This window comes from Paenibacillus silvae, from assembly GCF_014639235.1.
Classification (GTDB): Bacteria; Bacillota; Bacilli; order Paenibacillales; family Paenibacillaceae; genus Paenibacillus; species Paenibacillus silvae.
Genome location: NZ_BMFU01000004.1, coordinates 232,564 through 347,906 on the forward strand (window position 1 = coordinate 232,564; position 115,343 = coordinate 347,906).

Annotated in this window: 96 protein-coding genes, 1 tRNA gene and 1 riboswitch (2 of these 98 only partly in view); of the genes, 75 read left to right on the forward strand and 22 right to left on the reverse strand. The window is 47.6% G+C overall.

Annotated features, from left to right (window positions below):
- A protein-coding gene (locus IEW26_RS15410) for a rhomboid family intramembrane serine protease (protein ID WP_145403769.1) crosses the window boundary here: on the forward strand, positions 1-435 show its 3' portion. The gene continues 192 nt to the left of window position 1, outside the view; only the last 435 of its 627 coding nucleotides appear in the window; its start codon lies off the left edge, out of view; the stop codon is at positions 433-435.
- A 70-nt stretch (positions 436-505) separates the two neighbouring features.
- A complete protein-coding gene (gltC, locus tag IEW26_RS15415) occupies positions 506-1,417 on the forward strand; it encodes a glutamate biosynthesis transcriptional regulator GltC (protein WP_111273101.1) in 912 nt (303 codons plus the stop codon).
- A 47-nt stretch (positions 1,418-1,464) separates the two neighbouring features.
- On the opposite strand, the gene IEW26_RS15420 is transcribed toward gltC, so the two are convergent.
- Both IEW26_RS15420 and IEW26_RS15425 read right to left on the reverse strand, forming a co-directional pair.
- Entirely contained in the window at positions 1,465-2,145 is a 681-nt protein-coding gene (locus IEW26_RS15420) for a zinc metallopeptidase (RefSeq protein WP_110893446.1), read from the reverse strand.
- A gap of 26 nt (positions 2,146-2,171) precedes the next feature.
- Positions 2,172-2,600 (reverse strand): MerR family transcriptional regulator, encoded by a 429-nt coding sequence (locus IEW26_RS15425; protein WP_111273109.1) that lies wholly within the window; start codon positions 2,598-2,600, stop codon positions 2,172-2,174.
- A 350-nt stretch (positions 2,601-2,950) separates the two neighbouring features.
- Here IEW26_RS15425 and IEW26_RS15430 point away from each other — a divergent pair, with 350 nt between their 5' ends.
- The 3 genes from IEW26_RS15430 to IEW26_RS15440 are packed head-to-tail and all read left to right on the forward strand — an operon-like array spanning position 2,951 to position 6,209.
- Positions 2,951-4,348: an ammonium transporter gene (locus IEW26_RS15430; protein ID WP_111273100.1), complete on the forward strand. Its 1,398-nt coding sequence runs from the start codon at positions 2,951-2,953 to the stop codon at positions 4,346-4,348.
- A 41-nt stretch (positions 4,349-4,389) separates the two neighbouring features.
- The gene (locus tag IEW26_RS15435) at positions 4,390-5,475 is read left to right on the forward strand and encodes a DUF294 nucleotidyltransferase-like domain-containing protein (RefSeq protein WP_373288497.1); all 1,086 of its coding nucleotides are present in this window, start codon (positions 4,390-4,392) and stop codon (positions 5,473-5,475) included.
- The gene (locus IEW26_RS15440; protein WP_188593033.1) at positions 5,472-6,209 is read left to right on the forward strand and encodes an exonuclease domain-containing protein; all 738 of its coding nucleotides are present in this window, start codon (positions 5,472-5,474) and stop codon (positions 6,207-6,209) included. Before IEW26_RS15435 ends, IEW26_RS15440 begins: the two co-directional genes overlap by 4 nt.
- Here the strand turns inward: IEW26_RS15440 and IEW26_RS15445 are convergent.
- Positions 6,195-6,761 (reverse strand): M67 family metallopeptidase, encoded by a 567-nt coding sequence (locus IEW26_RS15445; protein ID WP_188593034.1) that lies wholly within the window; start codon positions 6,759-6,761, stop codon positions 6,195-6,197. The genes IEW26_RS15440 and IEW26_RS15445 overlap by 15 nt on opposite strands.
- A gap of 175 nt (positions 6,762-6,936) precedes the next feature.
- Here IEW26_RS15445 and IEW26_RS15450 point away from each other — a divergent pair, with 175 nt between their 5' ends.
- Positions 6,937-7,488 carry a TlpA disulfide reductase family protein gene (locus IEW26_RS15450; RefSeq protein ID WP_188593035.1) on the forward strand — a complete coding sequence of 184 codons (552 nt, stop codon included), beginning with the start codon at positions 6,937-6,939 and terminating at the stop codon, positions 7,486-7,488.
- Positions 7,489-7,620: 132 nt separating this feature from the next.
- Here the strand turns inward: IEW26_RS15450 and cimA are convergent, their stop codons facing one another.
- A complete protein-coding gene (gene cimA, locus IEW26_RS15455) occupies positions 7,621-9,240 on the reverse strand; it encodes a citramalate synthase (protein ID WP_145402886.1) in 1,620 nt (539 codons plus the stop codon).
- A 344-nt stretch (positions 9,241-9,584) separates the two neighbouring features.
- Here cimA and IEW26_RS15460 point away from each other — a divergent pair, with 344 nt between their 5' ends.
- From IEW26_RS15460 to IEW26_RS15470, 3 genes are all read left to right on the forward strand, one after another.
- Positions 9,585-10,889, forward strand: coding sequence for a DNA polymerase IV (locus IEW26_RS15460; RefSeq protein WP_188593036.1), 1,305 nt, complete (start codon positions 9,585-9,587; stop codon positions 10,887-10,889).
- A 118-nt stretch (positions 10,890-11,007) separates the two neighbouring features.
- Positions 11,008-11,250 carry a ferredoxin gene (locus tag IEW26_RS15465; RefSeq protein ID WP_111273095.1) on the forward strand — a complete coding sequence of 81 codons (243 nt, stop codon included), beginning with the start codon at positions 11,008-11,010 and terminating at the stop codon, positions 11,248-11,250.
- Positions 11,251-11,473: 223 nt separating this feature from the next.
- Positions 11,474-12,922 (forward strand): L,D-transpeptidase family protein, encoded by a 1,449-nt coding sequence (locus tag IEW26_RS15470; RefSeq protein ID WP_188593037.1) that lies wholly within the window; start codon positions 11,474-11,476, stop codon positions 12,920-12,922.
- Positions 12,923-12,985: 63 nt separating this feature from the next.
- On the opposite strand, the gene IEW26_RS15475 is transcribed toward IEW26_RS15470, so the two are convergent.
- Positions 12,986-13,123, reverse strand: coding sequence for a hypothetical protein (locus IEW26_RS15475; RefSeq protein WP_167434145.1), 138 nt, complete (start codon positions 13,121-13,123; stop codon positions 12,986-12,988).
- Positions 13,124-13,357: 234 nt separating this feature from the next.
- Here IEW26_RS15475 and IEW26_RS15480 point away from each other — a divergent pair, with 234 nt between their 5' ends.
- The 3 genes from IEW26_RS15480 (at position 13,358) to IEW26_RS15490 (ending at position 15,951) form a co-directional block, all read left to right on the forward strand.
- On the forward strand, positions 13,358-14,482 hold the full coding sequence (locus tag IEW26_RS15480) for a quinone-dependent dihydroorotate dehydrogenase (RefSeq protein ID WP_373288482.1): 1,125 nt from the start codon (positions 13,358-13,360) through the stop codon (positions 14,480-14,482).
- A gap of 136 nt (positions 14,483-14,618) precedes the next feature.
- Positions 14,619-15,434, forward strand: coding sequence for a GTP diphosphokinase (yjbM, locus tag IEW26_RS15485; RefSeq protein ID WP_111273092.1), 816 nt, complete (start codon positions 14,619-14,621; stop codon positions 15,432-15,434).
- The gene (locus IEW26_RS15490) at positions 15,421-15,951 is read left to right on the forward strand and encodes a DUF309 domain-containing protein (protein WP_188593038.1); all 531 of its coding nucleotides are present in this window, start codon (positions 15,421-15,423) and stop codon (positions 15,949-15,951) included. Before yjbM ends, IEW26_RS15490 begins: the two co-directional genes overlap by 14 nt.
- An 85-nt stretch (positions 15,952-16,036) precedes the next feature.
- Here IEW26_RS15490 and IEW26_RS15495 read toward each other — a convergent pair whose 3' ends face one another.
- Entirely contained in the window at positions 16,037-16,585 is a 549-nt protein-coding gene (locus tag IEW26_RS15495; RefSeq protein ID WP_111273090.1) for a thioredoxin family protein, read from the reverse strand.
- Positions 16,586-16,805: 220 nt separating this feature from the next.
- Here IEW26_RS15495 and IEW26_RS15500 point away from each other — a divergent pair, with 220 nt between their 5' ends.
- The 6 genes from IEW26_RS15500 (at position 16,806) to IEW26_RS15525 (ending at position 23,352) form a co-directional block, all read left to right on the forward strand.
- On the forward strand, positions 16,806-18,482 hold the full coding sequence (locus IEW26_RS15500) for an RsmB/NOP family class I SAM-dependent RNA methyltransferase (RefSeq protein WP_188593039.1): 1,677 nt from the start codon (positions 16,806-16,808) through the stop codon (positions 18,480-18,482).
- Positions 18,479-19,240, forward strand: a complete 762-nt coding sequence (locus IEW26_RS15505; RefSeq protein ID WP_145402881.1) for a pseudouridine synthase — start codon at positions 18,479-18,481, stop codon at positions 19,238-19,240. Before IEW26_RS15500 ends, IEW26_RS15505 begins: the two co-directional genes overlap by 4 nt.
- A gap of 25 nt (positions 19,241-19,265) precedes the next feature.
- Positions 19,266-20,069: a Cof-type HAD-IIB family hydrolase gene (locus IEW26_RS15510; RefSeq protein WP_188593040.1), complete on the forward strand. Its 804-nt coding sequence runs from the start codon at positions 19,266-19,268 to the stop codon at positions 20,067-20,069.
- 72 nt (positions 20,070-20,141) lie between these two features.
- Positions 20,142-21,266: a hypothetical protein gene (locus IEW26_RS15515; RefSeq protein ID WP_188593041.1), complete on the forward strand. Its 1,125-nt coding sequence runs from the start codon at positions 20,142-20,144 to the stop codon at positions 21,264-21,266.
- 110 nt (positions 21,267-21,376) lie between these two features.
- Positions 21,377-21,925 carry a GNAT family N-acetyltransferase gene (locus tag IEW26_RS15520; RefSeq protein ID WP_229729879.1) on the forward strand — a complete coding sequence of 183 codons (549 nt, stop codon included), beginning with the start codon at positions 21,377-21,379 and terminating at the stop codon, positions 21,923-21,925.
- 296 nt (positions 21,926-22,221) lie between these two features.
- Positions 22,222-23,352: a glycosyltransferase family 4 protein gene (locus IEW26_RS15525; protein ID WP_111269874.1), complete on the forward strand. Its 1,131-nt coding sequence runs from the start codon at positions 22,222-22,224 to the stop codon at positions 23,350-23,352.
- A gap of 77 nt (positions 23,353-23,429) precedes the next feature.
- Here the strand turns inward: IEW26_RS15525 and catA are convergent, their stop codons facing one another.
- Both catA and IEW26_RS15535 read right to left on the reverse strand, forming a co-directional pair.
- Positions 23,430-24,080, reverse strand: coding sequence for a type A chloramphenicol O-acetyltransferase (gene catA, locus IEW26_RS15530; protein ID WP_188593043.1), 651 nt, complete (start codon positions 24,078-24,080; stop codon positions 23,430-23,432).
- Positions 24,081-24,235: 155 nt separating this feature from the next.
- On the reverse strand, positions 24,236-25,291 hold the full coding sequence (locus IEW26_RS15535; RefSeq protein ID WP_188593044.1) for a YkvI family membrane protein: 1,056 nt from the start codon (positions 25,289-25,291) through the stop codon (positions 24,236-24,238).
- Between the two features lie 205 nt (positions 25,292-25,496).
- Here IEW26_RS15535 and IEW26_RS15540 point away from each other — a divergent pair, with 205 nt between their 5' ends.
- The 4 genes from IEW26_RS15540 (at position 25,497) to IEW26_RS15555 (ending at position 27,302) form a co-directional block, all read left to right on the forward strand.
- Positions 25,497-26,078: a xanthine phosphoribosyltransferase gene (locus tag IEW26_RS15540; protein ID WP_110893403.1), complete on the forward strand. Its 582-nt coding sequence runs from the start codon at positions 25,497-25,499 to the stop codon at positions 26,076-26,078.
- A 98-nt stretch (positions 26,079-26,176) separates the two neighbouring features.
- Positions 26,177-26,506, forward strand: a complete 330-nt coding sequence (locus tag IEW26_RS15545) for a hypothetical protein (RefSeq protein WP_110893402.1) — start codon at positions 26,177-26,179, stop codon at positions 26,504-26,506.
- A 119-nt stretch (positions 26,507-26,625) separates the two neighbouring features.
- On the forward strand, positions 26,626-26,844 hold the full coding sequence (locus tag IEW26_RS15550; protein ID WP_111269877.1) for a hypothetical protein: 219 nt from the start codon (positions 26,626-26,628) through the stop codon (positions 26,842-26,844).
- A 128-nt stretch (positions 26,845-26,972) separates the two neighbouring features.
- On the forward strand, positions 26,973-27,302 hold the full coding sequence (locus tag IEW26_RS15555) for a carboxymuconolactone decarboxylase family protein (protein ID WP_111269878.1): 330 nt from the start codon (positions 26,973-26,975) through the stop codon (positions 27,300-27,302).
- Positions 27,303-27,381: 79 nt separating this feature from the next.
- Here IEW26_RS15555 and IEW26_RS15560 read toward each other — a convergent pair whose 3' ends face one another.
- Positions 27,382-27,846 (reverse strand): C40 family peptidase, encoded by a 465-nt coding sequence (locus IEW26_RS15560; protein WP_111269880.1) that lies wholly within the window; start codon positions 27,844-27,846, stop codon positions 27,382-27,384.
- A gap of 5 nt (positions 27,847-27,851) precedes the next feature.
- Positions 27,852-27,983: riboswitch (cyclic di-AMP (ydaO/yuaA leader) on the reverse strand.
- 432 nt (positions 27,984-28,415) lie between these two features.
- On the opposite strand from IEW26_RS15560, the gene pelA reads away from it, so the two are divergent.
- Positions 28,416-29,369 carry a pectate lyase gene (gene pelA / locus IEW26_RS15565; RefSeq protein WP_229729880.1) on the forward strand — a complete coding sequence of 318 codons (954 nt, stop codon included), beginning with the start codon at positions 28,416-28,418 and terminating at the stop codon, positions 29,367-29,369.
- Between the two features lie 173 nt (positions 29,370-29,542).
- Positions 29,543-29,627 (forward strand) — tRNA-Leu (locus IEW26_RS15570).
- Between the two features lie 137 nt (positions 29,628-29,764).
- Here the strand turns inward: IEW26_RS15570 and IEW26_RS15575 are convergent.
- Positions 29,765-31,711 (reverse strand): carbohydrate-binding protein, encoded by a 1,947-nt coding sequence (locus IEW26_RS15575; protein ID WP_188593045.1) that lies wholly within the window; start codon positions 31,709-31,711, stop codon positions 29,765-29,767.
- A gap of 186 nt (positions 31,712-31,897) precedes the next feature.
- Positions 31,898-33,589, reverse strand: a complete 1,692-nt coding sequence (gene xynC, locus IEW26_RS15580) for a glucuronoarabinoxylan endo-1,4-beta-xylanase XynC (RefSeq protein ID WP_308423483.1) — start codon at positions 33,587-33,589, stop codon at positions 31,898-31,900.
- A gap of 361 nt (positions 33,590-33,950) precedes the next feature.
- Between xynC and IEW26_RS15585 the strand changes: the two genes are divergently transcribed.
- From IEW26_RS15585 to IEW26_RS15655, 15 genes are all read left to right on the forward strand, one after another.
- Positions 33,951-35,297, forward strand: coding sequence for an ABC transporter substrate-binding protein (locus IEW26_RS15585; RefSeq protein ID WP_188593046.1), 1,347 nt, complete (start codon positions 33,951-33,953; stop codon positions 35,295-35,297).
- A gap of 94 nt (positions 35,298-35,391) precedes the next feature.
- Entirely contained in the window at positions 35,392-36,273 is an 882-nt protein-coding gene (locus IEW26_RS15590; RefSeq protein WP_145402874.1) for a carbohydrate ABC transporter permease, read from the forward strand.
- On the forward strand, positions 36,273-37,097 hold the full coding sequence (locus tag IEW26_RS15595) for a carbohydrate ABC transporter permease (RefSeq protein WP_111269884.1): 825 nt from the start codon (positions 36,273-36,275) through the stop codon (positions 37,095-37,097). The genes IEW26_RS15590 and IEW26_RS15595 overlap by 1 nt, the downstream gene beginning before the upstream one ends.
- 76 nt (positions 37,098-37,173) lie before the next feature.
- Positions 37,174-38,163: a LacI family DNA-binding transcriptional regulator gene (locus IEW26_RS15600; RefSeq protein WP_188593047.1), complete on the forward strand. Its 990-nt coding sequence runs from the start codon at positions 37,174-37,176 to the stop codon at positions 38,161-38,163.
- 86 nt (positions 38,164-38,249) lie between these two features.
- Complete coding sequence (locus IEW26_RS15605) at positions 38,250-39,218, forward strand: alpha/beta hydrolase (protein WP_188593048.1); 969 nt, start codon at positions 38,250-38,252, stop codon at positions 39,216-39,218.
- Between the two features lie 122 nt (positions 39,219-39,340).
- Positions 39,341-40,318, forward strand: coding sequence for a carbohydrate kinase family protein (locus IEW26_RS15610; protein ID WP_188593049.1), 978 nt, complete (start codon positions 39,341-39,343; stop codon positions 40,316-40,318).
- Positions 40,311-41,777 (forward strand): sucrose phosphorylase, encoded by a 1,467-nt coding sequence (gene gtfA / locus IEW26_RS15615; RefSeq protein WP_188593050.1) that lies wholly within the window; start codon positions 40,311-40,313, stop codon positions 41,775-41,777. The genes IEW26_RS15610 and gtfA overlap by 8 nt, the downstream gene beginning before the upstream one ends.
- Before the next feature lie 93 nt (positions 41,778-41,870).
- Positions 41,871-42,686 carry an alpha/beta hydrolase gene (locus IEW26_RS15620; protein WP_188593051.1) on the forward strand — a complete coding sequence of 272 codons (816 nt, stop codon included), beginning with the start codon at positions 41,871-41,873 and terminating at the stop codon, positions 42,684-42,686.
- A gap of 160 nt (positions 42,687-42,846) precedes the next feature.
- On the forward strand, positions 42,847-44,613 hold the full coding sequence (locus tag IEW26_RS15625) for a sensor histidine kinase (RefSeq protein WP_229729881.1): 1,767 nt from the start codon (positions 42,847-42,849) through the stop codon (positions 44,611-44,613).
- On the forward strand, positions 44,614-46,227 hold the full coding sequence (locus IEW26_RS15630; protein ID WP_145402869.1) for a helix-turn-helix domain-containing protein: 1,614 nt from the start codon (positions 44,614-44,616) through the stop codon (positions 46,225-46,227). It begins immediately after the preceding gene.
- A 201-nt stretch (positions 46,228-46,428) separates the two neighbouring features.
- Entirely contained in the window at positions 46,429-47,964 is a 1,536-nt protein-coding gene (locus IEW26_RS15635) for an ABC transporter substrate-binding protein (RefSeq protein ID WP_188593052.1), read from the forward strand.
- Between the two features lie 83 nt (positions 47,965-48,047).
- Entirely contained in the window at positions 48,048-48,971 is a 924-nt protein-coding gene (locus IEW26_RS15640) for an ABC transporter permease (RefSeq protein WP_145402867.1), read from the forward strand.
- An 11-nt stretch (positions 48,972-48,982) separates the two neighbouring features.
- Complete coding sequence (locus tag IEW26_RS15645) at positions 48,983-49,876, forward strand: carbohydrate ABC transporter permease (protein ID WP_188593053.1); 894 nt, start codon at positions 48,983-48,985, stop codon at positions 49,874-49,876.
- Positions 49,877-49,914: 38 nt separating this feature from the next.
- On the forward strand, positions 49,915-50,721 hold the full coding sequence (locus IEW26_RS15650; RefSeq protein WP_145402865.1) for a Nif3-like dinuclear metal center hexameric protein: 807 nt from the start codon (positions 49,915-49,917) through the stop codon (positions 50,719-50,721).
- 171 nt (positions 50,722-50,892) lie between these two features.
- Entirely contained in the window at positions 50,893-51,765 is an 873-nt protein-coding gene (locus IEW26_RS15655; protein WP_188593054.1) for a divergent polysaccharide deacetylase family protein, read from the forward strand.
- On the opposite strand, the gene IEW26_RS15660 is transcribed toward IEW26_RS15655, so the two are convergent.
- Complete coding sequence (locus tag IEW26_RS15660) at positions 51,740-52,495, reverse strand: N-acetylmuramoyl-L-alanine amidase family protein (protein ID WP_111269895.1); 756 nt, start codon at positions 52,493-52,495, stop codon at positions 51,740-51,742. The two genes, IEW26_RS15655 and IEW26_RS15660, sit on opposite strands and share 26 nt — an antisense overlap.
- 172 nt (positions 52,496-52,667) lie before the next feature.
- On the opposite strand from IEW26_RS15660, the gene IEW26_RS15665 reads away from it, so the two are divergent.
- Positions 52,668-52,904: a YqzE family protein gene (locus tag IEW26_RS15665; RefSeq protein WP_111269896.1), complete on the forward strand. Its 237-nt coding sequence runs from the start codon at positions 52,668-52,670 to the stop codon at positions 52,902-52,904.
- An 86-nt stretch (positions 52,905-52,990) separates the two neighbouring features.
- On the opposite strand, the gene IEW26_RS15670 is transcribed toward IEW26_RS15665, so the two are convergent.
- The 3 genes from IEW26_RS15670 to IEW26_RS15680 all read right to left on the reverse strand — a co-directional run bounded on the left by IEW26_RS15670 (position 52,991) and on the right by IEW26_RS15680 (position 57,046).
- Entirely contained in the window at positions 52,991-53,941 is a 951-nt protein-coding gene (locus IEW26_RS15670) for a hypothetical protein (protein ID WP_188593055.1), read from the reverse strand.
- Positions 53,942-54,068: 127 nt separating this feature from the next.
- Positions 54,069-55,280: a YqhG family protein gene (locus IEW26_RS15675; protein ID WP_229729882.1), complete on the reverse strand. Its 1,212-nt coding sequence runs from the start codon at positions 55,278-55,280 to the stop codon at positions 54,069-54,071.
- A 5-nt stretch (positions 55,281-55,285) separates the two neighbouring features.
- Positions 55,286-57,046 carry a DEAD/DEAH box helicase gene (locus tag IEW26_RS15680; RefSeq protein WP_188593056.1) on the reverse strand — a complete coding sequence of 587 codons (1,761 nt, stop codon included), beginning with the start codon at positions 57,044-57,046 and terminating at the stop codon, positions 55,286-55,288.
- Between the two features lie 345 nt (positions 57,047-57,391).
- Here IEW26_RS15680 and IEW26_RS15685 point away from each other — a divergent pair, with 345 nt between their 5' ends.
- Complete coding sequence (locus tag IEW26_RS15685) at positions 57,392-60,064, forward strand: adenosylcobalamin-dependent ribonucleoside-diphosphate reductase (RefSeq protein ID WP_188593057.1); 2,673 nt, start codon at positions 57,392-57,394, stop codon at positions 60,062-60,064.
- A 95-nt stretch (positions 60,065-60,159) separates the two neighbouring features.
- Here IEW26_RS15685 and IEW26_RS15690 read toward each other — a convergent pair whose 3' ends face one another.
- Complete coding sequence (locus tag IEW26_RS15690; protein ID WP_188593058.1) at positions 60,160-60,516, reverse strand: DUF3221 domain-containing protein; 357 nt, start codon at positions 60,514-60,516, stop codon at positions 60,160-60,162.
- Positions 60,517-60,647: 131 nt separating this feature from the next.
- On the opposite strand from IEW26_RS15690, the gene IEW26_RS15695 reads away from it, so the two are divergent.
- The 8 genes from IEW26_RS15695 to IEW26_RS15730 all read left to right on the forward strand — a co-directional run bounded on the left by IEW26_RS15695 (position 60,648) and on the right by IEW26_RS15730 (position 71,764).
- Entirely contained in the window at positions 60,648-61,505 is an 858-nt protein-coding gene (locus tag IEW26_RS15695; protein WP_188593059.1) for an ATP-binding cassette domain-containing protein, read from the forward strand.
- Positions 61,502-62,218, forward strand: a complete 717-nt coding sequence (locus IEW26_RS15700) for a hypothetical protein (protein WP_188593060.1) — start codon at positions 61,502-61,504, stop codon at positions 62,216-62,218. Before IEW26_RS15695 ends, IEW26_RS15700 begins: the two co-directional genes overlap by 4 nt.
- Before the next feature lie 505 nt (positions 62,219-62,723).
- The gene (locus IEW26_RS15705) at positions 62,724-64,823 is read left to right on the forward strand and encodes an acyltransferase family protein (protein WP_188593061.1); all 2,100 of its coding nucleotides are present in this window, start codon (positions 62,724-62,726) and stop codon (positions 64,821-64,823) included.
- Positions 64,824-65,106: 283 nt separating this feature from the next.
- A complete protein-coding gene (locus IEW26_RS15710) occupies positions 65,107-66,420 on the forward strand; it encodes an extracellular solute-binding protein (protein ID WP_188593062.1) in 1,314 nt (437 codons plus the stop codon).
- Positions 66,421-66,546: 126 nt separating this feature from the next.
- Positions 66,547-67,428 carry a carbohydrate ABC transporter permease gene (locus IEW26_RS15715; RefSeq protein ID WP_188593063.1) on the forward strand — a complete coding sequence of 294 codons (882 nt, stop codon included), beginning with the start codon at positions 66,547-66,549 and terminating at the stop codon, positions 67,426-67,428.
- A gap of 78 nt (positions 67,429-67,506) precedes the next feature.
- The gene (locus IEW26_RS15720; RefSeq protein WP_229729910.1) at positions 67,507-68,319 is read left to right on the forward strand and encodes a carbohydrate ABC transporter permease; all 813 of its coding nucleotides are present in this window, start codon (positions 67,507-67,509) and stop codon (positions 68,317-68,319) included.
- 29 nt (positions 68,320-68,348) lie between these two features.
- Positions 68,349-70,169 (forward strand): cache domain-containing sensor histidine kinase, encoded by a 1,821-nt coding sequence (locus tag IEW26_RS15725; RefSeq protein WP_188593065.1) that lies wholly within the window; start codon positions 68,349-68,351, stop codon positions 70,167-70,169.
- Positions 70,166-71,764 carry a helix-turn-helix domain-containing protein gene (locus IEW26_RS15730; RefSeq protein ID WP_145402855.1) on the forward strand — a complete coding sequence of 533 codons (1,599 nt, stop codon included), beginning with the start codon at positions 70,166-70,168 and terminating at the stop codon, positions 71,762-71,764. Before IEW26_RS15725 ends, IEW26_RS15730 begins: the two co-directional genes overlap by 4 nt.
- A 279-nt stretch (positions 71,765-72,043) precedes the next feature.
- Here the strand turns inward: IEW26_RS15730 and IEW26_RS15735 are convergent, their stop codons facing one another.
- On the reverse strand, positions 72,044-73,177 hold the full coding sequence (locus IEW26_RS15735) for an FAD-dependent monooxygenase (RefSeq protein WP_229729883.1): 1,134 nt from the start codon (positions 73,175-73,177) through the stop codon (positions 72,044-72,046).
- 269 nt (positions 73,178-73,446) lie between these two features.
- Between IEW26_RS15735 and IEW26_RS15740 the strand changes: the two genes are divergently transcribed.
- Positions 73,447-73,929: a MarR family winged helix-turn-helix transcriptional regulator gene (locus IEW26_RS15740; protein WP_111269910.1), complete on the forward strand. Its 483-nt coding sequence runs from the start codon at positions 73,447-73,449 to the stop codon at positions 73,927-73,929.
- 132 nt (positions 73,930-74,061) lie between these two features.
- Here the strand turns inward: IEW26_RS15740 and IEW26_RS15745 are convergent, their stop codons facing one another.
- A complete protein-coding gene (locus tag IEW26_RS15745; RefSeq protein ID WP_188593066.1) occupies positions 74,062-74,361 on the reverse strand; it encodes a hypothetical protein in 300 nt (99 codons plus the stop codon).
- A gap of 208 nt (positions 74,362-74,569) precedes the next feature.
- On the opposite strand from IEW26_RS15745, the gene IEW26_RS15750 reads away from it, so the two are divergent.
- The 3 genes from IEW26_RS15750 to IEW26_RS15760 all read left to right on the forward strand — a co-directional run bounded on the left by IEW26_RS15750 (position 74,570) and on the right by IEW26_RS15760 (position 77,920).
- Complete coding sequence (locus tag IEW26_RS15750; RefSeq protein WP_188593067.1) at positions 74,570-76,603, forward strand: Na+/H+ antiporter; 2,034 nt, start codon at positions 74,570-74,572, stop codon at positions 76,601-76,603.
- Between the two features lie 127 nt (positions 76,604-76,730).
- Positions 76,731-77,513, forward strand: a complete 783-nt coding sequence (locus IEW26_RS15755; RefSeq protein WP_145402853.1) for a polysaccharide deacetylase family protein — start codon at positions 76,731-76,733, stop codon at positions 77,511-77,513.
- A 194-nt stretch (positions 77,514-77,707) separates the two neighbouring features.
- On the forward strand, positions 77,708-77,920 hold the full coding sequence (locus IEW26_RS15760) for a YwbE family protein (protein WP_145402852.1): 213 nt from the start codon (positions 77,708-77,710) through the stop codon (positions 77,918-77,920).
- Positions 77,921-77,976: 56 nt separating this feature from the next.
- Here IEW26_RS15760 and IEW26_RS15765 read toward each other — a convergent pair whose 3' ends face one another.
- Positions 77,977-79,395, reverse strand: coding sequence for a hypothetical protein (locus IEW26_RS15765; RefSeq protein WP_188593307.1), 1,419 nt, complete (start codon positions 79,393-79,395; stop codon positions 77,977-77,979).
- 321 nt (positions 79,396-79,716) lie between these two features.
- Here IEW26_RS15765 and IEW26_RS15770 point away from each other — a divergent pair, with 321 nt between their 5' ends.
- The 20 genes from IEW26_RS15770 (at position 79,717) to IEW26_RS15865 (ending at position 108,895) form a co-directional block, all read left to right on the forward strand.
- Positions 79,717-81,510 (forward strand): sensor histidine kinase, encoded by a 1,794-nt coding sequence (locus tag IEW26_RS15770; RefSeq protein WP_188593068.1) that lies wholly within the window; start codon positions 79,717-79,719, stop codon positions 81,508-81,510.
- Entirely contained in the window at positions 81,485-83,098 is a 1,614-nt protein-coding gene (locus tag IEW26_RS15775) for a response regulator transcription factor (protein WP_188593069.1), read from the forward strand. Before IEW26_RS15770 ends, IEW26_RS15775 begins: the two co-directional genes overlap by 26 nt.
- 180 nt (positions 83,099-83,278) lie before the next feature.
- Positions 83,279-84,265 carry an ABC transporter permease gene (locus tag IEW26_RS15780; RefSeq protein ID WP_174812286.1) on the forward strand — a complete coding sequence of 329 codons (987 nt, stop codon included), beginning with the start codon at positions 83,279-83,281 and terminating at the stop codon, positions 84,263-84,265.
- A 17-nt stretch (positions 84,266-84,282) separates the two neighbouring features.
- The gene (locus tag IEW26_RS15785) at positions 84,283-85,191 is read left to right on the forward strand and encodes a carbohydrate ABC transporter permease (RefSeq protein ID WP_145402849.1); all 909 of its coding nucleotides are present in this window, start codon (positions 84,283-84,285) and stop codon (positions 85,189-85,191) included.
- 154 nt (positions 85,192-85,345) lie between these two features.
- On the forward strand, positions 85,346-86,878 hold the full coding sequence (locus tag IEW26_RS15790) for an ABC transporter substrate-binding protein (protein WP_145402848.1): 1,533 nt from the start codon (positions 85,346-85,348) through the stop codon (positions 86,876-86,878).
- A gap of 117 nt (positions 86,879-86,995) precedes the next feature.
- Positions 86,996-87,694 carry a hypothetical protein gene (locus IEW26_RS15795; protein WP_111269919.1) on the forward strand — a complete coding sequence of 233 codons (699 nt, stop codon included), beginning with the start codon at positions 86,996-86,998 and terminating at the stop codon, positions 87,692-87,694.
- 356 nt (positions 87,695-88,050) lie between these two features.
- Positions 88,051-89,808: a sensor histidine kinase gene (locus IEW26_RS15800; RefSeq protein ID WP_188593070.1), complete on the forward strand. Its 1,758-nt coding sequence runs from the start codon at positions 88,051-88,053 to the stop codon at positions 89,806-89,808.
- 28 nt (positions 89,809-89,836) lie between these two features.
- On the forward strand, positions 89,837-91,465 hold the full coding sequence (locus IEW26_RS15805) for a response regulator (protein ID WP_188593071.1): 1,629 nt from the start codon (positions 89,837-89,839) through the stop codon (positions 91,463-91,465).
- Between the two features lie 123 nt (positions 91,466-91,588).
- On the forward strand, positions 91,589-93,274 hold the full coding sequence (locus IEW26_RS15810; protein WP_111269922.1) for a type 2 periplasmic-binding domain-containing protein: 1,686 nt from the start codon (positions 91,589-91,591) through the stop codon (positions 93,272-93,274).
- Between the two features lie 283 nt (positions 93,275-93,557).
- Positions 93,558-94,448 (forward strand): ABC transporter permease, encoded by an 891-nt coding sequence (locus tag IEW26_RS15815; protein ID WP_111269923.1) that lies wholly within the window; start codon positions 93,558-93,560, stop codon positions 94,446-94,448.
- Between the two features lie 29 nt (positions 94,449-94,477).
- Positions 94,478-95,356, forward strand: a complete 879-nt coding sequence (locus tag IEW26_RS15820; RefSeq protein WP_111269924.1) for a carbohydrate ABC transporter permease — start codon at positions 94,478-94,480, stop codon at positions 95,354-95,356.
- Positions 95,357-95,388: 32 nt separating this feature from the next.
- Entirely contained in the window at positions 95,389-96,474 is a 1,086-nt protein-coding gene (locus IEW26_RS15825; protein ID WP_229729884.1) for a glycoside hydrolase family 53 protein, read from the forward strand.
- Positions 96,475-96,528: 54 nt separating this feature from the next.
- Positions 96,529-98,601, forward strand: coding sequence for a beta-galactosidase (locus tag IEW26_RS15830; RefSeq protein WP_145402843.1), 2,073 nt, complete (start codon positions 96,529-96,531; stop codon positions 98,599-98,601).
- A 226-nt stretch (positions 98,602-98,827) separates the two neighbouring features.
- Positions 98,828-100,267, forward strand: a complete 1,440-nt coding sequence (locus IEW26_RS15835; RefSeq protein WP_111269927.1) for an NAD-dependent malic enzyme — start codon at positions 98,828-98,830, stop codon at positions 100,265-100,267.
- Positions 100,267-100,956, forward strand: a complete 690-nt coding sequence (locus IEW26_RS15840) for an HD domain-containing protein (RefSeq protein ID WP_145403759.1) — start codon at positions 100,267-100,269, stop codon at positions 100,954-100,956. Before IEW26_RS15835 ends, IEW26_RS15840 begins: the two co-directional genes overlap by 1 nt.
- Positions 100,957-101,197: 241 nt before the next feature.
- Entirely contained in the window at positions 101,198-102,265 is a 1,068-nt protein-coding gene (locus IEW26_RS15845; protein WP_111269931.1) for an FUSC family protein, read from the forward strand.
- 95 nt (positions 102,266-102,360) lie between these two features.
- Positions 102,361-102,822 (forward strand): pyridoxamine 5'-phosphate oxidase family protein, encoded by a 462-nt coding sequence (locus IEW26_RS15850; protein WP_188593073.1) that lies wholly within the window; start codon positions 102,361-102,363, stop codon positions 102,820-102,822.
- A 132-nt stretch (positions 102,823-102,954) separates the two neighbouring features.
- Positions 102,955-105,330 carry an RNA polymerase recycling motor HelD gene (gene helD / locus IEW26_RS15855; protein ID WP_145402841.1) on the forward strand — a complete coding sequence of 792 codons (2,376 nt, stop codon included), beginning with the start codon at positions 102,955-102,957 and terminating at the stop codon, positions 105,328-105,330.
- Between the two features lie 367 nt (positions 105,331-105,697).
- Positions 105,698-107,551 (forward strand): adenine deaminase, encoded by a 1,854-nt coding sequence (locus tag IEW26_RS15860; protein WP_188593074.1) that lies wholly within the window; start codon positions 105,698-105,700, stop codon positions 107,549-107,551.
- Positions 107,552-107,965: 414 nt separating this feature from the next.
- A complete protein-coding gene (locus IEW26_RS15865) occupies positions 107,966-108,895 on the forward strand; it encodes a hypothetical protein (RefSeq protein ID WP_188593075.1) in 930 nt (309 codons plus the stop codon).
- Positions 108,896-109,032: 137 nt separating this feature from the next.
- Here the strand turns inward: IEW26_RS15865 and IEW26_RS15870 are convergent, their stop codons facing one another.
- Positions 109,033-109,959 carry an AraC family transcriptional regulator gene (locus IEW26_RS15870; RefSeq protein WP_188593076.1) on the reverse strand — a complete coding sequence of 309 codons (927 nt, stop codon included), beginning with the start codon at positions 109,957-109,959 and terminating at the stop codon, positions 109,033-109,035.
- Positions 109,960-110,128: 169 nt separating this feature from the next.
- Here IEW26_RS15870 and yicI point away from each other — a divergent pair, with 169 nt between their 5' ends.
- Both yicI and bcbE read left to right on the forward strand, forming a co-directional pair.
- The gene (gene yicI / locus IEW26_RS15875; RefSeq protein WP_188593077.1) at positions 110,129-112,447 is read left to right on the forward strand and encodes an alpha-xylosidase; all 2,319 of its coding nucleotides are present in this window, start codon (positions 110,129-110,131) and stop codon (positions 112,445-112,447) included.
- A 136-nt stretch (positions 112,448-112,583) separates the two neighbouring features.
- Positions 112,584-113,888 (forward strand): bacillibactin exporter BcbE, encoded by a 1,305-nt coding sequence (gene bcbE / locus IEW26_RS15880; protein ID WP_188593078.1) that lies wholly within the window; start codon positions 112,584-112,586, stop codon positions 113,886-113,888.
- 119 nt (positions 113,889-114,007) lie between these two features.
- On the opposite strand, the gene IEW26_RS15885 is transcribed toward bcbE, so the two are convergent.
- Positions 114,008-115,312: an MFS transporter gene (locus IEW26_RS15885; RefSeq protein ID WP_188593079.1), complete on the reverse strand. Its 1,305-nt coding sequence runs from the start codon at positions 115,310-115,312 to the stop codon at positions 114,008-114,010.
- A 30-nt stretch (positions 115,313-115,342) separates the two neighbouring features.
- Position 115,343: a 1-nt sliver of a MarR family winged helix-turn-helix transcriptional regulator gene (locus tag IEW26_RS15890; protein WP_111269940.1), read on the reverse strand. 422 nt of this gene lie beyond the right edge of the window; just 1 of its 423 coding nucleotides falls inside the window; its start codon lies off the right edge, out of view — the gene reads right to left on this strand; the stop codon is cut by the window's right edge — 1 of its three bases falls inside, at position 115,343.

Sequence of the window (115,343 nt, forward strand, 5' to 3'; positions counted from 1 at the left end):
GTGACGTCCATCTTTTTGCACGCGGGATTCAGTCATCTTCTGTTTAACAGTTTTGCTTTGATTGTGTTTGCTCCGCCGATGGAGAGGCTGCTTGGCTCGTTAAGATACGGAGTGTTGTATCTGGGCGGAGGCGTGGTCGGCAATATTCTTGCGATTGCGTATTACAATTCAATTGACAAGATTACCATTTCGGTTGGAGCATCCGGGGCGATCTATGCCGTATATGGGGCGTTTCTCTATGTGGCATTGTTCCAGCGCGGCCTGATGGATGAGACATCACGCAAGACGTTGTATACGCTGCTGTTGTTCGGGATCATTTTCTCCTTTGCGATGTCAGGCATCAACTGGATGGCTCATTTAGGCGGTTTGCTGGGTGGTTTCTTTATTTACGGTTTAATCATTCGTTTGTGGAAGCCGCGTATGTTCAGGAAATAGTCGGGACGTTCTCAAGATGGAATGCGTTTGAGGATAGAGAAGGGTATAACAGATTGGAGCGATCAGGCAAGTGGAATTAAGACAGTTGCATTATTTTTTAAAGGTGGCGCAGAAGGAACACGTTACACAAGCGGCTGAAGAGCTTCATGTGGCGCAGTCTGCGGTCAGCAGGCAGATTCATCAGCTTGAAGAAGAGCTGGGTGTGGATCTATTTATGCAAAAAGGAAGAAATCTGCAGTTAACTGCGGTCGGTCAGCTTTTTTGCAAACGGGTTGAAGGCATACTGAAAGACCTCGACAAAGCTGTTGGAGAGGTGCATGAGTTTCTTGACCCGGAACACGGGGAAATTCGTATCGGTTTTCCCCACAGTCTGGGAATTCATCTGATTCCTTCGGTGGTGGCTGCTTTTCGTCAGCGTTATCCGAATGTGAAATTCAGGTTCAAGCAGGGGATGTATCCTACATTGATCCGCGATGTGTTATCTGCTGAAGTGGATCTGGCGTTTATCTCACCGTTTCCCGAAAAGCATGATCAGGTAGCGGGAGACATCGTTCTGACCGAGGAGCTGCATGCCATTTTGCCGCCCAATCATCCGCTCGCTGGTGAAGAAAAGATTGCGCTGGAGCAATTGAAGGATGACAAGTTTGTGCTCTTTAGCAAAGGGTACTCACTTCGTCCAATTGTATGGCATGCCTGTCTGGAGGCGGGATTTACACCTAAGATTGCATTTGAGGGCGAAGAGACAGATACGATCCGGGGTCTGGTGGCCGCGGGTATGGGTGTCAGTCTACTGCCGGAAATGGCGTTATTTCAGACCAATCCATTACAGCCAGCACATGTGGAGATTTCTCATCCGAAAGTAACCAGGACGATTGGATTGATTCATCGTGCAGATGATAAGCTTCCGCTGGTTGCCCAGTCCTTCCGCTCGTTTTTGCTTCATTACTTTGGTTTACAGCAAAACAATACCCCATCCGAATAAACGGTGGGGTATTGTTTTTTTATTATAATACTGTGCAGGTGGATGAATTAATCACGACTGTTGAAGATACCGATATAACGAATCAACTCAAGCAGCGAGATCAATGCAGCGGCAACATAAGTTAATGCTGCAGCATTCAACACTTTAGCTACGCCTTTTTCCTCTTCGTTGCGGATATAACCTTCGGATACCATAATCTCACGAGCGCGATTGCTGGCATTGAACTCAACCGGCAAGGTGATCAATTGAAAGGCAACCGTCACTGAGAAGAAAATAATGCCAACGCCCACCAGGTTCATCGCGTTAAAAATAAAACCTGCAATCAACAAGAGCGGGGCAATTCCGGATGCAAAGTTTACAATCGGGAAAATCCGGTGACGCAGTGCCAGCATCGGGTAACTTTCTTTATGTTGGATCGCATGGCCAACCTCGTGACATGCAACGGACAAGGCCGAGATGGATCTTTCGTAGTATACAGGCTCAGACAAGCGAACAACGCGATTAATGGGATCGTAGTGGTCAGAGAGTGAACCGCGAACCGGTTCAATCGGTACATCATGCAAGCCGTTCGCGTCCAGCATGTGGCGAGCTGCATCATAACCGGTCATTCCGCTCAGGTTAGGAACTTCCGACCAGCGTCTAAAGGTGCCTTTGACTCGAAATTGCGCCCATAAAGAGAGCAAAAAGGCGATAATGATCAGTACGAACATACCATTATTAAAACTCATATTCATTCCTCCGCTTTCATAATAAGCTACATCATGGTGTTTTCAAGCAGGATTTTTAATGCCTCCATCGTGCCTGCACTTTTGGTGAGTAGTCCTGCCATCATCTTGCGAGCTTGTACAGGTTTCATCTCTCCAAGAAGTGGTTTGAGTTCATTCACCTCTCGTTCAAGCTGCTGTACATGTAGTTCAAGTGTTGTCAGTTTGCTTGCTACCTGTTCCTCTGTGCTGACCAGACGCCATTTCTCAAGAGATTGTTTGATCTCTTCGAGACTATACTTCTCCTGTTTCATCTGTACAATACGTTCAAGTCTGGTTAAGGTTTCATGACTATAGAGACGATAATTCTTTTGAGTTCTTTCTTCAGGAGCAATGAGCCCAAGTTTTGTGTAATAGTCAATTGTCCGTTCGCTTACACCAGCGTTCTTGGCAAGTTCACCAATCCGAAAAAGTTTCATATCCCCAATGATATTCACCTCGCTTGCAAGTTCAAATGTAGGGAAATGTAGTTTCCACAAGCGCTTCATTAAATGCGCCCAGTTATTATTACTAATAAGTATGATACATGATCATGAACCGTACAGTCAAACGTTATGCTTTGGCATAGCTTGCCTTCATTTCTATATCTATGTGCTCACACGATAAGAATATGTACTTAAGTGCAAGAAAAAGACGTAAGACTTTATTCCCATAAATTATTTTGAAAAATGATGAAAATACTCTTGTCAACTTTCCTGTCTTCTGCTTATAATGACATTAAGAGTTTCACGATATGTGAAGAAATATAACATAAGAGGGAGTGGGGTATATGAGAAAGAAATGGTTGGTTTCAATGTTAGCAATGCTTACTTTACTAGCTTTTCCGATGAGTGCATTCGCTGCTGCTGAGGGTCCAAGTACGGTTGAGCTTCAAAGCGGTCTGAATTCAGCTTTTACGTTCCTGGCCGTAGTACTGGTGTTCTTTATGCAAGGGGGATTTGCGCTTCTGGAGGCAGGTTCTACGCGAATGAAAAATGCTGGACATATTGCGGGTAAAACAGTCCTGACCTTGGGCATTTCAGTTATCGCATTCTGGGCACTTGGATTTGGCCTAGGGTTTGGTAATGGTAACGGATTCTTTGGAACAACAGGTTTCTTCATGAGTGGAGATAACATGGCAGCTTCCTTCGAATCATTGGCTTTCTCCGATGTTCCACTGACCATTAAATTTGTATTCCATCTTGCATTTGCTGCTGTGTCTCTGGCGATTGCCTGCGGCGGTATGGCAGAACGTGCAAAAATGAGCGTATATATCGTATTCGGTACTTTGTACACCATTATTATGTATCCGGTTGTTGCGCACTGGGTATGGGGCGGCGGCTGGCTCGCTGAGCTGGGCATGCAAGACTTTGCAGGTTCAACAGTTGTTCACTTGACTGGTGCGACTGCAGCGCTCGTAGCTACCATTTTGCTTAAACCTCGTATCGGTAAATACAACAAGGACGGCAAACCTAACATCATTCCGGGTCATAACCAAGTGTATTCTGTACTCGGTGTAATCATCCTCTGGATCGGCTGGTTCGGTTTCAACCCAGGTAGTACGTTGTCTGCAATGGGTGAGGGCTTCTTCGGATATGTGGCATTAACTACAAACGTAGCTGCTGCTGCAGGTGGTGTTGCTGCGCTGTTGATCTCCTGGGCAGTTCTTGGAAAATCGGATATTCCTAGTATGCTGAACGGTGTGCTTGCAGCACTCGTGGCGATTACTGGTGCATGTGCTTTCGTAGAACCTTGGGCCGCTCTGGTGATCGGTGCACTGGCAGGTATCATTACATTCTTCACCGCACAATATTTTGATCGCAAAGGCATTGATGATCCGATCTATGCATTCTCCGTACACGGTATTGCTGGTATGTGGGGCGCAATCTCCACTGGTTTGTTCGCTACACCTGAACTGGCTGAAAAAGTAGGCGTAGGTCAAGCGGGTCTGTTCTATGGTGGTGGATTCCACCAACTGGGTGTACAACTGTTAGGTCTTGTAGGCGCATTTGCCTTCGTACTCGTCATGTCCTTCATTATTCTGGGCGGTATGAAAGCAATCATGGGTATCCGCGTTACTGAAGAAGAAGAAACCATGGGTCTGGATCTCAGTGAACATGGTACGTATGGTTATCCTGAGCAAATGAAGCATGCAGAATCCAAATCGGGCGGTACGTTCAGCTCCTGAGGTGAATCATGATTGAAATTGCTTCAAGGAGGCTGGATATGATGGAACCTATCTCAACAACAAATCCTTTCTGGTCTTATCATGGCATCGATGGCGCGGCCTCTGTGTATGAGCTGCGCCAGGTACGAGTCGCTTTACAGAGAGAGCTCCAGCAATCGATGTTTGCTTCCTTGTCGCCAATGGAATGGTACGAAACGGTAAATGAACTGCATGACCGCATTGCTCGAAAAGCAGTAGAGTTATGCATTGAGGGGATGGTAGAGGATGGCTTCGGTCAGCCTCCCGTCCCCTATGCCTTTATCGTATTCGGAAGCTCTGGCAGGGAAGAGGCAACATTATGGAGTGATCAGGATAATGGCATGATCATCAGCGATGCTGCGCATGAGGGGAAAGAAGCCTACTTTGACGAGTTTGGCGGACGGATGGCAGATTTGTTAGAGCAGCTTGGTTATGCGAAATGTGAAGGAAAGGTGATGTGTTCAGAGCCGTTGTGGTGCAAAACGCTCACAGCCTGGAAGGAGCAGCTCCTGGAGTGGAGTTCAGACCTGAGCTGGGAGCCGATCCGTAATCTGATCATTGCGTCGGATATGCGCTTTATTGCAGGCGAGAGAAGTCTTGCCGATGAGTGGCTAGCAAGCTTTTATGAGCAATTCCGCCGAGTGCCTGAGCTTTCAGATGCAGTGTTACGTAATACGGTGAAGCATAAGGCTACGTTGAACATACTCGGCCGTGTCGTTACGGAACGATTTGGTGAGCACGCGGGCGGTTTTGATGTCAAATACGGGGTCTACATCCCGCTTGTAAACAGTGCCAGATTTCTGGCCTTGCATCATGGAATTCAGGAATCGTCAACGGTAAAACGGATGGAAAGACTCACTTCGCTTGAGGCGGTACCTTTTCCGTTAATGGATGCATGTCAGCGCGCATTTACAGCTGCTTTGAAGCTGCGCCGTAGTACACCGATCGTAATGCAGCAGGAGCTGCAGCAGAGTAGTGGTTTCCTGGATGAGAAACAGATGAAGCAAAAGCAGATTCATTATGATCTGAGGGAGACATTAGGCTTGGTCAAGCGGGTTCATCGCGCTTTGCAAAGACAGTTGCGTTTCGCAGAAAGGAGACGTCCATGAGAGAGCCGGCAAGGGGCAATACAGGATTTTGGAATTCGCTGCGTCAGGGAGGGGTTCCTTCCGCCATCGCTTCCATTATGGGAGCCCCTACGGCGCAACATATGGCGTTTATCCGTTCGATGATGAGGGAGCAGCGCAGACCTGAAGTGCTGCATACCCCTTTGAATGAGCTCAATGCAGTTGTGTTTGATCTGGAAACGACGGGGTTTTCACCCCAGTATGGGGATGAGATTTTGTCCTTTGGTGCGGTGCGCATTCGAGGGGGCGTCGTGCTGGAAGAGGAGCAGTTCTACACGGTAGTGCAGTCCAAAACGGCAGTACCCAAGCATATTACAGAGCTTACCGGAATTACACAGCAGATGACGGAGGAGGCTCCGACGCTGCTTGAGGGACTGCATGATTTCATGTCTTTTGTCGGCGGCAATGTACTGGTTGCACATGCGAGTGCGCATGATCGTGCGTTCCTTAATGCGGCCTTGTGGCGAACCTCCAAGGTCAGGCTGACGCATCGGTTGATTGATACGATGATGCTTGCGCGTTGGCTTGAGCCAACCAGACCCGGATATGGTCTGGATGAATTGCTTGAATCAAGGGGCATTCCGATCTATGGCCGGCATCATGCGCTCGAAGATGCCAAGATGACAGCACAATTATGGTCCTGTTATCTGGAAGATATGAAATATAAAAATATTGAAACGTTGGGCGACCTGTATACACGGCTAAGTCACGCGTAGCTGCATAGGTATCAGATAATATGAAGGGTGTTCGAGCGATGCGCTGTGTGGCTGCTGCTCATCGGTCTTTGCAATCTGATAGGCATTCAGAAGCATACGGGATATCGAGTTGTTTGTGTCCGAAGAATTCATACCAAGCGTAAAATCCGAAGATTCCGCATTAATCCTTGAGTCTACAGAGCTGATCTCCAGATTCGGTGATCCGATGAGATACACCTGGACCATTCCGGCAAAATCAGGCAGGGCTTGCAGGTCCTCGTATGAAGGAATGGGTAGGGTATGTGGATGTGTGTGAAAGATACCAACAATGATGGAGCCGGAAAAAATACATCGAATCCATTCTCTTTGATCCAGTGCGAAATGATGCAGCGGGTCAGGCGCTACGTTACGAATGGGCTGAAACCGACTGATTCGTATGCCGCCCGCTGCGGATTCACCCAGCACAACCCCGCAGGCTTCCTGCGGCAGCGAAAGATGCATGTGCCTCGACATTTCCTGTTCCACCGAGCGGGGGATGGTTAAGGGTTTTTGCTGCCCGTGAAGTGCTGCCATTTGTATTCACCCCTCTCTCTTTTGGCTCCTGTTCAGGCAGGAGTCCTTTTTCATTTTATTTTGCTTTAGGCAGATTGTAAAATTTTTAAGGAAAAGGGTACAATATGATGGAGGCATGTTTGCAGCTTAATTCGGAGACATTTTGAATGTTCAATTCAAAAGAGGGTGGCGAGTGATGAAACGTAACAAATACATAATGCTTGGGGTTGTCCTGCTTGTTACATTGACTATGGCCCGAAATACAGAGGGAGGCATTACTGCTGTTTTCAAGCAGGAGGAGCCGATGCCAACAGAGACTGGTGCAAAGGCTGGTCTACTGGCCCCTCCGTTCAGTCTGACAGGGCTTGATGGTAAAACGTACAGCGTGGGTGGTACAAAAGAGAAGGCGACATTTGTCAGCTTCTGGGCCTCGTGGTGTGATCCTTGCAAGCAGGAAGCACCCGAGCTGAACAAGTTAGCGGAGAAATATAAAGATAAGATGGATCTCTATGGTGTGAACGTGACTTCATACGATAAATTGAAGGATGCCAAAGCTTTTGTTGACGAGTACAAGCTGACCTTCCCGATTCCGCTCGATGAAAAGGGGACTGTGTATGCGCTGTATAATGGCATGGCATTTCCAACAAATGTGTTGATCGATTCCAGAGGAGTCATTCAAGAGATCGTTTTGGGCATCATGCCGGAAAAAGAGCTTGAGAAAAAGATTAAAAAGTTAATTGCAAATTAAAATATCGGCTGTACTGTTGAAAACAAGATTGCTTGCATTCGCTGAACATTCACAAAAAAAGCTTCTGCACCATGAGAAATGGCTGCAGAAGCTTTTTTTATTTTCCGGGAAATAAGGAAAAGAGTTGAGCTATTAATGGTTAACTAAACCGTGAGTGGGGAGCGAACGTGCATCTGGCTCGTCCAGAATACGCTCCTGAAGCAGGGCGTATCGGAAACTGTGAACAAGTGCTTCCCAGCTGGCTTCAATGACGTTCTCGGATACACCAACTGTGTTCCAGGTGTTTTCTGTATTTTTGGACTCAATCAATACACGAACCTTGGCTGCGGTAGCATCCTTCTCATCGAGTACACGTACCTTATAGTCAGACAAATGCATGTGAGCGAGTGAAGGGAAGTACTGGACCAATGCTTTACGAAGTGCATTATCCAGCGCGTTAACCGGACCATTGCCCTCAGCTGCGGTGTATACACTAGTTCCGGCCACATTCAGCTTCACAAAAGCCTCGGAAACAACCGATTTGCCTGCTGTTTTCTCTACAAGCATTTTGAAGGATTCGAACGTAAACAGTTCCTTCATGTCTCCATTTGCTTCGCGGATCAACAATTCAAGTGAAGCATCTGCGCCTTCGAACTGATAACCTTGATGCTCCAGATCCTTGATTTTCTCGATAATCTGGCGTGAGTTGGCACTGTTCGGGTCGAATTCCAGTCCCATCTCCTGAGCTTTGGAGACAATATTGCTCTGTCCTGCCAGCTCGGAGACCAGTACCCGCTGCTTGTTGCCGACAAGCTCAGGCACAATGTGCTCATAGGTGCGTGAATCCCGCAAAATGGCAGATACGTGGATACCGCCTTTGTGGGCAAAGGCTGCATTCCCGACATACGGTTGATTGATTGGCATATTAACATTGGCGATCTCGCTGATATAGCGAGCAACATTGGTAAGCTGCTTCATGGAATCCTCAGCTACACACTCGTATCCCAGCTTCAGCTGCAGGTTCGGAATAATGGAAGCAAGATTGGCATTACCGCAGCGCTCGCCATAACCGTTCATAGTGCCCTGCACCTGTCGTGCCCCGGCTTGTACAGCGCTGAGGGTGTTGGCAACAGCAAGTTCGCAGTCATTGTGCGTATGAATGCCGAGGTGTGCCTGCGGCAGCAGGAGATGCAGACTGGATACGATCTCGTGCACTTCATGAGGCATTGTCCCGCCGTTGGTGTCACACATCACAAGCCAGTCAGCCCCGGCTTCGTGGGCTTTGCTCATGACAGCCTGCGCATACTCGGGATTATGCTTGAAGCCGTCGAAGAAATGCTCTGCATCAAAGATGACCTCCATGCCGCTTTGTTTCAGATAGGCGATGGAATCATAGATCATCGACAGATTTTCCTCAAGCGTTGTCTGTAGGGCAGTGTGCACATGGAAGTCCCATGACTTTCCGACGAGTGTGGCTGCCTGTGCCCCGGATTCAAGAATACGCTTGAGATTGGCATCCTCGCTGGCAATGCTGCCTTTGCGGCGAGTGCTTCCGAATGCAACAACCTTGGCGTTGAGCTTCAGTTCCTTGACTCTTTTAAAAAACTCAATGTCCTTGGTGTTGCTGCCGGGAATTCCGCCTTCAATATAATGAGCACCCAGGTCATCCAGCTTTTTGGCAATTTTGAGTTTGTCGTCTGCGGACAAGCTGACGCCCTCTCCTTGCGTGCCGTCACGTAAAGTCGTATCGAAGATGGAAATGGCCTTTGACATGAAGATCCTCCTTTAAGGTAAAGCGCTTTTTTATAAGTTTGATGGAAGGGTTAAAAAGCAGGTGAAGAAGTTAATGGATAAATCCTTCGATTCAGCAACGCTACACTGTGTTAAATTCGTTGAATGGATTTGTCCCAAACTCGTGAATTTGTATAATTAATTATTATAGCATCATTATAGCCAAATGCTACATAGAATTCACAGGTTGGCGGAACAATTGCAGATTGCAGGTTGAAAATAAATATACTCAGCGACGAAGCCTGAATTTATATTCTACTTTTGATATACTATATAAACAGGTTGACCCAGATCAATGAATCGTGAGGATAGAAAGGGTGGGGGGCGTGAAGTCTTCAGACAGCAATCCTCCAGTGGATGTAAGCGAGTATTATCCGGCAGCGGGCAGAGTTATTTTGCATGTGGACATGAATGCCTTTTATTGTTCTGTACATGAGGCCGAGGAGCCCGAGTTATATAAAGGAAGAGCAACGGCTGTTGCAGGCAGCAGCGAGCTTCGCAAAGGAGTAATTGTAACCTGTTCGTATACAGCGCGAAGCAGGGGCATATCAACAGGAATGGTCGTGCATCAGGCCATGAAGAAATGCCCGGATCTGATTGTTATACGTCCGGATTTTCACTTATATCGCCAATACTCCAGAGCTTTTATGCAGATTGCATACAGCTACACCCCTCAACTCGAGGCGACTTCGATTGATGAGTGTTATCTGGATATCACAGGATCGAAGCAATTCGGTACACCAGTGGAGATCGCTGAAGAGATTCAGCGGAGAATCAGGGACGAACTCGGCCTGCCTTGTTCTATTGGGATCGCACCAAATAAACTGCTGGCCAAAATGGCATCGGACCTCAAAAAGCCAAACGGCATATCGATCCTGCGGATGAGGGACGTTCCCCGCATCTTATGGGATAGACCTTGTAATGAGATGTTTGGAATTGGAAGGAAAACGGCCGAGAAGCTAAAAAAAATCGGTATTGATACGATTGGTCAGCTGGCTAAATCGGATGAAAAAATGCTGACAGATCTGTTCGGTATTAACGGAACGTGGCTTAAAAACTCGGCAAATGGCATTCATCACTCCCCTGTCGTTGCTGAACGGGAAGCGAATAAATCCATTGGTCATACGACCACATTGCCTGCCGATGTTTCGGAAATACATGATATTCACCGAGTGTTTCTGAACATTAGCGATCAGGTGGCCCGAAGATTACGCAAGCACGAAATGTTAAGTCAAGGCATTCAGATTACGATTCGTACACCTGATATGAAAACAATCACCAGATCACGCATGATGGGCATACCAACCGAGGATGCCGCAGTCATCTACCGGGAGGCCTGCCAGCTCTTTGCGAAACACTGGGGGAACGGCAAGCCGGTACGCATGCTTGGCATCACGCTGCAGAGTCTGATTCCGCGGGAGGAATCAGCTGTGCAGATGGACTTGTTTGAATACGAGCAAAAGCCGAAAAAGGAAAGTCTGATTCGGATCATGGATGAACTGCGTGATAAGTTTGGTGAGAATGCAGTTGTGACCGCAGGCATGCTTGGCGATGATCCTTCCACATTACTCCGCAACCATAAGGTGCGAGGAACTTCACTGCAAAAAGATAACTTGCAAAGTCTGGACTGAATAGGGGATAATAAAGACTTGCGGGTGCAATTTTATTTGTAATTATTCTTGCTTTGTATTAATATGTTTCTAGATAAAAACACTGTACGTGGTGAATCCTAGGAGGAGAGATTGTAAAATGAGCAAATATACTTGGGTAGAAAAAGATACATGTATTGCATGCGGCGCATGCGGAGCAACAGCGCCAGACATCTATGATTATGACGATGAGGGCTTGGCAGAAGTAATCTTTGACGGCGACGCTAACCAAGGCATCAAAGCTATTCCTGAAGATCTGTTTGACGATATGCAGGATGCATGCGATGGCTGCCCGACCGACTCCATTAAAGTAGCGGACGAGCCTTTCAATAAAGAGGGTTAATCTTTTTTCATACATGAAATCGAAGCGCACGTTTTGTCTTAACGACAAGAGGTGTGCTTTTTTGTGTCAGCAACGCGAGAATTTATTGATGACTTTGTTGAGTGAGAGCTTCTTTTTTTACAGAGGATTGATTAGTACCAGGTGCTGTAGTCCTATGCAATTTTAACTGTTGCCTGCCGATATAATAATCTATAAAGCTCAAGGCGGAATAGTGGAGGATCAGATGCAGAACACCGATCTAAGATCATATGTGAAGAAACATCCAGATAATAAAATGGCCTGGTATCTGCTTGGCAAAGAATATCTGGCGGAGGGACAGGAAGCGAAGGCCAATTATTGTTTTCAACAAGCGGGCGAAATATATGAGGCGTTTGAACGCAGTAAAGCTCCTGCCGACATATGGATGGATTATCAGGATAAGCTGGTAGAGATGTCTGCGTATAAGGAGAAAAAGAAGCGCAGACGTAAAATGTGGCTGACGCTGCTTATGTTACTGGTGTTGGCAGGACTTCCACCCGCTGATGCGCCTGGTGCCAATCAGGGGGTAAACGATGCCCTGGCTTCAGCTCTGGATTCCGTGGATGATCTGCAGGAGGTAAAGCCGGAAGCAAATGAGAAGAAAGGGGCAGATGCATCGTCAGTGAAGCAGGGCAATGTGTTCACAGCAGCGGCATTCGGTGGTGAAAATGATGGGGGAGGAGCACTTGCAGCAGCTTGGGCAGGTGCTGGTAATGGTGTTCAAACGACGGCTGTGCTGGGAATGCAGACTTCCGAGGCCTGGGCCATCTGGCAACGGGATATGCCGGTTAAATACATAATGCAGACGAATTCAAAAGGAAAACTCACCGCCCAGAGTTACGACGCCAAGCAGTGTAACTGTGAACCTCCTGAAGTGTCCGCCAAAATTAAGCGCATGGCGCTTGCCTGGACGGCCAGGCAGGAGACGGCAGCGGCATTGTCCAGTGCCATTGTCTCGTATCATAAACAACATAAAACTTGGCCGAAAAGTGTTACAGCACTCGCTCAGCCGTTCCCTGACAATATTCTGGGAGAAACTTCGGCTGAAATGAGCGAGATGTTTCCACAGCTGCTGGCAATGCATCAGAGCAAGGCACAAGCTATAACTACGGGAGATATCGGAAAGGGAGAGTCGCAGGCTTCAAAGACACCTGACACCAAAAAGGCATCGTTTGCCGATACCGTGGGTGGACAGCCCTTCTTTTCGAAGCCGCTTGAGATTGTCATAGACAAGAATAACCACAGGCTGGCGCTCATTAGCGGCAGTACAATCCTTCGTATGTATGAGGTAGGTCTTGGCGGTGAGCGCACGCCTGAGGGTTCATATGTCATTACCGACAAGGTGGTGAATCCGAATGGTCGCTCCAATGGAGAGTTTGGAAGCAGGGGAATGCAGCTTTCGGACACCAATTATGCCATCCACGGGACCAATGAGCCGAGTAGCATCGGACAGGATGAGTCCCTTGGATGTGTGAGAATGCGTAAAGATGATGTGGAGGAGCTGTTCGCTCTTGCTCCGCAAGGCACACCAGTGCGAATCGGGAAAAATCTTCTGCCTGCGTTAATGTCTGTACCAGAAGGAAAGGAGCGGTATACACACAAGCTTGTCCCGAAGCAGAGCAATCCAGGCAAAACATATCACTGGTTGAATTAATCCGATCTTCATTGGAAGTCTGATTAATATTCGGTCAGTGGAGGCTGGCCGGAATCCTCACCTCTACATGTTGGCAATAATAATTAAAGCGCCAATAATAATAATCAGGCCGCCTACGCTGGCTGCTGTCCATGCGATGGCTTTGCGGTTAACCTCTTCCTTTTTTTGCTGCAATGCGGGTGGTTTACGTTTCTGGGCCATAATTACTTCCTCCTTATCAGGTATATGACTGGTCAAGAACTGGTTTATGTAACCATGCTTTCATTGTAAAGAATTCAACTCGTCTTTTCCAGTAGGCGGGTTGATTTCTTGTGCATATTCAGCTTGATTTGAAATTTACTTGTCTATGCGCAAATGACTTTCTTTTTGCAGGAGAAACCGCTAGACTTGTGTGTAGAGTTTTTTACATATTGAGACGGAGAGCGGCCATATCGCATGCCGGACCAGAACGGAGTGAGTGATTTGTTATACAAAAGTCTTGCTAAACCTTTATTGTTCAAAATGGACCCAGAGCAGGCCCATCATCTGATTATTGGCGGCCTTAGCGGCGTGGGCAAGGTGCGACCGGTTCCATCCGGGCTGCGTGTCATGTATGGAGTGCGTGAAACCCCTGACCTGGCGGTGGACATGTTTGGTTGCCATTTTCCTACCCCTGTTGGTCTTGCGGCAGGCCTGGACAAAAATGGTCAGGCTGTAACCGGCTTTTCCTCCATCGGATTTGGATTTATGGAAGTGGGCACGGTGACTCCGCTGGCACAGTCGGGCAACGAGCAGCCGCGTCTGTTCCGCTTGCCGCCAGATGAAGCGCTGGTGAACCGGATGGGCTTTAACAATCTGGGTGCAGAAGCGATGGCAGGCGAGCTTGCCCGTCTTCAGGAGCGGCGTATCCCCGTGGCCTTGAATATCGGTAAAAATAAAACAACACCCAATGAGGAAGCTCATCTGGATTATGAGAAATGCATTCAGGCGTTGTATAATTATGCTGACCTGTTTGTCGTGAATATCAGTTCACCAAATACACCGGATTTGCGTAATCTGCAGCATGGGAATGAATTGAAGGAATTGCTGGCAGCGGTTATGAGTGAGATGAATCGTCAGCAGACTCAGCATGGAGGGGCGTCCAAGTCCGTGCTTGTCAAAATTGCGCCTGATGTGAATGATCAGGAGCTTGAATATATGGTCAGTACGATTGCGGCGAGCGGGGTGTCGGGCATCATTGCGACTAATACAACGATCAGCCGTGAAGGTCTCTCCCATCAGCATGCGAAGGAAACGGGAGGACTAAGCGGGAAGCCGCTGCGCGAACGTTCAACCGAGATCATTCGTCAGGTCTATAGACAGACCGAGGGTAAACTTCCTATTATCGGATCGGGCGGTATTTTTACAAGTGAGGATGCTTATGAGAAAATTAAAGCCGGGGCAAGTCTGGTGGAAATCTATACGGCCCTGATCTATGAAGGACCAGAGGTTAACCGGCGTATTCATGCAGGACTGCGTGAACTTCTGCGCAAGGACGGTTATCATCATATTTCAGAGGCGGTTGGTGCAGAGCACCGCTAAAGAAGCAGGATGATTCCCCAGAGTGCTAATATAGAAGCATGGAAGAGTGTATAATGGAACGGGACTCTTCCCCCCGGCAAACATCATGTATAATGGATAAGAACAGGGGATGCTATAGAGACAGGAGGCTTTAACCATGGACGGTAGAGACTGGGGTACATTTTTACTTCCTTATGAACAAGCGGTAGAGGAATTGAAGGTCAAGTTCAAAACGATGAGGGCCGAATTGAAAAAACGGGAAGAATATGCCCCGATTGAATTCGTTACTGGCCGTGTCAAAAAAATCTCCAGCATTCTGGAAAAATCAAGACGTTTGAACGTGGCACTCGATGATGTGGAGACAGGTATAGAAGATATTGCCGGTATCCGTATCATGTGCCAGTTCGTGGATGATATTCGCCGTGTGGCAGAGTACATCAGAGCACGTAAGGATCTGACGGTGCTGATTGAGAAGGATTATATTACCAACTTCAAGGAAAGCGGTTATCGCAGCTTCCATATGATTATTGAATATCCGGTTCAAACGGCGCTGGGACAGAAAAAGGTGCTTGCCGAGATTCAGATTCGAACGCTGGCGATGAATTTCTGGGCAACGATTGAGCATTCCTTGAGTTATAAATATCGGGAAAGCCTGCCGGATGACATGCGGGCAAGGTTGAAGAAAACAGCAGAGGCCGCTTTCGTGCTGGATAACGAGATGTCAGCGATTCGTCTGCAGATTCTCGAAGCACAGAAGGCGTTTGAGGACGATTCCAATATTGTGTCAAGGACACTTAGCATCATTCATCAGCTATATTTCTATCATCTGGTCCATGAGGCGATTGAAGCACAGAAACGATTTAACGATTGCTGGGAACGTCATGATATGGAAGGACTCAAAGTGCTGCTGGATGATGTGAAGCAGCTTTTGGGCAACGCCAGAAAGGGCGAGAATCCGGATGAACAGCTATGAGCCGCTCTACATTGACTATCTGATCTATTTCAATCGGGATCAGGACTATTTCGAGTGCCATGAGGTGCTTGAAGAGCTGTGGCTGGAACGGGAGCGTGATCCGCTCTATAAGGGGCTGCTGCAGGTAGCGGTTGGATTGTACCATTACAGGAATGGCAATCTTCGCGGAGGGTTTAAGATGCTGCAAAGCTCACTTGAATTAATGGAGCCTTATCAAGACGTGATGCTTGGCATCAGGCTTGGCGAGTTGAAGGAGCAGGTACGTGGACTTGTGAAGCAATTACAGGAAAGTGAACCAGAAGCGTCGTCATATCGAGATTTGTCTATCCAGATTGAGGATGAATCACTGATACAGCAAATAGAAATCCGGTCAGCCGAGCTGAAACCAAACGTTCCACAGCGGCGAAGTCCAACCCGGGGACGAATCTATGAAGAGAAAATGAGAGAGCAACAGCGACAAGCTCAAGCGATAGAGCAACGTAACAATGTTAAGCTTAACAATCATGCAAATAACTAGGATGAACTGTCCTATGTCTTGTATACAAAACACCCCGACCATTCCGTTCACGGAATAGTCGGGGTGTTTTTGGCAGGCATGCAGCCTAGCTTTTCTCAGGTGTAATATTACCTTTATATTTGTCGAAAAATTGTTTGTAATCGTCCAGTGTATAACCGTTGTCGCTTCCATTTTCTTTCAGACCGCCAACCATGCGATCCTTCTCTACGCCGTCCTGGTAAAAGACGAGTGTAGGCGTGAACTCAATGTTGTAATCCGTCCAGCCTGATTCAAATTCACGCAGATTAAACTGCGGAAGCTTGATGCCTTCACTATCGACTAGTGGCATCAATTGCGGTGTCGTTGCACGGCAGTGGGAACAGTCAGAAGCGAAGAAGTATACAAAGAAGCTATCCTTCTTATCAATTCTGGCTTTCAGATCGGCTGGCAGAATAATCTGCTGATAGTTAGGATCACTCAGAAGTTCACGTGTAGCCGGATTAAGCTTGGAAGCCGCGATGCCATAAGCGTTGGGCACAGAATCGCTCTGTTTCTTGGACTGTTGGTTCACAAACACCAGAGCAGCAAGCATAACAACTAAAATACCGAGAAATATAAGGATTGTGGCGCTTTTCTTTTTCTTCTTGGAATTCATTGTTCATCCCCCAATATTGATATTCAAGATATAATTACAGCAAAAATAGAGGTTGGGATAATATGCATAAACAACCGAATTTTTGCTTGTCAAACAATCTATTAGCATTATACTACATTACACGCTGTAGTGGAATACACATGATAGGATAGGCAAGTAAAAACAGGATATGATAACATAGAGCAATATATCATTTTAACAGGATGGGATGAGTGGAAATATGGCTGTACAGCTGCCTTACATGTTTACTGAACGGATGAATCATCTGCTCGGTGACCAATTTGAATCTTTTATGCAATCGTATGAACAATCCCCGCATGCCGGGCTTCGCGTAAATACACTGAAAATATCAATGGAACAATTCAAAGAAATAGCTCCGTTTGACTTGAGACCCATACCGTGGTGTGAAACCGGTTTTTATGTGCCGCATGGGGTAAAGCCCGGACTGCATCCTTATTACCATGCAGGCCTGTATTATATTCAGGAACCGAGTGCAATGGCTCCCGTCGAGCAGCTGCAGGTACAGCCGGGAGACCGTGTACTGGACCTGTGTGCTGCTCCCGGGGGGAAATCGACCCAGATCGCTGCCAAGCTGCAGGGTAAAGGTGTGCTTGTCACCAATGATATTCATGCCGAGCGAACCAAGGCACTTGCCAAAAATATTGAACTTTATGGTGTAAGAAATGCAGTGGTATTAAATGAGTCGCCTGAACGGATTGCCGAAGCATTCCCTCATTATTTTAATAAAGTATTAATTGATGCGCCTTGTTCAGGGGAAGGCATGTTCCGCAAGGATGAGGACATGGTGAAGTCTTGGGAGCATCATTCCGTGGAGAAATGTGTGCTGATGCAGCGCGACATTCTGGAAACAGCAGCACGGCTGTTGGCCCCGGGAGGCACGATCGTGTATTCAACCTGCACCTTTGCCCCGGAGGAGAATGAAGCGATGATTGCAGCGTTTTTGAAGCAGAATCGTGACTTTACCGTTACAACTATTGCAGATACCGCAGGGTTTGCCCCGGGACGTCCGGACTGGGTGCGTGAGATGCTGCCGGCTCAGGCAGAAGAGACAGAAGAGGTGCTGGAGCAGACGCGAGGCACGGCGCGATTGTGGCCCCATCTTCTGGAGGGAGAAGGGCATTACGTCGCTGTGTTACAACATATCGAAGTAGCTCAAAGTGACAGTGATTCAAAATTGTCTGAAAATGTAATTGATGAGTCTGCGCTGCTGAATGAATCGAGTGAGGATCGTTCCTTTTTACGATCGGCTTCGTATCCATTGACCAAAGCCGATCGTAAAAAGGAACGTTTGTTACGAGTTGAATCAAGAGAGGGTAGTGACAGGGGTACACGCTCTGGCAAACCCTCAGGCAAAGCGGGCAGAAAAGCTAAAGAGGCCGGTGGACGCAAATCGGAGCGAGGCCATACACGGGCAACTGACTCGGGGAATGTTGATCCGTTGGCCGTTTACAGCCAGTTTGTAAAAGAGAATCTGGATATGCCGCTGCAAGGCGAAACGGTGTGTTACGGAGATCGGGTATACCAGTCGGCGGTGGGCGCTTCCCGTCTGGAGGGACTGAAGGTGGTTCGCCCTGGATGGTTTGTCGGTGCGATCAAAAATGGACGCTTTGTTCCTTCTCATCCACTGGCTTGTGCCTTGCGTACATCGGAGGCACGCCGCAGTGTGAATCTGTCCTCTGCAGATGGTGAAGCGGTAAGGTACTTGAAGGGGGAAACGTTGAACATTGAACAGGAGCGCATTATGCTTCATGGAGAGACCCTGTCGAAAGGGTATGTGCTCGTATGTATTGATGGATATGCCGCAGGTTGGGGGAAATGGCTGGACGGTGTGCTGAAAAATGAATATCCTGCGGGATGGAGGTGGACATCGAGATGAGTGGGAAAGGCAAACAAACGCAGCGTTTGGACAAAATTTTGAGTCATATGGGTGTCGGTACACGCAGCGAACTCAAAAAAATGGTGAAACAGGGACGCATTTATGTGGATGGCAAGGTGGTCAAGGATAGCGGTATCCAGGTTAATCCGGAGATTAATGTCATTGAAGTAGATGGCGAGCGAATCAAGTACCGTGAAATGATCTATCTGATGCTGCACAAACCGCCGGGTGTGGTATCTGCTACAGAAGATGCACGGGACAAGACGGTGCTGGATTTACTGCGTAAGGAGGACCGAATCTTTCAACCTTTTCCGGTAGGGCGACTGGATAAGGATACAGAGGGACTTCTTATTTTGACGAATGATGGTCCTCTCGCCCATGAATTGTTATCTCCCCGCAAACACGTGCCCAAAACGTATGAAGCACGGGTGCTCGGTAAAGTGGACGCAGAGGACGTAAAGCAATTTGCAGCTGGGCTGCGGCTGGATGACGGCTATGAAACAATGCCGGCAGAGCTTGCCCTGCTTGGACATGAGGAAACGGACGAAGGCACGGTATCGCTGATCTCTCTCATTATCCATGAAGGCAAGTTTCATCAGGTCAAGCGTATGTTCCAGGCTGTCGGTAAACGGGTGCTGTACCTGAAGCGTGTAGCTATGGGGGAATTGAAGCTGGCTTCTGATCTGGCGATCGGGAGTTACCGTGAATTAACGGAAGAGGAATTAAATCTTTTGCGGAATGATAATGCGGCTAACTAAAAAGAACAGATGGGGATGAAATCATATGACTTACAAACTGATTGCGCTGGATGTAGACGGAACGTTGCTGAATGATGACCATGAGCTGACCGAACGGACGCAGGAAACGTTGATTCAAGCCTCCCGCCAAGGGGCAGAGATTGTGCTTTGCTCCGGGCGTGGACCGGGCAACACGATTCCTTTTATGAAACAGATGGGGCTGGATGGTTATGTCATTACACATAATGGTGCGGTAACAGCGCAGGTCGAAACACGAGAGGTTATTCATCAATTTTCACTGGACACTCAAGGGCTGGAGCCTATTATGACATACTGTCGTGAGAATGGGGTGCATTTTGACATCAATACGGCGTTTGGATTGTATGTGGATCAGCCAGAAGGTCTGGAGCTTCAGGTCAGACAGATGTATTATAATTTCCTCGCAGAGCCGCTCAAGCTGCCTCGCTGGGCTGATATGCACGAACCACTCGCCAAGTTTACGGCATTTGGCCCTATAGAGCAGATGGACGAGGTTCAACATGAATGGACGGCCTGGAACCTTCCCTATTACATGACACGCAGCGGAGATTTCTTCATTGATCTGATGCATCCGGAAGCTTCCAAGGGAGCGGCGCTCAAGAGATTGGCTGATTCGAAAGGCATCGCTTCCTCCGAGATTATGGCAATAGGCAATTATTATAACGATATAACGATGCTGACTTTTGCAGGTAAGGGCATAGCGATGGATAACTCTCCTGAAGAGGTCAAAGCCGCCTCCAACGAAGTGACATTGTCCAACAACGATGAAGGGGTTGCGCACGCCATCCACAAGTATATATTGTCCGTATAATTCTGTTGCCTCATAAACTACTGCTTCTCAGGACATCCTAGGAGGATACGGTATGAATGAGGAGGACTGGCAATGAAGCAGGTAGAACTGACGACGGATTTTCGTACAGCATCGGGTGAAGTGCAGGACATTATGGTAGATGGCCATTATGCAGGTACACTTGTCCTCTTATACAGGGAGGGAGAGCGTCTGTCGGGCAGCCTGCAGCTGGATCAGGAAGTGATAGATGATCAGGCTGGGTCGTTTATTACGGATAAAGTAGAAGATTATATTCGTATGCTTGCGGATGCAGTGGGGGCTTCTCATTATGAAGTGTTAGTGAGCTCCGGTATACTGCATACCGTTCTGCAGCAGCAAGATATGAGCACCAGCGCAGCGGCTGGTAACGCTCTGGCGCTTGATGAGAATGCTCATGAAGATGGAATGTTTGACGAGGCGAACCAAATTCCTGCCTATCCGGATGAATCTTTTACATATGAAGATCCGAATCATCTTCTGGAGATGGAGATGGTCAGTGCGGGACGCAGTGTATCCACCTATGTGTTCAATGACGCTGAAGGCGAAGAAATGGCAGAAGCGGCGCTGAAGCAGTATGGAGCGGATGCACAGGGAGAAATCCACTGGTACGAGGAGCCAAATGAAGCGCTGCAGGAAGCTGCGGCAGAGTTGCTTGTCAGGGAGCTGGACGAGGAGATTATTGATACGATTACGATTCGCATGTGGTATCAGGGAAATGAACTGGAGAGCCTTGAGTGGGTTCACCGTGATTTTGAAGAAGAATATGATAATGATAATTTTGAAGACGAATATGATGAAGATGACGATGATGAAAAAGATTTTGAAGATGAAGATGAGTATGGCGAAAGAAATTTCGAACAATCGTTGAGTGCATCCGGGATGGATGAAGCGGAGGAAGCATGTTATGTCATGCTCAGAAGCCGAGACCGGGAGTTCAGAGTTTACGATCTGTTCGTGCAGGAGCGTGGGGGGCTTCCGGTAGGCACAGCAACAATTGATATGTCTCAAGCGGATCTCACCGGTTTCATGGACTATGATGTGCCTGGAACAAGTGTACAGCGGCAATCGCTGGTGGATGTGCTGATGCGGGAGCTGAACAAGGAGATCGAATTCGACACGTTACATCTCACCATGTTATATCGTAATCAGATTATAGATGAAGCCAGAATGGAAGGATAAGGGGCGCAGGCCTTTTATCCTTTTTTTATTGATTTTGATGGACTATGGATTTCCCGGTATAGTACGATTAGTTTAATTTTACATGAAAAGCTGCCGGGAAGTGGAGGGGTATGATGACACACGCATTCAACATTTACAGTAAATCGATTAATGACAATTTTCAAGTGGTGCAGGCTGGACCGGAGGATACGGAAGAGGTGCTCGCCCTGCTTGTAGAGACAGCATTATGGCTGCAAAGTCAGGGCTCGCCCCAATGGAGCGCACTTCTGCACGGGGAGGATTCTCATAATACACCTGCGGCTATTCAGCGGGGAGACGTTTTTGTTTTTAAAAAAGAAGCCGAAATCGCCGGAATGGTCATTCTGATGCAGAAGCCCAGTCCGTGGGATTGTCAGTTATGGGGCGACAAGGCTCACGCGCAGGATGGGGCGCTTTACCTGCACCGGCTCGCTATTCGTAGAAAATATGCGCAAACTGGTCTGGGAAAATCAATTCTGCTGTGGTCCATTAACGGCATTAAATTCGAACATAAATCTCTCGTGCGGTTAGATTGCGGAGCAGGCAATCGTACATTAAATGCCTTTTATGCAAGAAATGGATTCAGTCATGTCGGAGAAACAGATGGATTCAGCATTTATGAGCGAGCGGTCGAGCTTTAAGGAATGCAGTAGTAGAAATTTGAGGCTGAAAATGGATGCAAGGGCGTCTTTATGTTGAACTGTATGAATATCATGTATATACGACTTCATAATTGTTGTACAGAAACAGTAGATGTTCAAGCTTTTATATGTCATAATGGACAATAATGATATGCAATAAAATGCATGAAAATACATTATTCATGTTAAGAATTGGGCTAAAGGTGCTCTGATTCTGCTTTACTGAACATATGTTCTGATATATCATAAATACATGTGGAAAAATAGAAATGAAGCTGGAAAGGGGGATAATCACGTTGAAGTTGCTACAGGCGCTATTCTTTCCTCCGGAGCAGCCCGGAGGGGTATCCTCTATGATTCCTTACCTTCAGGAGCGATTTACAAGCCCGAGGTGGGAGATGGATTTGTTTTCCCTGCCGAAGCGCATCCGGAATAAAGGTCAGGAGGAAGTGCAGTTTGAAACGTTTGATTGGACCGTCTATGGAGATAGTCCTGTTGTGCAAAAATATATTCAGACGTATCGCGATTATTTATGGTGGACGCGGCTTCGTATTCAGAAGCCCTATGATCTGATTCATGCACATCACCCGATTGCAGGGCTTGCCATGAAGTCAGTCTTTCCCGATGTTCCGCTTATTCAGACAATTCACTCCAGTTACGAACGTGAGCTGATTCTCAACGGACGTATTGAGCCGAACGGGCTGGAGCATCAGTTCCTGTTATCGATCTATGGTGAGCTTGAGCATCGAGCTGAGCGTCTGTTAACGGTATCGGATTCCTTCCGCCGCTACTTGGACCCGTATGTTAAACATCCAGACCGGATCGGAATTATTCCCAACGGCTTTGATGAGAAGCGCTTCAAGCCGATTCCCCATGACAATGCTGTGCCGCAGCTGGTAACGGTCTGCCGTCTCGTTCCCGCCAAAGGTTTGGACATTTTATTCAAGGCTTGTGCAGAGCTCAAGGACAAAGGGCATGACTATGTGCTGCACATTATAGGAGATGGACCGATTCGTCCTGATCTGGAGGAGCTGGCCCAGCGTCTTGGAATTTATAATGAGACTATTTTCTATGGATATACCCTGCATCCTGAAGAGTTTATGCCTTTTTTTGATGTGTTTGTGCTGCCATCGCGTGCAGAAGCCTTCGGTTCGGTGTTTGCTGAAGCGGCTTTGAGCTGTCTGGCTCTTGTAGGCACAGAGGTGGGAGGCATACCCGAACAGATTGAGGACGGCATTAACGGTCTGCTAGTACCGCCTGAGGACCCATCTGCCTTGGCGGACGCTTTAGAAAAGGTGATGCTTGATCCTGCTTACCGCTATGAACTGGCTCGTTCCGCCTGTGAAAAGGCCAAAACACACTATTCGCTGGGAAGATCGGTGAATGAATTGAAAAAGATGTATCTGCAATTCCAGGCGCAAGCCTGAGAATGGTCAGAACGATGAAAGATGCCGCTGTAGGTGATACAGCGGCTTTTTGGTTGGTCAATATAACGATGAGCATTTTAAAAAATACAACTATTCGGATGGTGTGCCAGTTCCTGAACGGAGTTCATAAATAAGCCTGCGTGGTAACCGTCACAGACTGCATGATGGAGCTGTAATGAAATTGGCAAATAGATTAAGTTTCCTTTATGAATCAATCGTCCTGCAGTAATGATGGGCAGAAGGTAACGACTGTTGTTATTGATATTCAAGTTGAAGCTGGTAAACGAGGTCCATGGAATAACCGAAAAAGAAAACGTATTTTCGGGTACAGGTGTTTTGGGAAACAAACTGCCTGAACCATTATATTTTTCTACATCGGCAGTATAAGCCGTATGGAACGTCTCAAAATCGTTAGTGACGCTAGTCCAAACAGCAGAGAAGGATTCAGAACGGCGATCAAAGATGGTGTACAGCGGATCTAGCCTGTCCCAGTAACCCAGCTCCCCTTCACAATTGTAGCTCGTTCTAAAAGCCGGATGTGAATTCACTACAGTGGTGATCAAGAAGATCAATGCCGGAGTAAACCGATATTTGTGTTGTTTTATGAACCGATACAGGACACTGACATCTATTTCCTGAGTTAAACTGAAAGACGTATTTTGGTTCATATAATGGTTAAATACCTCTGTTCTGTTCCAAACGTCAAAATCGATGCGATTAAATTTCATTGGATGTGCCTCCTAAATTGATGTTAGCGCGAATTCAGGAGGCGAGCTTGTCTGTTTTTTTCATAAAGAACCAATCCTTTAATTCATTTTTGAAATCATTTTTATTGTAACATAACGATGGCCGCATAGAACGATTTTACACCAAGCATGTTGCCTCATATATTATTTCGGCCGCGAAACGTGCCCCACCGATTCAAAAGTAACTTTCCGGCCCAGAAAAGTGCCATACAGCCGAAGATCGGATACAGGATAGACAGCAGGGAGCTGAAGCCGAATTGGCTGAGTGAGTAACACAGCAGCATGATGGTTAATGTAATTAATCGGGGATGTACGGTGGTATGCTGTCTGAGCTGTAGTGTCATACCGTAGATGTCCGCAACAAATGTTGTGAAAATTTCCATGAAAATCAGTGAAACATAGATCGATTGCACAACCCAGCCTAATTGAAAAGCAATGCTGCCCATCGGGATTTCGAACTGGGTGATGCCAGGCATATATGCCGACATAGCAAAGTGAGCTGCCATAAGCATAAAGCCTACGCCGATCCCGCCTGCGACTCCACCCCATTTCAGCGTAGTCCGATTGTGAATCTGATTGCCGACAGGCACAAGCACTGCTTGAGCAAGAGCGAGGTTGAAAGCAGTATATAGCAGTGGTGATACCCAGACCTGGATGGGATTGTTATCTGTTGTAAGGGTGATAAAACGTAGCGCACCAGGGTGATGGACTGTGCTGAAAATCATCAGCAGTGATAACAGGAGCATCATTGGAACGACAATGCTGTTCATTTGCAAAATAGCCTGCATCCCGCGTCCCAGAAGCAAATACGTGCCAATGAGAGTAATGATTAGACCCGTTTGATAGTGAAGACCCAGATGTTCCATAAAAACAGAGCCTGCTCCCGCAAGCATCACGCTGTTTACACCGATCAGTACGATAAGGGTGACCCAGGTAATCCATCCGCCAGCCTTTGGACCAAACAAATGTTTATTCAGGTCTTCATATGAACGGGAACCTGTATCATGAGCGATCAGCATCATCTTGGTGCCAAGCCAGACAAAGAGCATGGTGGACAATCCGATCGTGATCGTGGCCCACTTGCCATACTGTGTGAAAAATTGCAGTATTTCCTGTCCGGTAGCAAAGCCGGCGCCTACAACGGTTCCGATATAAGTGAATGCAATCTGCAGCACCCGGAATGCCTGTTTCATGTGTTTCCCCTTTCAGGTCCCGGGATTTATTTGGACATGCGGGTACCATAGTACAAGGTATGCTTGACCCATAAAAGTCATGACAGCAGGATGAGTCAGGGTGAAAATTAATACTGTTATATTGAGGTGTGCCGGATTTCGCTTGAACTTGCAACGGGAAATATGATACTTTAAACCTCATAGGATAGGCTTGGGAGGTCAAATCATGGATATATTAAAACAACGAATTTTAGAAGAAGGAGTCGTCATCTCGGATCAGGTCTTGAAGCTGGATGGGCTGCTGAATCATCAGATTGATCCTGCATTAACGATGGAGATGGGACGGCGGTTTGCTGCGCGTTTTCGCGAGAGTGGTGTGACACGAGTGATTACAGTGGAATCCTCAGGCATTCCAGTTGCTTTTGCCGCAGCGCATGAGCTGGGGGTACCCCTGGTATTTGCCCGTCGCAAAAAAACGCTCTTAGCCGATCCTGATGCCTACTGCGAACGTGTACCATCCTTTACAAAAGGGATCGTAACCGACATTATGGTGTCTCGCGAATTTATTCATGAAAATGACCGAATTCTGTTCATCGATGATATTATTGCGAATGGAGACGCCGCTCGCGGTGTCATCAAAATTATCGAACGTTCCGGCGCGGAGCTGGTTGGCTTCGGTGTAGTTGTGGAGAAGTGCTTCCAGGCTGGGGCGCGTACGATTCGAGAGCAGGGGATTCCGGTGGAAGCCCTTGTACGCATCCGTTCACTAAATAACGGCACCGTGCAATTTGACGATAACGAAATGTGACATTTTGAAGGAAATAGGGCCTAATTTTCGAACTTTGCCTTTGCATGGCTGCGGATTTCCTTTATAATGAGGGTATGTTAGGGAGAGGAGGCAACACCATGGGGAACCAACCGGCAACAGACCAATTTTTTATTGATAAGCTGGCGGAATCGAAAGTTCATTTTGAACGTGCCCTGGATTGTAAACATACGGAATTCGATGACCTTTATCCCTATATGATTGAACATCCTCAATTTTTCTGGTACAAACGCTATGTTGCCTGGTCAGAACTGCTGACGATTGTAGGCTTGTGTGAAGAGTTGTCCTTCTCTTGGAAAGAACAATTTACACCGCACCAAGTAGAGTACCTTGAAGAACGTGTGATGTCCGCCAAAGTGCTTGATTTTTGGTTCGAGAAGAACGACAGCAAAGAGCACGCGCAGCGGTAACTCTCAGTCGGGATATTTTCTTCGAATGACATGACAGTCCAATACAGTCACGTGAGACCTAAATGAATTTTCATTTAGGTCTCTTTTTGTAAACGAATTTGAATATAGGAGTTCAAAACATGATTAGTGATTCAGAGTTGGATGCCCTGCGATTGTCAGGGGAAAAGGTAAGAGTTGTACGGGACGAGCTGGAGTCTAACGATGTGACCGGCATTGTGGTGGCCTGGGATGATGAGCAGGTGTTGATTCGCCGTCAAAATCGTCGTGTGGTGAAGCTGGACCGCCGTTATCGGTATCAGCTGTTCAGCGAGCCTCGTCAAAGTGTTCTTGAGGAATAAAGAAGTTTATTAGGACGAAATGCTTGGAATTACCATCATAACTTGGCATAATTGCCGCCCGGCCGAGAGAAGATAGGTACAGTGGAATAATTCGCTGTATTGACAGCCGAAAGGGTGTGGTGTAAGCAATGACATTGATGAATGATAAAGTTCATGCGTACAAGGACCAGATTGGCGCATTAAGCGATGTACTGCCGGATGTGGTGCGGTCGTATCACGAGTTTACAGGGGAGTGCTTCCAGCCAGGTGTGCTTGATGCCAAAACAAAGCAGCTGATTGCGCTGGGCATCGGCCTGTTTGCCAACAATGAAGTATGTACGTTCTATCATGTACAGGAGGCCCGCTCCAAGGGAGCGACCGATCAGGAGATTATGGAGACGGTAGCTGTCGCTGGGGCTGTTGGAGGCGGACATGCCTTATCGCAAGGGGCTATGCGTGTGCAGAAGGCGCTGCATTAGTCCATTATAGACATGTACATGTTCCGAAAAAAGAAAGGAGGCTCTGGCATATACCAGAGCCTCTCTTTTGTATAAAGTTTTAGATTTTTCCAATCATTTTATTGTACATAAATTGACCTGTAACCCGTCTGGCTGTCACATAACGATCGTTAAAGTAAGGGTTGGAGAGCTTGGTAATGCTGACTCCTTTGCTGCTGGACGCGTGTGCAAATTGACCTCCACCGATGTATACACCTGCATGTGAGATGCCTTTGCCTGTTGTGTTGAAAAATACCAGGTCGCCTGTACGAATATTGGTTTTGGCTACCGGTGTGCCCGCTTTGGCCTGCTGCTGTGAAGTGCGCGGCAGTTCAATGCTGTATTTGTTAAAAAGATATCTCATGAACCCGGAACAATCGAAGCCAGCCATGGTTGTGCCGCCCCATTTGTACGGGATGCCTGTCATATTGTTAACCATTGTATTAATAGTGCTTGCCTCTGTGCTTGTTGCCCCGGATGTAAATAGTACAGCAGCTCCAAAAATGGAAATAATCAGTTTTTTCAAAATCAATGTTCTCCCTTCGATGCCTACGGAGTTAGCTAAGGGTTCGGTAGAAGGTTCCCTATATTTCCTATGTATAAGAATAATTCACCCAAAATGGTTCCCCCGTTTTCAATCCTGAAACTCGGCAAATGAATAATTAAGTTTTTGTAACTATTTGAAACTATATTGCATAAATGCGTAAATGTCAAACCCGTTTGTAAAGCTTCTTTTCGATTCAATGTTAGCGGAATTATTGATTTTCGTCATAATTAGGTTGAAATTTCGACAGTAAAGATTACAAAAAAGTCATTAATGTTTAACCGAATACGGAAATGGTTATTAACCCAATTTGTCAAGAGTTAAAAGTTGGATGAGTGAATATTGGTATTAAGTGAAAAATTGAGTTTTGTTGCATATATTGACAAAAATTATTTTATTGCATATCATGAATTTAATAATGAAAATTATGTATTTAAATAGAATTTATTGGTTTATTTTTGGGGTGCATCGAAGCATACCATGAAATATTAATCAGTAGATAGACATGTGAAAGAGCGATTATATTTGTGAATTGGGGAGCGTGTTGTCTTTTGAAAGCAAAAAAATTGGTTACGTTTGTACTGGCGTGTTCGATGGTTTTTTCCGGGGTGGGAATGTCAATTTTACCCACAGCAACCGTATCTGCTGCTGATGCCTCAGGTACAACAGCAAGTATGTCTGATATTCTGAAAAACCAGCGTGCCGATGGGGGGTGGAGAAAGGATTACAGCCAGACATCGGGGGAGTGGGCCAAATCAACAATTGATAACAAAGCTACATACTCAGAGATTAGAAGACTCGCAAGTGAATTCAAAAAAACAAATGATCCGCGATACTCGGCTGCAGCAATCAAGGGCATTAACTTTTTGCTGAATATGCAGTATTCGAATGGCGGATGGCCGCAGGTTTACCAGAGCTCTGGTTATCATAAACATATTACGTATAATGACGACGCTATGATTAATGTGATGTACATGCTTGATGAGGTTGCGGGGCGCAAAGGAGACTTCTCCTTTATCGACAGTTCACTCGCAAATCGCAGTAAAAATGCGGTATCCAAAGGTGTGGATGCTATCCTGAATACACAGGTTGTATCCGGTGGCAAGCTTACGGCCTGGGGCCAGCAGCATGATTCGAGTTCACTTAAACCAGCGGGAGCCAGAATCTATGAGGTGCCTTCATTAACGGCAGCTGAAAGTGTAAACATTGTGAAGTTTCTGAAAACCAGACCGGCCAATTCCAGAATTACAGCCTCCATCAAAGGTGCAGAAGCTTGGTTTAACAAAGTGAAAATTACAGGTTATCGCTATGAAAGAGCCAATGGAGACAGCCGGATTATTGCGGATTCAAATGCAGCACCAATCTGGGCGCGTTTTTATGAACTTGGCACAGACAAACCAATCTTTGTTGGTCGGGATGGGATTGTGAAATACAAGCTTAGTGATATTGAAAAGGAAAGAAGAGGCGGGTATGCATGGTATGGCAGCTGGCCGTCCAAGCTGTAATCATGCAGCGCTCAGCTATTGCAGCTCCAGTATAAATCTAGCCAGATTATACAAGTGCGAACCGGATATGAATCCGGTTTGCGCTTGTTGGTTTTATTTTAGTGTTGACAAGAGAAAAGGTGCATGATATATTATTTCTTGTCGCCGATATTAATTGGTGAGACACAAAATATGCGGTCGTGGCGGAATTGGCAGACGCGCACGGTTCAGGTCCGTGTGGGCTAACCCCCCGTGGAGGTTCGAGTCCTCTCGACCGCATTACAAAAAAAAGCTCTTTCAGGATCATCTGAAAGAGCTTTTTTTATTTTTTTGGATCAAGGAATCGTGATGATTCTATGTTCCTGGCTTCCATTTGGGCGTCGTTGTACTGTCAAAAATGTAGCAAACGGTGGCATTTAAAAGGAGGCCGTCACTGTAATGTTATCCATATTCGGTCCCTCTGTCCCTGTTGTGACAATTCGAAGGGTGTTCATCCCTGAGTTCATAGGGACTTGAACGATTTTCTCACCCCATGTCGACCAGCTGCCTGTTGCACTGAAGGGTTCATTGCTGAGTATTTTGGTACCGTTTACATAAATGTCGAGAGTGCGTGTGCCGCTTTCCAATGCGTAACGAAACTTTACGTTTTTGGTGCCAGTCGTCATGTTATTGATGTTATTCCATTCAATGGATGAGCCTGTTAAAGCGTTAAAATTTACATATCCGGTACCTGTATAACCGGGGTAGATGGTTTCGATAACTGCATTTGTCAACTGAGTGCTGCTCTCGGCTTCATAGGTTGTGCCTGTGCCCGGAGACGAAGAAGTGTTAGAAAACTGCCAGTAATCGAAGTTGAAAAGTTGACCTGATCCGCTGCCAGTAAAGACTAGAAAGACATTTCGGACCCCTGTTGCCCCGGTAACGGCGGTTTCGACTTCCAGCCAGTTCTGTGAACCGCCAGTAGTAGGGACATTCAGAGTGCCAGCGAGAGGACCGGAGACACTATCCAGACGAATCTCGATTTTTCCTCCGCCGGATGCAGAAGCAACATGGGCTTTAAAAGTCTGAGCTCCGCCGGAACCAAAATCTGCTTTACTTACCGCGACCCAATCTCCATTGTGTATCTGGGTTACCTGCTGATTGTTTATTGGACCGCCAGGTGCATTCGAATTTTCCGTCTGAATCCCGCCATTCCAGGCAAAGGTCTCTGCTTCGACACGGTTATATGGATTCAGATTGGATACCTGGGGAACTCCAGCATAATTCGCAGTTACTTCCTGGATTGTACCGTTGGTATTGTGCTGCAATTTGTTAATATGCGGTGAGCGATAACCCTTTTCTGAACCATATAGAGCCAGACTAACGGTTTGAGCGTGATACACGACGTACCATTCATTATTGAATTGAAACACCGAATGGTGGTGGTTGCCGCCTGCACCAAAGAATACCCCCGGGTTTTTCAGAAAATGGCCTTCGTATGTAAAGGGGCCCATGGGGCTGGAGCTTACCATATATCCAATTTCGCCTGGGGGAATGTTGGATGGGTGTACGCCGCCAAAGTTAATACAATAGGAGTAATAATACTTACCATTGTATTTATGAATGCCCGAGTCCTCCAGAATAAAGGGAGCATCAATTGTTGATGCGCTGCCAACTACACTGGTCATATCGGCACCGAGTTTGATAACCCGGGCTGTTTTGGGATTGGCTCGCTGCTCCTGAGTGGGGTTCGAGCCGCCGGGAATTCCACCGCCTGCATACAAATATCCTGTCCCATCGTCGTCCACAAAAACAGCAGGGTCGAAAAGCCAAACCACGCCTGCCATGCCCGGGGTATTCGTTGTTAAAAGGGCTTTGCCAATTGGATCTGTCCACGGCCCAACAGGACTATCTGCCGTTAGAACACCGATACCGCCAGTACCGTTAGCAAAGTAAAGGAAAAACTTGTCTTTGCCATTGATATTTTTGACTGCAGCTGCGGGGGCCCAGGATGCGCCTGCCCATTTGGCTATCCCTTGTCCACCGTTTGCTCCGTTCGCACCGGCAACGGGAATAGCTCCGTGATCTGTCCAGTTCACCATGTCGGCAGACGAGATAACAAATACGCTTTTCAAATTGGCAAAAGTGTTATCCTTGATGGAGCCATCGCTGTTGTACTCATAATTGTCACTGGACATGTAGAGATAGACACGTCCGTTATAGGTTAAGGCAAAAGGATCGGCTCCGAGATGATGATCGATTAGCGGATTTGCATTTCCGATCTGTTTGGCGATGGCGGAGCTTGCAGCAGAGGCCTGATTTATGGGCACACAACTTAGAATTAATGCAATGACAAGAAGCGTGATTCCACATAATCTGTACATTAAGTTTTATCCTCCTTAAAAAAAGTTGGTATGTGATAAATAACCCCGTGCATCAGCTAATTGGTATGTAGTACCTGCTGAACACGGGGCTTGGCTAATTATTGCCTTGATTAAAAAGGGAGAATCCAATGCGGGTTATCAGACTTGTCCTAAACAACACAGTAAAATAAAGAATGATTGCTGTATTTAGGAGGCAGCCGTTACTGTAATATTATCAATATTCGGTCCTTCAGTACCTGTGGTAACGATTCGAAGGGTATTTACACCCGCATTCATAGGAACCTGAATGGTTTTCTCACTCCAGGTGGACCAGCTTCCTGTTGCAGTGAAGGGTTCATTGCTAAGCACTTTGGTGCCATTTACGTAGATGTCCAGATTACGAGTGCCACTCTCCTGGGCGTAACGGAACTTTACGTTTTTGGTACCTGTTACCGTATTGTTGATGTTATTCCATTGAATGGCCGAGCCTGTATACGCGTTAAAGTTCACATATCCTGATCCCGTAAATCCCGGGTAAAGTGTTTCGATGACTGCATCTGTCAACGTTGTTCCCGTCTCGGCTTCATATGTGGTGCCAGTGCCCACATTCCCGCCTCCATTGCCACCAGAGAGATTAGCAACAAATGTAGTTACACTCTGTGCAGGAAGCTGAGCTGTGAACGCGCCATTGGAAACATTAATAGGTGCAAGACTTGCCAGATTACGGCTGCTGTCCGTCACATACGAGGATACAGTGGAGGCATTGCCATTTTGCAGCACAAACCGCTGGCTGGTTGCCGAAGTACCACGGTTAATTGCTACGATAACTACTTTGTTATCTCCCTTATAAGCCGAAACGTAAGTGTTGGTATCCGGGTTTTTGGTTGCATCTACACGAACATAGCCTGGACGAACAAATTTGGAGAAATGGGCCATATTGTAACCACGTTTACTGATCGTGCCATCTTCCTTCATCGGTCCGTATTGTCTGCGGATATACCACCATACATAAGCTTGGAAATCGCCTTCCACCATAGCGCTATGCATGTGGTACGATACGTCCAGAGCCTCTGGCCAGCGGTCTGCGGAATTGTTGTCACTGTTAGGGTAATACACTTCTGTCATCCAAAGCTCCTTGCCGGCCCCTTTTTGTTTGAAGAGCGGGTATGCAAAATCCTTGATCTGGGTTCCGTAGGTATGTGCTCCGAGAATGTCCATATTGGCAAGAGCCTGCGGATCATTCAAGATCGGATCAGACATATTTTTGAGATACTGGAAGGACTCTGGAGCCATAACCTTGGTATTATTAATGGACCCCGCGTTTTCCTTCATGAAGCGCAGCATTTCTTGTGGTGTCCACCAAGTCCAGTCATGAGCGTAATCTGGCTCATTTTGTACCGAGATGGCATATAGATTTACACCATTATTTTTCATATAAGTTACAAAGTCGTTCAAATGCTGGGCATATGCGGCATATTTGTCGTATTTCAGGCGCTTGGCATTAGTATCTCCGTTGCGGTTAAAGGTTTCAACCATGTCACTCGGAGGGTTCCATGGGGAGGCGAATACAATAGCCCCTTTTTCAATGGCACGTTTCGCCGTGGCGACTTCCCGAGACCAGTTATTTCTATCGGGATCGACGTAGATTCGGAGTACCGAGAAGCCTAACTGGTTCTGATCATTCCCGAAAGCGGTTTCACGTTGTGCCGCAGTAAGGTCACCAATCCATGCTGGATGGTTGATACCGCCAAAACCTTTAATGAGCTGCTTTTCAGAGGCCAGATTGATGTTGGCATCACTTGCTGCTGACACGTTGGTAGGTGTTAACATAAGCGGCAGTGCGGTCAAGCAGGCCAATAAAAGATTGGCAGATTTTTTTAATTTCAATCTCATTTTCATTCTTTACCCTCCTCAAATTGATTGTTACTTCAAAAGCTGATCAAGAAAAACATCCGAATGCTTGCTTGGCAGCAATATAAGTCTTCACAATCACTTCCTCTCCATAGTGTAACTCGTAATGTTGGTGTTGATTTGAAAATTTTACCATATAATGACGATGAAAAATACCCTGCAAATTGCAGTTCTATGTAAAATTTTCACTTTTTTTGTAGTAGAAGAGACGTAGAAGTGTAAAATCGACAAAATAAATATGATCAGACATATGTCAACCGGTTGACATATCATATTAAGACCGCTTATGATAAAGCTGCATTCGAAATGTATGCGCATTCATAACAAACACCAGGGGGGAAGTTGAGACATGAAAAAGAAATGGGTACCGTTTGTTGGCGTATTGTTAATGATGTTGATTATCACAGCCTGTTCACAAGGCAAGACAACAGAATCTTCATCTCAGGGTTCAGGCAAGGAGGCAGATGAGTCTTCCAAGGAGGTCAAACTGACCTTTTTTAACACCTCTGCTGAAGTCAACGGTGTGTTTGAGAAGCTGTTTAAAACGTATCATGAGCAGCATCCGAATGTGACCATTGAGCTGATTCCAACCCCGATTGGTGGAGCGCAGCTGGAGAAGTTCCAATCCTTGCTTGCATCAGGCAATCCGGCAACGATTGCGAATCTGGATGCAGGCACTATTTTGCAATATAAAGATAAATTCCTCAATCTGGATTCCGAAAAGGCAACATATGAAGGGTTGACCAAACCAGGAGCGGTGGATGGAGCACTGCTGGACGGTCAATTTCTCGGCATCCCGTGGACAGCACAGGGGTACGGACTTTTGTATAACAAACGTGTAGTGGAAGAGGCATTGGGTGGTTCCTTTGATCCAGCCAGTATCAAAACCCGTGACGATCTGGAGGCTGTATTCAAAAAGGTAGTGGCCGCAGGTAAAGCACCGGTTATGCTTCATGGTGCAGACTGGTCACTCGGAGCTCATTATCTGGGACTGACGTATTCCCTGCAATCCAGCAATGTGGAAGACAATCGCAAATTCGTAAAGGACCTTGAGAATGGAACAGCGAAGCTTGCAGACAATGCTGCTTATAACGGATTGATGGATACCTTTGATCTGATGAAAAAATATAATGCACGCAGCAAAGACCCGCTGGTGGCAGATTACACTAAAGACAGCACCGATTTTGCCAAAGGCGAGGCCGCTTTTTATTTCATGGGTGACTGGACTTGGGCTGTTATTGGCAATCTGGAAGGACGCGACAAGGAATTCGGTATTGTGCCGGTGCCAATTAGCAACAACCCGGAGGATTACGGCAATACACAAGTGGCCTACAGCGAACCAAAGCTGTTTGCGATTGATAACTCTGGTTCCACCGAGGCGCAGCAGGCTGCAGCCAAAGAGTTCATTCAGTGGATGGTCACTAGTGATGAAGGGCAGGATGCGATTGTAGCGCAGATGGGCCTGGCTTTACCTTACAAAGATGTCAAAGTGAAAAGCAGCAACATTTTATCCGAAGCAGTGGGCAGTTTTGTAGATCAAGGTAAAGTGGTGAATATCAGTGTGATTAACTATCTTCCGCAGGATTATTGGGCGAAAACAGGTGCGTCCATGCAGAAATATCTTGCCGGTGTAATTGATCGTAAAGGATTGACAGATGAAGTGCAGGCGTATTGGGCCAGCCAGGCAGGAAAATAAACCATTAACCCGCTGGAAAGAGGATGTGCACCCGGTTCGAGGGGCACATCCTTCCTTCATCAAGACATAGCCAAGGGATGCACAGGAGGTCAACATGGATAGAAAAATACGATTGCGAAATGCGGGAACCTTCCTGCTGTTTGGAGGTCCTTCCGTTATCGCTTTTCTCGCAGTGGTTGTGATCCCGTTTATCGTCGGACTATATCTTACGTTTACGAATTGGGATGTTCGTACAGGAGATAACAGCTTTATCGGCTTATCGAATTATATTGCGGTTTGGCAGGATACCGTGTTCTGGACTCAGTTATGGTTCACGCTCAAGTATGTGTTTTTCACCGTCATTATTGCCAATGCGGTCGCTTTTTTTATCGCGCTGGCGCTGACAGGCGGCGGAAGAGGAGAGCAATGGCTGCGTACAGGTTTTTTCACACCGAATCTGATTGGCGGTATTATTCTCGGGTATTTGTGGCAAACATTATTCTCGCAGGTACTGCCTTATCTGGGTGAAAAGTACGGCTGGTCCTGGTTCGAAACCTCCTGGCTAACGAACACGGATACAGCCTTCTGGGCACTGGTTATCACAACTTCATGGCAGCTTATTGGTTATTTGATGATTATTTATATTGCGGGCTTTGCCGGGGTCCCGAATGATGTACTGGAAGCCGCCAGCATTGACGGGGCGAGCCGTATGGCAACAATCCGCCGCATTATGCTGCCGCTGACCATTCCGGCGATCGTCATTTGTGTGTTTATTTCGATTTCACGTTCCTTTCTTACCTATGATATCAACCTTGCGCTTACCAAAGGCGGCCCCTTTAACTCCACGGAGCTGGCGACGTATCATATCGTGCAGAAGGCGTTTTTGTCCAACCAATACGGGGTTGGTCAGGCAGAGGCTGTGGTGCTGTTTGCGGTAGTGGCAATTATTGCGCTGACACAATCGTATCTGCTGAAGAGACTGGAGGTTGAATCCTGATGACCAATCGTGCATTCCTTCCGTCACTGAAGAAAATATTGTTGTATGTATTGTTATTTGTATTTTTAACACCGTTTTTGCTGATCATTATGAACTCGTTCAAGTCCACCCAGCAATTTGTAGAGAATCCGTTATCCTTGCCAACGGGCTTTCAATTGAACAACTATGTTAGTGCATTCGACAATATGAATTTTCTGGACGGGTTCCTGAACTCGCTGCTGATTACTGTTGGTTCAGTGGTGTTAATACTGTTTTTTTCCTCGATGACTGGATATTTGTTTGTACGCTTCAAATGGCGCATCAACAGCATTTTTTTCTATGCGATGCTGGCTTCGCTGGCACTGCCGTTTCAGGTATTAATGATTCCGCTAGTGATGCTGTATGGCAACATGAGCTTGCTTGATTCCAAGCTGACATTGCTTTTTATGTACCTTGGCTTTGGTGTTCCGTTCGGTGTATTTACATTCCATGGCTTCATCAAGGGCATCCCGTTTGAGCTTGAGGAATCGGCATTTATCGAGGGTAGCTCCCGGATGCGTACATTCTTTCAGATTGTGTTGCCTCTGCTAAGACCTGTTTTTGTTACCTTGATTGTGCTTGACGTCCTGTGGATCTGGAATGACTACCTGCTGCCAAGTCTGGTGCTGTTATCCCCGGAACACAAAACGCTGCCGCTCTCGACCTACAACTTCTTCTCGTCCTACTCGGTGGATTATGCACCGCTTATGGCTGGACTAATTATGACCATTATCCCGGTATTAATCATGTATTTGCTTTTGCAAAAGCAGATTATCAAGGGGATCACAGAGGGAGCTCTGAAGTAGGGTCGGGGTGGCCTGGAGTGAAATACATGAGATTTAAGCTTATAATGGATTAAAAAAAGCAAGGTGGTTAATCGTTATGCCCAAGATTGATGATGTTGCCAGGCAAGCGGGAGTGTCGGTCACAACCGTGTCCCGTGTATTGAACAACCGAGGTTATATTAGCGAAGAAACTCGCGAAAAGGTTTACCGTGTGATGAAGGAACTTGATTATCAGCCTAACGAGATGGCCCGGGCGTTATTTCGCAGAAAATCCAATATGATCGGTTTGATTATTCCCGATGTGTCTCATCCTTTTTTCAGTGAAATGACCTATCATTTGGAGTATTATGCGGATAAAGCGGGATATAAGCTGCTCTTATGCAATTCCAATCGGGATGTTCGCAAAGAGAGCAAATATATGGATATGCTGAAGAAAAACAAGGTCGACGCCATTATTACAGGCAGCTCTTTACTTGAAGTGGAGCATTATCTCAATCTGAATTTGCCTATCGTTTCACTGGATCGTGAAGTGGCAGACGATATTCCTGTCGTTTCCTCGGATAACGAGATGGGGGGCAGGCTGGCTACGCAGCTGCTGCTAGAGAAGAATTGTAAACAGCCGGCTTTTCTCTATCGAGGCATTGGTGGCCCGCACCATGTAGCTTTACTCGCTAACGGGAGGGCTCAGGGCTATGAAGAAGTGATGCGCAGCGCGGGAATTGAACCTATTCATCTGCAGCTCGATGCTGCCGCCAAGGAGGAGCAGGAGATTCAGGAAGAAATCATGCGTTTTCTGGAGGAGCATCCAGCCGTGGATGGCATTTTTGCAAGCAGTGATGTTATTGCTGCGGAAGCTTTGCAGGCCTCCCGACAGGCAGGGAAGCGTGTACCTGAGGATATGCGAATTATCGGCTATGATGATGTCAAGATAGCATCGCTGCTTAGCCCACGCTTGAGCAGTGTAAGTCAGCCGATTCAGGCGATGGCTGAACGAATTATCGAGCTTGTGGTCAAACAAATTAAAGGAGAAGAAATTTCGGGTACAAACCTGTTTCCGGTGCAGCTGGTAGAACGTGAGACAACATAAGAGGGGTGCTTTGCAGAAAGCACACCTTCTGTGCAGTGTATATGTCAACCGGTTGACATATAATTATACGTCAGGAGGATACAGAAATGGATTTTATCAATAGAGTTGTTCCAGAACTGCGGGCGGGTCTGCTTGGGCTTACGGTTATTCAGCTACCGGAGGATCTGATGAAAGCGCGGCTCGATGCGGCACCTGCTGTTCAGGTATCTGATGCTGTAGAGATTGAGGACGTATATATCCGAGGAGGGCACGGAGATGAGCTTCAGCTCCGCATATATACCCCGGTATATACAGAGCCCACAATAAAAATTACAGAAAGACCGGCGCTGCTTTGGATTCATGGCGGTGGAATGATACTCGGCAGCCCCGAGGGGGATGATCAGCTCTGCGCTGATTTTGCGACCCGTGCAGATTGCATCGTCATCTCGCCGAATTATCGGCTAGCGCCCGAGCATCCTTATCCTGCGGGACTTGAGGACTGTTATGCGACGCTGGAGTGGATATCCACCGAGGCCGAAGCAAGAGGAATCGACCGGAGCCGAATTGCTGTCGGAGGAGCCAGTGCAGGGGGAGGACTGGCCGCGGCGCTTGCCCTTTTGACGCGGGATCGCCGAGGACCGGAATTATGCTTCCAGATGCCTCTCTATCCGATGCTGGATCATCGGAACGTCACTTCGTCGAGCTATGAAATCACACATCCTTCGGTATGGAACCGGGCTCATAATCTGGCGGCATGGGAGATGTATCTCGGTCAGGACATGAAAGCGGATATTCCTGTGTATGCTTCTCCAAGCCTTGCTGCGGATCTCACAGGTCTTCCTCCTGCTTACATTTGCGTTGGTGAGCTGGACCTTTTTCGGGACGAGATTCTGGATTACGTTGCCCGTCTGGCCAGAGCAGGTGTTCAGGTGGAGTTTCATCTCTATCCCGGCTGTTATCATGCGTCAGAACATGTTGCTCCCGAAGCGGACAGCAGTAAGCGCATACGAAACGAATATATTGGACGTCTGGCTCAAGCTTTGAAGTCTCCAATTCAAAATATAGACAACCGCTGATTTTTGAAAAAACAAAACGTTTTACTGAAAGTATCGGACAGGACATAGCCCTACAATAAAGTTGTCATTGTCAAATGATAACCTTTGAATGAATACCGTGAAGGATTCGGGGAGGAAACAGGATGTTTGGGCTGGATGAAAGCATAAAGCTGGAGAGACGATCCAACGATCTCTTGGCCATCGGAGAACTGTTGGTTGATATGATATCCAATGAATATGGTGATCACGCTGGATCAGACGGGTACACCCGCTTTTTTGGAGGAGCGCCTTCCAACATTGCTATTAATGTCAAGCGGCTCGGGATTCGTTCACGTATCGCTTCAGCAGTTGGAGAGGATGGATTTGGCACCTTTCTACTGAGCCGTTTGCAGCAAGCGGGTATGGATACGGATGGCATTAAACGAGTGGGTGAAGCAACAAGCATGGTTGTCGTTAGCAAAAGCAAATCTACACCGATCCCCATTTTCTATCGGGCGGCCGATTTTCAACTGACCGTGGATGAGGCACTTACAAAATGGCTGCGTGATTCCTCCATCGTTCACTTTTCGTGCTGGCCTCTATCCAGGCAGCCCGCCAGAGCAACCATTGAACAGATTATTGCCGAGGCAAGGAAACATCATGTACTGATTGGTTTTGATCCTAATTTCCACAAGATGATCTGGCAACCCGGGGAAGATGGTGCTGCATATGTACAGTCGATCATCCCGCAGGTGGATGTCATCAAACCGTCCAAGGATGATGCGGATCGATTGTTTGGTGAGGCATCTACTGAGCAGCATTTACAGCGCTTTTTGGATCTGGGAGCACGGCTGGTTATTTTGACGTTGGGAGAAGAAGGTGCCCTGGTTTCCAATGGTGCAGAGACGGTAAAATTTGAGACGTGTGCAACAGAGGTTGTGGATACTACCGGGGCAGGGGATGCGTTCTGGTCCGGTTTTTATACCGCGCTCGTCAAGGGATATTCTCTTCGTGAAGCGTTAAAATCAGGTTTTGCCGTGAGTGCGTACAAATTGAAATATCCGGGTGCAATCGTAGAGCTGCCAGCTCTGGAGTATATTCGAGAACAGTACGGCATGGGAAAGGGTGGACACATTGCTTAAAAACCAGGTTCAATTAATTACCTATCCGGATTCGCTTGGCGGCAATTTAAGTACACTGAACCAGCTGCTCCAGACTGAACTTTCGGGTCTGTTTACCGGGGGAGTGCACATTCTGCCACCCTTCCCTTCATCAGGAGACCGTGGCTTTGCCCCGCTAACCTATCTGGAGATTGATCCGGCCTTTGGAACGTGGGAAGACATTCGCTCTATTGGTGAGCATACGGATGTATTGGTTGATCTGATGGTGAATCATATTTCACAGCAGTCTCCTTATTTTCAGGATTTCCTTCTGAAAGGCAGGGCGTCCGAGTATGCCGATCTGTTCCTGACACTGGACAAGGTATGGAAAGACGGAAATCCGGTTCAGGCAGATATCGATCAGATGTTTTTACGCCGGGAAGTGCCTTATTCCATCTTTGAGATCAAAGAAACGGGCCAGGAAGAGAAGGTCTGGACGACCTTTGGCAAAACGACGCCCTCGGAGCAGATTGATCTGGATATACGGGCAGCCATTACACAGCAGCTGCTGCGATCCTTTTTTGAAAATTTCAAAAAAAACAATGTCAAAATTGTCAGACTGGATGCTGTCGGTTATGTTATAAAAAAATTAGGCACGAGCTGTTTCTTCGTAGAACCGGATATTTATCTGTTCCTTGACTGGGTGAAGGCGCTCGCCGATGAACTGGAGATTGAATTGCTGCCGGAAGTACATGCCCATTACAGCATTCAGTACAAGCTCGCAGCATATGGCTGCTGGATTTATGATTTTATTCTGCCATACCGGGTGCTGGAGACGTTAATCAATCGTTCCGGCCGGGAGCTGTGTCAATATCTCCAGAACAGACCCGCCAATCAATTCACCATGCTGGATTGTCATGATGGCATCCCGGTCAAACCTGATCTGGACGGACTTATCCGTACAGAGGAGGCACAGAGGCTGGTAGATGTCTGTCTGGAGCGGGGAGCCAACCTCAGCCTCATTTTGTCGGATCAACACAAATCAGAGGATGGCTTCAATGTTCACCAGATTCGGTGCACGTATTACAGTGCCTTGAACGACGATGATGATGCATATCTGGCTGCACGAGCGATTCAATTTTTTGTGCCGGGTATTCCTCAGGTCTATTATGTCGGGTTGTTCGCCGGGGAGAATGATCTGGCGCGTGTAGCTGAGACGGGGGAAGGCCGCGAGATTAATCGTCAGAATTATACGCTGGAGGACATCAGGTCGCAGCTGGATAAAGAGGTTGTGCAGCGTCTGATGAAGCTGATCCGCTTCCGCAACACACATCAGGCGTTTCAAGGAGAATTCAGTGTACTGGAATCTTCGGATGACCAGGTCTGTCTAGGCTGGAAGCAGGAAGATGCGCAGTGCCGGTTGACCGTTGATCTCGGAACTTATCAATCGATCGTGCACTATACAGATGATTCAGGTCAGCTTGTCGAATATATTGTCTAATCATGTAGGTTGAAATCGGGTTGTTCTATCATCGTAGTGTCCGTGTAAACCGTCTTTAGTTCGATTATTATCCATAATCAGGGGGTTGCGAATATGGCTACTGTCCAGGTAAACTTTTTCTCAAAAAGCATGCGTAGAGAGGTGTCGTTTAACGCTCTCTTGCCCGTAGACCTGCCCGTCATTCCGGGCCAGTCGGAGACGGCAATACAGCAACAGCCTTTGAAGTCGTTATATCTGTTGAACGGATACTCTGGCAATCAGTGGGACTGGATCACCTTCACACGCATTCGTGAGCTAGCAGACCGATACCGGATCGCGGTATTTATGCCGGCTGGTGAAAATCATTTTTATGTCGACGATGAAGATAAGGGTGAGCTGTACGGACAGTATGTAGGCCAGGAATTAGTGGCATTCACACGTGAACTATTTCCTCTCTCCACCCGGCGTGAGCATACCTTTATTGGAGGTTTGTCAATGGGGGGATACGGTGCGATTCGAAACGGTCTGAAGTATGCGGAGCATTTCGGCGGAATCATCGCTTTATCCTCAGCCATCCTGCCTTACAAAATTGCAAATGCAGAGCCTGGTTATTCTGACGGCATAGCAGATTATAAATATTTTACCCGGGTTTTCGGTGATCTGAGCAAGCTGGAAGGCAGTGATAAAGACCCGGAAGCATTGGTGATGCAGTTAAAGGAAAGCGGAGCGCTGATCCCCAATATTTATATGGCCTGCGGCACGGAGGACTTTTTGCTGGATGTCAATCAGCGGTTTCGGGATTTCCTGCTGCGTGAGCATGTTCCTGTGACCTATACAGAGAGTGCAGGCGTGCACAATTGGGATTTCTGGAACGACTACATTACACTTGCGCTGGACTGGTTGGCATCAAACGAACCATCAGAACAATAAAAGGTAGCTGAAACTATACATTATGACAAGCCTCTGAGGGTCGTGCGTTATGCATCGACTGTTCAGGGGCTGTCTGATTATTGCAAAGTGAATAATGCAGGTGAGAGTTAGGCGTTAAGAGTGAGAGATAAGAGATAAGAGATAAGAGAAGAGGGAACGCATGCAGAGAAAACATTCATTCCGTAGCCGAAGCATTGTATTCAGATTGTACACCCAGATCACGGTTATTTTGGTTATTCTCTTTGCTGCGCTTCTTCTGAGCAACATCTATTCCCTTCAGGTGGTACAGAAAAATATCGTCAGCAATTCAGAGCATACGCTGGCCATTTATACGGAATCGATTCATAACAATCTGGATATCTATGCCAAGGATCTGATGGAGGTATTTGAAAATCAAGCTGATTTTGCCAGAGATTACGGGGAACAATACGCTTCTTCCGGTCATACGGGAGATTATTTCAAAGAATTAAGACTGATCAATGCGCTGAAGTCCAAGATGTCGAATAATTATGCCAGTGACGGCATGTTCATTCAGATTGCCCGGGACGAGAGAGTGCTCACCTTATTCGGCAATCGGATCAACTCTTCGAACAAGCTGGCTCTGGCGGATGAATTGAAGCATCAAAACTGGACAGAAATGCAGGTACAGGGGAATCAGGAGGGGCAGTGGAGCGTGGTAGAGGTGAATCACGTTTATTATCTGTTCAAATGGATTTCATACGGTGAGGTGAGCTTCGGCACGTTTGTCCAGGCAGATCACTTGATCTCTTTAACCAGTCGTGAAGCAGAACCTGCCAGTCAGTTTGTACTCAGCGATCAGGATGGACGCATTCTCACACCGATGTCCAGTCAGGCAAGCTTGGCAAAAAAGAATCTCGACATGACCAAGCAGGAGCTGGGCAATCGTTATCTTTTTGTGAGCAGGCCCATTGCCGAATTCGGGCAAATCACCAATATTGTGATGAAACAAAGTATGTTTTCCGGACTGAAGCTTATTCAGTGGCTGATCATCGGTCTTGGGGCTGTTTCGATTATTGTCGTACCCTTGGTCATGCGATTTATCGCAAAAGAGATGCTGCGTCCGATTCTGGAATTGGTGAAGGCTGCAAAAGAGGTAGAAAAAGGCCAGCCAGCCTTCCCGCCGCCCTCCAGAGCGTACTCTGTTGAATTCATGAAGCTGTTTCATGCCTTTCAATCCATGGTACATGAGATTACACGTCTGAAGATTCAAAGTTATGAAGAGAAGATCGAGAAGAGCCGTGCAGAGCTGAAGGTGTTACAGATGCAGATCAGACCTCATTTTTATCTCAATGCAATCTCCACCATCTCCAGTCTGACTTATCAACATCGGAATGAAGAGATCAGGCGTATGATTCAGATGCTGTCCCGTCATCTTCGTTATATGTTCCGGGCTGAGCAGATGCTTGTCAGCATTAATGAAGAGATGAATCATGTTGAAAACTATATTCGCATGCAGGAAATACGCTACCCGGATCAGATTTTTTATATGACTGATCTGGAGCCGGAAGCAGGTCAAGTTCGTATTCCGCAGCTTTTGCTTCAGACCTTTGTGGAAAATTGCTTCAAGCATGCTCTAACTTATGGAGAGCTGTTATCTATATTTATCCGGGTGCATGTGGAGAGGAAGACAGACGGGGAGATGTACGTTCACATCGTCATCGAGGACAATGGTGAAGGATTCCCGGAAGCCTGGCTTCAGCAAACCTCTTCTTCGGAGATGACTAAGCACGAGGGTGAGCATGTCGGTATTGCAACCATCCGCAGAACGCTGCAATTATTGTACAAACAGGATGATCTGCTGCTGCTGTCGAACGGCGAAGAAGCAGCGGGAGCCAAAATTGACATATGGATACCCGTCCCGGATAACTCTAGTGCTGCATCAGGTATGAAAGTGGGGGAAGTATAGATGCAATGTATGCTGATTGATGATGATATTCCTACCGTTCAGGTATTGCGAGAGATTATTCCCTGGCCTTCTTATGGTTTTACGGACGTGTCACAGGCGCACTGTGTTCAGGATGCACAAATGCTCTTTGCCGCGGGTGTTCCTGATCTCGTTATTTGTGATATCGAGATGCCCAGAGGTTCAGGCATTGAGATGATTCAATGGATCAGGGAGCGGGGGTATGACTGTGCTTTTATTTTTTTTACATGTCACGAAAGCTTTGATTTCGCGTCCACGGCGATCTCCTTCGATGCGGATTCTTATCTGCTCAAACCTCTGAATCAGGAAAAGCTTGAAGCAGCTGTCATGAAGGCTGTTGGCGGCTTGAGGTGGAGAAGACAGATGGGGGAGTATCAGAAGTTTGGCAAGGCATGGCTGAAAAATAAAGGTTTGGTGGAGGCTGGCTTCTGGACGGATATATTAATGGCGACGATTGCCCCGCGGCTGGACCTGATTCAGGGGGAGATTCTCAAACGGGAACTGACGATTCGAACAGAGCAATCCTATGTGCTGGTGCTGATTAGTGTATTTCTATCCGAAATTGATGAAAGATGGAATGAAAGTACGTTCCGTTATGCTTTTGCCAATCTCAGCTCGGAGATTATGCTGCTGCGGCTTCATTATGACCGGATCGTTTCCTATCAGAAAAACAGCATGCTGTATGTTGCCGTGGTAATGGATGAGGACTACGTTAGCCGAACACAGCTGGAGGAACGCGCCCGGCTGCTCATTCAATTAATGAATGAATATTTGAAATGTATGGCAACCTGTTATATTAGCGAGCTCCAGTCGATTGACGAATTGTGCGGGGCAAAGGCAGAACTTGAACGCATGGACCATTCGAATGTCATGTTTCGAGGCAAGGTCCACCTGCAGCAAGAGGTATTTCAGCGGGAGTGTCAGCAACGATTTGATCTGGATACAGTTTATTACACAAGCCTCTTTGTTGAGCGGGAGAAGGCGCAGATTGTGAACCGTCTCAAAAAAGATTTGGAGCAACTTGCTGCGCAGCAGCGGTTGGATGCGGAGATGCTGTATGTCATACGCGAGGATTTCATGCAAGTGGTGTATGCCATTTTGGCTCAGAACCATGTACAGGCTCACCAGCTTTTTACCGATCGGCTTGCCCAGCAGTTATATGTGAAATCCGAGCATAGCATTTTTGATTTTATGAAATGGGCTCATCTTGTCACCGAACGTACCATCGAAACGATTAAGCAGAATCAGCGCTCGGAAGGAATTGTAGACAAGGCAAAGCGTTATATTGATGAGCATTACACCAGAGATCTGAATCGTGAAGAGGTGGCAGCCAGCGTATTTCTAACCCCGGACTATCTTGCCAAAATGTTCAAACAAGCGACAGGGCTGACGATGAAGGAATATTTGAATGAAGTTCGAATTAAATCGGCCAAGCGTATGTTAATTGAAAGTCAATTAAGCGTGGGGCAGATTGCAATGGAAACGGGATATGATACGATTTCTTATTTTTCTACCGTATTCAAAAAGCTTGCAGGAGAAACACCGAACGCATTCAGAGCCAGACATCGTGATATGCAGTGGAATAATGACGTTTAACGTGTTAGATGGTCAATTAGCGTATACAGATACAGGATAAACTCTGCTTCATACGGAGCAGGGTTTTTGTTATTTCCAGACATCAGGCGGCTGCATCCCGTTTTTATGAAAAAACAGAACGTTTTTGTTAAAGCCGCTGAGGGCTCAATTTTATAAAATGAAAACGAATACAAGCACGACACAAGGAGGTCATGAAACAAGATGAAAACAAAGAGATTATGGGGTTCCCTGTTATCATTGGTGCTTTGCGGTTCCTTGCTGGCAGGATGCGGGGCAGAATCTTCATCTTCAACTGCACAAGAGGGGGACGGCTCGCAGAAGGTGGAAAAGGTCGTATTCGCGATGCCTTCATTCAATCGCATTCCTGATGATATCAGTAAAATTACAGCCGCCATCAATGCAATCACCGTTCCGAAAATTGGTGTTGAGGTTGATTTCAGATTATATGGTCCGGCGGATTATGCGCAGAAAGTGAATCTTGCATTGCAAAGCGGCGAGCAGATGGATGTTTTCACAACGCTGGGGCAATTCACAAACTATGTATCCAAAAACCAGCTGTATCCGCTTGACGAATTGCTGCCGCAATATGGCAAGGAGCTGACTCAGATTCTGGAAAAGGATTTTGGCCCAAATCTGCTGGATGCAACGACCATGGATGGACATATCTACGGCATCCCAGTGAATAAAGGCATGTCCTTGCCAACGAACATTGTGTACAATGCCGACATGCTGAAGGAAGCTGGCATGACTTCCGATCAAATCTCGTCACTGGATGATCTGCCTGCGGTATTCGAAGCGGTCAAGCAAAAACACCCGGATGTCATTCCTTTTGGACCAGTTAATGTGAACCCGAGTGACACGAATCTGGTGTTGGCGCTGAAGGGCATGCACAAGATTGATTTTCTGTCAGATACTACGGGAATCGGTGTTGTCGTAGGCAACGACGGGAAGGTTCAAAACTTCTATGATACAGAGGCGTTCAAACAGGGTGCTCAAATGATACGTGACTGGTTTGAAAAAGGTTATCTGGAGAAGGATGCGGCTACAACGTCTATTTCCTTCTCGGATACGATCGCTTCTGGTCGCGGCTTCTCTTTCCTGGGGGGATACAGCGGCATGGAGGCCGCCAAAGCGCTTAGTGCACAAACGGGCAAAAACCTGGAAATGAAACGTTTGGTACCGTATTACTTTGATACCAGTGCGGTCAATCTGGTGAGCTGGATGGTGTCCAGCACGACGAAAGCTCCTGAGGGCTCGGTTAAATTTCTCAATATGCTGTACACCGATCAGCAGTTGATTAATACGATCCTCTACGGCATTGAAGGAGAGGACTATGTCAAGGTGGATGAGCACCACGTGAAGTTCCCGGATGGCATGGATGCGTCGACCGTTCCCTATACAGCTATGCTGAGCACGGGCATCGTCGGTTCGGAATCGCTGCAATACCAGCTGGAAGGTGTGAACTGGTCTGATGTGGAGCTGAAGCTGAAGGAGAACAAGGAAACAGAGCGTTCGCCGTATTTCGGCTTTATCTTTGATCCAAGTGAAGTCAAAACACAGATGAGCGCCGTAACTAACGTGGTCAATCAATATCTGCCTGCGCTCGTAACCGGAGTGCTTGATCCGGATAAAACCATTCCACAATTCGTAAAAGCTTTGAACGATGCGGGGGCCCAGGATATTATCGCGAGCAAACAAAAGCAACTGGATCAATGGATTGCAGAACATCAGAAATAAAATGTGGATGAACGTTTAATGTGGAGCGGCGGTGTATGGCCTTGGAACGCGCCCCGCTCTTCATTAAGGAGGAGAATGGAGCAATGACTGTGAAAACCAAATCCGGAGGGATAAGAAAAACACTGCCTTTACTGCTGCTCGCTGCACCTGGTCTGCTGTATTTTCTGATCAACAATTATTTGCCGATGGCCGGCATCTTTATCGCTTTCAAGGATGTGAACTACGCCAAAGGTATCTTTGGAAGTGACTGGGTGGGCTTTGACAATTTCAAATTTTTGTTTCAGACAAGTGACGCCTGGATTATGACACGCAACACACTGTTGTACAATCTGGCCTTTATTGTGCTTGGTACGATGCTGTCGATTGCCATTGCCATTCTGATGTCGGAGTTGTTAAAAAGCGTATGGTCCAGAATGTTTCAGTCCGGCCTTGTTTTACCCAATCTGATCTCGATGGTTGTACTGTCTTATATCGTATTTGCTTTCCTGAATGCAGACAGCGGTTTTATCAATAATTCGATCCTGAAGCCGCTTGGCATTCCCGAGATTAACTGGTATTCAGAAGCAAAGTATTGGCCCTATCTACTGGTGTTTATTCAGCTGTGGAAGACGGCAGGATACGGCTCTATCGTGTATATCGCTTTTATCTCCGGCATTGATAAAAGCATCTATGAAGCGGCCAAAATTGATGGTGCAGGCAAGCTCAAGCAGATTCGCATGATTACACTGCCTTTGCTCAAGCCAACCATTATCATACTGACTCTGATGTCCATTGGACGTATTTTCAATTCTGATTTTGGCTTGTTCTATCAGGTGCCGATGAATGCCGGGGCATTATACAGCACCACACAGACGATTGATACGTATGTGTACCGGGCGTTGATGCAGGTCAATGATATCGGGATGTCAGCAGCTGCGGGCTTATATCAATCCATTGTGGGATTTGTTTTGGTGATGGTTGCGAATGCCATTGTCAAAAAAGTTAATCCTGAGAATGCATTATTTTAGGGGGAAACACCATGATACAAACCAAGGGTGAACGCGCTTTTCATGTGTTTTCCATCGCTGCTATGGCTGTGTTTACGCTGCTTGCTTTTCTGCCTTTTATTCTGATCATCATGGCATCCTTCACGGATGAAGCGTCGTTAGTTCGAAACGGCTACAGCTTCTTTCCAGAAAAAATGAGCATGGATGCTTATGTATACATGTGGTCCTCAGCATCTACATTTGTCCGTGCTTATGGGGTATCCTTTCTAGTCACTGTGTTGGGAACGGCGCTTGGGTTGTTAATTACCAGCATGCTCGCTTATCCGATGTCGCGTCAGGACTTTAAATACCGCAATGTGCTGGCCTTTATCGTGTTTTTCACCATGCTGTTCAGCGGGGGCATTGTGCCTTCCTATATTTTGTGGACCAAGTATTTTCAGATTAAAGATACGCTGGCAGCGCTTATTATCCCGAACCTGCTAACCAATGGATTCTACGTGCTGTTAATCCGAAATTTTTATAAAAATAATATCCCTGTTGAGCTGATTGAGTCAGCTCAGATCGATGGAGCCTCGGAGCTTCGCATTTTCTATCGCATGATGCTGCCTCTTTCTGTACCGGTTCTGGCGACCGTTGGATTATTTATGGGACTGGCTTATTGGAATGACTGGATTAATGCTTTATATTTTATAACCAAACCCCAGTACTACGGAATTCAGAATATGCTGATTCGTTTGATGAATAACATTCAGTTTCTGAAATCAGGCCAGGCCAGCAGCATGCTGGGTGCCAATGCAGCTGAGCTGCCGAGTACAGCGGTACGGATGGCTATGGCAATCATCGGGATCTTGCCGATCCTGGTCGTATTTCCTTTCCTTCAAAAGTATCTGACCAAGGGCATTATTGTTGGTGCAGTTAAAGGTTGATCACCAGCTGAAAGGCTGAAGTCCAAGGAGGATCATAAATGAATGTACAGCAAGTGATGGAAACGGTGATTCAGGATTCCTGCGGAGATCAGCGTCTGCCTAGCACGGGAGATGTGCTTGTCGCTGGAGAAGCAGGCATGAAGGTAACAGGCATTGTGACCACATATATGGCAACGGCCGATGTAATTCGGCAGGCTCATGCCATAGGAGCTAATCTGATTATTACACATGAGCCGAGCTTTTATACGGGAGCAGATCAGCTGGACTGGGTACAGCAAGATCCTGTATACGAAGCCAAGCGAAAGCTTATCGAGGAATGCGGTATGGCGATCTGGCGATACCATGATTACATGCATATGGCACAGCCGGATCGAATATACACGGGATTGATCAAGGAGCTGGGATGGGAATCCAGACAGGTCGATTATCCGTATCCATGGATTTATGAGATGGATTCGTTGAAACTGCGTGATCTGGCTGAGGAATTGAAGCAAAAGCTGCATATGGATGTTATACAAATTGTAGGAAACCCTGATATGACATGTTCTCGTATTGGCATTCTTGTTGGTGGAGGAAGCCTGGGGTTAGGCAAGGAGTCGATGCCAATGGAGCTTATGCGAGAACAAAACCTGGATGTCATGATCTGTGGCGAGATTACGGAATGGACGCTGTGCGCATATGTCAACGATGCAGCCATGCTTGGATTAAACAAGGCAATGCTGATCATCGGACATGAACGCAGCGAAGAGTGGGGCATGAAACATATGGCCGATTGGCTGCAGCCCCTTGTTGGTGAGATTCCAGTGCATTTTCTGGATGCCAAAGAGCCTTTTCTGTACCTGTGATAAGCTGCAATTCAAACTGTATAGAATTTGAAGTTCATCGTAAAGCCTGCGGATGCAGGCTTTTTGGCGTTGGAGGCATCGACTTAGAATGAATTGGGAACGCGAACTTACATAGAAGTGGTGATGGAATCAAACAATGAGAAGACGAAGTTCAAAAGGAGGCAGCAGGGGATGAAGGAAAATGATATTAAGCGAAAAAATAGCGGGGACAGGTATTCTGCTACCTGGGGATTTCGGTGGGCAATTCTGCTTTGTGTGGCAGGTTTAATCAGCGTAACAAGCGGTTCCGGAGTATCCGCCAGTCCGGATGGCGTATCATCCGCTCAGCCTAATCGAATGGCGATTATTATTGATGATATGGGCAATGACATGAAGGGAACTGCCGAAATTCTAAATATGCCGGTCAAGCTGACTGTGGCGATTATGCCTTTTTTGCAAACAACCAAGAAAGATGCAGCGGCGGCGCATGAAAAAGGAATGGATGTCATTGTTCATATGCCGATGGAACCGAAGAAGGGAAGACCGGAATGGCTTGGTCCGGGGGCAATCACTTCCAATCTGACAGATGAGCAGGTGCGGGAGCGTGTGGAAAAAGCCATTGATGATGTCCCTTATGCCATCGGCATGAATAATCATATGGGGTCAAAGATTACATCTGATAAGCGCATTATGTCCATCGTGCTGGATGTCTGCCGGGAGCGCGGTCTGTTTTTTGTAGATAGCCGGACCAATTTTCGTTCTGTTGTAGGTGAACTGGCCGCTTCCAAAAACATGCCTCCTGTTGGCAACGATATTTTCCTGGATGATCAGAACTCCAAGGCACATATTCGTAAACAGCTTCATCTGGCAGCCCAGCGTGCGGTTGACAAAAAAAGCTGTGTTGTCATCGGTCATGTGGGACACACAGGCATGAACACCTCTGCCGTGATTCGAGAGTCTATATCAGGTTTGCAAAATAAGGTTCAGTTCGTAGGCATCAGCGATCTGGTGCGGGATGTGTGGCACTGGCAGGCAGCGCCTACACTACCGACAGATAATAAATAATGCCGTCTGCAATAGATTGCGCGATTCGTTTCTGTTCTTTTGGATCACTGATTCTGGCTCGATCAGCAGCATTGCTTAGAAATCCGGTCTCCACAATGACCGCAGGCTGCTTCACATAATTCAGCAAGTAAAATGGTTTGCCCCATACCACTTCACGATGTGTGCCGCATGAACGATTCATTGCATCCTGAATCGACTGCGCTAGCAAGTAGCTGCGACCTTCTTTCTGGTGCAGAACGACAGGTCCGTGTGTAGCCGCACGCGGGCTCCAGTTCGCATGAATGCTGACGACAATATCGGTGCTCACTTCTTCGCTGAGGCTCTTACGCTGTGCCAGATCTCTGATATGCCGTGAACGGCTGTTCAGCCAGCGGTTCTCATCACTAAGCGCATAATCGCCGAGACGATTAATGATAACTGCATACCCTTTGCTGCGGAGCAGCAGGTAAATTTTTTGACTAATCGCCAGATTAATATCTTTCTCCAGCACACCGGCCTCGGTTGTACCGCCATCAATACCGCCATGTCCAACATCCAGCAGGATCACTGGTGCTGCAAAAGCATGATGGCTTGAGCGATAAGCATCTCCATCCGTGATCGGCATCATTGAAGGCTGGTGAACCGGAGATGGCTTGGCTTGTATCGGCACTGAAGCAAAGCAAATATCTGTATTGGAAAAAGAACAAAAACCGATCAGCAAGGCCGCAGTTGCGGCCAGCAGTTTATACATGGACACACACTCTCCTTCATAATTAGGGATCTGTAGCAGATTCGGGGCGTTGTGGATACCTTTGGCATTAGACTGTGCAATCTGATGTATTTCATACGCGGCTGTTTAAAAAATGTTTAGGTTGATCCTGTCCAGCGCACAATAGAAGTGTACGATAAAGGAGGGCGGCTATATGGCTAAAGGTGATGAGCTTGTCAAATACATTACACAGCGCGTCGTGCATTATATGGACACACCGAAGGATGAGCGAAAGGAACGAAGAGCGCAGAGCAAAAGGAAAGAGCCGTGGTCAATGAAGTGGTTTGGCATGATTCCGTTTGCGGTTTCGCTCTGGGTTGGTCAAAAAGAAAGCAGCATGAAATCGAAGCACCGTAAACACCGCTCGTCCAACAAACGAGAACACACATGAAATACGGTTACAGTGAAGCCCTTTTTATCTGTCGACACACCTAAGAAGACGCCATCCGAAAAGGGGCGTCTTCTTTGTGTTGGTTGTTACGGGTTAATCATATAAAAATGTCCATCATTCCGCAGTGTATTAAATGGAACAAACCGCTGAACCGAATGCGTGCCACCTAACGCCACGTAAAGAATAGAATCAGAATCTTGGTGCCACCACTGATGCGCGCTTACCGGCAATGGACCGCCATAGAACAGATTACGTTCTCCTGCTGAAAAGACAAGGGCCTCATTCTGCTTGTACTGCAGCGATTTCTCGATATGAGCAGGCTGGAGCGGTTCCGATGTCAGCCAAGCCAGCTGCAGGGAAGGATCAAACGCCGGATGCGTGTATACCTGATTTGTTCTCACGACTGTCCCAGCGGAGTTATGCTGCGGTTCAAGCAGTTTACCAGCGCCCCATGATGAGGGTGGAGCATTGTTCTCCAATTGAAGTAACGTATGACCCGGTAACAAATCACCATTGGACGCATCCACGTACAAGGCGTCCTGATTTGGGTATTCCAGCTTCCAGTACGCAAGCAGGGGAGGAGCGTAATGTGCTGTAATCTTCCCGCCAGCAGCCTGAACTATCGCCTGCTCCAGATGAAGCCGCTCCAGTGCTTGTCCCAGCAGCTCGTTATCATACAGAGCTTGTTCCCCCTGACCATACTCGCTGAGTGTAAGTTCTCCCAGACTTGTAACTGAAATAATCATATATCCGACACGTTTATCAGAAATGCTGGCCTGAACAAACCAGCCATGCGTTCCGGGTCCCAATGGATAATAGTCCAGCCTGGCAGCAAGCCAGTCCGAATTGGACGTGCCGAGTGCATGTGCCTGCTGCTCTGCATATTGCTCTACGGCAGCAGGGGCCAGATGGCTTGTTGGTGCAGTCGCATAGGCTGTGGGCCAGAACGAGCATACAGCAAAGCTGATCATCACACTCAGGAGCACGTATATGCGTCTTTGAATACGGCTTTGTTTTTGTGCGATAGTACTCTTCACATCAACACCTTCTTCCTGATTTAATTGTAGAGGCTCCTTATTGCAAAGGATGCTGCAACATGTCGGTCAGGCAATCATAAATAAACACTACTTTTGCCAGCATTTGCAGGAAAAGTAGTGTGCTCGTCTATCTTAGATGAAACATGCCGCTGCTGATTGCAGTGACCTTCACCTTTGGCTCATATTGCCAGATCATCTCGGTACGCCGTGTCTCATACTGCCGTTTCATCGCCTCGCGATCCATAACCGCCTGTTTTGCTTTTTCCTGCTCCGTGTCAGCCTGCTCCTCGGCAGGAGTCAGGGCAGGTTCAGCAGCAAGCTCTGCATCACTCGCAACTGGCTCGAGCATGCCCCGAACCCGATTGTTGACAGCCTGCACAGGAGAGGCTTCAGGTGGGGAAGGGACAGTCTGATTATTGGAAGCTTCACGCACAGTTAATCGATTGGCAATGGCCCGGGCTTCTTCTGTTTCTTCGGACTTCTCAACCTCAGGCATATCTTCCCTCAGCACCGCCTCATAATACGCATCGACTACATCCAGCTCCATTTGCAGCCGTTCCTGAGCTTTTTCCGCCCAGCTGTAATCCAGCTTGCTTAACTGACGGGTCAGATGTGATTCGAGTGCTGCTCCTGCGTCCGCCAAAGATATTTTGGGTGCCTGGGCATGCATATTCTCGGCCAATCTTGGGCTAAGGTCACGCCGGCTCAGCTTGCTGCCAAAGTTCTCAACAATCTCGCCTGAACGCAAGGAAATGCCGAGAAAGTGAAGTTCCTCCCGTTTCAGGTCACAGGCAAACTCGATTTTGAAGCAAACGCCGAGCCAAGGCTCATACACAGCAGGAGCTGTCGCACGAATCTGTCGTTTGGCAGCCTGCTCAAACAGATTGACAAAAGCTCCGCCTTCACGGGCCGCTGCAAAAATCTGCTGTAATCTGCGGCTGCCATACACAACGTCTTCACGCAAAATACGACCAGGACCGAGCTGCGGCATGGATGGTGTAATGCCAAAATATCGCCCGAGAATAGTATCTTTGGGTGCGCTGGAGTCCGTTTCAGGTACTGCTGGAGCAGGCTGTGCTGCCTTCGCTTTTGCTTCCGCTGCTTCCATCATCTGCTGATAGGCCTCCGGGTCAAAAACAAAGGTAAAAGACATCGTCTCCGGCTCCACACCGACTCGTTCTACAAACCCCCAGTAATAGGGGCGGTTGGTTAACGCTTTATCTGCCTCAGGCGACAGCTTGACCGTCACATGGGCGGGTGATCTTTCAAGGATTTGACAATCGAGAGCTTCAAGATAAGTCAGGACATAAGCCTGTATTTCATGTGATGACATCGTCATGGATATCAGCGTCCTCCTTTGTGAAGATCAAGTTTGGTGATCAGAGGAACTTCACTGGCAACGTCGCGTTGAATGGAATGCAGCGACTGCCCGAGCGAATCCATTTTGCGGCGAATATCGTCCTCGTTCTCGGATTCCAGCATAATTTTGTACAGACTTTTCTCAATAGATTCATTTTTCTCCAGCCGCTCCAGAATGACGTCCAGACCGCCAATGACCATCTCGAACATGTTGATCTTCTCATGCAGAAGATTCAGAATGTGCTCTTCAATCGTGCCTTTGGTGGACAGGTTGAAAATATTAACGTCGTTCTGCTGACCTAGCCGGTGAACCCGGCCAATTCGCTGCTCTACCCGCATCGGGTTCCAGGGCAGATCAAAGTTGATCATGTGATGACAGAATTGCAGGTTGATGCCCTCACCACCCGCTTCGGTTGCAATCATCGCCTGTACACGTCCGCGGAAAAGATCCATCATCCAGTCTTTTTTTCCCCGGTTCATGCCGCCCCGATAAGGCACAGCTGTAAGCCCGTTATTCCGAAAATAGTTCAGCAAATACTCCTGCGTCGCCCGGTATTCCGTGAAGATAATGACCTTTTCATTCATATCGCGAATCAGTTCCATCGTTTTTTCGGCTTTTGTATTCTCCTTGATCGCCTTGATGTGTGCGACGAGCTCCCAGATTTTATCTCGCAGCGGAGAATCGAGCGGCAGCTTCTTCGACAGATTGACAAGAGTTACAAACACGGCATCCCGGCTACTGCATACTTCCCGCTGCAAAGTGACGAGGGAGAGCATGCTGCTGAGATTGCCGCCGGCCTCCTGATACTGGTCTTTTACAAAGGAGGTGACTCCATCGTAAAGCGCCTGCTCCTCAGGGGAGAGACGAAGACCGACGTTAGAAACATTACGTTTGGTGAACTGTACCGGGCCTTCGCCGCGTCTGTTACGGATCATGACCTTGGACAGCTCATCCTTGAGCTGCTCCTGATTTTTGGGCACCCGTTTATCCACTACAAAGTTGGCGGCAAAATCCCCCTGACGACCCAGCTGACCTGGCTTCAGCAGATTGATCAGATTAAACAGCTCGCTCATATCATTCTGCACAGGTGTAGCGGTGAGCAGCAGGCAATATTTTTTGCGTAACTGCAGCATGAATTGATAGTTGGTCGTTTTTTTGTTTTTAAGTTTATGTGCTTCATCAATGATGATCATGTCATAGTCCATACTTAACAGCATATCTTTGTGCGGGTCCCGTTTGGCCGTATCCATCGAGGCTACGACCACATCATTTTGCCAGGAGTACGCTTTTTTCTGCGCTACGGCAGGAATGCCGAATTTCGAATTGAGCTCACGCACCCATTGAAGCACAAGGGATGCAGGCACAAGAATTAACACCTTCGATACCAGACCACGCACCATATATTCTTTCAGAATAAGGCCAGCTTCGATTGTTTTGCCCAGACCCACCTCATCGGCAAGAATGGCACGGCCTGACATTTCAAATAATACTTTGCGTGCCGTATCCATCTGGTGAGGCAGCGGGGTTAAATCTTGCAGATGCTTCAGACATTGAATTTCGTCAAAATTAGGGATCAGATTTGTTTCTTCAGCCTGAATGCCAAGTTGAAGGAGGCGATAGTCTCCCCATGGGCCGCCTTTATCCAGACGGGATTCGAGCTGGTCCAGCCAGCTTCGATCAAACTCAAGCGGCACGGGTATTTCAGCTGCAGGCTGTTTGAGGTGATGCGGATGTTTCCGATTCATGCTGCGTCCTCCCCTGTCATGCTATATAGATGACGTTTTATTTCGTAGGTAATAGTATGGACGAACGAACGCCAGTTCATAACCTGTAGTGCAATTCCGTCATGCTGCCGATGGACATTCTCAAAAAATTCACAACCTGCGCAAGAGAGCGTATAAGAGAATAGGAGAGAGCTTGGACGAGTACATGTTCCTCTAATCATAAATCTATGACAAAAATCACATGGAAAATCAATATATTGTGTAATATACTGGGTTTATATCACTATATGTAGTGTTTTTGCATATTTTATTCGCAGGTGCGAAGTGAATCAGAAGAATAATCTATTCGGGAGGGTGATTGGAACGATGACGTCCAACAATACACAAACGAATCAACAAGAATATAGTCCGAATAAACACAAGCACAGGCTGGAAGGGCTCAGCGAGAAAATATTTCTCGATCGCTATGCATGGAAGGACGCAGATTCCTCACATGCAAAGGTCGGAGATACCGTGCTTGTTCTGACCAAGGACGATCCCAAGTTCCCAATGAAGGAAGTAGGAGAGATCGTAGAGCGGCAGGGACAGCAGGTCAAGGTGCGAACGCGAAGCGATGCAGTTATTGAGACGGATGTGGAGAAGCTGACATTGACCATCGAGAAAACACCCGAAGAGATGTGGGACCGACTGGCCAAAGCCGTTGCCTCTGTTGAAACAACACCGGAGCAGCGCGCTATCTGGGAAAGCCGATTCCGCTCGGTGCTGGAGGACTGGAAGCTGGTTCCGGGTGGACGTATCGCGGCCGGGGCAGGGGCGAGCGAAGAGCTGACGCTGTTTAACTGTTATGTCATTCCTTCTCCGCAGGACAGCCGGGGCGGCATCATGAAGACGCTGACGGAAATGACCGAGATTATGGCTCGCGGGGGTGGCGTGGGCATCAACCTGTCTTCGCTGCGTCCGCGGCGGGCTGTCGTAAAAGGGGTGAATGGTTCGTCAAGCGGCTCTGTATCCTGGGGGGGCCTGTTCAGCTATACGACTGGGCTCATCGAACAGGGCGGCAGTCGTCGCGGTGCGCTGATGCTGATGATGAACGACTGGCACCCGGACGTGCTGGATTTTATTACGGTCAAACAAACGATGGGTCAGGTAACCAATGCGAATCTGTCGGTTTGCGTGAGCAATGCATTCATGGAAGCCGTCAAGCAGGACGGCAATTGGGAGCTTGTTTTTCCCGATACCCATGACCCGGACTACGATACGGCATGGGATGGCGATCTGAGCAAATGGAATGAAGCAGGTCACAAGGTCATCTCCTATCGGACGGTAAAAGCACGTGAAATATGGCATACTATTATTGAATCTGCCTGGAAATCGGCGGAGCCTGGCGTTGTATTTATGGAGTATTACAACCAGATGTCCAACAGCTGGTATTTCAATCCGATTATTTGTACAAATCCTTGCGGAGAACAGGGCCTTCCAGGCTGGGGAGTGTGTAATCTGTCAGCGATTAACCTCTCCAAATTCTATGATGAAACGAATCATGATGTGGCGTGGGAGGAATTGGCGGAAACGACTCGCATCTCGGCCAGATTTTTGGACAATGTGATTGATGCGACGCCGTATCATTTTGAAGAGAATCGACTTAATCAGCAGCGCGAACGCCGGGTGGGGCTGGGCACAATGGGGCTGGCGGAGCTGATGATCAAGCTGCGTATCCGTTATGGCAGCCCGGAGTCACTTGAATTTCTGAATCAATTGTATGGCTTCATGGCAAAGGAGGCCTATCTGGCTTCGGCGGACATTGCTGCGGAGAAAGGTGCATTTCCGGCGTTTGAGGTAGAACCTTACTTGCAGAGCGGATTTATGAAACAGATGACGGAGGTGTACCCGGAGGTCGAAGAGGCGATCCGTGAAAAAGGGATTCGTAACGTGACGCTGATTACTCAGGCACCTACGGGCAGCACGGGAACGATGGTGGGCACATCGACAGGCATTGAGCCGTATTTTGCCTTTAAATATTTTCGTCAGAGCCGTCTCGGGTATGATGAGCAGTTTGTGCCGATTGCCCAGAACTGGCTGGAGCAGCACCCCGGTGAACCGCTGCCTGATTATTACGTAACGGCGATGGATCTCTCGGCTGAAAATCATATTCGCGTACAGGCCGCCATTCAGAAATGGGTGGACAGTTCGATATCGAAAACGGCGAATTGCCCGGCTGATTTTACGTTGCAGGATACGGCAGAGCTGTATGAGCTTGCCTTTGAACTCGGCTGTAAAGGGGTAACGATCTACCGGGATGGCAGCAGAGATGTGCAGGTGCTCTCCACGTCGAAGAAAGAAGACAATGAAAATGAGCAGGAAAATGAAAGCCCGGCTTCCGATCAGCATACAGAGGACATGGAGAAAAAACAGGTTACGCACCGTGACGAGGCTGCGAATGTCCTGGATAAACAATACAAACGCCGTCCGCAGGTGCTGCACGGTGCAACGTACAAGATTAATACACCATTTGGAATGGCATACATTACGATTAATGATCTGGACGGAACGCCCGGAGAAATCTTTCTCAACGTAGGAAAGGCAGGCTCGGACGTGTTTGCCATGGCAGAAGCGTTGGGCCGTGTATGCTCACTGTTCCTGCGGTATGGCGACCACGGTCACAAGGTGGAGCTGCTGATCAAACATCTGAAAGGCATAGGCGGTTCAGGGGCGATCGGCTTCGGAGCCAACCGGGTGGAGTCAATTGCAGATGCCGTTGCCAAAGCGTTGGAAAGTCATGTGCAGATAAATGAGGATGAGAACAATACTGGTGTGGTCGAAGGTGTACAGGAAGTACAGGGTAAAGGGAAAGTACCCCTTATCCAGACCCAGGTGCAGCATTTGCATTCGACAAACCCGGAAGATACGGGAGTTGAGGTGGATGGACAGAAGGCTATGATCCAATCCATCGATTTATGTCCTTCATGCGGCTCGGCGTCTCTGATCAATATTGAGGGCTGCAAAACATGCAGCAACTGCGGATATAGCAAGTGTAATTAATTTTTCAAAAATACAAGGAATCTCAGGGCAGCGGCAGCATGATTATCATGTTGCCGCATTTCTTTGTATATTTTTCAAGGCGTGTTTATGACCAGTCACTGTTCAAGCCGTTGGATGCTGACAACTGTTCTTATAGGTGGCAGGGATTCCAACTGATGCACTTCAGCAGTAATTTTTACTTTGAGACCTACATCGAGAGTTTCATAGGCCTTCTTATTTACATAATAGTACGAGGCTTCAGGCTGTTTCTGTGCCAGCTCAATAAAATCTTCAAGCTGTCCATTATGCAGAGCTTCCTGACCAATCTGCTCAAGCACCAGGAATTTGTATTTGCCGTTCTCCTCTGTTTTGTAAACGACAGTGCCCTCGTACACGGGATTCGTCTCTGTTTCGGGAGAACAGGCGGAAAGTATGCTCAGACTGAGGAACATGAACAAGATTATTTTTTTCACCTTGAACCTCCTATATGAAGCTGACATTTTAAAAATAATGATATTTAAAATACATTATATACCTTATTTTGCATTAATCATGGTAATCTATGTTTATATTTCTTTCATATCTTGATTAAGGCGGTGAACAATTGACATCAAAGGCGCTGTTAACATTAAAAGAAGCATCAAAGAAATATGGTAGTCGAGAGGTTTTAACCGATATTTCGCTTACGATTAGTCAAGGAGAGTGTACAATTTTAAGGGGCAGCAATGGGTCCGGGAAAAGCACGATGCTCCGAATGGTAAGCGGGTTAATCCCATTAACGTCGGGTCAGAGGTTACTTGAGCATTCGGATATCGTGATCGGATATACACCTGACCGCTTATCCAAACTAAGGATGACTTCAACGGAGTATTTGACACATATGGGGCGAATAGCTGGAATAGCTGGAAGAGAGCTGAAAGAACGCATTAAGCAGCTGCATCATTTTTTTAATCTTGAACAAAGTGATCATGTGAAGCTGACTCATTTCTCCAAAGGAATGCTGCAAAAAACAAATATAATGCAGGCTATGATCAAGACACCACATATCCTTGTATTAGATGAGCCGTTCTCAGGATTGGATAATGAATCAACAGGACATTTGCTTCATTCACTGAAGGTAATTAAAGATGAAGGGACAGCGATTCTGGCAGCCGTTCATGATCCCTTGTTAGCAAGTCAACTGGAAAGTAACACTTATTGGATTCGTCATGGGAGATTAAGCAGGGAGAATATCGTTCCTTTTTCAGAGCATCAGATAGTATATTTTGAACTAGTAGGTATGATAAAGCGTGACCTTATCGATCATCTGGTTGAATTATTCCCGAATGTTACATATAAAAGCAGTGAAAGCGGTCATATGATCATAACCTTTATGTATAAAGATTATAATGGATTTTTACCCGAGTATATCAATAAAGGCGGAGAGATTATTAGCTTAATTCGAAAGGAGCTAGGTTCATGATCGCAATCATATCCTATTTACATACTTGTTTTATGCGATCTTACCGCTACGGTCCAGCGGCTTTTGTGTTTTTTATGGGGATTATTTTCGTGTATAGTGTCGTTCCCAACCCGGTTATGGCTAGTTACGCCTTTTCCACAACATTTATATTTATCATTGCTGCTGTCCTTTGTTATGCGTTGATTGATATTGAAACGGGAAATCAGGAATCGGTAACTGTACTACACAGCGGCAGTCTAGTAAAACTTTATGTTTCGAAATTGTTATATTGCTGGCTTTTTACGACGCCTTTAACTCTTTATGCCGTTGTTTTTCCAGCGATATTTCAAAAGTTCGATCGAAATCCCAGTGTAGAAGAATTAGGGATGTCCCTGATCTATCATCTTGCTGCATCCTGGCTGGGAATCGCTTTGGCTTGTTGGTTTAGCTCCAAGTTTATCCGTTCCCGCGTAATGTCTTTTCTGATGTTAAGCGTTCTTGTAGTGATTACGCTCTCTGTACAGGGAATGGAACAGCTTTTGCCAGATGGATTTAAAAACATGATTGTACTGCTGCCTCCACTAAATAGTGTTGTACATGTCTTGGTTCACTATGATTCTCAAACCCCACTTCATAAACTACTTGCCGTCATTGCACCACTGGTTTATGGGGCTGTTATAACAGGATTATTTCTTGTCATAATTCACAGGCGGAAGCTGGATTCAATGCATTGATTCCACCTCTAGAGTCCTAGGCAGGAAGATGCAATTCGAAGCAAAACTTTCAATCGTGTCACAGATCGGTTTATAATGGATAGTGGCTGCTGAGCAAGTCGGCAGCTTTTTTCTATTTGCAGAGGTCGTGGTAATTTTGCCCAGACGGTAAAAAGGGCTATATTAAACGTTCAATTTGCAGTATGATTTTACAGCTGGTTGGCTGGCAGGAAAGGTTACATGAATTCAACTGGATTGTAACTGTTCCTGTAAAGAGTTCAGGCTGATCTCAGGCGTATAATATAAATCGTAATCGTGAGTTCACGTGTAAATGATTAGGTTCAACTTATATAGATATCAGTTTTACCATTTATACAACTAAACTTATAGGCAAAACGTCTTCTTTATGTTGTAAATGAAAGATGGAAGGTGCAATACGTATGTTAATAGCAACCAGAACGGCCGAAGGTTCCAGAATGCCCCGATCACCATGGATGTGGACTGGCAATAACAAGGAGGGGCGCGCATGTCACAAGCAGTAAAAAGAAAGAGGCATATGAACGGACTGGATGGCCTGCGGGCTATCGCGGTAATTGGCGTGATCGCGTATCATCTTAATTTGGATTTTATTCCGGGAGGGCTGCTCGGTGTCGGTATATTTTTTGTTCTGTCCGGCTACCTGATCACGGATATTCTTCTATCTCAATGGCGGGAGCATGGACGTATCTCACTGGGAGATTTCTGGTTAAGGCGATTCAGGCGCCTGCTGCCCGGGATGCTGACGATGACAGCTGTAGTGATGCTCTGGCTGGCATGCACGGACCCGTCCCGGCTCGCCTCACTGCGAGGGGATATCGTATCCGGTATCATGTACATAAGTAATTGGTGGTATATTTTCCACCATGTTTCCTATTTCGAAAGCTTCGGTCCGCCATCGCCTTTTGGACACTTCTGGTCACTCGCAGTAGAGGAGCAGTTTTATCTGGTCTGGCCACTCCTGTTGATTGCCGCAATTATGTTGTTCAAAAGAAAAGGATGGCTGGTCGTTTTCATCGTGGTTGCCGCTGAATTGTCTGCAGGTGCCATGGCGATTATGTATAACCCGGATCTGGACCCCAGCCGTGTATATTATGGGACAGATACCCGTGCTTTTGCTCTGCTGGCCGGAGCCGCATTAGCTGTAGTCTGGCCGAGTCGCAAGCTGTCCAATGCGTTGCCAGCAATGAACCGCCTGGCTTTGGATGCCGCAGGGCTGGGTGCTCTTGCCGTGTTGATCTATATGATGCTGAACACCAGCGAGTACGATTCATTTCTGTATCAAGGGGGCATGGTGCTGCAAGCCGTTGCCGCGACTGTGCTGGTAGCGGTGCTTGCTCATCCTTCATCCTTTCTGGCACGTATCATTGGTGCCAAGCCACTTCGCTGGATCGGTGAACGTTCTTACGGAATGTATCTGTGGCATTATCCGGTTATCGTATTAACGAGTCCTGTTGTAGATACGGGGGGTTCACATCCTGTACGTATGATTCTTCAGGTGATAGCAACGGTTATACTTGCGTCCCTGTCATTAAAATATATTGAAAACCCGATTCGGTATAATGGCTTCCGTGACTCCTTATCCAGACTGTGGGGAAGAGGCAGGACGTCTCTCGTTCCTCGTCATGTATGGTGGAAACGCACAGGGCTGTTAATGACATTATTGCTGTTATGTTACAGTGTGTCTCAGATGGTGCTGCCTGTTGCAGCCAACTCCGATTCTCATACTATGTCTATGTCTACTGTGTTAAATGGAGAGAAGTCTGCAGAAGAACAGGGGCAGAACGTTCTGCCGGCTGGAACGAAACCGGCAGGTTCTGTTAAAACGAATCAGGATGCTCAAGCAGGTTCGGAATCAGGCGGCAAAGGCAAACCGGAAGAGAATAACAAGCCGGAAGCCGGGGATGCAGCAGGTTCCAGATCCGCCAAGACAAACGATTCCGCCAGCGGAAATGAGGATCAGAAGAATGAAACGTCAGACAACGAACCTGACAAGAGCTCTGCTGGTGCAGGGAACGGGGAAGCAGATCAATCCGGGCCCGAGGCTGTGGACGGGAAAAAGGACACAGCGGATTCAGGTAAAAAGGATGAACCGTCCACACCCGTTGTGCAGGATGGGAAAATCAATTATACCATTATCGGAGACTCGGTTATTCTGGATGCAAAACCGTATCTGGAGCAGAGTGTCGGCGGTTTCGGCGGTGTATATGTAGATGGTCATATCGGCCGCCAGATGTGGCAGGCTGGAGATGTGCTTCAGGGTCTGAAGCGAAACAAACAGTTGGGCAGTCAGGTGGTGCTTGAGCTTGGCACGAACGGTTCATTTAATTCCAGAAGTTTGAAAACCGTGCTGGACGGCTTGAAGGATGAAAGCCATGTCTACCTTGTAACCGTGCGTGTTCCGCGTCCATGGGAGCGGACGGTGAATAAGGCTCTGGAGGAAGCCGCCTCAAACTATAGCAACGTTTCGCTTATTGACTGGTATGAGGCAAGTGAAGGCCATGATGAATATTTTGAGAAAGACGGTGTGCATCTGACCGCCACGGGTTCTGAAGCTTTTGCGGCACTGGTGAAGAGCAGTATTCAATAATCGACATTTTTTATAACTAGTTACCGCGTATCTCGATGGATTTCGAACTTATAGTTGTCTTACCTTATACGGACGTGATTCATGTCCATCCACCATTCATAAAAGAGCTCTCCGCGAGGGATATCATTAACGGTACAATGATGATGTTGCTTGCGGGGGCTTTTTTTCTTGAAAATGGGAATCCGATATAATTCACCCCTGCATCCGCGGATTGTCACCTTACGGTATGATAGCGTTACCATTTACAATGACAGATATCAAATGCTCAAGGGGGAGTATAAAGATGTTGAAAAGATGGCTTTCAGGCCTGCTGGCATTGACCTTGTTCACAATCGTTCTTGCAGGGTGCACAAGTAGTGATTCATCCGAAACAGGCGGCGGGGGAGACAAGGTCGCTGTGACGATCTGGCACAACTGGACTGGACAGGATGCGAAGGCGGTAGCCATGCGTCAGATCATTGAGGATTTCCGCGCGGCACATCCGGACATTGAAGTGGTGGATGAGGGACTGCCAACGGATGGACTGAAGACAAGGCTGCGCACAGTTGCGGCAGCGAATGAGATGCCCGATCTGTTCGTGATGTGGCCGGATGCGATGACCAAGGAGTTTGTGAAGGGAGATCTGCTGCAGCCGATCAATGCAGAGCTTGATGCGAAGCCGGAATGGAAAAACAACTTTATTCCGGGTGCGCTGGATGGATACACGGTGGACGGCAATATTTATTCGGTACCGATGAATCTGGCGCCAAGCTCTTTTATTTATTACAATGAGGCACTATTTAAGGAGCATAATGTCAAAGTGCCTGAAACGTGGGCTGAACTGGAGCAAGCGATCAGTGTCTTTCATGAAAAGGGCATTATTCCGATGGCGCTGGGTAACAAGACCAATTGGGTGGCGCAATCTACGATTTTCAGTACACTGGCAGACCGGGTGACGGGTACGGATTGGTTTCTGAAGGCGGTAGCCCAGGATGGGGCAAGCTTTACAGACCCCGTGTTTCTGGATGCGCTGAACAAAATGCAGGAGCTTGGCAACATGAAGGCTTTTCAGGACGGATTTAACAGTATTGATGAAACACAGATGATGCAGCTTTATTTTCAAGGAAAAACAGCGATGGTCATGAACGGCGGATGGGCGCTGGCTAACCTGGTCAACAATGCTCCCGAAAACGTATTGAACAACACACATATTACGATTCTGCCTCCGGTGGAGGGCGGTCAAGGTGAACCAAGAACGACGTCAGGAGTGGTCGGTACGGGTCTTGGTGTCAGCAAAAAATTAAATGGTGCTCAAAAAGAAGCTGCCATGCAGCTGTTCTATGCACTCGCTGGCCCGGACGGTCAGAAAGCTACGCTGGACAGCAGCACACTCGTCAGCTACAAGATTGATCTCGATAAAACGAAGGCGCATCCACTGTTTGTCGAGCTGTACGATCTGATGCAGGAAGTGAAAATTACGCCGGTATACGATTCCAAGCTGGGCTCGGCTACGGTTGAGGTCATTAATAACGGCCTGCAGGAGCTGCTGATGGGCGGCAAAGCAGAGGACATTGCGGGCCGAATCCAGGCAGCTCAAGCGAATGCGGTGAGTCAATAAGGGCTGATCGTACGTACTGACTGCAGCTGAGGGTAAGGTGAGCACAAGGTAATCAAGGTAATCACAAGGTAATTCCCCTTCCCGGCAGGGGAGGGGTTTTTAGATTAGCGAGGGGAAGTGAACAGATTGAACGCACTGCGAAGCCGACGTTTCATTATGCTGGGCCTGGCCCCGGCAGTGATCATCTATGCATTGTTTGTGTTTGTTCCGGTTGTGTGGTCGGCATATTACGGATTTTTCAACTGGTCGGGCATCGGAGCTGCTTCGTATATTGGCCTGAGTAACTATGTAGAAATATGGAATGACGCGATCTTCTGGCGAGCCTTGAAAAATAACGTCATTTTTGTACTGGCTTCGGTGTTCGGCCAGATTCCGTTAGCTTTGATGCTGGCAGTGATGCTGCACAAGAGCAATCCGCTGCAGCGATTTTTACGATCTGCTGTATTTCTGCCGATGGTTTTGTCCACGGTGGTCATCGGCATGATCTGGCAGTACATTTATCATCCGCAGATCGGTATTCTGAACTTCCTGCTGGATGCGCTCGGGCTGGAGAGCTGGAAGCTGCAGTGGTTATCTGATGCAAAGATTGCCATCTTCTCACTTGTGCCGCCGCTGCTCTGGAGTTTTGTCGGATTGTACCTGATTATTTTCATCTCAGCGCTGCAGAACATTCCGGGGGAAATTCATGACGCGGCCAAAATAGACGGCGCATCCGGGTTACGCAAGCTTGTATCCATCTCGTTGCCGATGATCTGGGGTACGGTTCAGGTGGCTATTATTTTGTGTATTTCGGGCAGTCTGAAGTCTTTTGATCTGGTCTACATTATGACAAAAGGCGGTCCGGCTCACGCAACGGAGCTGCTTGCTACGTATATGTATAACTCGACGTTTACGACGTATCGATACGGTTTCGGCAGTGCAATCTCAACGGCCATCGTGCTGATTTCCTTACTGCTTATTGGAACAAGTCAGTGGGTAACCAGCCGTGGACGCAAAGAAAAGGGATAGAGAGGAGGAACATTCATGCAAGTAGCACCTGTGCCCAACCAAACATCGAGGGGTCCAGCAGGACATTCGATTCGCCGGATGCGCAGCGGAATCGTTTGGACGCTGCTTACGGTATATGGTATTTTAACATTGTATCCGTTTTATTGGCTTGTGCTTAGTGCGTTCAAAACAAACGAGGATTTCTACAGCAGGCCTTTTGGTCTGCCAGCTCACTGGAATGCGGCCAATTTTACAAACGCCTGGCAGAGCTCGAAGCTGGGAACTGCTTTTGCCAATTCATTAATTGTATCCATTGGATCCTTGGTGCTGACGCTGTTTATCGCGGCACTGGCCTCCTTTATTCTGGCCCGATTCCAGTTTCGCTGGAAAGGCCTTATTATGACGTTTTTTGTAGTAGGCATGCTTATTCCGATTCACAGCACCCTTGTGCCATTATTTATTTTGATGAAACAGATGTCGCTTCTGAACACGTACTGGGCATTGATGCTGCCATATACTGCTTTTGCCCTGCCTACGGCGATCTTTGTGCTTACTGCATATCTGGTCAGCATTCCGCGAGATATTGAAGAGGCGGCGTTCATGGATGGCACGGGACTGTGGGGGCTCTTTACGCGAATTATGCTTCCAATGTCTCTGCCTGCGCTTTCAACCGTGACGATTTTGAGCTTTCTGCATGCGTGGAATGACTTTTCTTTTGCCCTTGTATTTATTAATAAAACCGGATTGAAAACGTTACCGCTTGCCATTGCAAATTTTGCTGACGGATATCAGACGGATTATGGTTTGACACTTGCTGCGATGACCCTGTCTGTTATTCCTACGATTATTGTCTATCTGATCTTTCAGGAACAGGTGATGAAGGGTATGACAGCGGGTGCAGTCAAAGGATAAGCGAGAGCGCATCCAAAGGAGGAACAGAGTTGGTTCGCTGGCTTGCATCTTCACTGCAGCGGAAGTTATCCGTGGTTGTTACAGCCTCGATGATTGTGCCGCTTCTGGCGCTGGGGCTGTTTGCTTTTCTGTTCTCCTCGCGCATTACAGAGGAAAAAACGAAGCTGTCGGGTATGGATACGCTGAAACAGGTTGAGTCCAACCTCCGATATATGCTTCAGGATGCCGAGAATTTATCTATTTTCCTGATTGGGGAACGTGATATCCAGCAGTATTTAAGCCGTAATGAGGATCATGAACTGGATCGCATCGACATTTTGGGCAGAATGACCAACCTGGCTGCCTCCAAAAAATATATAGCGAACATCGCGATATATCCCGGGCGTTTTGATGCTGCCTTATCGACAGCTACCTGGTACGAGGCAGACGGCTCAAGCATCTATTATCCGCCGGTGCCAAGCGGAGAGGCAGACAAACGATGGACGGGCGTCTATCCTGTCCGAAACTATGCGGGGGTTCAGAATGTCATTACTTTAATACGCCCGATCCGCAGCATTCATGATTATCGGCCGATTGGCTGGCTCTCGATCAGTCTGGATGAGAAAGTAATATCTAAAGGATGGCCTGAATTGGGACTTGGCAGAGGGGAAGGCGAGCTGGAACTGGTTGGCGGTTCCGGCGAGATTTTATCCTCGATGGACAAGTCCAGGCTTGGGCAGCATGTGTCTGATCTGGAGCCCGGCCTTATGCTGCGTATTCAGAAGGGACGCAGCGGAACGGCGATTTACGGTGAGAAGGAACACAAACGTACCGTACTGTATTATCCGGAGGAATTAACAGGCTGGACTTTGGTTGGAACGGTTCCTTACGAGCAGTATCGTTCCGAGAATAGTTACATTTTGATTCTGACTGCGATAGCAGTGGCTATCTCAGCGCTGATCAGTGGTGGGCTGATCTGGTTCACCATTCGCCGGATTACGAGACCGCTGCTCCTGTTGACGCGGCATCTGTCGAGAATCGATCCGAAACGTCCACTCCCCTTGTTTCAATCCGTGAGCAATGATGAGATTGGCAGGCTGGGCGAGAGTTATAACCTGCTCGGTGAGCATATCCAGATGCTGAAGGAAGAGGTTATCCGCGGGGAGGCTCGCAAAAAAGAGGCAGACCTGCGTGTGCTTCAGGCACAGATCAATCCCCATTTTCTGTATAACACGCTTTCTTCCATTCATTGGATTGCGCTGATGTCCAAAGAAAGTCGAATCGCAGATATGGTGGAGGGGTTAAGTGATTTTCTGCGTATCAGCTTGAACAATGGTCAGGATTACTGCCCGGTGGCTCAGGAGATTGCACATATCCGTCATTATGTGCGGGTGCAGTCTATTCGTTTCCCGGATCAGTTTGTGCTTCATTATATTGTTGATCCTGCTCTGGAGCGGCAAATGATGTTGAAGCTGCTGCTGCAGCCGCTTGTGGAGAATGCGATGCTTCACGGTATTCAGCCAACAGGGCGAAGGGGCACGATCACGATTATGATTCAGAAGGACACAGGAGATGAACGTATGAATATTCTTGTGCTGGACGATGGTGCAGGGATGGCTGCGGACAAGCTGGAGCAATTACGAGCAAACCTTGCAGCCGTAGCAGAAGGAAGCAATGTGCTGTCATCAGGCAGTCAGCTGCAGGAGAAAACACTCGGCAGCTCATTATCTGATGGCGGATATGGCCTGCGCAATGTCAATGAAAGACTGCTGCTGCATTACGGAGCCGATTCACCGCTTGAGGTGCACAGCAGAGAGGGCGAGGGCACCCGGATTTCATTTTCAATTCCAATCCTGGAGGACATGCCGTGAGATTATTAATTGTTGATGATGAGGTCATTATTCGAACAGGACTTGCAAGTGTCATTGCCTGGCATGAGCTCGGAATCGAGCTTCTTCAGCCCGCTGCCTCAGCGGAGGAAGCTTTGACAAGGATGGCAGAGGAACGTCCGCACATTTTGATGACGGATATTCGGATGAATGGCAAATCAGGTTTGGAGCTGGCTGAAGAAGCCATGCTGCTGATCCCTGAACTTGAGGTCATTATTTTATCCGGTTATGATGATTTTTCTTATGCGCAGCAGGCTATTCGTAACGGGGTCACCGATTATTTGCTCAAAACGAGCAAGCCGGAAGAAATTATAAGAACTGTATTGCAGGCCAAGGGAAGAATTACAGACCGCTGGGCCGAAAAATCCCGCGAGGAACAGCTTTTGCGTGAAAATCGCGAGCGGCTGTTTGCAGACTGGGTCATTGAAGGCAACCACTCAGGTGTTTGTCCTGCTTTTCTGGAATTTGGAGCAGCATCCGGGCAGTCAACACCCGCCGAACGGGAGGATCACAGCGCGAATGGATATCGCAACAGGCAGGTTGCTCTGATTCAGACGAAAGGCTGGAGCGGCACCTCGGATGCGCTGCTGCGGTTTGCTGTACAAAACATGCTGCAGGATGTGCTGCCCGGGTCGGTGGCTCAAGTGCATAAGCAGCATATTGTTTGCATTGTGCCTGCTGTTTCTGAAGATGAAGTAAGCGTATACAGGCTGGAAGCCGGGTTAAGCCAGATCGAGCAGTGGCTGAAATGTTCACTCCGGGCAGCGGTTGGCAAGCCAGTTCATCGTTCCGATGAGCTGCACCACAGCTACCACACTGCTCTGACTGCTTTTCGCTATCGCGGGTTACTGGATGCCAAAGTGTGGCGGTATGAAGACATTCGTACACGGCAAGGCGGTAAAAGTGTTTTGACACATGAGGAGGAGACTTCTCTTGGTACACTACTGCTGGATCATAATCCGGTCAAACTGACAGCATGGATTCGTGAGCTGATGACAGGACTGATGCATGAGCCAAACGTGACGCCAGGATCATATGCAGCCTGTTTACATTCGGTTGTCATTGCAGGTCACCGCTGGCTGGCGCGAACGCTGCAGGCGATCGGGCGGGAGCATACAGCCCGGATTGAGCCGTGGACGCCTGAACCGGATAAAGATGCTGCAGCGCTGGGAGATGAGCTCTTTCACCATCTGTATGAACTGATGCATGTGTATCACAGCCGTATGGGGCAAGGGCAGGCGGCGCATGTGCAGAAAGCGATTGGTTATATTGAATCCTCACTGACTCAGGATGTTAGCTTGCAGCAGGTGGCAGGACGTGTTCATTTGCATCCGGGGCATCTTAGCGAGCTGTTCAAAAAAGAGATGGGCGTAACGTTTGGCGATTTTGTCACCGATATGCGAATCAGACGGGCGATGGACATGCTCGCGGTGTCTCCGGCAAAAGTGAGTGAAGTGGCCGCGGTTAGCGGTTACGAGGATGTGAAGTATTTTAGCAGGCTGTTCAAAAAGCATACAGGCAAAACTCCCAGTGAATACCGGGAGCATGTACTTTTATACAAATCTTCGGGCATCTAGAAGTTATAGCTGCCTGTGGGCCTGGTTCATGAGAAGAACGTATATGAGCAGGCCAGAAAATCAGACAAGCTGTGATTTATCTCAGGCTAGAGTCTGAAAAATATAGCTCAAAAAAGCCATGTCCTGGGAAGGATTTTTTGAGCTACCCTGTGGTATGAGCTGAACTATTTACACGTGAACGGAGAGGACAGAAAAAACCTGAAAAAGCGGAGCTAAAAGCTTTTTGTAAGATAGCCACATCGGAAGCATAAGCTTCGCCTTGGCTTATACAGGCGCCGATTAACGAAAAGATTCATAGCGTTGCTGGAAAGAAGACTCCATCTCGACCTGACGCGCCAGCTGCTGTTGCACTTTGGTGCCACGAATAGCCTGCAGCTGCTGCAGCGCTTCAAGTGATCTGAAATCTTCCTTTGCCATGTGAATGAGCAACTCGGAGAGCACATCTGCATCCTCAAGCGCCGCGTTTAAGCCGAAGGCACCTGTAGGGGTCATCGTATGGGCGGCATCTCCAAGGAGCACCACATGATCCGCTGCCCACTTAGGGCTATAGCTGCTTTCTACGGAGAGCAGTACAAAATCACTCCAGTTCCGGATATGCGCTGCGACGGAATCTGCAAGACACGGGAAGGCCGCAACGAGCTTACCCACGAAGGGGGCGAAGGGCTGCTCGCGCAGCTTGGCATAACCTGCCTCTGGAATATTCCATCCGATCTGAACATAACCGCCGTACTGCGAGAACAAAGCAAGCTGTTGTCCATCCATGCTGGCCATACGAACTGCGGGTTCCCAACCAGCGGGAGCGGGAATTCGGGCCCATAACAGATCGTAGCCATGCTTGCGAATTTCCGGCGCAAGGCCGGCATGTTTGCGTACCGCCGAATATCGGCCGTCTGCTCCAACAATGACGGATGCTCTGATGCTTGCCGGGACACCATTCTGGCGCACATTAATGCCTGCAATGCTGCCATTTTTGTCCCGAAGCAGTCCTGTCATCACGGTATTAAATCGAATTTGATGCAGCGGGTTCAGCCCTTGCGTTTGAGCCATGATTGCTTCAAGCAGATGATCCTGAGGTACATGAATGCCAACATGACGTTCCCCTTTACTCAGATCAGGATCAATCGTGTGCAGAATGTTCCCCTCTTCCCAATACTGGATTTGCTCCAGCGGCAGTGCACCAAGCTCTTGAATGTGCGTATACAGCCCATGTTTATTCAGAATGGCTTCACCATCTGTGTTCAGCAGTTCGCCGCGAAAAGACTTATGCAGATGCGGCTGACGCTCAATAAGTAATGTAGAGATGCCCTGCTGATTAAGTAAATAGGACAATAACATGCCGCCAGGGCCTGCGCCCACGATGCAGACATCTGTATGACTGAGGTTATCTATTTCGGTCATTTTCATTGAATTCATATCCATTATTCCCTTACGTTATATTGATGAATCTCATTTACTTTATGATAACAAATTTACTTAAATTATTAAGTAACTAAAAGTAACTAAAAAGATATACGTTATTATATACAAACTACTCATCATATACAATAGGCTGCCTCATATTTTTATTCATATGTACCCAGGGACACAGGCTGCTTCAGCCCCTTCTGTTTTTTTCGCAACCAAATGTGTGTAAATATGTTACAATAAACGGTAGGTTATGATGAAAGGCAGGAGGAACGGATATGAGCCCGAATACGGAGCGAAACTCGCAATTGGCAAACGTGGATCAATTGTTGGAGGCCTTCTTCAGATATAAAAACAAAGTATTGGATCAACAGCAAAAGTCGGAAACCAACTGTAAGATGAATCCAACGAAGAGTCATATATTAGGCATGATTTTACGTGAACAGCGCTGTATGGCAGTTGATGTTGCACGTCAGCTCAGTCTGTCCTCCGGGGCGACAACGATCGTTTTGAACCAGCTCGAAAGTGATAACCTGATTCAACGCGTTCGGAGCGAGGAAGATCGTAGAATTGTCTGGCTTTCCTTGACGGAAGAAGGAGAGCAGTTAGCCAGAACGCTGAATGCCAACCGAGGTCGTATGACATGGGAATTGTTACAAGCGCTTACGGAGGAAGAACAGCAATTAATGCTCGGTATGCTCAAAAAGATCGAGATGAAGCTGCTGGAGAAAATGAAGTTGTTAGAACAGACCTATCGTTAATAATAAAATATGAACTTGAAGACGTCAGTCCTCATGCGTTCGTCCCGAAATACGGGTATGAATCGTGAAGACTGGCGTTTTGCGCATTTCTTCTCAAGCTTGACGTATTTCTTTTGAATTGGAGCGGAGGGACTAAAGATGAAAACGGAATATATGCTCATTCAAACCTTCCTGCTTCAAAATTTCCTTCTGCCTTCTTCCCATCAGATCAAAATGAGGGAAGGGCTGTCTTCGATGAATGTAGTGCGGGTCCAGACTGTGTTCCCGGCACCACTGCTCCAGACGGTCCAAATCTGCACAGCCGACCTTGGTAACACTTGTAATTCCGGGAAATCGTGAATCAAGCCAGTAATGAGTCAGATAAGCGATTTCGCCGCGAGCGACCTGCTCTTTCCATGCGGCCAGTTCTTGTCGTTTAATTCCAAAAGCCATCGTTGAACGATCCTTTCCAGCGGGGTATGGTCCTATACATATTGTACATCTTATAGATATCTATAATCAAAATGGATTGCATGAACGAGTAGGAAAGCGATTGGAATGGGTAAAGGAATATGAAAACTTTGTTATAAGCGTCTTTGATTTTGTTAAAATGAGGACATTATGATGTTTGCTAACTTTAGCAGTGGAAAGGGTTGTCATCATGGAACTATTTATTGCTGTGCTTGTCCTGCTGGTACTGATCGGTTTGTCGAATGTATTAAACCGGTTTGTGCCTTTTATTCCCGTTCCGCTCATTCAGATTGCACTTGGTGTAGCTGCAGCGCTGCTGCCTGCAGGTGTTCATTTACCGCTTAATCCCGAATTGTTTTTTGTACTTTTTATTGCGCCATTGTTATATAACGATGGGAAAAGAACACCACGAAACGAACTGTGGAACCTGCGCGCACCGATTCTGCTGCTTGCTCTTGGGCTGGTGTTCGTCACAGTTGCTGTAGCCGGGTATATAATTCACTGGCTAATTCCGTCCATCCCGCTTCCAGCGGCATTTGCCCTTGCAGCCATTTTGTCTCCGACCGATGCTGTAGCTGTGGGAGCTATGGCGGGACGTGTACATTTGCCAAAAAGCATACATAGACTTCTTGAGGGCGAAGCGCTGATGAATGATGCGTCCGGTCTGGTTGCGTTTAAATTTGCGATCGCTGCAACGGTTACCGGTGTTTTTTCACTCGCTCAAGCAACAGTCAGTTTTATCCTGATTGCAGCTGGAGGTCTGCTTGCGGGTGCTCTGATGTCCTTTCTGTTGATCCGGCTCGGGGTATGGATTCGCAGATTGGGCATGGAGGATGTAACCATTCATATGCTGCTGCAAATTTTGACTCCGTTTGTCATTTACCTGGTAAGTGAGGAGATCGGGGTTTCCGGCATTTTGGCGGTCGTTGCAGGGGGCATCATTCATGCCATTGAACGGGATCGGGCAGAATCGGTGCAGCTCAAGATGCAGGTCGTGTCGGCAAGCACATGGTCGGTTATTTTATTTATTTTGAATGGTCTTGTATTTATGATTCTGGGTGTACAGATCCCGGATGTGTTAAATACGATCTTTGTCAACGTGTCATTTAACAATTTCGAAGTGTTAGGTTACGTGGTGCTCATTTTCCTGCTTCTTGTTCTGCTGCGTTTCCTGTGGATTTATCTGTTCTGGCAGGGAAATGAATGGCTGCGGAGCACCAGGAAGTCACCTATCGGCAAACCACGCTTTAAAGAGATTATAATTCTCTCCCTTTCTGGTGTAAGAGGAGCGGTAACACTTGCAGGTGCATTTTCAATTCCTTATGTTCTACAGGACGGGTCACCGTTTCCCGAGCGGGATTTGATTATTTTCCTGGCGGCCGGTGTCATCCTGGTATCTCTGATCGCGGCCAGTGTGCTGCTGCCTGTGTTAGCAAGGGAGGAAGGAAAGACTTCGGATGAGCATACACCGCAGAAGTCTGAACGCAAAGCACAAGACATTATGCTGAATGCAGCCATTCGAGCGGTCAAATCCGAGATGAATGATGAAAATAAAGCCGCTGCCCTGACCGTCGTATCGGACTTGTCCAAATACATTAAACAGGCGGCCGGACAGTATACTGCAGATTCACGCAAAGCGATGCAGAAACAGGAAACAGTAATGAATCTGGTCGCCACACGAGCGGAGCGCAAGGAGATTGAAGCGATGATGGACGAGAATGCTCTGGGACCCGAAGCCGCCTTCAAATGTGATACCTGGTTGGATCGCAAGGAGATGATGCTTTCCAATCGGGCCAACACGCAACTTCTGGCTTCACTGCACGAGGTCGGGCGTATGCTGGGTCAACTGTTCGCCAGTCGTAATCATAAGCAGGCTCAGCCCTTTATGCTGGAAAATGCAGAGCTGTTTCGCAAGGTGAAGCTGCGCACGTCCCAGGCTGCCATTAAAGCTGTACGGGCACAGATGAATGACACGAATCGTACGGCTGCGCTCTCTGTCATTGCCAAATATGAACGGGTCATGGCCAGGCTGCGAGCCTGGAACCAGGATAAGGCTGAAGATCCATTCAATCAGGAAAAGCTTGAGCTTCAGATGGTAGCCATTCAGGAACAGCGGAATACCGTTCAGCAATTATATGAGAACGGAGAGATTACCCGGGATGTAGCAGCCAAACTGCGTCGTTACATCAATGACGTGGAGGCGACTGTGCTGAAAAATGATTAATGAAGATGATTCATGAGTTTCCTACAATCGGGTAATGCTAACAGAGGATTGCAGTTTAAAGTATGGAGTTAAGTTTGCAGTTTAAAGTATGACGAATGAAGTATGAACATCAAAGTGAGGATACGACATGAACCTGAAAGCAGCTCGATTTGTCGCATTGTTCATGCTGGCTATGGTGTTGCTGACCAGTTCAGCGTATGCCAAGCCGGTGCAGAAGAATCGCCAGTATTATGAAGAGCGGGGAGAGATCGTGTGGGAAGTTCCTACACATGACAAACTGATCGCCCTGACATTTGATGACGGACCAGACCCCGTCCAGACACCCCAGATTTTAGCTTTACTGAAGCAGTATGATGCGAAGGCGACCTTTTTTGTGCTTGGCAAATGGGCAGAGAAGTACCCTGACATCGTTCGGCAGGAGCAGCTTCAAGGGCATGAGATCGCGAATCATACGTATGCTCATACGTATGCCGTGCGCTCAACAGCAATAGGTAAATATTTGAAAGACATGGGGGCGGCGGAGGCCTCCATCGTTAATGCAGGAGCGCAGCGTCCGTTATTGTTCAGGCCCCCCGGCGGTTACTACAATGATATGGTGATTCAGGCGGCCAAGCAAAAGGGATATACCATTATTTTGTGGTCCTGGCACCAGGATACACGAGACTGGGCTTTGCCTGGCGTATCAGCGATTACGAAAAAAGTGCTGAACAACGCACGGAATGGGGATATCGTGTTATTCCATGATAAGGTTGATGGCAGGTCGCAGACCATCGAATCCTTGCGGAAGATTTTGCCCATATTGAAGGAACGAGGATATGAATTCGTAACGGTGTCCGAGCTTCTTGCTGTCAAGGCTCGCGAAGCCGCCAAGGAGGGAGTTTCATCCTCATCACCGCGAAAGCATCCATAATCTCTGCTAACCAATCGATCCATCCTGCTTCGGACAGAAACTGAAGCACGTGCGCATATGGAATGCTGTTATATCTGTTCAAGCCGCAGTCCCTGATCGTATCATGGGGCCTGCGGTCTTTTGTTTTGCAGTCCAAACGTCTACAATAGATAGAGCTGAACCGCTGCTGATACTTCAATAAAGAAGGTGAATATATGAATGGACAAAAAAGAGCAGACATCAAACCGGGTCTGGAGGTTGATATCGTACTCAAGCAGGATCAGGCCTCCGGTAAACTAACGAGAGGTATTGTCAAAGATCTGTTAACCAAATCTCCTTCACATCCGCACGGCATTAAAGTGAGATTAACGAGCGGACAAGTTGGGCGCGTGAAACAAGTAATTTCAACGAACGATGCCAATGAATAAACAAGGCAGGTTACACACTATATCAGAGGTGATCTCGCTCAATCATACATTACGTTTTAGATAAGAAAAATCCCGACAATTGTTGTTACGGTTAGTCCGATTATGACCGGCTTCAGATTACGCCGTGCCAGCTCAAACGGGCTTACCCCGCAGATCGCGGCAGCTGGAATTAATGCCCATGGTATTAACGTGCCACCGCCAACCCAGATGGCTGCGATCTGACCCAAGGCGGTAAGCATCGGTGCTGAATCTGCTGAGCCGGCAAACATGGTAGCAATCGAGCCAACAAGCGAAATTCCCGAAAATCCTGAACCGTCCATACCGGTTACAGCGCCGGTAACGGTCATCGTAATCGCCCCCACAGTGCCGTTCATTGGCACAATACCCGCAAGCGCAACGCCAAGATCATTAACGATCCCGTGTGAGCCTTCAGGAAGAGGATTAGCAAATAATTCGGTAATTGCTGCGTCTCCAAGATAAAAAAATGCAGCAATCGGAATGACCGGACCGAATACTTTGAAGCCAAACTGGAAGCCTTCAATGAGATAATGGGTCGTTTCCTCTGATCCGTTATAACGATGCGCTGCCATCGAAACGGCGATCAGAATGACCACGGCGGTTCCACCAATTAAGGCGGTTGCATCTCCTCCCTGCAGGCTTAACACAAACATCAATACAACATCAAGTGCGAATAACAACGGTACAATAAGTGCAAATGCTTTTCTAAGATGAAGGGGCATCGTATGCACTTCGATAGATGAATGACTTTCTGGTGCTACAGGAAGCTCTGTTGACGGTTGCTCTAACTTGACCGTTTGCTGTTGAGCGTTGCTGGATTTCATCTCTTTGCGAAGCATCCAGAAGGCAGTCAGTGTAGATACTGTGCCCATGACAAGCACAAGAGGCACGCTGGCAGCCATCACGGACGCTACGGGAAGACCGGCTGCATCTGCTGTAAGCTTTGGAGCACCTTGAATGATGTAATCGCCTGACAGAGCAATGCCATGACCAAACAGGTTCATAGCGATAGCAGCTCCAATGGGAGGCAGTCCAACCCGTACGGCTGCTGGCAGGAGCACTGCACCGACCAGTGCAACAGCTGGAGAGGGCCAGAAAAATAAAGATACGACCATCATAATCAGCCCGATACTCCAATAGGCTGCCTGAGGAGTTCGAATAAAACGGGTAAGGGGTCTCACCATGACTTCATTGATGCCTGTTCTAATCAGCACACGACTCATTGCAACGATAATTGAAATGATAAAGATGGTGCTTAACAATTCCTTGGCAGCGTAGATGAAACTGTTAAAAATGCCGGCGACCGAGCCGCTTAACGTTTCTGCTGCCAGCAGTCCGATCGTCATAATGCCGGCGACACAGATGATGGTTGTATCTTTGCGCCGAACCATAACGGCGATAATGAGGACAATAAATGCCAAATAAACATAGTGCAGCGGAACAAGTTGAATATTCATCATGATGACAACCTCCCTGCATATCCCTACTCCCTGGTCACTTATCCCGGGAGAGTGATATATCCTATGCATGTCAGGCCTGGGTGTTCAAGCAGGATTTTTTTTACATTCAGAGAATTATGTAGGAGTGAAACGAAGCGTACACATGGGATGCACCGGAGAATACAAGTCACGAGAACACATATCCGGGGGTCACCGAACCTGATAGACAACGTCGAACACAGGTGATTACAATATACATGCTATCTTGAGGGAGAAATTAGAAACTACAGATCAAATCAGAATAAATCAGATTATCCTGAATCAAAAGGACGGTAATCCATGAACTTGATCCGTTCATTGCGCTTTAAATTTATTGTGGGACTTACGCTGATCATGCTGCCACTGTTCCTGCTGCTTTATTACAACAATGTGTATGCGATGAAGGTGGTACGTGATAAGGTATCCCTCACTTATATGAATCATCTGGCCAAAAATGTGGAGCAAAATGAACGTGTACTGCAGGAAACGAATCGATATTTATACAGTTTGGGCGAGCGTGACCCTGATATTATCTCCCTGTTCTTTCTACAATACGGAAGTGGAGACTATATTATTGCCAAGCAGCGTATTATGAACAAATTTATGACCGATATCGGATTTTATAATCTTATTGATTCATTCTATTTATACGATGCGGTGAACGATGATCTGCTGCTGGCCACCGCGGGCAACTATGATATCAAAAAGTCCGTTGTGCAGCGAAGTATGCCAGCACAGCTGCGCCAGCTGGAGGGCGATATTCAGAAGCCGGAATGGAGTATTGTACGCGGAGGCTCGTTTAATGCGTTAGTGAAAACGGTGCGGATCAATCAGCAATTCTATGCCGGGGCTTTGGTAGACATGAATGCACTGAATGATTCACAGCAGTTTACTGAATCGGGAGACAGAGGCGGAGCTGTTATCGTGACTCCCGATGGCAGAGCCTTGTCTGATTCAACGCTGGATGCGGGACAAATTAAACTGGCGGCTGATCATTTGGCCGGTTTGGAAAGTCCGTATCAGGTCATCACTGAAACGAGCGGGCAGGCCCGGCAGTATCTGATGGTTGGCATTGCCTCCGCGATGTCGGAGATGAATTATGTTGTATTGCTGCCAGAGGAAGACATGATGCGCAACCTGCCTTTTTTCCAACAGATTATCCGATTGCTGCCTATAGGGGCTGCTGTCATTCTCATTACGGCGTTGTTCTTCCTGCGGCAGCTTCTGTTCCGTCCGATGAACGCTCTGATTCGCGGCATGAGAAGGGTTAGTCGCGGAGAACTGAATGTGACATTGGAAGCACCATCCTCCTCCGAGCTGGAGTTTGTGACACGCAGCTTCAATCAGATGATTCAGGAGATCCAGCATCTGAAGATCGATGTATATGAGGAACAGCTGCGGACGCGGGAAGCTGAATTCAAGCAGCTGCAGATGCAGATCAATCCGCATTTTTATCTGAATTCCCTGAATATTATTCACAGCCTTGCCTCCCTGCAAAAACATGAGCTGGTACAACAGATGGCAGGTCACCTGGCCGATTATTTCAGATTCAGTTTACGTGCCGGCAAACGTGTAATCAGTCTTAACGACGAGATTGAGCATATTCGTCACTATCTTGAGATACAGAAGCTGCGCTTTCCGAGCAAGCTGGAATTCGAACTGGACATTGATGCGAAGGCCGGTCAGTATGTTCTTCCGCCGCTGACGATACAGCCTTTTGTCGAAAATGCGATCATTCATGGCTTTCAGCGGAGGATGCAGCCCTTTGTCATTCGTATTTCGGCACGTGTGAAGGAAGCGGGAGACGGTGATGCCAAGGATGGCATGCTGGAGCTTCAGATTAAGGATAGCGGAGTCGGCTTTGCACCGGAGCTGCTGGAGCAGCTGCAGCAGGCACAATATGCCAGGGACCCCGGAGGACAGCATATTGGAATATGGAATGTGGCTCACCGGCTGCTGGTTAAGTATGGCAGCGAGGCAGGTTTGACTTTTGAAAACAGGATAGATGGAGGCGCTGTAGTACGGATTTATCTGCCTGCTCAGACGGAAGAGCAAGAAGGAGGAACTCATGCGGAACCTGTTGATCGTGGATGATGAGGTATACGCTCTGCAAGCGATGCTGGAGGGTGTGGACTGGAAGGCTGCCGGAATTGATCAGGTGTTCGGGGCATGTGATGTGGAAGAGGCCAGACAGGTCATTCGGACGGAGGCCATTGATATTTTGATCTGTGACATCGAGATGCCCGGGGAGACCGGTCTGGATTTGCAAAGCTGGGTGCTCAAGCATGATCCAGGCATACTGACTATTTTTTTGACGGGCCATGCACTGTTTGATTATGCCCAGACAGCAATCAAGCTGAACAGCTTCGATTATCTGCTGAAGCCTGCTCCGGCGGATCAGCTTATCAAAGTGGTTACACAAGCCATGGACAAAATCAGGGACGGAGAACAGCGTACCCGAACGAACGAGGTTTACGAAACCGTATACAAGCGGTGGAAAACTCATAAACCTCTACTGACCGAGCGTTTCTGGAAAGACGCAATATCCCAGCGGAGTGCACTAACCCCGCAGAAGCTGCAGGAGCTCGCCGAGCTGTACGGCGCAGAGATTGATCCCGAAGTGCGTGTGCTGCCGATTGTTATATCGGTGGAGGAGTGGGTACGCGAGTTCAATCTGCGCGATGAAGAGGTATTGGAATATGCCTTGCGTAATGCGGCCAGAGAAGTGGTTTTGGGTGATAAACCAGGTGAAGTGTTTCAGGATCACAGCGGGCTTAACATCGTTCTGGCGTATGAACAGGATGGAACGGTTCTTTCTGCGGAAGAAGCCCAGCAGCGCTGCCAGCGTTACATTCAGGAGTGTGGGACTTATTTCTATTGCCGTTTGTCCTGTTATGTAGGAGCGCCTGTGGCTGTAACTGAACTGCAAGGCATGCTGAATGACCTTATGGACATGGAGCGCCGTAATATCAAGGAACTGGAAGAGGTTTTTGTCTATGACGAGCGCCACCGGGCTCAGGAAGATCGTTTTTTACCGATTCCATGGTTTTCTGAGCTGTCCATATTGTTTGAAACAGGCAAAGTAGATGATTTGCGTGAACGTGTGCATGAAATTTTTGAGCTGCTTGCCGCGCAGGAAGGCTTATCCCCGGAAATGCTGCGTCTTTACTATCATGCGCTGCTGCATGTCGTCTATCCCCTGCTGCATCAGAACAATGTTTCCATTCGCAGTCTTTATCCAGGAGAGCGAGAGCCGGAGGAAGCGGTAGTGACAAGATCGCTGTCGCAGCTGAAGCAGTGGACGCTTGATCTGATTGACCGTGTCATCCCCGTCCTGTACCCGGACGATCAGAATCCGATGTCGATTGTGGATCAGCTGTGCATTTACATTGAGAATCATATCGGCGAGGAGCTGATGCGGGAGGAGCTTGCAGCGTTTGCCGGATTTAACCCGGCTTATCTGTCCCGTTTGTTCCGCAAGGAAAAAGGAATGTCTCTGTCCGAATTCATTCTGCAGCGCAGGGTAGCGATGGCGAAAACCTTACTCTCCCAGTCCACCGTCAAGGTGACCGATATCGCAGGCAAGGTAGGATACTATAATTACTCTCATTTTACGAAAATGTTCAAAAAATGCACCGGCATTACGCCGCAGGAGTTTCGCAAACAGTCCAGAACCGTGTAATCAGGCGCAGCATGCTGCGCTTTTTGTTTGTTATTTATGTAATGAAAGTCATAATTTGATTATTGAACAGGTCACCACAGCAGATAGAGGACTTGATCACCCCGCCGTATACTTGAACCACAGGAGGCGCACGGAGCTTTATCCTGAGGAAGAATTCAAGAGGAGTGAGGGAGAACACGTATGAAGACACAACCCCAGGCGGGTAAGGGCGTACGAATATCGGAGATACCGGAAGGCACGGTTCGAAAGCGCAAGTCCGTGTTATACAATCTTGGCAAATACAAGGTGCTCTACCTGATGTTTCTGCCAGGCATTTTGTTTCTGCTGGTAAACAACTACATGCCGATGTTCGGCGTTCTGATCGCATTCAAAAATGTCAACTATGCCGATGGAATATGGGGGAGCCCGTGGAGCGGATGGGATAATTTTAAATACCTGTTCTCAACCAGCGATGCGTGGGAGATCACGCGAAACACGCTCGCATACAACACCGTATTTATCGCACTTAATCTGTTTGTTGGTGTAGGACTGGCAATTATGCTAAACGAAGTGAAAAATAAAGCAATGTCCAAGTTATACCAATCTCTTATGCTGCTGCCTTATTTTTTATCCATGATCGTGGTCAGCTATCTCGTACTTGCTTTTCTCGGCAAGGACTCGGGATTTATGAACTCGACCATTCTGCAAATGTTTGGAGGACAGCCGATCGACTGGTATTCTGAACCGAAATACTGGCCATACATTCTGCCGCTTGTGAATACATGGAAGAATATCGGTTATTATGCCGTCATTTATCTGGCCGCTGTAGTGGGCATTGACGAAGAATATTATGAAGCGGCTGTGCTGGATGGTGCATCGAAGTGGCATCAGATTCGTTTCATCACCATTCCGTTTCTGATTCCGTTGATTGTCATTATGACCTTGCTTCAGATCGGACGTATCTTTTATGCAGACTTCAGCTTGTTCTATCAGGTTCCGCTGGAATCAGGCGCACTGTTCCCTGTAACCAACGTTCTTGATACGTATGTATATCGTACATTCCTTATTGGCGGAGACATCGGGATGTCATCTGCGGCAGGTTTGTACCAAGCGATTGTCGGTTTTGTGCTGGTGCTGGTATCCAATACCATCGTCAGACGGATCGACAAAGATAATGCACTATTTTGAGAGGAGGCAAGTCAGTTGTGAAAACACGTGATCCATTAGCGGTATCCAAGCGTTCCGCAGCCGTCATTCATTTCATGTTTCTATTCTATGCCATTGCCTGTATCGTGCCGATCATACTGGTCTTCGCCATCTCTTTTTCGGATGAAACAACGGTTATCGCCAATGGCTACAAGCTCATTCCGGAGCAGTTCAGCCTGACAGCCTACGAGTTTCTGTTCAAGGATATGGATCAGATCATCCACTCTTACGGCATATCGATTATCGTTACCGTTGTCGGTACGATTACAAGTGTTGCACTGACAGCACTTTATGCGTATCCACTCTCACGCAGGGATTTGCCGTATCGCGGCTGGTTCGCCTTTTTCATCTTTTTCACCATGCTGTTTAACGGGGGACTTGTTCCCTGGTATCTCGTATACGTCAACGTGCTGGATCTGAAAAACTCTATTCTGGCGTTGATCCTGCCGCTGTTGTTATCACCGTTTTTTGTACTCGTCATGCGAACGTTCTTCGCCAACTCCATTCCGGTATCTATTCTGGAATCGGCGCGCATTGACGGAGCGGGGGAATTGAAAACGTTTTTGCGGATTGTCCTGCCGCTCTCGCTGCCCGTTATGGCAACCGTCGCACTGTTCAGTACGCTGAACTACTGGAATGACTGGTACCTCAGTATGATTTTTATCTCGGATAACCGGACGATCAGCCTTCAGTACCTTATGTACCGTACGCTGCTCGATATTCAATATTTAACTACCAACTCCAACGTTTCTTCACAGATTTCATCACAGGGCGCAATGCCTGATCTGCCAAACAAAACGCTGCAAATGGCAATGGCTGTTGTCGGTATAGGTCCAATTGTACTGGCGTACCCGTTCTTCCAGCGTTATTTCATCAAAGGTTTGACGGTAGGTGCTGTGAAGGGATAACTCCAGCCGGTTAGGGAGTGGTCAAGGTTATTGTAAGATAGACGAAAGGGCATATACAGAAAGGTTTTTACCGTTTGTTTGGAATTGGGGAAGAACGGTAAAAAGGTAAGGTGTCAAAGGTTAACGGTCCATTATATGAACAGGAGGGGTTCAATTGGTTCAATCGTTTAAAGTGTGGTCACGTATGACAGCGGCTGCCATGACACTGGCTCTGGTGCTTGCTGGCTGCTCGCCTGGCAAGGGGGGGACTGCAACACCGGGAGCAGAAGGAAGCACTCCGAACGCAAGCAATACTGAAAAACCTTACGAGGTTTCGCTGTTCTACCCGGGCACACCTCAGAAGGATGTTGCATTGGTAGAAGCAGAGATCAACAAAAAGATGGAGCCCAAGATTGGAGCTACGATCAAAATCAATGCTGTGGACTGGGGGCAATGGGATAATAAGCTGAACCTGATGATCTCCTCAGGGGAGAAGGCCGACATTATTTTCACCGCAGCTTGGCAGAACTACACCGTTAACGTAGCCAAAGGTGCGTTCTTGCCACTGAATGACCTGCTGGATGAATACGGGCAGGACATCAAGAAAAATCTGGACCCTGCCTTCCTGGAAGGTTCTCAGGTGGATGGTGTCAACTATGGTGTGCCAACTAACAAGGAGCTTGCAGCCACCCGCGGTGTACTGGTCCGCAAGGACCTGGCTGACAAATACAAGCTGGACCTGACAGCAGTTAAAACATGGGCTGATCTGGAGCCACTGCTCAAAACCATTAAGGAAAATGAACCTTCCATCACTCCGTTCTATATGTCCAATACGAATGGTAACGGTTTGCTCGAAAACCTCGACTGGGATTATCTCGGTGATGCTTCCGTACCGGGTGTGATCTCCAAAACAGCAGGCGAAACAAAAGTGCTGAATGAAGTGGAGACGCCGGAGTTCAAACAAGCGGCCGAGCTTGCACGTAAATGGTATCAGGCGGGTTACATTAACAGCGACGCAGCAACGTCCAACGTATTCCCGAAAGACCAGGCCAAAGCCGGCAAAGCGTTCATGTGGACGGATGGTATGAAGCCGGGTAAAGATAAGGAAGAGGAAGGTTATGTTGGTTACCCGCTGACACAGATTGAAATGACAAGTCCGACCATTACGACAGGAGATGCATCCGGTGCGATGCTTGCAATCTCCCGTTCTTCTGAAAAACCGGAGAAAGCCATGCAAGTTATTAACCTGCTTCACTCTGACAAAGAAATTAACAACCTGCTCAACTTCGGTATTGAAGGTAAGCATTATGTCAAAGTAGATGGTCAGGATAACATCATCAAGCTGCCTGACGGCGTGGATGCCAACAGCCGTACCTATAATCCAGGTGCACAATGGCAATTGGGTAACCAGTTCCTGAATTACCTGTGGGATAATGAAGACCCGCAGAAATGGGAGAAGTTCAAGGAGTTTAACGCCAAAGGTGTAAAATCTCCTGCCCTTGGTTTCACGTTTAACAGCCAGTCCGTGAAAAACGAAATTGCGGCTGTTAACAACGTCAACAAACAGTTCAAACCAGGCATGACCTCGGGTGCGGTTGATCCGAACGAGATGATTCCGAAATATCTGGAAAAATTGAAAGCAGCAGGTATCGATAAAATTATTGCGGCTAAACAGGAGCAGCTGGATGCATTCCTGGCTGGAAAATAAAGCTTCAGACAAAGACGTTATCGGTTATTACCGATAATGTCTTTTTTTTGTTTTGGATCGTTAATCAAAAATAGGAAAAATATGATATAATCAGGTGGTTGATTAGGAGGTGTTTGCGTGTCGGGAACCAGACTTGTGTTCTCAGGAGGTTTGTTGCTCTTTGCAATTATTTTTACCTGTAACCATCATCTTGGTTTCTCAGTAGGTGATTCGTTGTTGTTATCCATCGGTATATCCCCATATACCAAAGCATATGTCAGCGGTGTACATATTACGGTTTTCTTCGGACTTGGCATGCTGGCTTGCGGGTATTATCTTGCGCGGAAGGAAATCATGACCAAGTATCCGCTCGTGGCGAAGACGTTGTGGATCGCGGTTGTGATCTTAATCTCCAATTATTCTTTTATGACGGATAAGCTGATGTATGTGGTAAAATGGGGGGCCACGGGTTTAAGCAGCATATCGTATTCACAGAACGACAGCACATGCACGTATCAGGTTTATGCTGACGGTCAAGCTCATGCGACTTGTGAATTGTTACTGAAAAATTATAGCAGCTCAGCTGTCGCCGCGATGGTAAAGCCCGATCTGGCAGGCAGCTACCGCTATCAGGATGATCCGTTATCTGAATCTTTACAGTCTGTAGAGCTTAACGCCATACCGGTCAAACTTGAACCCCGCATGACGTTTACAGGAAAGCTTGAATTCTCCGGATTGGCGCAACGGCCCTTGCAGGTGAGTGGCAAGCTGGATGATATCGTACTAGATGTTGCAGTTGATGGGACCAATACGGTTTTTGACTATGATATCCCTTAGCATGTGTAGGCAGACTGTAGATCCAAGTACATAACCAATATATACTGAATGACCGATAGGCAGAATAACATAAAAAATACATCATTTATCAGGAGTGAAGTCGGCTGAGCGCCGACTTTTTTCCGTTTGTGCAAGTTGAATTAAGTGCTGAAACCTTGCATTAATGTCCTTTTCCAGAGGGTGGGTGAGGCTTACCATATAATATGGGACAGTCTGTTTATGAGAGCATCTAACGGTGCATTATGAAGCTTGTACAAGAAATAGATTGTATTTAAAGCTACCATGACTACAATTAATGTCACGACTTGTGTCAGGATGATTAATTAAAATTTAAATAAAGCGAGATGAACATTTCCATGTCATACCGGACAAATCTGTTTTCAAAGATGGTCATTTTGATTCTGATCATGCTTGTTCCTGTTGTACTCCTGTACTGGTATTCCAATCATAAAACAACGGCTGTGCTGCGAGATGAGCTTAACCAATCAAACAGCAATCAGCTGGAGTTTTTTCAAAATCAGGTGAACTCTAACATTGAATTGTTATCCTCTTGGCCTAATCTGCTGATCCACGACCCGGATATCGCCAGTTTTCGGCGTATATTTGCGGAGAGCCGTTATTTCGATCTGGATGCGATCAATCTGGTCAAGCGTATTCAGAACAAGCTGAGTATTCAGGAAAGCTCATCGAACTGGGCCACCAAATTATATCTGTATTCCCCGTCGCTCGGCAGAGTGATCTCGGAACGGGATGCCCGTACGTATGACAAGCATGCGTTAAAAGAAAGTATCGTTTCAGGCTGGGATGTTCACAAAATTGAGGATGGGCAGAATGACCGGTTCATGTTCAGCTGGATCACCGTATCCCCGTACGGAATCAAAGACCCTGCCGAAAATGCAGAGACCATCATCAAGCTGGAATTCGACAGTGACAACATTCGGGACATGCTTGATAAATTCAAAGGGGATGGAAGACATGATCCCTTTTATTTCCGTGAGGAAACGGGCGTAATCTATAACCGGACATCGGATCGGACATTGACAGATCAATTGATCAAGGAATTGTCCAGCCAGCCCTTGAAAGACGTAGAGAACCGTACGGTAGTGATTGGCAATGAGCCCTACATGGTCAATTCTGTGAAATCGAGCACCACGGGCTGGTATCTGGTGGACTATATGCCGCTGTCCGATATTTTGAAGCCGATTCATCAGTCCAACATTCTGTTCTACTCGTCCATGATATGCTTGCTACTGATGAGCTTTACCGCTGCGTATTTGTTATATGTTCAGGTTCAGGTGCCGGTGAAACAATTGATACGCGGATTCCAGCGGCTGAAGCAGGAGGATTACTCCGTTCGAATCGAGCCGAAAGGTCGCAATGAGTTCAGTTTCCTGTCCGAGCGCTTTAATTCCATGGTGGAAAAGATACAACAGCTGTTCGAGCACGTATATCTGGAGCAGATTCATGTACGGGAAGCGAGACTGAAGCAACTGCAGTCACAGATTAATCCGCATTTTTTCTATAACTGTTTCTCCTTCATTACAAGCATGGCGAAGCTGAAACGGGTGGATGCCGTTGTAGCCATGTCTCACAATCTGTCCAGATATTACAGGTATACAACAAGGCAGGAAAGAGATTTGGTCCCGCTATCCGAAGAAATCGAATTTGTGACCAACTATTTGGAAATTCAACGTATGCGTATGGAGCGCATTCATTATACGCTTGATTTGCCAGAAGATATGCTGCGTATCGAAGTTTCGCCACTAATTGTGCAGCCTCTGGTTGAAAATGCGGTTATTCATGGGATTGAAGCAGACGCAGAAGCAGGGGAGATCAGAGTATCCGGTGAGCAAAAGGATGGCCGGATGCTGCTCATTGTTGAAGATGATGGTCAAGGCATGACACAGGAGGAGCGTGAAGCGCTTCTCATCAAGCTTGCGGGTACGATGGATCAGGAGATGGGCTGCGGATTGTGGAATGTGAATCAAAGGCTGCAGCTGAAGTATGGTGAGAAGGGTGGACTTCATATCACCGAATCAGACCTGGGCGGCGTGCGAGTTGTGTTGTCATGGCCGGTAGAATCCAAACCTGCGCTTGAAGAATACGAAGAGTGAACATAAATGAACCGGGAGAGTGATTGAATTGATCGATATACTGCTTGTGGATGATGAAACGTATGTAACCGAGAGTCTGGAACTCACCATTCCTTGGGGAGAGATCGGAGTTACAACCGTGCTGCGTGCGGCATCCGGCAATGAAGCGTTGAAGATTATGGAGGAGAATGCGGTAGATATCGTCGTAACTGACATTCGGATGCCAGGTATGACCGGGCTTGAGCTGATTAGCGAGGTAAGCCAGCGCTGGCCGCATGTGCGCTGTATTTTGCTGACAGGACACAGTGATTTTGATTATGCCAAAAAGGCGATTCAGCTGCAGGCGGCAGATTATATTTTGAAGCCGGTTAACGATGATGAATTTATGAATTCGGTATCAGCAGCGATTACCTCCCTGCGTGACGAATGGGATGAATTTGACAAATATCATCGCCTGCTGTACAGCCGCAAATCGGATTACAAAATTTTACGCGAAAATCTGATGCATGATCTGCTCTTGGGCCGGGTGCTTACTACGAAAGCATTGCGGGAGCAGTTTGAGCAGTACGAGCTTCATATGGACCCCGAGCAGCCTGCTGTCATGATGCTGATTCGTCTTGCCGGACGATTTGCGGCTATGGATCAGCAGTCGCTGGACCTGATGGATTTTGCTGTCGGGAATATTGCCGAGGAAGTGCTGGGTGAAGCGTACAACGTCTGGTTTGGTCGCGGGCCGCATGAGTGTCTGGTCATGTTCCTGCAGAACCGCGAGCCGGATGAGCTATCACGAATGGAGGGAAGCAATCTGCAAGCTGCTGCTGGAACATTCCGGGAGCATGTGGTTCGTTACCTGCAGGGAGATCTGTCCATGGTGGTTACGCCGCCCTTTCCATTTAACGAGCTTACAAATGTGTATCGCAAAAGTTTGGGATCTTTAATTCTTTCCGGACCCGAAGAGCACAGAATCATCTATATCGACATGGAAAAAGCGTTAAACAAACGTGCCGAAAACGATGCGGCGCAAGCGCTTGAAGAGCTGTATAAGCCACCGGTGCTGCCTCAGCTGCTGGAGACCAAACAATGGGAAGCTGCGGGGGACAAGCTGAACGCTGTTTTTGATGCTGTGGAGAAGGTGTATTTGTCCAGAGAGCATGCGTATGAGATGTATTTGTCTGTGACAAATGCTTTTATGTATATCGCTCATAAACAAGGACATCTGGTACATGAGATAGATCATGCGGGTTTCGATCTGGTGCTTGCGCACCAGTTGATTCAATCCCCGGAGAAGCTGCGGCGCTGGGCAATGAATATGCTCGAGAAGCTGCAGGAGGAGCTATCGGATCAGGAAGGGGTACAAAGCCGCCGGCATGTCATTAAACAAGTGCAGGAGCTGGTAACCCGGGATACAGGACAGGATCTGTCGGTGAAAATGATTGCGGATAAAGTGTATTTACACCCGGTATACCTCTCTAAAATATACAAGGCAGAGACGGGGGAAGGTCTCGGAGACTATATGATCCGTATGCGTATGGAACGAGCGCTGTATTTGCTCAAAAATACGAATAAAAAAATATACGAGATTACGAGTGAGCTGGGTTATCAAAATCCGCAATATTTTAGCAAAATGTTCAAAAAACATTACGGCATGACACCGAATGAATTCCGGGATCAGACATAAATACAACATAAATCGAGCATATAGGTTGGTAAAGGTGCAGAAATCTTGATTTCGTATCATAGGCTGATGTGCCTGACCGTCCTATAATGAAAGGGTAACCAAAACGATTTAAGGGGGAACAACATGAGAGCGCAATCAACGAAAAAGAGATTCTTGTCGCTTCTCGCTACGACGCTCTGTCTGACCGTCGTTCTTGCAGGATGTTCAGGAGGAAATGGGAACAAGGAGAGTGCTGAGCCAAGCGCATCCGGGTCCCAAAATGAATACAAGGAAAAGTATGATCCCGCAGTAACCATTACTACAGCATGGGGCATCGACCCTGAGCTGAAATTCAAAAATGGCGAATCCATGGAAAATAACGTGGCTACGAAATGGGCCAAGGACAAATTCGGTATTGAGATTAAGTCGCTGTGGTCCGTAACGGATACAAACAACGCGTTTGCAACCAAACTTCGTTTGGCTATGTCCTCGGGTCAGGAAATGCCTGATATCGTAACCGTAGGTGATAACCTGCTGGCTCAGGACCTGATTGATTCCGGCATGTATCAGGAAGTGGGTCCGCTGTTTGACAAGTATGCTTCGGATACTTGGAAAAAAGCAATGGAGCAAGATCCGAATGTATGGAATGCGTACAGCCGTGATGGCAAAAGAATGGGTATTCCGGTACTCGATTACGCATACAACAATGACTACCTGCTCTGGATTCGTCAGGATTGGCTGGACAAGCTGAATATGAAAGCACCTAAAACCATTGATGAGCTCGAAGCGGTTATGGAAGCTTTCAAAAACAAAAATCCGGACGGTCTGGCACCAGATAAAGTAACTCCGCTCAGCATCGGTTTCAAAACATCCATGAATACCTGGATGGGTGATCCATCCTGGATCTTCGGCGCTTATGGCACACTGCCGTTCCAATGGAACGTAGGTGCGGACGGCAAGCTGGAGTATGGTTCCATTAACCCGGGCATGAAAGAAGGCTTGGCTAAATTAAGCGACTGGCTGAAAAAAGGATATATTCCGCAAGAAGCAGCACTTTGGGATGAAAACAAAACGGCAGAACCTGCTGTAGCGGGCACAGCTGGAATTATCCCGGGCCCTTACTGGATGAGCGGATGGCCGCTGATTGATACCGTGAAAAACGTACCTAGTGCAGTATGGAAGCCAATTTCTATTCCGACAGGCCCTGATGGCAAAGCAATGCGTCACGGAACACAGTTTGTTAACGGTGTGACCCTGATCAAAAAAGACATGGCTCACCCTGAAGCGTTCTTCACTTACCAGAACTACCTGTTTGACAACTATGCTGACCCGGCTCCAGGCAGCCCGTATGACAACGGTCTGTTTGAAGGGTATGACTACCAGCTGGATGCCAACGGCAAACAGAAAAAACCGGATGAAATTGACGGTGGATATGTCAACGTTGTACGTTACCTGCTTGTTCGTGACGGCGCGCGTATTCCAGATGCACAAATGAAAGCTTTGATGAATCTGGCAGATGGCAAAGAGCCGCAAACGAAGCTGGAAAAAGACGTAGCGGTGAACTATGGACCGGAGACTCCTGCGGCTGCAAAAGTGCTGCTTGAGCAGAAAGATATTTCGTTCAAAAATATGTTCACAGGTCCTACAACCAAAACGATGAAAGCCAAGCTGGACTACCTCAACAAAATTGAGAATCAGGCATTTAATGAAATCATCTATGGCAAGAGCCCGATCGATTCATTTGATACCTTTGTTCAAACATGGAAATCCGGCGGCGGCGATCAGATCACTCAGGAAGTTAACGAGTGGTATGACGGTGTGAAAAAATAAGCAGAATTTCTCTATGAAAATGTATAGCAGTAGTGACGCACAGACGATATAAGTCTGTGCGTTTTTTGTGTTTTTAAAGGTCATAAAAACATATAGAAAATCGAGTGGAACAGCGGTTTTATGGCTTTCCGGGCTGAGCAGCAGGGCCTAAGCCAAAAGTAGTTGCTTTTGTGCCATTTATATTGCTTTTATGCGCTGTTTGAGGGTGCTGGAAGGTTGATATAATTTGCCTATAAGCCACTCAGGGAGTACTTGAGTAGGAAGAATTACAGGGGGAGCAATCATGAGAACTTTAAAACGAACTTGGCCATTCCACGTAATGCTGCTGCCAGCTATCATCTTTCTGATTATTTTCAGTTATGTGCCTATGGGCGGAATTGTTATGGCATTCCAGAACTACAAACCATGGCTTGGCATTAGCGGCTCGGACTGGGTCGGGCTTGATAACTTTAGATATTTATTCGAACGGGAGGACAGCTTGCAGGTCATCTGGAATACGTTGATCATCGCTGTACTCAAATTGATTTTCAACTTGTTTGTACCGTTTGTATTTGCCATCCTGCTCAATGAGGTTCGCAAGATGGCCATTCAGCGGACGATCCAAACACTTGTATACTTGCCTCACTTCTTGTCCTGGGTCATCCTGGGCGGCATCCTGCTCGATCTGTTGTCAACAGGTGGTCTGGTGAACCGGGTACTCGGCACCTTCGGTCTTGGACCGTACTTCTTCCTCGGAGATAACAGCTTGTTCCGACCAACGATTATTGTTACGGATGTGTGGAAGGAATTCGGATATAACATGATTGTCTTTCTGGCTGCACTGGCAGGTATTAACCCGGCACTGTATGAAGCTGCCGAGATCGACGGAGCGAATCGTTGGAAGCAGACACTTCACATTACGATTCCGTCTCTCGTGCCAATGCTAATGGTTGTAGGAACGCTCGCGCTTGGTAACGTATTGAATGCCGGATTCGACCAGATCTTCAACCTGTACAACCCGCTTGTATATCAATCGGGAGACATCATTGATACATTCGTATATCGCTCGGCGCTGGAAAACGGTGAGATGGGCTTCGCCACAGCCATTGGCTTGTTCAAATCCGTGATCAGTATGGTGCTGATTCTCGTATCGTACAGCCTCGCCAAGAAATACGCCGGATACCGCATATTCTAATCGAATGAACAGAGAAGGAAGGGACTACGATGTATCATAAATCAAAGTCATATCGTGTATTTAACGTTATCAATATCAGTTTTCTCATTCTGGTCGCCATCATGTGTATTGTGCCGATGATTCACGTTTTGGCTGTATCCTTCAGTAACAAAGCTGCGGCAGATGCCAACCTGGTCAGTCTCTGGCCAGTCGGTTTTTCTCTTGAAGCTTACAAAAAAACAATGAACAATCCGATCTTTCTGAACTCACTCTGGATTTCACTGCTGCGTACCGTTATTGGTACAGGTATTACGCTGTTAATTACTTTCCTGGCGGCATATCCGCTGTCCAAGGAAAACAGTGAGTTTAAAGGCAGAACCGTATACTCCTGGATTTTCGTATTCAGCATGATTTTCAACGGCGGTCTGGTTCCATTCTACATGGTTATTCAAAAGATTGGTCTGATGGATTCCTTCTGGGTACTGGTGCTGCCAGGTGCAGTGAACACCTTCCTGGTCATCCTGATGCTGAATTTCTTCCGCGGCATTCCGAAAGAGCTTGAAGAAGCAGCCCTGATGGACGGTGCCAACCATTTCAGAACACTGTTCAGCATTTTCCTGCCAATCTCCATGCCTTCCATTGCAACCATTGCACTGTTCAGCATGGTGTTTCACTGGAACTCCTGGTTTGATGGTCTCTTGTATATGAACAATGCCAAAGACTATCCACTTGCAACATTTATGCAGACTGTCATTATCAAACGGGATATGAGTACGATGGCGATGAATCCGAAGGAGATGGAAACGATCTCTCAGACAACAGTACGTGCAGCTCAGATTTTTATCGGAAGTGCGCCAATCCTGATTGTATATCCATTCTTACAGCGTTATTTTGTAAAAGGTATGACACTGGGCTCAGTGAAAGGCTGAGCCTGAATCCCTAATTTATGGAGGCTGATATTTTGAATCAATCTACCAAACAACCATTTATTCTCGGCATGGATGTTTCATTTATGGACGAGATTGAACAGCATGGGGGGACATATCGTGATGCGGATGGCAAAGAAGCAGATTTGCTCACCATTCTCAAGCTGAATGATGCCAACGCGATCCGGCTGCGTATCTGGAATGATCCGGTCGGCGGATTCTGCAATCTGGAGCGCACAATTGAAGTAGCAAAACGAATCAAGGCACAGGGCTTGCAATTTTTGCTCGACTTCCATTACTCGGACCGGTGGGCTGATCCGGCCAACCAGTGGAAACCGAAAGCGTGGGAGAACCTGTCCTATGAACAGCTTAAACTGGCGGTATGCACATATACAGCAGATGTGCTTCGCGCATTAAAGGAACACGATGCCCTGCCGGATATGGTCCAGGTTGGCAATGAAATTACACCAGGCATGTTGTGGGATGATGGGCGTGTCGGCGGCGAAGAGCATGATACGGACGAGCAGTGGCAGCGTTTTGCCGGGCTTGTGAAATATGGCATTGCAGCTGTGAAATCGGTTGATCCTTCGATCCAGATTATGATTCATATTGACCGCGGCGGTGATAACGCCGAGAGTCGCAAATTCTATGATCGTTTTGAAGCGCTGGGTGTTGAGTTTGACGTCATCGGCTTGTCCTATTATCCTTGGTGGCATGGAACGCTGGATGCGCTGCGTGACAACCTGAATGATCTGGCCAAACGCTACGGCAAGCCAATCAACGTTGTGGAGACCGCTTACCCATGGACGCTTGAGCAGCCGGAAGGTATTGAATGGATTATGAATCAGGAAGACATGCTGCTGCCAGGATATCCTGCAACGGTAGAAGGACAAACCCGATATTTGCAGGATATGCTGCAGATTATTCGCGAGGTTCCCGGTGGTCTGGGCCATGGCTTCTATTATTGGGAGCCAGCATGGATTCCAAGCAAGGAAGAATGGTCTGTAGGACACCCGAACAACTGGGGCAATCTGACCATGTTTGATTTCAAAGGTCGCAAGCTCGATTCATTCAAGGCGTTAGCTGCTGCGCAAGAACTGAATGTCACTACCTCCGTTTAATAAGGTTTGCAAAAGCGAAATGTTCGTAATTCAACAGCAAGGGAGTTTTCATAAATGACATACCAATTTCCACCTGTAAGTTCCAAAGCACCGTATATGCTGCATGGTGCTGACTATAACCCGGAGCAGTGGCTTCGTTATCCAGAGGTGCTGGAAGAAGACATTCGCTTGATGAAATTAGCTAAATGCAATGTGATGTCCATCGGTATTTTCTCCTGGGTCTCACTTGAACCGGAAGAAGGCGTGTATACGTTTGAATGGCTCGATCAGGTACTGGATCGTTTCGCAGCGAGTGGCATCTATGCTTTCCTGGCTACACCAAGCGGTGCCCGTCCAGCGTGGATGTCGGCAAAGTATCCTGAAGTGCTGCGTGTATCCGAGAAACGGGTTCGTAACCTTCATGGCTTCCGTCATAATCATTGTTATACGTCCCCGGTGTATCGTGAAAAAGTAACGGAGATGAACACGAGACTGGCCGAGCGGTATTCAGATCATCCGGCCGTCATTGGTTGGCATATCTCGAATGAATACGGTGGGGATTGCCACTGTGATTACTGTCAGGAAGCATTCCGCGGCTGGGTGAAAAACAAATACAAAACGCTGGATGAGCTGAATCATGCGTGGTGGACAACATTCTGGAGCCATACGGTGACAGACTGGAGTCAGGTTGAATCTCCAGCACCGCATGGTGAGACTCAGGTTCATGCAATGAATCTGGACTGGCGCCGTTTCGTAACGGATCAGACAGCAGATTTCATCGTACACGAGACGAAGCCACTCAAGGCGAAAAATCCGAATCTGCCTGTGACAACCAACCTGATGGAATTCTATGGTGGTCTCAACTATTGGAAGTTCGCAGATATTCTCGATTTTCTTTCCTGGGACAGCTATCCGACATGGCATGATGCAGAGGATGATGCGAAGCAGGCGTCCCGTATTGCGATGATGCATGATATTGTACGGTCCATTAAAGGTGGACAGCCGTTCCTGCTGATGGAGAGCACGCCAAGCTCAACGAACTGGCAGGATGTAAGCAAGCTGAAGCGTCCGGGTATGCATCTGTTATCCTCCTTGCAGGCTGTAGCTCACGGATCAGACAGCGTGCAGTACTTCCAGTGGAGAAAAAGCCGCGGGTCCAGCGAAAAGCTGCATGGCGCCGTGGTTGACCATGTAGGCACAGAGCATACACGTGTGTTCAAGGATGTTACAGACGTAGGTACTGCGCTGCAGAGCATGCAGGATATCGTAGGTGCATCGGTTCCGGCGGAAGTCGCAATCATCTTCGATTGGGAAAACCGCTGGGCTGTGAATGATTCACAGGGCCCGCGCAATATCGGCGTAAAATACGAGCAGACGGTAGAAGCTCACTATGAAGCCTTCTGGAAAAAAGGTGTAGCGGTGGACGTGATTGATATGGATGCCGATCTGTCCAAGTACAAAGTGCTCGTTGCACCCATGCTCTACCTCGTTCGTGAGGGTGTAGGCGAACGGATCGAGAAATTTGTGGAGCAGGGCGGTACATTTGTAGCAACATACTGGTCGGGCATCGTTAACGAGAACGATCTGTGCTTCCTGGGTGGATTCCCTGGACCACTTCGCAAAACGCTGGGCATCTGGTCCGAAGAGATCGACGGACTGCATGATCGGGAACTCAATGGCATTATTCCAGAGCAGGGCAATGCGCTTGGACTTACAGCGGAGTATGATGCAATTGAGCTCTGTGATCTTATTCATCTGGAAGGCGCGAAGTCCCTTGCTTCCTATCGTTCCGACTTCTATGCAGGACGTCCGGCATTGACCGTGAACGAGCTTGGCTCGGGTAAAGCTTACTACATGGCTGCACGTATGAAAGCACCGTTTTACGATGATTTCTACGGCAAGCTGATTGCAGAGCTTGACCTGGAGCGCGGACTCAAGTCCGAGCTTGCCGCGGGCACAACGGCTCATGTGCGTACAGACGGGAATTCCGATTATGTATTCATTCAAAACTACACCGAGCATGAGAAACAGGTTCAACTCGACAGTCAGGCTTACACAGATGTACTGAGTGGTGAAGCGGTTGAAGCGAGCCTGGACTTGCAGCCGTACGACATTCGTGTGCTGCGCAGAACGGCGAATCGCAAGTAATGCCATTGTTGGTGAAGTGAAACATCGCTTGTGTAAAATAAGATGAAATAACAAATAACTGGATTACCCGGGTGCCGCGAAACAGGTGCTTGGGTAATCTTTTTTTCATGCTGAAATGGGGCTTCTGTACTTTTTCTGGACAAGATAAAGGATAATCGTGTCCACGTAGCGAAGACAAATACGTAACTTGTCAACTTTAGACTTTCATTGTCTGGGAGGAATTGAAATGAATCAGAGAAATCTGGACGGCAACAGCATTATTATACGGCTGGAAATGACAACGAAAGATATCAAGTTTGGCGAAGTGGCCTCGGCCATCTCGGAAGCTGGAGGAGACATCATTGCCATTGACGTCATTTCGACCAATCAGGATGTCAGTGTGCGGGACTTGACCGTTGCAGTCACCGACTCACAGGATAACAGTAAAATTATAGAAGCTGTACGCCAGCTTAAAGGCGTGTCCATCGTTAACGTGTCAGACCGGACATTCCTGCTGCATCTGGGCGGCAAAATTGAAGTGACACCAAAGACCCCGATTCACAACCGGGAAGACCTGTCGCGTGTCTACACGCCGGATGTGGCCCGGGTATGCTCAGCAATATCTGAAGAACCAGGTAAAGCCTTTTCATTAACGATTAAACGAAATACAGTCGCCGTTGTATCCGATGGCAGTGCGGTGCTGGGGCTTGGCAATATCGGGCCTCGTGCAGCGATGCCGGTTATGGAAGGCAAGGCAATGCTGTTCAAGCAGTTTGCAGGTGTCGATGCGTTCCCGATCTGCCTGGATACTCAGGATACTGAAGAAATCATTCGAACTGTGAAAGCGATATCACCGGCGTTTGGCGGCATTAATCTGGAGGATATTTCATCTCCGCGCTGTTTCGAGATTGAACGCCGCCTGAATGAAGAACTGGACATTCCGGTTTTCCACGATGACCAGCATGGTACAGCGGTTGTGCTGTATGCAGGTCTGATTAATGCGCTGAAGCTGGTTGACAAATCCATCGAAGATGTAAAAATTGTGGTGTGCGGTATTGGAGCGGCTGGTGTGGCCTGCAGCAATATTTTGTTATCTGCCGGTGCGAAGCGGCTGATCGGAGTGGATCGCGAGGGTGCGATCATACGTACAAACACGTATGAAAACGAGGTTTGGAATGAGTATGCGGCACGTACTAACCCTGATCTGGAGACGGGTTCCTTGCGGGAGGTTATTCGCGATGCCGATGTATTTATCGGCTTGTCCCGCGGCAATCTGCTTACACGCGAGGATGTGCAGACCATGGCGGACAATCCGATCGTATTTGCAATGGCAAATCCGGTGCCTGAGATTATGCCTGCTCTGGTCGAGGATATTGTAGCCGTTATGGCGACAGGCCGTTCGGATTATCCGAACCAGATTAATAACGTGCTTTGTTTCCCGGGGATGTTCCGAGCGGTACTGGATTGCCGGGCAACAGAAATCAATGAAGAAATGAAGCTGGCGGCTGCTCAGGCGATTGCCTCATCCATCTCGGACGAAGAGCGTACACGTTATTATATTATCCCGAGTGTATTTAACGATAAAGTGGTTAAATCGATGCGCAGTCGTGTCATCGAAGCGGCAATCAAGACGGGAGTCGCAAGACGTGTGCCCCGTGAGCAGCCGCGTGAAGGTGGAGAATCCTGATGACTTCGGATGTACCTAATGCGTCTGAGCGATCGCATCATCCGGTGAATGAATCCATTTTGCGCGCGGCTCGTGCTTTTGTGCAGGAGGATGCTTCCAGGCATGCCGATGGACACGACTGGACTCATATTGAGCGCGTCACCAGACTTGCAGCTAGATTGGCTCATGACGAAGGTGCTGACCCGTTCATCTGTGAACTGGCTGCGTTGCTGCATGATGTACCAGACGAAAAGCTGAATGATAGTCTGGAGGCAGGTATGATAAAGCTGCACGCGTGGCTGGATTCGCAGCCGCTTGCTCCAGCAGCACGGGAAGCGGTGCTGAACATTATCAGTACGATTTCGTATGCGGGCGGTCAGGGAGCTGCGCTCAGCTCTCTTGAAGCCCAAGTCGTGCAGGATGCAGATCGTCTGGATGCACTGGGTGCAATCGGCATTGCCCGTACCTTTGCATTTGCCGGCGCGCGCGGACGAGAAATGTACGATCCTTCACTTCCGCCGCGGGAGCAGATGACCCGTGAGCAGTATCGCAATGAGCGCAGCACAACGATTAATCATTTTTACGAAAAATTGTTCAAGCTCAAAGATTTGATGAACACCTCCCGCGGCAGGCAGCTGGCTCAGCAGCGTCATGATTATATGGTGCAGTTCGTGGAGCAGTTCAAGAACGAATGGGAAGCACTAATGTGAATCCGCTTCATCCTTTTGCATGTTTTGGGTTAAATTATGCTCAGAACACCTGCGCAAGGATGAAGTTTTTTTGTGGTTTCGGATACGTTCATGGAACTGGGAATAGCAAAGGCCTAACCTCTCATGGTACAATAAATCGTTCTCCTGAACTCATTCAGGCAAATAACGAAATATGGGGTAATAATGAACATGATGATCATCAAAAGTGAACGAACAGGCTGGGTAAGAGGAGGGGGATGCCATGTCATTTGGAGCACGTGTACTTAAGACAGGTATAGCGGTCACGCTTGCTTTATATCTGAGCAGTCTGTTTCTGAACCCGCAATCTCCTGTGCCTGCTGCGATTGCAGCGATCTTTGCGATGCAGCCCTCCATCTATCGTTCGTGGAAATATTTCCTGGATCAGCTGCAGACAACGACGCTGGGAGCTATTGTAGCCTTGCTCGGAGGAATGGTGCTGTCTAACGAACCCATCGCAGTCGGTTTAATTATTGTGCTTGTCATTATGATCTGTCTTAAATTAAATATGGGTGAAACGGTAGGACTGACACTTGTCACGGTAGTCTCTATTATGGAAGCTTCGGGTGACTGGCACTTTGCGCTGAATCGTTTCCTGCTGACTCTTGTAGGCATCGTGTCTGCATTTCTGATTAACATCTCGGTGTTTCCGCCGAAACCCAAGGTACAGTTTGTAAAGCAGATTCAAAGTGTATTTAGCGGCATGTCCTTACTGCTTCGCACCTCGATCTCCGATGAGATTAAAGAGGTTGTTTTCCGGGAGGAGAAAAATACGCTGGGCGGCTCGATTAAGTCTTTATCTGACAAGTATCACCTGTTTGAGGAAGAGCAGAAGAAGATGAAACGGGCCAAGTTCAGCGAAACCCGTCAGATGGTCGTATACAAGCAGATGCTGCTAAGTTTGCAAAAAGGGTATGATGTACTGGATTCCGTTGAACGTCATTACTTCCAGGCACAGCGTACCCCGGAGATGGACCTGTTCTTTGATACACATCTGGAGCGGGTGATCAAGTTCCATGAGCATGCCTTACTTAAATTCGAAGACAAGTTAAAACCGAATGGGGAGGAAGCAGCGCAGTTTGTGACGGATAATGATCATTTTATGGAGCAGGCGATTACGCAGTTTGATATCGATAAGGAAGGTATGTTACGATTATCCATCGTAGCCGCAGCCATCTATGATTATGGCTATCAGCTGGAACGCTTGAATCGGCTGGCGGATCATGTGCACAGCGTCAGCGAGGATAAAGAGTCACAGGATACGATGCTGAACTGGCTGAAATGGCCTTAGCCTGGAAAATCATATACAATAGAATAACAACCAAGCCCGGACAGCAGCGTCCGGGCTGTTTGGTCTATTGGGTCAGGGAATTGAGGGATAAGGATATGCATATAGAGCAGCTGGATACAGAACTGATGGAATGGTTAGATGGAGGCAGGCTTGACACCAAGCAGCATGAGGCTATGCAGCTGCTGACGGTAACAGACGGGCAGTGGGCACATACGGCCATGATTAGCATGGGAGAAGTGGTGGCAATAAGCCCAACCTGCCTCAGGCTGGCACTTTGGCAAGGAACTCAAACGAGTATGAATATGATGGAAACAGGTAAGGCTACTTTAATTGCAATTCATGGACAGCGTTTGCTGCACATCCAGCTGGGGGTCCGCCCTTTGCCAGCCTTGGCAGAGGCTGTGCATCCGCGCGACAGATATGATTGTAACATCCGGCATATTCGTATAGATGAGGCACCCTATGCTGAAATAACGTCAGGCATTACCTTTCAATTAAAAGATCAAGCCGGTGCGTTGGCGCGCTGGGCCGCTACAATTGAGGATCTGAAAAAATAAGCGGATTAATAAGGACTTGAAGAAGTAGACGAGTAATGATTGGAAAAACCAGAACTTATACCATTGCCTTTTCGGGCTTGTCCAATGGCTATTTAGAAGACACAATCCGGGGAAAGAGAGGCGCATCAACAAATGAGTACAGAACAGCAATGGAATGAGGAACAACAACGAGTGAATTCAGTCACTGACCTGATTGAGCATCGAATTACTGCACTGGAAGAAGTAGCAGGTTCATTCCGTGGTGAAGTGGTCGAGATGAGAAAAGAATTCTGGGACGAGGTCACCATGAACTTCAGTGAAGCAGATGATGTCGGGGAGACGTCAACGAGTATGCGGCAGCAGTCACAGGTGTTGTCTGATCGCGAACGAAGTCATCTGAATACAGCTGCGGCTCTGGATAAAATGAAACGACTGCATCATTCTCCTTATTTCGGGCGCATCGATTTCAAAGAAGCTGGATATGCGGATGCAGAGCGAATCTATCTGGGCATTGCATCACTGCTGGATGAGCAGGAGGAGTCTTTTCTGATCTACGACTGGCGTGCACCGATCTCCAACCTGTATTACGACGGTGCACCGGGGCCGATCTCCTATCGTACACCAAGCGGTGAAATCAGCGGAGAGATCGAGATGAAGCGACAGTTTGTTATTCGGGACAGACGAATCCGGTTTATGTTTGATACGGGCGTGACCATCGGTGATCAGCTGCTGCAGGCCGTGCTCAGCCGAACGTCGGATGCCCAGATGAAAAGCATTGTAGCAACGATCCAGAAGGAGCAGAACCGGATTATCCGCAATGACCGGACTCGAATGCTGATCGTGCAGGGAGCGGCAGGCAGTGGTAAAACCTCTGCTGCGCTCCAGCGGGTAGCTTATCTTCTCTATAAATACCGCGAGCATCTGCAAGCGGATCAGATGGTTCTTTTTTCACCAAATCCGATGTTTAACAGCTATGTATCAACGGTATTGCCGGAGCTCGGAGAAGAGAACATGCTGCAGACGACATTTCAGGAGTATCTGGAGCGCCGCTTGGGCCGGGAATACCAGCTGGAGGACCCGTTTATTCAGCTTGAATATGTGCTTACGGCAATGCAGGAGCCGGAATACGATGCACGGATGTCGAGTATTCGCTTCAAGTCCTCTGCATCCTTCCAGAAGGTCATCACACGTTATAAAGAGAGCATGCTTTCCGGCGGCATGAAATTCAAGCCAGTGCGTTTTCAGGGCAAAGTGATTGTGGATGCGGAAGCGATGGCTGAGAAATTTTATAGCTTTGGCTCATCTGTCAAGCTGGTGAGTCGACTGGAGCTGCTGCGGGACTGGCTGCTGAAGGAGCTGTCTGCATTTGGCAAGAGTGAATTAAATGCGCCCTGGGTGGATCAGCAGCTGGACGTGATGGAACCTGAGGACCTGCAGAGAGCTTATCAACGGTTAAAACGCAAACAGAAGGGGAAATCGCATACGTTTGATGACTTCCAGCAGGAAAGAGAGATTCTGGCCAGAATGGTTGTCAGCGACCGGCTCAAACCTCTGCGTAAATGGATCAAATCCTTGCGTTTTGTCGATATCCGTCAGCTGTACGCAAACCTGTTTCAGGATCAGGCACAGATGGTGCGTTTGCTGGAAAACGAGCCGCTGCCCGCGCATTGGGAGGCCATCTCCACGATGACGCTGCGCAGGCTGAAGCTGCAGGAATTGGCCTATGAGGATATCACGCCGTATCTGTATTTGCGAGAGCTGCTGCTTGGTTTCCATATTAACTCTGGCATCCGTCATGTGATTATCGATGAAGCGCAGGATTATTCTGCGTTTCAGCTGGCCTTTATGAAAAGGCTGTTCCCGCATGCCAAAATTACGGCTTTGGGTGACTTCAATCAGGCGATCTACGCTCATTCGTCTGTGCTAAGCGGAACGGGACCTTTGAGTGATCTATATGGACCGGAGAATACAGAGGTTATCGAATTGACGCGCAGTTATCGATCCACCATGGAGATTGTTGAGTTTACACGGGGCATGGTTCCGGGGGGAGAGCATATCATTCCGTTTAATCGAAGCGGTGAGAAGCCCAAAGTGATCGTAACGGCTGATCTCGAGCAGCATATGCATCATATTACGGCTGATCTTCATCATCTGATTGAGCAGGGATATGAATCGGTCGCAGTCATCTGCAAAACAGCAGAGGAGAGCAGTGAAGTTCACGCGCTTCTCAGTCAGAAGCTGGACACTGCGCCCAAGCTGATCAAAAAAACGACACTTGCTTTCGAGCAGGGTGTTCATGTCGTGCCTGCTTACTTGGCGAAAGGTGTGGAGTTTGATGCGGTATTGATCTATGACGGATCTGCTGCAGCCTATTCCCATGAACAGGAACGCAAGCTGTTCTATACAGCCTGTACGCGAGCGATGCATCTGTTACATGTATATTGTCTGGGCAAACCGAGCCCTTTTATTAGCTCACAGTCAGAGGAATGGTATGAGGTGAGTAATATGACTGCGACTCGTGTAGAGTAGTCGGTTTTCGCTGCTCGTTGTACGCTAATCGTTAATCGCTAACGGAGCTGTATGAAGACAGGCTGGTCAGAATCCAAACTTCTGACCAGCCTTTTGTTGCATGCCGTATCGAGATTTTTGTATACATAGTATCGAGACTTTTGTATACGTAGTATCCAGACTTTTGTGTATGCTGCATCCAGATTTATGTGCATGCTTATCTTGAGAAGAGACCTGATTTGTTTGGTGAAGTAAGCAGACACTTTTTAGTGCATATTGATAATTCAGGTGGATTTCATTGTGTGTATACACAATTGATGTAATTTTTCTTTACACATGAAGCCAAGACTCATATAATCGTAACAATCTATTTTTTTTGGAGCGTTGAATGAAGGAGGCAGGTAGCTTGAATAAATCAGCTTTTGAACGGCCGCTAATGGCCGATTGTGTACCCGATCTGGTTGCTACAGCACGGGGAGATATGAAGGCAACATTGGTGATTCGGGGCGGTACATTGGTGAACGTCATATCGGGAGAGATTTTGCCAGACATGTCGGTCGCTGTACAAGGGGCGAGAATTGCCTATGTCGGCAGGGATGTAAGCCATACGATTGGAGAACATACCCGAATTATTGAAGCAAAGGGAAAGTATATTGCTCCTGGTTTATTGGATGGTCATTGTCATATCGAGAGCACACAGATGAAAGTGTCCGAGTTCGCAAGAGCAGTATTGCCTTCGGGAACGACCGGTGGTTTTTTCGATCCACATGAAATATCAAACGTGCTTGGTCTAAAGGGACTACGGCTGATGCTGGATGAAGCACGGACTACACCGATGGCTGCCTATTTGCAAGTAGCCTCCTGTGTTCCCTCCACTCATCCGGGACTGGAAACGACGGGCGCATATATTGGCCCGGAAGAAGTAGCGGAAGCTCTTTCCTGGGGGCCTGATATGATTGGTTTGGGTGAAGTCATGAACTTCCCTGGGGTCGTGTATGGAGATGAAACGATGATCGGGGAGATTCAGGCGACACTGCGCGCAGGCAAGGTGGCCGATGGTCATTTTACGTGGGCATCGGATGATTGGCGCCTCCCCGCGTATGCGGCTAGTGGTGTTACAGGGGATCATGAGTGTGTAACCAAAGAGGATGTCGTGGAACGGCTGCGGCTTGGCATGTATGCGAAGATGCGTCAGGGGTCTGCGTGGCATGACGTTGCTGAGACCATTAAAGCTTGTACCGAGCTTGGACTGGATACCCGCCGGATGATGCTGGTGACAGATGATCGCAGCTCGGAATCCCTGCTCAAGGAAGGGCACATGGATTTTGTGGTTCGACTGGCGATCTCTCAAGGAGTGAAGCCCGTAACCGCATTCCAGATGGCAACGATTAATACAGCCGAACGCTTCGGTGTAGCGCGTGATATCGGGGCGGTTATTCCAGGCAACATCGCTGACATTATTCTGCTGGACGGACGATTGGCCGATGTAAGTGTAGGCATGACGATTGCTGCCGGGCAAGTCGTGGCCGAGAATGGCAAAATGACGGCAGTATGGGATGCCTTCACGTATCCTGAAGAGGCTTTGAATACGGTGAAGCTGGAAGCAAATATTCAGCCTAGGGACCTGGAACTGTCTGCTCCGATGTCGGAAGGTACCATTGGTGCACGAGTGATTCACGTGACAGAGAATCATGTGGAGACGAAGGAGAAGCGTGTGCAGGTGAGTGTGGAGGACGGGAAGGTGGTTCTCCCGGTGACGGGTGAGGTATGCAAAATTGCGGTACTGGAGCGTCATAAACAAACCGGCAATCGCGCCGTAGCTCTGGTTGGCGGGATCGGTTTCACATCCCCGGCTGCCATTGCAATGACGGTAGCCCACGACAGTCATAACCTGCTGATTATCGGTAACGATGATGCGCTCATGGCGGAGGCGGGTAATCGGGTCATCTCTATGCAAGGCGGCGTAGCGGTTGTAACGGATGCAGGTGTGACAGAGTTCCCGCTTCGTATTGCAGGACTCATGTCGGTGGAGCCATTCGAAGTTGTAGCCGAGCAATCGGCAGCAGTCAGCGAAGCGCTGCAATCGGCTGGCTGTACGCTGAATAATGCATTTATGACGCTGTCCCTGCTTGCGTTAGTCGTTATTCCTGAGCTGCGTTTGTCTGACATTGGATTGGTGCGAATCTCAGCAGAAGGCATTGAGCGGGTTTCGCTCTTTGATGATGAGCCTGCTGCCGATTAAGCTGACCTCAGAGACGTGTAATATGTCCGTGTAATCAGAACCAAAGATCATATTAAATATTGCTCAATTACAGGCCGCCTTCGGGCGGTTTTTTTGTCTGAGAAAAAGAAAGCGCTCCCTAGGTCTGTAGAATTGTCTCTCTCAAAACAAGGATGATGACTGAAGTCGTGGTTAAAATTTATATTTTACATAAAACATTAATATTTGTGACTTTTGGCCTATGTATTCAGAACTGTGAATTCCCGAAATAAAGTTATATGATTCTTTCGTCATGAGTCTTAGTGGTGATATTGCGTATAGAAGAATTTTTCATACATCGTGCTTCCATTAAAGTGCAAAAGTGAATAATAAACGACAACAATTCATCCGGATTTATACGTAAGAGGCTGCATAACTTCAAGGGAGTGTATAAATATGAAAACTAAAAGAGAGATTCGTTTCCTGCTGCTGATGAGTTGTCTGATCTTGTGTTTGAGCACGGCCTGTTCTTCCAAGGTGTCTGCTATCGGTTCCGATGAACCCGTGGAAAGCTACGCAGAAATCCATGGCAATCTGGATCATCCCGTGAGAGCAACCTGGGTATGGGATACAACCCAGATCAGAAGCAATGCACAGGATGTGCTGCAATTTGCTGCGCAGAACAATGTGAATACCATCTATCTGCAAATAAACCGGGACATTAAAGTACCTGAATATAAAAGCTTTATTCGTCTTGCACGAGCACAGAAAATCGCTGTTGATATTATGGATGGACGTTCTGCATGGGGACTGACGGAGAGCCGGGATCAGATCGTTTCTTTTATGGACTGGATTGAGGCATATCAGGCACAGGCACTGTCCCAGGAGAAGTTTGCCGGCATTCATCTGGATATTGAGCCACATGTACATCCGCAGTGGAAAACAAATCAGGCGAGCGTCATCACACAGTGGCAGGGCAATGTGAATTATATTGTAGAACGGGCTGCGGGTATGAACATGCCGGTCGGAGCTGATCTGCCGTTCTGGCTGGACAATTACAAAATTCCGGGTTCCACGATGGCGGTAAGCAGCTGGATGATTCGCAAGTTCGATTCCATCACCATTATGGCTTATCGGGACACAGCGGCTGCGATCTATAACGTTGCGAAGGATGAATTGATCGATGCAGCCTCTGCAGGCAAAACCATCTCGATTGCTGTAGAAACGAAGCAAAGCAAGGAAGGGGATTTTATTACGTTTTACGAAGAGGGAGAAGCTTACATGGAAGAGCAGCTGAAGCTGGTAGAGAAAATGGCCAGTGTGCATCCATCCTTCAATGGGTTCTCCATTCATGAGTACACGTCCTGGCAAACATTAATGAAATAAGGTGTATATGAGAGCAAAGGATCAACCGTTCCATCACCAAAAAGAGCTTGAAGGCTTATCTGAACAACAGCTTTTCCTGTTTTAACGTTAAAAGGTGCTTGCAGAAGTGATCGCTGCAGCACCTTTTTTTGTTTATTTTACGTAAGCTGGCTAAGGGATTCAGGCTCCAGAGTCAGATTGTGCGTAAACATTTTGCGATAATGAGACGGGGTGGTATGTTTGTGCTTTTTGAAGGTGGTAATAAAGTAGCTCAGATGCTCAAAACCGACGTCCATCGCAATGTCGACAATTTTATGATCCGTATTCTCAAGCTGCAGACAGGCCTGCTGTACACGATAATAATTGATGTAGTCCACCGGACTTTTCTGTACCATCTGTTTGAAAAAACGACAGAAATGCCCTTCGCTCATATTCGCTTCTTCTGCCAGTTCTTTCAGCTTCAGCGGTTCAGGATAACGCTTGTGAATATAACCGAGCACTGATTTCAGACGCTCCACCTTGTCAGGGCTTCCTCCATGGACAGAGCCTTTGAACGGCAGCTGCATACGATGCTCAAACATACGAGCAAACATCAGATAGAGATAGGCTTTGGTGGTCATTTCACAGGTGACGGCTCCGGCTGCGTGATCTGCGAAGATACGCTCCAGATATTCCAGCACTTCTGCTCCCCAGGCTTCATCCGGCGTGATATGAGAGGGGAGTCGCACATTTTTTCGTATGATGGGAGCGATAAATTTCTCCTGTACTGCGTCAAAGCTATGACTGCCAAGCAGATCGGAGTGAAACACGATAGAGGAAAATATACAAGGCTCCGTGCCTCTCAGATTGCCCGCATGAATCTCGCCCCGATGAACAAAAATAGCTTCTCCTGCCTTGACCTCAATTCGGTTCATGTCAATCTGGAACACAGCCGAGCCCTGCGTTACCATCGTAAACTCCATCTCGTCATGCCAGTGGCAATCAAGAATGCTGTCACCATTCAGCTGCTGTATGTCAGGATACACACTCACCGGGTACATGGCATTGCCATGAATGCGATCCTCCCGTAAACGTTCACGTTCCATAATGCCCTCCTTGTATCTATGAAAAGATGTAATCGTTTGCAATAGACATCAACAATTAGCTGAATAATCTTTGAAATATCAAAATCCTGATATATTTAATCAAAATAGAAGAAGAAATTCGTTATTTATATCAATATCATTATAGTATAACCGAAGGAGGTAATCCAAGATGAAATTTACAGATGGCTATTGGCAGATCCGTGATGGATATCATGTTCAAAATCCTGCGGACGTTCGAGATATTGTACAAAGGGGCGATTCCTTTACCGTATATGCAGCAACAAAACGTATTGAGCGCAAAGGGGACACCCTGAACGGAACACTGCTCAAAGCAACCTACAGCTCTCCAATGCCTGACGTCATTCGTGTACAGTTAAATCACCACAAGGGCAAAGTCAATCCGGGTCCTGAGTTTGCTCTGAACACGTTGAATACCGATGTGCAAATTACACAAGATGAGCATGGCGCAGAGCTGAAAAGCGGAAATCTTCGTGTAAACGTAAACAAATCAAAGGGCTGGGATATCGGCTTCCATTATAACGATAAACGTCTGACAGGCAGCGGCTGGAGAGGCCCGGCATATATCGAGTCAGCGACAGAAGGGGTATTTTTCCGGGAGCAGCTGGAGCTGGGTGTGGGCGAGTATGTCTATGGCCTTGGTGAACGATTCACTCCGTTTGTGAAAAATGGTCAGGTTGTGGATATCTGGAATGAGGATGGCGGCACAAGCAGCGAGCAGGCCTACAAGAACATTCCGTTTTATCTGTCGAACAAAGGATATGGTGTATTTGTCAATCATCCTGAAAAGGTATCCTACGAGATTGCTTCTGAAAATGTATCGAAGGTGCAGTTCAGTGTAGAGGGTGAAACGCTGGAGTATTTTATTATCGGTGGGGCCAATCCCAAAGAGGTGCTGGACAACTACACCAAGCTGACTGGCAAACCGGCTTTGCCGCCAGCATGGACGTTTGGACTGTGGCTGACAACATCATTCACAACGGATTACGATGAAGCGACGGTGAATCACTTTGTTGATGGCATGGCTGAGCGTGATCTGCCGCTTTCTGTTTTCCACTTCGACTGCTTCTGGATGAAGGAGTACCAGTGGTGTGACTTTGAATGGGACAAGGACATGTTCCCTGATCCAGAGGGTATGCTGAAGCGTTTGAAGGACAAGGGACTCAAAATCTGTGCATGGATCAACCCGTATATTGCCGAGAAATCCATTCTGTTTGATGAAGGCATGGAAAAAGGTTATCTCGTCAAGACAGCCGATGGCAGTGTATGGCAGTGGGATAAATGGCAGGCGGGCATGGGGCTTGTGGACTTTACGAATCCAGAGGCAACTGCATGGTACAAAGAGAAGCTCAAAGGTTTGATTGACCAGGGCGTGGATTGCTTCAAGACCGACTTTGGCGAAAGAATTCCGACCGATGTTGTATACCATGACGGTTCTGATCCGGTTAAAATGCACAACTACTATACTTTCCTGTACAACAAGGCTGTATTTGAAGTGCTGGAGGAGAACCTTGGTAAAAATGAAGCGGCCTTGTTTGCACGCTCCGCTACCGTAGGCGGTCAACAATTCCCAGTACACTGGGGAGGAGACTGCTCTTCCAACTATTCCTCCATGGCAGAATCACTGCGCGGCGGATTGTCTCTGGGCCTCTCCGGGTTCGGCTTCTGGAGCCATGATATCAGCGGTTTCGAAGCAACAGCCGAGCCGGATGTATACAAACGCTGGGTACAATTTGGCCTGCTCTCTTCACACAGCCGCCTGCATGGTAATGAATCGTACCGTGTACCTTGGTTATTCGATGAAGAGGCTGTCGATGTTGTGCGTGACTTTACAAAACTGAAGCTGAGCCTGATGCCTTACCTGTTTAACTCTGCGGTTGAATCCTCTGTACAAGGTCTGCCTATGATGCGGGCGATGGTGCTGGAGTATCCAGACGATCCAACGTGTGCGACGCTTGATCTGCAGTACATGTTTGGTGACTCGATCCTGGTTGCTCCGATCTTCAACAAGCAAGGTGATGTTCGTTATTACCTGCCTGAAGGCACGTGGACAAATTATTTGACAGGAGCCCAGGTTGAGGGTGGACGATGGATCAATGAAAATCATGATTTCAAAACACTGCCAATGATGATCAAGCCTAACAGTCTGATCGCGGTAGGTGCAGTGGACAGCAAACCGGATTATGATTTTGCGGACAATGTATCTCTGCACTTATTTGAACTTGCTGATGGAGAGACCGCACAGGCCGTAGTTGTTAATCAAGCCGCAGAGCAGGAATTGCAGGTCGCAGTATCACGCAGCGGGTCGAAGCTGGCGGTTCGCACCGAAGGTGCAGTCAAGCCGTGGAGTATCGTGCTTCGTGGCATTGATTCGGTATCGAGTGTAGATGGTGGCACGCAGCAAGCTGGCTCACATGGGGTAATCGTAGCTGCACCATCAGGGACAAGCGAGCTTACTATAGAGCTGTAACATGTTACAATAAGGATTGGAACAGACGGTGCTTGGGGCACCGTCTGTTTGTTTATTTGACATATCCTGAATAAACAACCTTGGTTAGACCGACAATAACGCTGTTGTGTGTACAATCTGCGAAGGTGGTTAGGGTATGTCTGATAAAAAGTGGGACCTTGTCGCACTTGCTTCCATCCCTGTGATTATGACCTTGGGGAACTCCATGCTTATACCGATTTTGCCACAGATTGAACGGGAATTGAAGGTTTCTTCATTCAAGGTCAGTATGCTGATTACGGTATATGCTGTAGTTGCGATTCTGCTGATTCCACTGGCAGGATATTTATCGGATCGATTCGGCAGGAAAGTGGTCATTATCCCCAGTCTTGTTATTGCGGCAGTTGGTGGGGGTGTTGCTGGTGCTGCAGCATGGATGATGGAAGGTGATATCGCTTACTGGACGATTCTTGCGGGAAGGTTTTTACAGGGGATCGGTGCGGCAGGTGCTTTTCCCATTGTCATTCCACTGGTGGGGGATATGTTTAAGGATGAAGATCAGGTCAGTAAAAGCCTGGGTATTATTGAAACCTCCAATACGTTTGGCAAAGTGCTCAGCCCGATTCTGGGAGCAGCGCTGGCGGTCTGGCTCTGGTATTCCCCGTTTCTGGCCATTCCGGTGCTTTGTCTGATTTCGCTACTGCTCGTTATATTTCTGGTCAAAACACCGAGGAGGAGCGAGAAACCCCCGACCTTCTCTGAATTTGTTGCGTCCATCCGTAACGTATTAAAACAAAAAGGGCGTTGGTTATATGCGTTGTTTGCCATTGGCGGCATCTGCATGTTCCTTCTTTTTGGCGTGCTGTATTACCTTTCGGAGACGCTGGAGAGTGAATTTGCGTTAAAGGGTGTTGTGAAAGGCCTTGTACTGGCGATCCCGCTGGCCGCGTTATGTCTTGCTTCTTTTTTTGCAGGCAAATGGATTGGGAAAAACAAATCCAAAATGAAATGGCTGGGCTTCACGGGGCTTGCCTTGGTTACCGTATCGTTGGGGATCATCGGCATGTTCGACAATATCTATGTTGTCGTGGGGTTATTTACGCTAGGAAGCGTCGGAATCGGGGCTGCACTGCCGTGTCTCGATACGTTAATAACCGAAGGGGTGCACAAAAAGCAGCGGGGTACAATTACGGCTTTGTTCAGCAGTATGCGTTTTATCGGTGTATCTCTGGGCCCGCCTGTCGTGTCCTTGCTCATTGGAGCCAATCACTTCCTGCTGTTTGGCATTCTGGCCGCATCGGGTGCAGTCGGGGCTTTACTTACCTTGTTAGCGGTGAAGCCGGATAAGGGAGGACAGTCGTCCTCCGAAGGAGATTCGAAGCAAAAGCATAAGCACGAGCAGGAAAATGAAACAAACCCAGCATACAGAGTCCCTTTGCGTCGTAAAAAGAGTCCATTTTGACATGGCGTATCTGAATAATTTTATGTCTGAAAAGGGTAAAATGAAAAACGCGTCTACTCCGAGAACAGCTGAACCGCTGCCTGGTGTAAACGCGTTTTTGTTGCGCAATGCGCTTAGGTCTATTTTCTATTCTCAGAACCGGAAACATTCGTTTCAGAAGCATCGGATGCAGTGATATGTGTGTGTGACAGCAGCGGATGCGTCTGAACCTGAAAACTGCCGCTCCGTTTTCCCTGGATCAGATAGATCAGCAGAAAGAGCACCATGAACAATATAGAATAGCGGTACATTTCGGTATAGCTGGTCAGGGAAGCGATGGAACCAAGCAAAAGGGCTCCAGTAGCAATCCCGAGATCAAGCGTATTTAAAAACATGCCATTAGCCATTCCCCGCTGAGCAGGGGAGACTACTTGAATCATCCAGGTTTGCAGTGATGATTGCATGGAGCCATAACCAATCCCGTACATAAAGGCTGCTGCAAACAGTACAGGCATCGTGGATGCTGTGGAGAGAATAACAAGTCCAAGTGCGATACATACGGCACCTGGAATTAATAAAGCTTTAGGTCCCTTGCTGTCGTAGATACGACCGGCAAAAGGTCTGACCACCAATACAGCCATAGCGTTAAATAGGAAAAACAAAGCCGGATTCGCAAGATGGGCTTCCTTGCCAAACAGGACGATAAATCCAACCAGTCCCCCGTAAGTAATGGATAACAGGCCGTTCAGTACACTAGGAAGAATCAATTTGCGGTTAAAGGTCATTTTCCCGGCAGCAGCCGATGCAGCAGATGGGGCAACCGATACAGTTACCGCAGCGGGTTCGGCAGCCTGCTGCGTTCGAGCCGCTTTTTTGCGGGTCAGGCTGTAACTGAGTGGATAGATTACAACAATAACAGCCGCAGTACACACCATAAGCGTCACAAATCCGGCCCCTTGCAGCAACGTAACACCGATAATAGGGCCCATGGACATCGCAAGGCTTGTTGACAGACCAAAGTATCCCATGCCTTCACCCATCCGCTTCACGGGCACAATGTCTGAGGCCATCGTTGGGAAGGCGGTGCTGCTCATGCCGAATCCAACACCAAACAACATGCGCAGCAGTAACAGCACTGCAATACCGGCGGCAAAATAATAGCCGAGCGTGGCGAGCAGGGCTACGGACAAACCGATATAGATCATCGCATTACGCAAACCCTTCTCCAGGGCCTTGGCGGAGTATAATCTTGCTGCAATGGCACTCAATGCAAACAGACAAGTGAAGAGACTGACTTGAAAGGCATTGGCGTGGAAACGATCCTGTACATACGAGGGAAGGGGTGAAACGATCATGTGCAGTTGAAGAAACAGCAGAAAATTACATAACATCAGTAAAATAAAATCAGTTGTCCATAATCGGACAGGTGCAGATTGTTCTTTCATGGCGAGACATTCCCTCCTGAGTTGTGATAGT

What these genes read in the sequence shown, in the direction of transcription:
- IEW26_RS15420 (WP_110893446.1), bottom strand. Translation starts at nt 2,145, where the DNA reads ATGAGTTTTAATAATGGTATGTTCGTACTGATCATTATCGCCTTTTTG.
- IEW26_RS15425 (WP_111273109.1), bottom strand. Translation starts at nt 2,600, where the DNA reads ATGAAACTTTTTCGGATTGGTGAACTTGCCAAGAACGCTGGTGTAAGC.
- IEW26_RS15430 (WP_111273100.1), top strand. Translation starts at nt 2,951, where the DNA reads ATGAGAAAGAAATGGTTGGTTTCAATGTTAGCAATGCTTACTTTACTA.
- IEW26_RS15435 (WP_373288497.1), top strand. Translation starts at nt 4,390, where the DNA reads ATGGAACCTATCTCAACAACAAATCCTTTCTGGTCTTATCATGGCATC.
- IEW26_RS15440 (WP_188593033.1), top strand. Translation starts at nt 5,472, where the DNA reads ATGAGAGAGCCGGCAAGGGGCAATACAGGATTTTGGAATTCGCTGCGT.
- IEW26_RS15445 (WP_188593034.1), bottom strand. Translation starts at nt 6,761, where the DNA reads ATGGCAGCACTTCACGGGCAGCAAAAACCCTTAACCATCCCCCGCTCG.
- IEW26_RS15450 (WP_188593035.1), top strand. Translation starts at nt 6,937, where the DNA reads ATGAAACGTAACAAATACATAATGCTTGGGGTTGTCCTGCTTGTTACA.
- cimA (WP_145402886.1), bottom strand. Translation starts at nt 9,240, where the DNA reads ATGTCAAAGGCCATTTCCATCTTCGATACGACTTTACGTGACGGCACG.
- IEW26_RS15465 (WP_111273095.1), top strand. Translation starts at nt 11,008, where the DNA reads ATGAGCAAATATACTTGGGTAGAAAAAGATACATGTATTGCATGCGGC.
- IEW26_RS15470 (WP_188593037.1), top strand. Translation starts at nt 11,474, where the DNA reads ATGCAGAACACCGATCTAAGATCATATGTGAAGAAACATCCAGATAAT.
- IEW26_RS15475 (WP_167434145.1), bottom strand. Translation starts at nt 13,123, where the DNA reads ATGGCCCAGAAACGTAAACCACCCGCATTGCAGCAAAAAAAGGAAGAG.
- IEW26_RS15480 (WP_373288482.1), top strand. Translation starts at nt 13,358, where the DNA reads ATGCCGGACCAGAACGGAGTGAGTGATTTGTTATACAAAAGTCTTGCT.
- yjbM (WP_111273092.1), top strand. Translation starts at nt 14,619, where the DNA reads ATGGACGGTAGAGACTGGGGTACATTTTTACTTCCTTATGAACAAGCG.
- IEW26_RS15490 (WP_188593038.1), top strand. Translation starts at nt 15,421, where the DNA reads ATGAACAGCTATGAGCCGCTCTACATTGACTATCTGATCTATTTCAAT.
- IEW26_RS15495 (WP_111273090.1), bottom strand. Translation starts at nt 16,585, where the DNA reads ATGAATTCCAAGAAGAAAAAGAAAAGCGCCACAATCCTTATATTTCTC.
- IEW26_RS15500 (WP_188593039.1), top strand. Translation starts at nt 16,806, where the DNA reads ATGGCTGTACAGCTGCCTTACATGTTTACTGAACGGATGAATCATCTG.
- IEW26_RS15505 (WP_145402881.1), top strand. Translation starts at nt 18,479, where the DNA reads ATGAGTGGGAAAGGCAAACAAACGCAGCGTTTGGACAAAATTTTGAGT.
- IEW26_RS15510 (WP_188593040.1), top strand. Translation starts at nt 19,266, where the DNA reads ATGACTTACAAACTGATTGCGCTGGATGTAGACGGAACGTTGCTGAAT.
- IEW26_RS15515 (WP_188593041.1), top strand. Translation starts at nt 20,142, where the DNA reads ATGAAGCAGGTAGAACTGACGACGGATTTTCGTACAGCATCGGGTGAA.
- IEW26_RS15520 (WP_229729879.1), top strand. Translation starts at nt 21,377, where the DNA reads ATGATGACACACGCATTCAACATTTACAGTAAATCGATTAATGACAAT.
- catA (WP_188593043.1), bottom strand. Translation starts at nt 24,080, where the DNA reads ATGAAATTTAATCGCATCGATTTTGACGTTTGGAACAGAACAGAGGTA.
- IEW26_RS15535 (WP_188593044.1), bottom strand. Translation starts at nt 25,291, where the DNA reads ATGAAACAGGCATTCCGGGTGCTGCAGATTGCATTCACTTATATCGGA.
- IEW26_RS15540 (WP_110893403.1), top strand. Translation starts at nt 25,497, where the DNA reads ATGGATATATTAAAACAACGAATTTTAGAAGAAGGAGTCGTCATCTCG.
- IEW26_RS15545 (WP_110893402.1), top strand. Translation starts at nt 26,177, where the DNA reads ATGGGGAACCAACCGGCAACAGACCAATTTTTTATTGATAAGCTGGCG.
- IEW26_RS15550 (WP_111269877.1), top strand. Translation starts at nt 26,626, where the DNA reads ATGATTAGTGATTCAGAGTTGGATGCCCTGCGATTGTCAGGGGAAAAG.
- IEW26_RS15555 (WP_111269878.1), top strand. Translation starts at nt 26,973, where the DNA reads ATGACATTGATGAATGATAAAGTTCATGCGTACAAGGACCAGATTGGC.
- IEW26_RS15575 (WP_188593045.1), bottom strand. Translation starts at nt 31,711, where the DNA reads ATGTACAGATTATGTGGAATCACGCTTCTTGTCATTGCATTAATTCTA.
- xynC (WP_308423483.1), bottom strand. Translation starts at nt 33,589, where the DNA reads ATGAAAATGAGATTGAAATTAAAAAAATCTGCCAATCTTTTATTGGCC.
- IEW26_RS15585 (WP_188593046.1), top strand. Translation starts at nt 33,951, where the DNA reads ATGAAAAAGAAATGGGTACCGTTTGTTGGCGTATTGTTAATGATGTTG.
- IEW26_RS15590 (WP_145402874.1), top strand. Translation starts at nt 35,392, where the DNA reads ATGGATAGAAAAATACGATTGCGAAATGCGGGAACCTTCCTGCTGTTT.
- IEW26_RS15595 (WP_111269884.1), top strand. Translation starts at nt 36,273, where the DNA reads ATGACCAATCGTGCATTCCTTCCGTCACTGAAGAAAATATTGTTGTAT.
- IEW26_RS15600 (WP_188593047.1), top strand. Translation starts at nt 37,174, where the DNA reads ATGCCCAAGATTGATGATGTTGCCAGGCAAGCGGGAGTGTCGGTCACA.
- IEW26_RS15605 (WP_188593048.1), top strand. Translation starts at nt 38,250, where the DNA reads ATGGATTTTATCAATAGAGTTGTTCCAGAACTGCGGGCGGGTCTGCTT.
- IEW26_RS15610 (WP_188593049.1), top strand. Translation starts at nt 39,341, where the DNA reads ATGTTTGGGCTGGATGAAAGCATAAAGCTGGAGAGACGATCCAACGAT.
- IEW26_RS15620 (WP_188593051.1), top strand. Translation starts at nt 41,871, where the DNA reads ATGGCTACTGTCCAGGTAAACTTTTTCTCAAAAAGCATGCGTAGAGAG.
- IEW26_RS15625 (WP_229729881.1), top strand. Translation starts at nt 42,847, where the DNA reads ATGCAGAGAAAACATTCATTCCGTAGCCGAAGCATTGTATTCAGATTG.
- IEW26_RS15630 (WP_145402869.1), top strand. Translation starts at nt 44,614, where the DNA reads ATGCAATGTATGCTGATTGATGATGATATTCCTACCGTTCAGGTATTG.
- IEW26_RS15635 (WP_188593052.1), top strand. Translation starts at nt 46,429, where the DNA reads ATGAAAACAAAGAGATTATGGGGTTCCCTGTTATCATTGGTGCTTTGC.
- IEW26_RS15640 (WP_145402867.1), top strand. Translation starts at nt 48,048, where the DNA reads ATGACTGTGAAAACCAAATCCGGAGGGATAAGAAAAACACTGCCTTTA.
- IEW26_RS15645 (WP_188593053.1), top strand. Translation starts at nt 48,983, where the DNA reads ATGATACAAACCAAGGGTGAACGCGCTTTTCATGTGTTTTCCATCGCT.
- IEW26_RS15650 (WP_145402865.1), top strand. Translation starts at nt 49,915, where the DNA reads ATGAATGTACAGCAAGTGATGGAAACGGTGATTCAGGATTCCTGCGGA.
- IEW26_RS15655 (WP_188593054.1), top strand. Translation starts at nt 50,893, where the DNA reads ATGAAGGAAAATGATATTAAGCGAAAAAATAGCGGGGACAGGTATTCT.
- IEW26_RS15660 (WP_111269895.1), bottom strand. Translation starts at nt 52,495, where the DNA reads ATGTATAAACTGCTGGCCGCAACTGCGGCCTTGCTGATCGGTTTTTGT.
- IEW26_RS15665 (WP_111269896.1), top strand. Translation starts at nt 52,668, where the DNA reads ATGGCTAAAGGTGATGAGCTTGTCAAATACATTACACAGCGCGTCGTG.
- IEW26_RS15675 (WP_229729882.1), bottom strand. Translation starts at nt 55,280, where the DNA reads ATGACGATGTCATCACATGAAATACAGGCTTATGTCCTGACTTATCTT.
- IEW26_RS15680 (WP_188593056.1), bottom strand. Translation starts at nt 57,046, where the DNA reads ATGAATCGGAAACATCCGCATCACCTCAAACAGCCTGCAGCTGAAATA.
- IEW26_RS15685 (WP_188593057.1), top strand. Translation starts at nt 57,392, where the DNA reads ATGACGTCCAACAATACACAAACGAATCAACAAGAATATAGTCCGAAT.
- IEW26_RS15700 (WP_188593060.1), top strand. Translation starts at nt 61,502, where the DNA reads ATGATCGCAATCATATCCTATTTACATACTTGTTTTATGCGATCTTAC.
- IEW26_RS15705 (WP_188593061.1), top strand. Translation starts at nt 62,724, where the DNA reads ATGTCACAAGCAGTAAAAAGAAAGAGGCATATGAACGGACTGGATGGC.
- IEW26_RS15710 (WP_188593062.1), top strand. Translation starts at nt 65,107, where the DNA reads ATGTTGAAAAGATGGCTTTCAGGCCTGCTGGCATTGACCTTGTTCACA.
- IEW26_RS15720 (WP_229729910.1), top strand. Translation starts at nt 67,507, where the DNA reads ATGCGCAGCGGAATCGTTTGGACGCTGCTTACGGTATATGGTATTTTA.
- IEW26_RS15735 (WP_229729883.1), bottom strand. Translation starts at nt 73,177, where the DNA reads ATGAATTCAATGAAAATGACCGAAATAGATAACCTCAGTCATACAGAT.
- IEW26_RS15740 (WP_111269910.1), top strand. Translation starts at nt 73,447, where the DNA reads ATGAGCCCGAATACGGAGCGAAACTCGCAATTGGCAAACGTGGATCAA.
- IEW26_RS15745 (WP_188593066.1), bottom strand. Translation starts at nt 74,361, where the DNA reads ATGGCTTTTGGAATTAAACGACAAGAACTGGCCGCATGGAAAGAGCAG.
- IEW26_RS15750 (WP_188593067.1), top strand. Translation starts at nt 74,570, where the DNA reads ATGGAACTATTTATTGCTGTGCTTGTCCTGCTGGTACTGATCGGTTTG.
- IEW26_RS15755 (WP_145402853.1), top strand. Translation starts at nt 76,731, where the DNA reads ATGAACCTGAAAGCAGCTCGATTTGTCGCATTGTTCATGCTGGCTATG.
- IEW26_RS15760 (WP_145402852.1), top strand. Translation starts at nt 77,708, where the DNA reads ATGAATGGACAAAAAAGAGCAGACATCAAACCGGGTCTGGAGGTTGAT.
- IEW26_RS15765 (WP_188593307.1), bottom strand. Translation starts at nt 79,395, where the DNA reads ATGAATATTCAACTTGTTCCGCTGCACTATGTTTATTTGGCATTTATT.
- IEW26_RS15770 (WP_188593068.1), top strand. Translation starts at nt 79,717, where the DNA reads ATGAACTTGATCCGTTCATTGCGCTTTAAATTTATTGTGGGACTTACG.
- IEW26_RS15775 (WP_188593069.1), top strand. Translation starts at nt 81,485, where the DNA reads ATGCGGAACCTGTTGATCGTGGATGATGAGGTATACGCTCTGCAAGCG.
- IEW26_RS15780 (WP_174812286.1), top strand. Translation starts at nt 83,279, where the DNA reads ATGAAGACACAACCCCAGGCGGGTAAGGGCGTACGAATATCGGAGATA.
- IEW26_RS15800 (WP_188593070.1), top strand. Translation starts at nt 88,051, where the DNA reads ATGTCATACCGGACAAATCTGTTTTCAAAGATGGTCATTTTGATTCTG.
- IEW26_RS15810 (WP_111269922.1), top strand. Translation starts at nt 91,589, where the DNA reads ATGAGAGCGCAATCAACGAAAAAGAGATTCTTGTCGCTTCTCGCTACG.
- IEW26_RS15815 (WP_111269923.1), top strand. Translation starts at nt 93,558, where the DNA reads ATGAGAACTTTAAAACGAACTTGGCCATTCCACGTAATGCTGCTGCCA.
- IEW26_RS15820 (WP_111269924.1), top strand. Translation starts at nt 94,478, where the DNA reads ATGTATCATAAATCAAAGTCATATCGTGTATTTAACGTTATCAATATC.
- IEW26_RS15830 (WP_145402843.1), top strand. Translation starts at nt 96,529, where the DNA reads ATGACATACCAATTTCCACCTGTAAGTTCCAAAGCACCGTATATGCTG.
- IEW26_RS15835 (WP_111269927.1), top strand. Translation starts at nt 98,828, where the DNA reads ATGAATCAGAGAAATCTGGACGGCAACAGCATTATTATACGGCTGGAA.
- IEW26_RS15840 (WP_145403759.1), top strand. Translation starts at nt 100,267, where the DNA reads ATGACTTCGGATGTACCTAATGCGTCTGAGCGATCGCATCATCCGGTG.
- IEW26_RS15845 (WP_111269931.1), top strand. Translation starts at nt 101,198, where the DNA reads ATGTCATTTGGAGCACGTGTACTTAAGACAGGTATAGCGGTCACGCTT.
- IEW26_RS15850 (WP_188593073.1), top strand. Translation starts at nt 102,361, where the DNA reads ATGCATATAGAGCAGCTGGATACAGAACTGATGGAATGGTTAGATGGA.
- helD (WP_145402841.1), top strand. Translation starts at nt 102,955, where the DNA reads ATGAGTACAGAACAGCAATGGAATGAGGAACAACAACGAGTGAATTCA.
- IEW26_RS15860 (WP_188593074.1), top strand. Translation starts at nt 105,698, where the DNA reads ATGAAGGAGGCAGGTAGCTTGAATAAATCAGCTTTTGAACGGCCGCTA.
- IEW26_RS15865 (WP_188593075.1), top strand. Translation starts at nt 107,966, where the DNA reads ATGAAAACTAAAAGAGAGATTCGTTTCCTGCTGCTGATGAGTTGTCTG.
- IEW26_RS15870 (WP_188593076.1), bottom strand. Translation starts at nt 109,959, where the DNA reads ATGGAACGTGAACGTTTACGGGAGGATCGCATTCATGGCAATGCCATG.
- yicI (WP_188593077.1), top strand. Translation starts at nt 110,129, where the DNA reads ATGAAATTTACAGATGGCTATTGGCAGATCCGTGATGGATATCATGTT.
- bcbE (WP_188593078.1), top strand. Translation starts at nt 112,584, where the DNA reads ATGTCTGATAAAAAGTGGGACCTTGTCGCACTTGCTTCCATCCCTGTG.
- IEW26_RS15885 (WP_188593079.1), bottom strand. Translation starts at nt 115,312, where the DNA reads ATGAAAGAACAATCTGCACCTGTCCGATTATGGACAACTGATTTTATT.